Annotated in this window: 92 protein-coding genes and 2 tRNA genes (2 of these 94 only partly in view); 45 read left to right on the top strand and 49 right to left on the bottom strand. The window is 60.7% G+C overall.

Features of this window, described 5'->3' with window-relative positions:
* The 4 genes from ACN19L_RS10225 to ACN19L_RS10240 all read left to right on the top strand — a co-directional run.
* A protein-coding gene (locus tag ACN19L_RS10225) for a M16 family metallopeptidase (RefSeq protein WP_426493380.1) crosses the window boundary here: on the top strand, nucleotides 1-1,089 show its end. The gene continues 1,665 nt to the left of window position 1, outside the view; the window shows 1,089 of its 2,754 coding nt (coding positions 1,666-2,754); its start codon lies off the left edge, out of view; its stop codon occupies nucleotides 1,087-1,089.
* A 250-nt stretch (nucleotides 1,090-1,339) separates the two neighbouring features.
* Nucleotides 1,340-2,671, top strand: a complete 1,332-nt coding sequence (gene hflX, locus ACN19L_RS10230) for a GTPase HflX (RefSeq protein ID WP_426493381.1) — start codon at nucleotides 1,340-1,342, stop codon at nucleotides 2,669-2,671.
* A 198-nt stretch (nucleotides 2,672-2,869) separates the two neighbouring features.
* On the top strand, nucleotides 2,870-4,138 hold the full coding sequence (locus tag ACN19L_RS10235) for a M43 family zinc metalloprotease (RefSeq protein WP_426493382.1): 1,269 nt from the start codon (nucleotides 2,870-2,872) through the stop codon (nucleotides 4,136-4,138).
* Nucleotides 4,139-4,386: 248 nt separating this feature from the next.
* Nucleotides 4,387-6,096 carry a GEVED domain-containing protein gene (locus tag ACN19L_RS10240; RefSeq protein WP_426493383.1) on the top strand — a complete coding sequence of 570 codons (1,710 nt, stop codon included), beginning with the start codon at nucleotides 4,387-4,389 and terminating at the stop codon, nucleotides 6,094-6,096.
* Nucleotides 6,097-6,175: 79 nt separating this feature from the next.
* On the opposite strand, the gene ACN19L_RS10245 is transcribed toward ACN19L_RS10240, so the two are convergent.
* Together ACN19L_RS10245 and ACN19L_RS10250 are read right to left on the bottom strand one after the other, a co-directional pair.
* Nucleotides 6,176-8,032: a T9SS type A sorting domain-containing protein gene (locus ACN19L_RS10245; protein WP_426493384.1), complete on the bottom strand. Its 1,857-nt coding sequence runs from the start codon at nucleotides 8,030-8,032 to the stop codon at nucleotides 6,176-6,178.
* Between the two features lie 90 nt (nucleotides 8,033-8,122).
* Nucleotides 8,123-8,251 (bottom strand): hypothetical protein, encoded by a 129-nt coding sequence (locus tag ACN19L_RS10250; protein WP_426493385.1) that lies wholly within the window; start codon nucleotides 8,249-8,251, stop codon nucleotides 8,123-8,125.
* 329 nt (nucleotides 8,252-8,580) lie between these two features.
* Between ACN19L_RS10250 and ACN19L_RS10255 the strand changes: the two genes are divergently transcribed.
* The 4 genes from ACN19L_RS10255 to ACN19L_RS10270 all read left to right on the top strand — a co-directional run bounded on the left by ACN19L_RS10255 (nucleotide 8,581) and on the right by ACN19L_RS10270 (nucleotide 13,104).
* The gene (locus tag ACN19L_RS10255) at nucleotides 8,581-9,072 is read left to right on the top strand and encodes a SixA phosphatase family protein (RefSeq protein ID WP_426493386.1); all 492 of its coding nucleotides are present in this window, start codon (nucleotides 8,581-8,583) and stop codon (nucleotides 9,070-9,072) included.
* A 142-nt stretch (nucleotides 9,073-9,214) separates the two neighbouring features.
* Nucleotides 9,215-11,329, top strand: a complete 2,115-nt coding sequence (gene ppk1 / locus ACN19L_RS10260; protein ID WP_426493387.1) for a polyphosphate kinase 1 — start codon at nucleotides 9,215-9,217, stop codon at nucleotides 11,327-11,329.
* A gap of 189 nt (nucleotides 11,330-11,518) precedes the next feature.
* Nucleotides 11,519-11,851 (top strand): ASCH/PUA domain-containing protein, encoded by a 333-nt coding sequence (locus ACN19L_RS10265; RefSeq protein WP_426493388.1) that lies wholly within the window; start codon nucleotides 11,519-11,521, stop codon nucleotides 11,849-11,851.
* Between the two features lie 176 nt (nucleotides 11,852-12,027).
* Nucleotides 12,028-13,104 carry an NAD(P)-dependent alcohol dehydrogenase gene (locus tag ACN19L_RS10270; protein ID WP_426493389.1) on the top strand — a complete coding sequence of 359 codons (1,077 nt, stop codon included), beginning with the start codon at nucleotides 12,028-12,030 and terminating at the stop codon, nucleotides 13,102-13,104.
* Between the two features lie 132 nt (nucleotides 13,105-13,236).
* Here the strand turns inward: ACN19L_RS10270 and ACN19L_RS10275 are convergent, their stop codons facing one another.
* The gene (locus ACN19L_RS10275; protein ID WP_426493390.1) at nucleotides 13,237-14,364 is read right to left on the bottom strand and encodes a DUF6268 family outer membrane beta-barrel protein; all 1,128 of its coding nucleotides are present in this window, start codon (nucleotides 14,362-14,364) and stop codon (nucleotides 13,237-13,239) included.
* A 183-nt stretch (nucleotides 14,365-14,547) separates the two neighbouring features.
* Entirely contained in the window at nucleotides 14,548-18,462 is a 3,915-nt protein-coding gene (locus ACN19L_RS10280; RefSeq protein WP_426493391.1) for a metallophosphoesterase, read from the bottom strand.
* A 333-nt stretch (nucleotides 18,463-18,795) separates the two neighbouring features.
* Between ACN19L_RS10280 and ACN19L_RS10285 the strand changes: the two genes are divergently transcribed.
* On the top strand, nucleotides 18,796-20,037 hold the full coding sequence (locus tag ACN19L_RS10285; protein ID WP_426493392.1) for a Pycsar system effector family protein: 1,242 nt from the start codon (nucleotides 18,796-18,798) through the stop codon (nucleotides 20,035-20,037).
* An 89-nt stretch (nucleotides 20,038-20,126) separates the two neighbouring features.
* On the opposite strand, the gene ACN19L_RS10290 is transcribed toward ACN19L_RS10285, so the two are convergent.
* Complete coding sequence (locus ACN19L_RS10290; protein WP_426493393.1) at nucleotides 20,127-21,278, bottom strand: DUF2652 domain-containing protein; 1,152 nt, start codon at nucleotides 21,276-21,278, stop codon at nucleotides 20,127-20,129.
* 136 nt (nucleotides 21,279-21,414) lie between these two features.
* On the opposite strand from ACN19L_RS10290, the gene ACN19L_RS10295 reads away from it, so the two are divergent.
* A tRNA-Arg gene (locus tag ACN19L_RS10295) sits at nucleotides 21,415-21,486 on the top strand.
* A gap of 83 nt (nucleotides 21,487-21,569) precedes the next feature.
* Nucleotides 21,570-23,615, top strand: a complete 2,046-nt coding sequence (locus tag ACN19L_RS10300) for a HelD family protein (protein ID WP_426493394.1) — start codon at nucleotides 21,570-21,572, stop codon at nucleotides 23,613-23,615.
* Between the two features lie 48 nt (nucleotides 23,616-23,663).
* On the opposite strand, the gene ACN19L_RS10305 is transcribed toward ACN19L_RS10300, so the two are convergent.
* A complete protein-coding gene (locus tag ACN19L_RS10305; RefSeq protein WP_426493395.1) occupies nucleotides 23,664-24,335 on the bottom strand; it encodes a response regulator in 672 nt (223 codons plus the stop codon).
* Nucleotides 24,336-24,629: 294 nt separating this feature from the next.
* Here ACN19L_RS10305 and ACN19L_RS10310 point away from each other — a divergent pair, with 294 nt between their 5' ends.
* Complete coding sequence (locus ACN19L_RS10310; protein WP_426493396.1) at nucleotides 24,630-25,004, top strand: STAS domain-containing protein; 375 nt, start codon at nucleotides 24,630-24,632, stop codon at nucleotides 25,002-25,004.
* On the opposite strand, the gene ACN19L_RS10315 is transcribed toward ACN19L_RS10310, so the two are convergent.
* Nucleotides 24,999-25,682: a DUF1345 domain-containing protein gene (locus tag ACN19L_RS10315; protein WP_426493397.1), complete on the bottom strand. Its 684-nt coding sequence runs from the start codon at nucleotides 25,680-25,682 to the stop codon at nucleotides 24,999-25,001. The two genes, ACN19L_RS10310 and ACN19L_RS10315, sit on opposite strands and share 6 nt — an antisense overlap.
* 58 nt (nucleotides 25,683-25,740) lie before the next feature.
* Between ACN19L_RS10315 and ACN19L_RS10320 the strand changes: the two genes are divergently transcribed.
* On the top strand, nucleotides 25,741-27,228 hold the full coding sequence (locus ACN19L_RS10320) for a nicotinate phosphoribosyltransferase (protein ID WP_426493398.1): 1,488 nt from the start codon (nucleotides 25,741-25,743) through the stop codon (nucleotides 27,226-27,228).
* Between the two features lie 51 nt (nucleotides 27,229-27,279).
* On the opposite strand, the gene ACN19L_RS10325 is transcribed toward ACN19L_RS10320, so the two are convergent.
* A complete protein-coding gene (locus ACN19L_RS10325) occupies nucleotides 27,280-27,813 on the bottom strand; it encodes a DUF4240 domain-containing protein (RefSeq protein WP_426493399.1) in 534 nt (177 codons plus the stop codon).
* A gap of 169 nt (nucleotides 27,814-27,982) precedes the next feature.
* On the opposite strand from ACN19L_RS10325, the gene ACN19L_RS10330 reads away from it, so the two are divergent.
* On the top strand, nucleotides 27,983-28,198 hold the full coding sequence (locus ACN19L_RS10330) for a heavy-metal-associated domain-containing protein (RefSeq protein WP_426493400.1): 216 nt from the start codon (nucleotides 27,983-27,985) through the stop codon (nucleotides 28,196-28,198).
* Nucleotides 28,199-28,319: 121 nt separating this feature from the next.
* Here ACN19L_RS10330 and ACN19L_RS10335 read toward each other — a convergent pair whose 3' ends face one another.
* From ACN19L_RS10335 to ACN19L_RS10395, 13 genes are all read right to left on the bottom strand, one after another.
* Nucleotides 28,320-29,456 (bottom strand): AIR synthase-related protein, encoded by a 1,137-nt coding sequence (locus ACN19L_RS10335; RefSeq protein WP_426493401.1) that lies wholly within the window; start codon nucleotides 29,454-29,456, stop codon nucleotides 28,320-28,322.
* Between the two features lie 194 nt (nucleotides 29,457-29,650).
* Nucleotides 29,651-31,156 (bottom strand): amidophosphoribosyltransferase, encoded by a 1,506-nt coding sequence (gene purF, locus ACN19L_RS10340; RefSeq protein ID WP_426493402.1) that lies wholly within the window; start codon nucleotides 31,154-31,156, stop codon nucleotides 29,651-29,653.
* Nucleotides 31,157-31,223: 67 nt separating this feature from the next.
* Nucleotides 31,224-31,937 carry a phosphoribosylglycinamide formyltransferase gene (purN, locus tag ACN19L_RS10345; protein WP_426493403.1) on the bottom strand — a complete coding sequence of 238 codons (714 nt, stop codon included), beginning with the start codon at nucleotides 31,935-31,937 and terminating at the stop codon, nucleotides 31,224-31,226.
* Nucleotides 31,921-33,207, bottom strand: coding sequence for a phosphoribosylamine--glycine ligase (gene purD / locus ACN19L_RS10350; RefSeq protein WP_426493404.1), 1,287 nt, complete (start codon nucleotides 33,205-33,207; stop codon nucleotides 31,921-31,923). The genes purN and purD overlap by 17 nt, the downstream gene beginning before the upstream one ends.
* Complete coding sequence (locus ACN19L_RS10355; protein ID WP_426493405.1) at nucleotides 33,191-33,745, bottom strand: GNAT family N-acetyltransferase; 555 nt, start codon at nucleotides 33,743-33,745, stop codon at nucleotides 33,191-33,193. Before ACN19L_RS10355 ends, purD begins: the two co-directional genes overlap by 17 nt.
* Before the next feature lie 49 nt (nucleotides 33,746-33,794).
* Nucleotides 33,795-34,178, bottom strand: coding sequence for a nuclear transport factor 2 family protein (locus tag ACN19L_RS10360; RefSeq protein ID WP_426493406.1), 384 nt, complete (start codon nucleotides 34,176-34,178; stop codon nucleotides 33,795-33,797).
* Nucleotide 34,179: 1 nt separating this feature from the next.
* Complete coding sequence (locus ACN19L_RS10365) at nucleotides 34,180-35,109, bottom strand: phosphoribosylaminoimidazolesuccinocarboxamide synthase (protein WP_426493407.1); 930 nt, start codon at nucleotides 35,107-35,109, stop codon at nucleotides 34,180-34,182.
* A gap of 45 nt (nucleotides 35,110-35,154) precedes the next feature.
* Complete coding sequence (locus tag ACN19L_RS10370; protein WP_426493408.1) at nucleotides 35,155-36,210, bottom strand: phosphoribosylformylglycinamidine synthase subunit PurQ; 1,056 nt, start codon at nucleotides 36,208-36,210, stop codon at nucleotides 35,155-35,157.
* 2 nt (nucleotides 36,211-36,212) lie between these two features.
* On the bottom strand, nucleotides 36,213-39,239 hold the full coding sequence (locus ACN19L_RS10375; RefSeq protein ID WP_426493409.1) for a phosphoribosylformylglycinamidine synthase subunit PurL: 3,027 nt from the start codon (nucleotides 39,237-39,239) through the stop codon (nucleotides 36,213-36,215).
* Nucleotides 39,240-39,365: 126 nt separating this feature from the next.
* A complete protein-coding gene (pyrE, locus tag ACN19L_RS10380; RefSeq protein ID WP_426493410.1) occupies nucleotides 39,366-39,983 on the bottom strand; it encodes an orotate phosphoribosyltransferase in 618 nt (205 codons plus the stop codon).
* A 186-nt stretch (nucleotides 39,984-40,169) separates the two neighbouring features.
* Nucleotides 40,170-40,931 (bottom strand): orotidine-5'-phosphate decarboxylase, encoded by a 762-nt coding sequence (pyrF, locus tag ACN19L_RS10385; RefSeq protein ID WP_426493411.1) that lies wholly within the window; start codon nucleotides 40,929-40,931, stop codon nucleotides 40,170-40,172.
* An 84-nt stretch (nucleotides 40,932-41,015) separates the two neighbouring features.
* Complete coding sequence (locus ACN19L_RS10390; protein WP_426493412.1) at nucleotides 41,016-41,909, bottom strand: dihydroorotate dehydrogenase; 894 nt, start codon at nucleotides 41,907-41,909, stop codon at nucleotides 41,016-41,018.
* Nucleotides 41,910-42,167: 258 nt separating this feature from the next.
* On the bottom strand, nucleotides 42,168-42,398 hold the full coding sequence (locus ACN19L_RS10395; protein ID WP_426493413.1) for a hypothetical protein: 231 nt from the start codon (nucleotides 42,396-42,398) through the stop codon (nucleotides 42,168-42,170).
* Between the two features lie 482 nt (nucleotides 42,399-42,880).
* On the opposite strand from ACN19L_RS10395, the gene ACN19L_RS10400 reads away from it, so the two are divergent.
* Nucleotides 42,881-43,441, top strand: coding sequence for a DUF4468 domain-containing protein (locus ACN19L_RS10400; protein WP_426493414.1), 561 nt, complete (start codon nucleotides 42,881-42,883; stop codon nucleotides 43,439-43,441).
* An 80-nt stretch (nucleotides 43,442-43,521) separates the two neighbouring features.
* Here the strand turns inward: ACN19L_RS10400 and ACN19L_RS10405 are convergent, their stop codons facing one another.
* The 3 genes from ACN19L_RS10405 to ACN19L_RS10415 form a co-directional block, all read right to left on the bottom strand.
* Nucleotides 43,522-45,246: a lysophospholipid acyltransferase family protein gene (locus ACN19L_RS10405; protein ID WP_426493415.1), complete on the bottom strand. Its 1,725-nt coding sequence runs from the start codon at nucleotides 45,244-45,246 to the stop codon at nucleotides 43,522-43,524.
* A gap of 363 nt (nucleotides 45,247-45,609) precedes the next feature.
* Nucleotides 45,610-46,497 (bottom strand): DNA/RNA non-specific endonuclease, encoded by an 888-nt coding sequence (locus tag ACN19L_RS10410; RefSeq protein ID WP_426493416.1) that lies wholly within the window; start codon nucleotides 46,495-46,497, stop codon nucleotides 45,610-45,612.
* A 407-nt stretch (nucleotides 46,498-46,904) separates the two neighbouring features.
* Nucleotides 46,905-49,127, bottom strand: a complete 2,223-nt coding sequence (locus ACN19L_RS10415) for a hypothetical protein (protein ID WP_426493417.1) — start codon at nucleotides 49,125-49,127, stop codon at nucleotides 46,905-46,907.
* Between the two features lie 319 nt (nucleotides 49,128-49,446).
* Between ACN19L_RS10415 and ACN19L_RS10420 the strand changes: the two genes are divergently transcribed.
* Nucleotides 49,447-50,814, top strand: coding sequence for a sigma-54-dependent transcriptional regulator (locus tag ACN19L_RS10420; RefSeq protein WP_426493418.1), 1,368 nt, complete (start codon nucleotides 49,447-49,449; stop codon nucleotides 50,812-50,814).
* Nucleotides 50,815-50,848: 34 nt separating this feature from the next.
* Nucleotides 50,849-54,373 carry a PAS domain S-box protein gene (locus tag ACN19L_RS10425; protein ID WP_426493419.1) on the top strand — a complete coding sequence of 1,175 codons (3,525 nt, stop codon included), beginning with the start codon at nucleotides 50,849-50,851 and terminating at the stop codon, nucleotides 54,371-54,373.
* A 412-nt stretch (nucleotides 54,374-54,785) separates the two neighbouring features.
* Here the strand turns inward: ACN19L_RS10425 and ACN19L_RS10430 are convergent, their stop codons facing one another.
* Complete coding sequence (locus ACN19L_RS10430; RefSeq protein WP_426493420.1) at nucleotides 54,786-55,166, bottom strand: T9SS type A sorting domain-containing protein; 381 nt, start codon at nucleotides 55,164-55,166, stop codon at nucleotides 54,786-54,788.
* 177 nt (nucleotides 55,167-55,343) lie between these two features.
* Here ACN19L_RS10430 and ACN19L_RS10435 point away from each other — a divergent pair, with 177 nt between their 5' ends.
* The 3 genes from ACN19L_RS10435 (at nucleotide 55,344) to ACN19L_RS10445 (ending at nucleotide 58,471) form a co-directional block, all read left to right on the top strand.
* Nucleotides 55,344-56,462 carry an NAD(P)/FAD-dependent oxidoreductase gene (locus ACN19L_RS10435; protein WP_426493421.1) on the top strand — a complete coding sequence of 373 codons (1,119 nt, stop codon included), beginning with the start codon at nucleotides 55,344-55,346 and terminating at the stop codon, nucleotides 56,460-56,462.
* A gap of 65 nt (nucleotides 56,463-56,527) precedes the next feature.
* Complete coding sequence (locus ACN19L_RS10440) at nucleotides 56,528-57,700, top strand: type III polyketide synthase (protein WP_426493422.1); 1,173 nt, start codon at nucleotides 56,528-56,530, stop codon at nucleotides 57,698-57,700.
* Between the two features lie 54 nt (nucleotides 57,701-57,754).
* Nucleotides 57,755-58,471, top strand: coding sequence for a methyltransferase domain-containing protein (locus ACN19L_RS10445; protein WP_426493423.1), 717 nt, complete (start codon nucleotides 57,755-57,757; stop codon nucleotides 58,469-58,471).
* A 37-nt stretch (nucleotides 58,472-58,508) separates the two neighbouring features.
* Here ACN19L_RS10445 and ACN19L_RS10450 read toward each other — a convergent pair whose 3' ends face one another.
* Nucleotides 58,509-59,417 carry a histone deacetylase family protein gene (locus tag ACN19L_RS10450; protein ID WP_426493424.1) on the bottom strand — a complete coding sequence of 303 codons (909 nt, stop codon included), beginning with the start codon at nucleotides 59,415-59,417 and terminating at the stop codon, nucleotides 58,509-58,511.
* 97 nt (nucleotides 59,418-59,514) lie between these two features.
* Nucleotides 59,515-59,592 (bottom strand) — tRNA-Val (locus ACN19L_RS10455).
* A gap of 204 nt (nucleotides 59,593-59,796) precedes the next feature.
* On the opposite strand from ACN19L_RS10455, the gene ACN19L_RS10460 reads away from it, so the two are divergent.
* A complete protein-coding gene (locus ACN19L_RS10460) occupies nucleotides 59,797-60,495 on the top strand; it encodes a porin family protein (RefSeq protein WP_426493425.1) in 699 nt (232 codons plus the stop codon).
* 78 nt (nucleotides 60,496-60,573) lie between these two features.
* The gene (locus tag ACN19L_RS10465; RefSeq protein ID WP_426493426.1) at nucleotides 60,574-61,077 is read left to right on the top strand and encodes a DUF6992 family protein; all 504 of its coding nucleotides are present in this window, start codon (nucleotides 60,574-60,576) and stop codon (nucleotides 61,075-61,077) included.
* An 88-nt stretch (nucleotides 61,078-61,165) separates the two neighbouring features.
* On the opposite strand, the gene ACN19L_RS10470 is transcribed toward ACN19L_RS10465, so the two are convergent.
* The 7 genes from ACN19L_RS10470 to ACN19L_RS10500 all read right to left on the bottom strand — a co-directional run bounded on the left by ACN19L_RS10470 (nucleotide 61,166) and on the right by ACN19L_RS10500 (nucleotide 68,398).
* Nucleotides 61,166-61,723: a type 1 glutamine amidotransferase domain-containing protein gene (locus ACN19L_RS10470; protein ID WP_426493427.1), complete on the bottom strand. Its 558-nt coding sequence runs from the start codon at nucleotides 61,721-61,723 to the stop codon at nucleotides 61,166-61,168.
* A gap of 112 nt (nucleotides 61,724-61,835) precedes the next feature.
* Entirely contained in the window at nucleotides 61,836-62,354 is a 519-nt protein-coding gene (locus ACN19L_RS10475; RefSeq protein ID WP_426493428.1) for an acyl-CoA thioesterase, read from the bottom strand.
* Between the two features lie 59 nt (nucleotides 62,355-62,413).
* The gene (locus tag ACN19L_RS10480; RefSeq protein ID WP_426493429.1) at nucleotides 62,414-63,538 is read right to left on the bottom strand and encodes a DUF3616 domain-containing protein; all 1,125 of its coding nucleotides are present in this window, start codon (nucleotides 63,536-63,538) and stop codon (nucleotides 62,414-62,416) included.
* 89 nt (nucleotides 63,539-63,627) lie between these two features.
* Nucleotides 63,628-64,140: a hypothetical protein gene (locus tag ACN19L_RS10485; protein WP_426493430.1), complete on the bottom strand. Its 513-nt coding sequence runs from the start codon at nucleotides 64,138-64,140 to the stop codon at nucleotides 63,628-63,630.
* An 85-nt stretch (nucleotides 64,141-64,225) separates the two neighbouring features.
* Entirely contained in the window at nucleotides 64,226-64,633 is a 408-nt protein-coding gene (locus ACN19L_RS10490) for a hypothetical protein (protein WP_426493431.1), read from the bottom strand.
* Nucleotides 64,634-64,706: 73 nt separating this feature from the next.
* Nucleotides 64,707-66,761 carry a GMC family oxidoreductase N-terminal domain-containing protein gene (locus ACN19L_RS10495; protein ID WP_426493432.1) on the bottom strand — a complete coding sequence of 685 codons (2,055 nt, stop codon included), beginning with the start codon at nucleotides 66,759-66,761 and terminating at the stop codon, nucleotides 64,707-64,709.
* Nucleotides 66,762-66,961: 200 nt separating this feature from the next.
* Nucleotides 66,962-68,398 (bottom strand): aldehyde dehydrogenase family protein, encoded by a 1,437-nt coding sequence (locus ACN19L_RS10500; protein ID WP_426493433.1) that lies wholly within the window; start codon nucleotides 68,396-68,398, stop codon nucleotides 66,962-66,964.
* A gap of 150 nt (nucleotides 68,399-68,548) precedes the next feature.
* Here ACN19L_RS10500 and ACN19L_RS10505 point away from each other — a divergent pair, with 150 nt between their 5' ends.
* Both ACN19L_RS10505 and ACN19L_RS10510 read left to right on the top strand, forming a co-directional pair.
* On the top strand, nucleotides 68,549-69,004 hold the full coding sequence (locus ACN19L_RS10505; protein WP_426493434.1) for a DinB family protein: 456 nt from the start codon (nucleotides 68,549-68,551) through the stop codon (nucleotides 69,002-69,004).
* A 56-nt stretch (nucleotides 69,005-69,060) separates the two neighbouring features.
* Complete coding sequence (locus ACN19L_RS10510; RefSeq protein WP_426493435.1) at nucleotides 69,061-69,789, top strand: hypothetical protein; 729 nt, start codon at nucleotides 69,061-69,063, stop codon at nucleotides 69,787-69,789.
* An 87-nt stretch (nucleotides 69,790-69,876) separates the two neighbouring features.
* Here the strand turns inward: ACN19L_RS10510 and ACN19L_RS10515 are convergent, their stop codons facing one another.
* From ACN19L_RS10515 to ACN19L_RS10525, 3 genes are all read right to left on the bottom strand, one after another.
* Nucleotides 69,877-70,371, bottom strand: a complete 495-nt coding sequence (locus ACN19L_RS10515) for a hypothetical protein (protein ID WP_426493436.1) — start codon at nucleotides 70,369-70,371, stop codon at nucleotides 69,877-69,879.
* A gap of 180 nt (nucleotides 70,372-70,551) precedes the next feature.
* The gene (locus ACN19L_RS10520) at nucleotides 70,552-71,790 is read right to left on the bottom strand and encodes a tetratricopeptide repeat protein (RefSeq protein WP_426493437.1); all 1,239 of its coding nucleotides are present in this window, start codon (nucleotides 71,788-71,790) and stop codon (nucleotides 70,552-70,554) included.
* Between the two features lie 200 nt (nucleotides 71,791-71,990).
* Entirely contained in the window at nucleotides 71,991-72,392 is a 402-nt protein-coding gene (locus tag ACN19L_RS10525) for a hypothetical protein (protein WP_426493438.1), read from the bottom strand.
* Between the two features lie 140 nt (nucleotides 72,393-72,532).
* On the opposite strand from ACN19L_RS10525, the gene ACN19L_RS10530 reads away from it, so the two are divergent.
* The 5 genes from ACN19L_RS10530 (at nucleotide 72,533) to ACN19L_RS10550 (ending at nucleotide 78,342) form a co-directional block, all read left to right on the top strand.
* Nucleotides 72,533-73,402 carry a helix-turn-helix domain-containing protein gene (locus tag ACN19L_RS10530; RefSeq protein WP_426493439.1) on the top strand — a complete coding sequence of 290 codons (870 nt, stop codon included), beginning with the start codon at nucleotides 72,533-72,535 and terminating at the stop codon, nucleotides 73,400-73,402.
* Between the two features lie 237 nt (nucleotides 73,403-73,639).
* Nucleotides 73,640-74,716: a hypothetical protein gene (locus ACN19L_RS10535; protein ID WP_426493440.1), complete on the top strand. Its 1,077-nt coding sequence runs from the start codon at nucleotides 73,640-73,642 to the stop codon at nucleotides 74,714-74,716.
* Nucleotides 74,717-75,097: 381 nt separating this feature from the next.
* Entirely contained in the window at nucleotides 75,098-76,207 is a 1,110-nt protein-coding gene (locus tag ACN19L_RS10540; RefSeq protein WP_426493441.1) for a sensor histidine kinase, read from the top strand.
* 41 nt (nucleotides 76,208-76,248) lie between these two features.
* A complete protein-coding gene (locus tag ACN19L_RS10545; RefSeq protein ID WP_426493442.1) occupies nucleotides 76,249-76,953 on the top strand; it encodes a LytR/AlgR family response regulator transcription factor in 705 nt (234 codons plus the stop codon).
* 48 nt (nucleotides 76,954-77,001) lie between these two features.
* Nucleotides 77,002-78,342 (top strand): serine hydrolase domain-containing protein, encoded by a 1,341-nt coding sequence (locus ACN19L_RS10550; protein ID WP_426493443.1) that lies wholly within the window; start codon nucleotides 77,002-77,004, stop codon nucleotides 78,340-78,342.
* An 87-nt stretch (nucleotides 78,343-78,429) separates the two neighbouring features.
* On the opposite strand, the gene ACN19L_RS10555 is transcribed toward ACN19L_RS10550, so the two are convergent.
* Nucleotides 78,430-79,080, bottom strand: coding sequence for a T-complex 10 C-terminal domain-containing protein (locus ACN19L_RS10555; protein WP_426493444.1), 651 nt, complete (start codon nucleotides 79,078-79,080; stop codon nucleotides 78,430-78,432).
* A 196-nt stretch (nucleotides 79,081-79,276) separates the two neighbouring features.
* Between ACN19L_RS10555 and ACN19L_RS10560 the strand changes: the two genes are divergently transcribed.
* The 5 genes from ACN19L_RS10560 (at nucleotide 79,277) to ACN19L_RS10580 (ending at nucleotide 84,942) form a co-directional block, all read left to right on the top strand.
* Nucleotides 79,277-79,936 carry a head GIN domain-containing protein gene (locus ACN19L_RS10560; RefSeq protein WP_426493445.1) on the top strand — a complete coding sequence of 220 codons (660 nt, stop codon included), beginning with the start codon at nucleotides 79,277-79,279 and terminating at the stop codon, nucleotides 79,934-79,936.
* A 98-nt stretch (nucleotides 79,937-80,034) separates the two neighbouring features.
* Nucleotides 80,035-80,655 (top strand): pseudouridine synthase, encoded by a 621-nt coding sequence (locus ACN19L_RS10565; protein WP_426493446.1) that lies wholly within the window; start codon nucleotides 80,035-80,037, stop codon nucleotides 80,653-80,655.
* Between the two features lie 74 nt (nucleotides 80,656-80,729).
* Entirely contained in the window at nucleotides 80,730-82,229 is a 1,500-nt protein-coding gene (locus ACN19L_RS10570; RefSeq protein ID WP_426493447.1) for a TPM domain-containing protein, read from the top strand.
* Between the two features lie 426 nt (nucleotides 82,230-82,655).
* The gene (locus tag ACN19L_RS10575; RefSeq protein WP_426493448.1) at nucleotides 82,656-83,123 is read left to right on the top strand and encodes a cold-shock protein; all 468 of its coding nucleotides are present in this window, start codon (nucleotides 82,656-82,658) and stop codon (nucleotides 83,121-83,123) included.
* Nucleotides 83,124-83,265: 142 nt separating this feature from the next.
* Complete coding sequence (locus tag ACN19L_RS10580) at nucleotides 83,266-84,942, top strand: hypothetical protein (protein WP_426493449.1); 1,677 nt, start codon at nucleotides 83,266-83,268, stop codon at nucleotides 84,940-84,942.
* Between the two features lies 1 nt (nucleotide 84,943).
* Here the strand turns inward: ACN19L_RS10580 and ACN19L_RS10585 are convergent, their stop codons facing one another.
* The 8 genes from ACN19L_RS10585 to ACN19L_RS10620 all read right to left on the bottom strand — a co-directional run bounded on the left by ACN19L_RS10585 (nucleotide 84,944) and on the right by ACN19L_RS10620 (nucleotide 93,311).
* Nucleotides 84,944-85,426, bottom strand: coding sequence for a WG repeat-containing protein (locus tag ACN19L_RS10585; protein ID WP_426493450.1), 483 nt, complete (start codon nucleotides 85,424-85,426; stop codon nucleotides 84,944-84,946).
* 396 nt (nucleotides 85,427-85,822) lie between these two features.
* A complete protein-coding gene (gene lpdA / locus ACN19L_RS10590; RefSeq protein ID WP_426493451.1) occupies nucleotides 85,823-87,229 on the bottom strand; it encodes a dihydrolipoyl dehydrogenase in 1,407 nt (468 codons plus the stop codon).
* Between the two features lie 614 nt (nucleotides 87,230-87,843).
* The gene (locus ACN19L_RS10595) at nucleotides 87,844-88,302 is read right to left on the bottom strand and encodes a hypothetical protein (RefSeq protein WP_426493452.1); all 459 of its coding nucleotides are present in this window, start codon (nucleotides 88,300-88,302) and stop codon (nucleotides 87,844-87,846) included.
* A gap of 183 nt (nucleotides 88,303-88,485) precedes the next feature.
* Nucleotides 88,486-88,749 carry a carboxypeptidase-like regulatory domain-containing protein gene (locus tag ACN19L_RS10600; protein ID WP_426493453.1) on the bottom strand — a complete coding sequence of 88 codons (264 nt, stop codon included), beginning with the start codon at nucleotides 88,747-88,749 and terminating at the stop codon, nucleotides 88,486-88,488.
* Nucleotides 88,750-89,250: 501 nt separating this feature from the next.
* Nucleotides 89,251-89,697, bottom strand: a complete 447-nt coding sequence (locus ACN19L_RS10605; RefSeq protein WP_426493454.1) for a hypothetical protein — start codon at nucleotides 89,695-89,697, stop codon at nucleotides 89,251-89,253.
* A 159-nt stretch (nucleotides 89,698-89,856) separates the two neighbouring features.
* Complete coding sequence (locus tag ACN19L_RS10610) at nucleotides 89,857-90,234, bottom strand: hypothetical protein (RefSeq protein WP_426493455.1); 378 nt, start codon at nucleotides 90,232-90,234, stop codon at nucleotides 89,857-89,859.
* A gap of 421 nt (nucleotides 90,235-90,655) precedes the next feature.
* A complete protein-coding gene (locus ACN19L_RS10615) occupies nucleotides 90,656-91,363 on the bottom strand; it encodes a Crp/Fnr family transcriptional regulator (RefSeq protein ID WP_426493456.1) in 708 nt (235 codons plus the stop codon).
* Nucleotides 91,364-91,655: 292 nt separating this feature from the next.
* Nucleotides 91,656-93,311, bottom strand: a complete 1,656-nt coding sequence (locus ACN19L_RS10620) for a M1 family metallopeptidase (RefSeq protein WP_426493457.1) — start codon at nucleotides 93,309-93,311, stop codon at nucleotides 91,656-91,658.
* 214 nt (nucleotides 93,312-93,525) lie between these two features.
* Here ACN19L_RS10620 and ACN19L_RS10625 point away from each other — a divergent pair, with 214 nt between their 5' ends.
* The 11 genes from ACN19L_RS10625 (at nucleotide 93,526) to ACN19L_RS10675 (ending at nucleotide 112,590) form a co-directional block, all read left to right on the top strand.
* Entirely contained in the window at nucleotides 93,526-96,294 is a 2,769-nt protein-coding gene (locus ACN19L_RS10625) for a substrate-binding domain-containing protein (protein WP_426493458.1), read from the top strand.
* Between the two features lie 499 nt (nucleotides 96,295-96,793).
* On the top strand, nucleotides 96,794-98,116 hold the full coding sequence (locus ACN19L_RS10630; RefSeq protein WP_426493459.1) for a sugar porter family MFS transporter: 1,323 nt from the start codon (nucleotides 96,794-96,796) through the stop codon (nucleotides 98,114-98,116).
* A gap of 196 nt (nucleotides 98,117-98,312) precedes the next feature.
* A complete protein-coding gene (locus ACN19L_RS10635; RefSeq protein WP_426493460.1) occupies nucleotides 98,313-99,197 on the top strand; it encodes a carbohydrate kinase family protein in 885 nt (294 codons plus the stop codon).
* A gap of 33 nt (nucleotides 99,198-99,230) precedes the next feature.
* Nucleotides 99,231-100,775, top strand: coding sequence for a glycoside hydrolase family 32 protein (locus tag ACN19L_RS10640; protein ID WP_426493461.1), 1,545 nt, complete (start codon nucleotides 99,231-99,233; stop codon nucleotides 100,773-100,775).
* Between the two features lie 239 nt (nucleotides 100,776-101,014).
* On the top strand, nucleotides 101,015-104,068 hold the full coding sequence (locus ACN19L_RS10645; RefSeq protein ID WP_426493462.1) for a SusC/RagA family TonB-linked outer membrane protein: 3,054 nt from the start codon (nucleotides 101,015-101,017) through the stop codon (nucleotides 104,066-104,068).
* 20 nt (nucleotides 104,069-104,088) lie between these two features.
* Entirely contained in the window at nucleotides 104,089-105,654 is a 1,566-nt protein-coding gene (locus tag ACN19L_RS10650) for a RagB/SusD family nutrient uptake outer membrane protein (protein ID WP_426493463.1), read from the top strand.
* A gap of 101 nt (nucleotides 105,655-105,755) precedes the next feature.
* On the top strand, nucleotides 105,756-107,534 hold the full coding sequence (locus tag ACN19L_RS10655; RefSeq protein ID WP_426493464.1) for a glycoside hydrolase family 13 protein: 1,779 nt from the start codon (nucleotides 105,756-105,758) through the stop codon (nucleotides 107,532-107,534).
* A 116-nt stretch (nucleotides 107,535-107,650) separates the two neighbouring features.
* The gene (locus ACN19L_RS10660) at nucleotides 107,651-109,717 is read left to right on the top strand and encodes a glycoside hydrolase family 65 protein (protein ID WP_426493465.1); all 2,067 of its coding nucleotides are present in this window, start codon (nucleotides 107,651-107,653) and stop codon (nucleotides 109,715-109,717) included.
* A gap of 171 nt (nucleotides 109,718-109,888) precedes the next feature.
* Nucleotides 109,889-111,466 (top strand): alpha,alpha-trehalase TreF, encoded by a 1,578-nt coding sequence (treF, locus tag ACN19L_RS10665; protein ID WP_426493466.1) that lies wholly within the window; start codon nucleotides 109,889-109,891, stop codon nucleotides 111,464-111,466.
* A 195-nt stretch (nucleotides 111,467-111,661) separates the two neighbouring features.
* Nucleotides 111,662-112,063, top strand: a complete 402-nt coding sequence (locus ACN19L_RS10670; RefSeq protein WP_426493467.1) for a group III truncated hemoglobin — start codon at nucleotides 111,662-111,664, stop codon at nucleotides 112,061-112,063.
* A gap of 164 nt (nucleotides 112,064-112,227) precedes the next feature.
* Nucleotides 112,228-112,590, top strand: coding sequence for a group III truncated hemoglobin (locus tag ACN19L_RS10675; RefSeq protein ID WP_226271531.1), 363 nt, complete (start codon nucleotides 112,228-112,230; stop codon nucleotides 112,588-112,590).
* 124 nt (nucleotides 112,591-112,714) lie between these two features.
* On the opposite strand, the gene ACN19L_RS10680 is transcribed toward ACN19L_RS10675, so the two are convergent.
* The 3 genes from ACN19L_RS10680 to ACN19L_RS10690 all read right to left on the bottom strand — a co-directional run.
* On the bottom strand, nucleotides 112,715-113,185 hold the full coding sequence (locus ACN19L_RS10680; RefSeq protein ID WP_426493468.1) for a hypothetical protein: 471 nt from the start codon (nucleotides 113,183-113,185) through the stop codon (nucleotides 112,715-112,717).
* Between the two features lie 66 nt (nucleotides 113,186-113,251).
* A complete protein-coding gene (gene odhB, locus ACN19L_RS10685) occupies nucleotides 113,252-114,904 on the bottom strand; it encodes a 2-oxoglutarate dehydrogenase complex dihydrolipoyllysine-residue succinyltransferase (RefSeq protein WP_426493469.1) in 1,653 nt (550 codons plus the stop codon).
* Between the two features lie 128 nt (nucleotides 114,905-115,032).
* Nucleotides 115,033-115,343: the 3' end of a 2-oxoglutarate dehydrogenase E1 component gene (locus tag ACN19L_RS10690; protein WP_426493470.1), read on the bottom strand. Its footprint extends 2,539 nt past the window's final position; only the last 311 of its 2,850 coding nucleotides appear in the window; its start codon lies beyond the right edge, outside the window; it ends in the stop codon at nucleotides 115,033-115,035.

Genomic DNA, 115,343 nt, shown 5'->3' on the forward strand with positions numbered 1-115,343 from the left:
AAGGATGCCTTCGACAAAGCCAAGGCCCAGGTATACTTCTACGGCGGCGGCCAGACCACTACCATGGGCGTCCAGACCGATAAGGAGCACCTGCCGGCCGTGCTGGATGTGGCCTTCGACTGCCTGCGCAACCCCACCTTCCCGGCCCAGGAGTTTGAGAAGCTGAAACAGGAGCGCCTGGCCCAGCTGGAAGCCCAGAAGCAGGAGCCCCAGGCCCTGGCCTTCAACCTGGCCGAGCGCCTGGCCAACCCCTACCCCGCCGGCCACATCTTCGAAACGCTGAGCTACGACGACGAAATTGCCCAGCTCAAAAAGCTGACGGTGGAAGACGTGCGCCAGTTCTATAAAACCTTCTACGGGGCCCAGAACGCCACTTTGGCCGTGGTGGGTACCTTCGATGAAAAGGCCGTGCAGCAGCGCGTGGGCAAGCAACTGGCTTCGTGGAAAGCCGCCTCGCCCTACACCCGCGTGCCCCTGATGGCCTTCGAAACCAAGGCCCGCCAGGAAAGCATCCAGACCAACGACAAGGCCAACGCCCTGTACGTGACCATGCTTAAAATGCCCCTGCGCGACGACAGCCCCGATTACGCGGCCCTGTTCCTGGGCAACTACATCCTCGGCGACGGGTTCCTGAACTCCCGCCTGGCCACCCGCATCCGCCAGAAGGAAGGCGTGAGCTACGGCGTGGGCTCCCAGGTATACGCCGACGACAACGACCCCATGGGCGGCTACTACTCCTACGCCATCTATAACCCCGACAACTCCGCCCGCCTGGAGCAGGCCTACCGCGAGGAGCTGGAGCGGTTTATTAAGGATGGCGTAACGGCCGAGGAGCTGAAAGCGGCCAAATCGGCGGCGCTGCAGAACTACCAGGTGCAGCGCGCCCAGGACCGGTACCTGGCCAGCACCTGGTCGCAGTACCTGGGCCGGCCCGAAGCCCGTACTTTCCAGTACAACGCCGAGCTGGAAAAGCAGCTGGCCGCCCTCACGCCCGCGCAGGTAAACGCCGCCATCCAAAAATACTTCTCCTACGACCGCCTTGTGCAGGTAAAAGCCGGCGACTTCGCCCGCTCGGTAAAGGCGAAGTAGGTGGTTGGGTGGTTAGGGGGGCTTGTCATCCTGAGCTTGCAAAGGACCTTACCACGCGAGAGCGACAATCATTACACCGACTCGTTCATACGTAATAAGGTCCTTCGCTGCGCTCAGGATGACAGCCCCCCCAACCATCCAACCACCTAAACACCCAACAACCACCCAACTACCTACCTTTGCCGTACTATTCCTCGGAAGCCTGCCGCTTGGCGGGCTTTCGTTTTACCTCCCGACCTTCCCACCGATTATGGCCAAAGAATCTAAACGCCGCCAGAATAGTGCCCGCCACCCCGGCCAAACCGATGGTCTGAAGTCCCGTGTGGCCCGCATTCTGGCCAAAGGCAACAAAGAAGCCACCTACGAAACCCAGCAGGAGGCCGAAACCGCCGTCCTGGTAGCCGTACCCGATAAGCGTCAGGCTAACGTCCGCACCCAGGAATACCTGGATGAGCTGGCGTTTCTGGCCGAAACCGCCGGTGCCACTGTTACCCAACGCTTTGTGCAGCGCCTCGACAAGCCCGATATCCGCACCTTTGTGGGTGAAGGCAAACTGGAGGAAATCAAAGCTTACGTGCAGCACAGCGGGGCCAGCATGGTCATCTTCGACGACGACCTCTCGCCCTCGCAGCTGCGCAACCTGGAGGCTGAGCTGAAGGTGAAGATTGTGGACCGTTCCCTGCTCATCATCGACATCTTCGCGCAGCGGGCCAAGTCGGCCACGGCCCAGACGCAGGTGGAGCTGGCCCAGTACCAGTACCTGCTGCCCCGCCTCACCGGCCTCTGGACTCACCTGGACAAGCAGCGCGGCGGGGGCGTGGCCCAGCGCGGCCCCGGTGAAACCGAAATTGAAACCGACCGCCGCGTCGTGCGCGACCGGATCAGCTTCCTGAAGGAGCGCCTGAAAGAGCTGGACAAGCAAAGCCACACCCAGCGCAAGTCGCGCACGGGCATGGTGCGCGTGGCGCTGGTGGGCTACACCAACGTGGGCAAAAGCACCATCATGAACCTACTGAGCCGGGCCGACGTGTTTGCCGAAAACAAGCTCTTCGCCACCGTGGATTCCACCGTGCGCAAGGTGGTGCTGGATACCGTACCCTTCCTGCTGGCCGATACCGTCGGGTTTATCCGCAAGCTGCCCACCCGCCTCATCGAGAGCTTCAAGAGCACCCTGGATGAAGTGCGCGAGGCCGACCTGCTGGTGCACGTGGTGGATATTTCGCACCCTTCGTTTGAGGAGCACATTGCCGTGGTGAACGACACGCTGAAGGACATTCAGGCCGCCGATAAGCCCATGCTGCTGGTATTCAACAAAATCGATCAGTACAATCCCGAAGCTGAAACCGAACGCCGCGACGATTTTGAGGAGATGAATGAGGATGAAGACGAGGACGCCCCGGCTCTGCGCCCCTCCCTGGAGCAGCTAAAAGCCACCTACATGGCCAAGCTCCACGACCCGGTAATTTTCATCTCGGCCAAAGACCGGGAAAATATCGACGAGCTACGGGCCCTGCTGGTGCGCCACGTGGCGGCCTTATCCCCAAACAACTGGTATACCCCTGCCCCGGAAGTAGAAGAGTAAGCCAGGCTGCAAAATGTTATCTACCTGAGCAGCAGAAAGCTCGGCCTACCAGCCGGGCTTTCTGCGTTTATAAATTTAATAATCCCAACCCTGCATTAAGTAATTCGTACTGATTCACACGATTTGTTGATAATTTATCAATAAACGGTATATTTAGCTTCCTTTTTCTCATACCCCTCTTCACAACCGCTCGCACGCATGAAAAAAACCTTTTACTCATTGTCTTTAGGAGTAGCTTGCCTGGCTTCCGCATCAGTATCGGCTCAGAATGGTCTGCGCGCTGTGCAGCCCGCAACCCAGCAACTGGCTGGCCGGGGCTGTGCCTCCATGGAAGTTCTCAACGACCAGTTGGCCTCCGACCCTACGCTGGCTCAGCGTATGGCCGCCATTGAATCCCAGACGGCCCGCTTCGTTGCCGATCCAGTGGCCAAGCGTACCACTGCCGCCGTGACCATTCCGGTAGTTGTGCACGTCCTCTACAACACCACGGCCCAAAACGTCTCGGACGCACAGGTACAGGCCCAGCTCGACGTCCTGAACCAGGACTTTGCCAAAACTAACTCTGACGCCTCGCTGGTTCCGGCCGCATTTGCCGGGCTGGCTGCCAATACCAACGTACAGTTTGCCCTGGCCAAGCGCACGCCCACCGGCGGCGCCACCAACGGCATCATTCACAAATACACCAGAACCAGTTCCTGGAGCAGCAACGACGCCGTGAAAAACTCCAAGCGGGGTGGCGACGACGCCTGGGATGCTACCAAATACCTGAATATCTGGGTGTGCAACCTGGGGCAGGGCTTGCTGGGCTACGCCCAGTTCCCCGGTGGCTCGGCCGCAACCGATGGGGTGGTAATTCTGTACTCGTCGCTGCCCGGTGGCTCGGCGGCTCCCTACAACAAAGGCCGCACGGCTACTCACGAGGTAGGCCACTACCTGAACCTGCGCCACATCTGGGGGGATGCCAGCTGCGGCAATGACCTGGTAAGCGACACGCCCACCCAGCAGACCAGCAACTATGGCTGCCCCACATTCCCCAAAGTAACCTGCTCCAACGGTCCGAACGGCGACATGTTCATGAACTACATGGACTACACTGACGACGCCTGCATGTATATGTTCTCCGCGGGCCAGTCCAGCCGTATGAATGCCCTGTTCGCCACGGGTGGTGCGCGCGCGGGTCTGGCTACCTCCAATGGTGCCACGGCTCCGCTGGTAGCCGGCACTACGGCTGAGTCGATGAAGTTGTACCCCAACCCCGCCTCCGACCAGGTCAGCATCCGCACGGCAATGGATACTCCCGCCAGCAACTGGACGGCTAGAGTGTACGACCTGCGCGGCTACGAGATGAAGCAAACCCGCACCTCCGACAATGGTACCCTAGACGTATCGTCGCTGCCCGCCGGTTTCTATCAAGTAGTGCTCACTGATGGTGTAAACGTACAGCACCAGCGTTTCCAGAAGCAGTAAGCGGCCAATGCTGCTGAAAACAACGCCCGACCTGCTAAAGCAGGTCGGGCGTTGTTTTTGGGGCACTATTTTAAAATGCAAAATTTAGCTTGATGAGCCGTTAATTTTTATCAACTATTCAATAAACATGAAAATCATTTAAATATTTTCAATAATTTGGCCGCCACGTTCCCTTTTCTCACAACCAACACACCTGTTTTACACGCATTCCACCTTTCTCAGCCACCACAACCACTAACACAGCCCGCATGAAGAAAACTATCTACTCATTTGCCCTGGCTTGCCTGGGGCTCGGTGCTTCTCTCTCGGCGCAGGCCCAGCTGACGCGGCAGTGCTCCACCATGGAAAACCTGGCCCAGCAGCTGGCTGCTGACCCGGCTATGGCCCAGCGTTTGGCCAGCATCGAAAACCAAACCCAGAATTTTATTGCCAACCCCGTTGCGCAGCGTACCTCGGCCGTTGTTACCATTCCGGTAGTCGTGCACGTGCTCTACAACACCGCCGCCCAGAATATTTCGGACGCTCAGATTCAGTCGCAGATTACTGTGCTGAATGAGGACTTCAACAAGCAGAACGCCGACGTTTCCAAAGTTCCTTCCGGCTTTGCCGGACTGGCCGCCAACGCCAGCATTCAGTTTGTCCTGGCCAAGCAAACTCCCACCGGGGCCGCCACCACCGGTATTGAGCGCAAATCAACCACTAAAACCAGCTGGGGCACTGATGATGCCATGAAGAAGGCCAGCACCGGTGGCCTCGATGCCTGGAACTCGGCCAAGTACCTGAACCTGTGGGTGTGCAACCTCTCGGGTGGCGTGCTGGGCTACGCCCAGTTTCCCGGTGGTGCCGCCGCCACCGATGGCGTAGTTATCCTGACTTCGGCCTTTGGCCGCGGGGGCTCGGCCTCGGCTCCGTTTAACCTGGGCCGCACGGGCACCCACGAGGTGGGCCACTGGCTGAACCTGCGCCACATCTGGGGAGATGCCAACTGCGGCAATGACCTGGTGAGCGACACGCCTACCCAGACTGGCCAGAACTACGGCTGCCCCTCCTACCCCAAAACCAGCGCCTGCTCCGGCAACGGCAGCTACGGTGATATGTTCATGAACTACATGGACTACACTGACGATGCCTGCATGTACATGTTCTCTACCGGCCAGTCCAGCCGCATGAACGCCCTGTTTGCATCTGGTGGAGCCCGCGTAGGCCTGACCACCTCGGTGGGCGGAACGGCTCCCGGCGGTACCACGCCCACTACCCCCACCTATTGCGCCAGCAAGGGTACCAGTGCTTCGTACGAGTGGGTTGATTTTGTACAGCTCGGCTCTATCAGCCGCAGCTCGGGTGCCAACGCTGGCTACTACGATGGCACGGCCCTGGGAACTACGGTGGCGGCCGGTTCGTCGCAGACCATCAGCTATTCAGCTGGCTATGCTTCCACGGCTTACACGGAGTACTGGAAAATCTACATCGACTACAACCAGGACGGTGACTTTATCGACTCGGGCGAGCTGGTAGCCAGCCGTAGCAGCTCCTCGGCCAGCACGCTCACCAGCACTTTCACGGTGCCCACCACGGCCAAGAGCGGCAAAACCCGCCTGCGGGTAGTGATGAGCGACGCTTCGGCCACCACCAGCTGCAACAGCTACAGCTACGGTGAGACCGAAGATTACAGCATCACCATTTCAGGTGGCGTGGCTCGTCAGAGTGGGGCTACGGCGGAGTCAGCTGGCTACCGCATCTACCCCAACCCTGCTACCGACGTGCTGAACATCGACGTTCCGTCGTCCATCGACCACAAAGCCGTGCAGGTTACGGTGTATGATGTGCGCGGCGCACAGATGAAGCAGGTAACCTTCGATGGCAACCTGCTGAACGTGGGCAGCCTGGCCAAGGGCGTGTACACCCTGCGCATTGCGGATGGCCAACAGGTAACGCATCAGCGCTTCATTAAAGAATAACGGGTCTGTTTCGTTAGACGCAAGAAGCCCCTTCTCCAGCGCGGAGAAGGGGCTTTTTTGTGGCCGCCAGGAAGGCCAATTACTTCATGAAACGCTGCACTACCGAACTGGTGACGGTTTGCACTTGCAGCAGGTAGCTGCGACCCGTGGGCAGGCTAGCCACCGGCACTTCCACTACCCGCTGCAAGGCTGGCAACGTACGTTGCTGCTGCCACACCACGCGACCAGTGGCATCCAGAATACGAAGCGTAATCGGACCCTTTAAGGCGTCGCGGAACTGAACTTGTAACGTGGCAGTGGCAGGATTGGGATACAAGGTAAGCCCTCCGAATGAGGAGTCCGTTACTACCTCCACGCTACTATAATGACCAGTGCCATCTATATCGAGCTGGTGCAGACGATAGTAGAGCAGGCCGGCCGGCGGCGTGGCGTCGGTGAAGGCGTACTGCTGCAGCGTGGTGCTGTTGCCTCGGGCCGCAACCCGGCCCACCGGGGCAAACCGCCGCCCATCTAAGCTGCGCTCCACTTCAAAATAGTCACTGTTGATTTCGGAAGCCGTGCGCCACTGCAAGGCCACGCCACCACGCTGCGCCCGGGCCGTGAAAGCCACCAACTGCACTGGCAGCAGCACAACCGGCGGCGTGGTAGCGCAGGCTGTGGCCGGGTCGTACGCAATCTGGATGGCGTTGCCCCGGGCCAGCAGCCCCACGGCGTAGGAGTTTACCAGCTTCTCGTTACCGGCGTTGGAGGCCCAACGGTGACTAGTAGCGGTAGTATTCCCTCCGATGGGGTTGATGTAGGGGTTCGAGAAGCTAGGCCCCAGCAAAGAGTCATTCCAGAAAATATAGTCGGCCGCGCCGTCGCTGCCCGGGCGGACATCCTGCACCGAAATACCCGTGGTAGGTGCCTGCTCACAGTCCCAGATGGGAAAGTTCACCGGGCCCACTCCACTCGAAAAGGTTACGCTCAGATTGGTTTGATTCATGGCCGTACCAGCGTCGGTTTTGCCATCCCACACAAAAGCATTGTCGCCGACGACGGTGGATTTTTCCAGCACGCGGTCCTGGGTCCGGTCATAGAGGTTGTTCCGGTCGCCATCAATAAACACTACGCCAAATCCGGCCTGGTCTACGTTCAGGGTGAAGGTAGTGACGCCACCGTTGCAGTTGGTTGTCACGGTCGGGTTGCTGGGGCGGGGCGTGGTGGGGTAAATAGCTACGTCGGGATTGTTTACGAATAGCTTGTATTCGGGGTAGCCGACGTTGCTGTTCTGGCTTTTGCGCTTGTCTTTGAAGTTGCCGGCTACGGTGGTACCCTGGCTGTTGGCCACCAGAATCACACCGAAAGGTTGGATGCCAGCGTAGCTTACGCGCTTCACGAAGAAGCTTTGGTTGTTAAAGTTGGGATTTGGAATCAGTGGGTAGAGCACAAACGACGTGGACAGCGCGTTGGTCCCGCCGGCGGCCGTGAACGACCAGTGTTGGGAGTACAGCCGGCCCAACTTCTCGCTGGTGGCATCGCGCACCGTAAAGTCCCACAGGTCGTACCAGGATTTGTTTTGCGTTACGCCCGTGGCGCTGCCTGCCGCATCGACCTCCATGAACTCTACCCAGTAGTCGCGCGCCGGGTCGGCAGCGGCCGAAGTAAAAACAAACGGGCTGTAGCCAGCAGCCGGGCTGGTATTGCCGGCCAGGTAGCGCGGACCGGCCGCGGCTTCTTCGGGCGTGGCAATGTAGCCGGGCTGGTTGGGAGCCAGGTTCACGGCTCCTTCCGTGCTGGTGGTCTGAGGCTCCAGATAGTGCGTAGAGGCCACCTGCTCGGCATTATTGCCATCCAGATATTTCACCTGCAGCCGCAGGCGGCCGTTATTGATGCTGGCCGCGTCGTTGGTGCGCACCCGCCGCACCCCGAAGTAGAGGGTTTCGCCCCCGTTCATGCGTACGTACAGGCGCTGGTCGGCGGGAGCGCCCGCCTTCAGAAAATATTTGGAGTTGGAGGTGGCACTGGTAACGGCCCCGTCGTTGTGCTACAGGTAGCCCACAAAGTTGTTGGTACCCGTGGCCGTGCCCCGAGTGCCAGTACCGGGCGTAAGATTTTTCGAGCCCTCGGCGTAGCCTTCCGGCACGGCCATTGCCAGGGCCGTAAGGGTTAGCATACAACGCACGCCACGCCGCAACCAGTCAGAATAGAGTAGGTTCATATGTACAGCAAGAAAGAGGAGAAATGCAGCAGAAGTAGCATCATTTTGAGAATAAGTTTCCCAAAGTGAGCCACAAGTTTACATGTATTTACATTAATACCCTGACTATCACCCAGAATCTTCACCAAACCGTAACAATTGGCTGCCCGTTCGAGGAATAACTGGCCGAAACCCCACTCATCAGAGAGTTGGCCGACTCGTGCCAAAGCAAAGTCGCCCTCACCCAAAACCTTTTAGTACTGCCTCAGTAAAGAAGCCTGCCTACCGTTCCGCTCCCAACTCCTATGAAGACCCTTTATTTAATGCGCCACGCCAAATCCAGCTGGAGCTTCGATGATCTGAGCGACAAACAGCGCCCCCTCAATGACCGGGGCCGCGACGATGCCCCCCTGATGGGCCAAGCCCTGAAGAAGCGGGACATCCGGCTGGATTTGCTGGTAAGCTCCCCGGCTGTACGGGCCATGAGCACGGCCGCGCTGGTTGCCCATGAGCTGGAATATCCGGCGGAGAAGATTGAGGTAGTGGAAACCATTTACGAAGCGACTGTGCCCGATTTGCTGACTGTTGTCCAGCAGCTGCCTGACTCGGCCGATTCGGTGCTGCTGGTGGGCCACAACAACACCCTCACCGAGTTTGCCAACCTGCTCTCCCCCAGCGAAATACCTGAAATGCCCACCGCCAGTATCGTGTGCCTGAAATTCAACACTGCCAGCTGGGCCCAGACTGACCGCGCCAACGCGGAATACTACTTCTTCGATAAGCCGAAAAATCAATAGTCAGTTGCCGGCTGTGAGTTGTCAGGCACTTGTTATATGTTGGCAGAATTCAGGCCTGACAGTTGATGACAAACAATGACCAACGGCGGATAGACCCCAAACAACTGACAACTGACAACCAACGACTGACGACCGACTACCCATGTCCGAAACCAAACAGGCGCAGCCCCGGCTGCTAAACCGCGAGCTGAGCTGGCTGACGTTTAACCGCCGCGTGCTGCAGGAAGCGCAAAACCCTGAAGTGCCCCTGCTAGAGCGCATTAAGTTTCTGGCTATTTTCAGTAGTAACCTAGACGAGTATTTCAAGGTACGCGTGGCTACGCTGCGCCGCCTGGTGAAGCTCAAAAAGAAAACCCGGGCCAAACTAAGCGAAGACCCCGCCGAGCAGCTCCACGACCTACTCCAGGAGGTGGGCCGCCAGCAGCAGGAATTCGGCGACACGTTCCGTAACCAGATTCTGCCCGGCCTGCGGGAAGAACACATCCACCTGATTTCGGAACACGACCTGAGTGAAGAGCAGCACCAGTGGGTGCAGCAGTATTTCCGGCAGAACGTGCAGGATTTACTCTCGCCCATCATCCTGGATGAAAACCTGCACCATCTGTTCCTGCGCGACCAGAGCGTGTACCTCACTTTTCTGCTCAGCCAGCCTGAGAACCGCAAAAAGCACGATGCGGAGCGGGTGGTAGCCATGGAGCTGCCAACCAAGCGCCACGGCAGCCGCTTTGTACGCCTGCCCGACGTGGGCCAGGAGCATTACGTGATGTTCCTCGACGATGTAATCCGGTGCTGCGCCCAGGAGCTGTTTCCGAAGTATCAGAAAGTGCAGGTGCACGCCATCAAGCTCTCCCGCGACGCCGAGTTGGATATTCAGGAGGAAGTATCGGGCAACCTGCTGGCTAAAATCAAAAGCAGCTTGCAGAAGCGCGAAACCGGCTTCCCGGCCCGTTTGCTGTACGACCCCGCCATGCCCAAGGAGGTCCTGCGGGCCGTGATGCAGAAAACCGGCATCGGTAAGGAGGAGCTGGTAGAGGGCAGCCGCTACCACAACTTCCGAGACTTCTTCGGTTTCCCCGATTTTGGGCTGGCCCGGCTACAGTACGCGCCTATGCCCCCGCTACCTCAGCCTACGCTGCCCCGCACTGGCCCCATGCTGCCTGCCATTGCCCAGCGCGACCACCTGCTGCATCCGCCCTACCAGTCCTTCGACTACGTAACCCGCCTGCTTACCGAAGCCGCCAAGGACCCGCAGGTCAGTGGCATCAGCATGACCCTGTACCGGGTAGCGGGAAAGAGCGAAGTAGCCAAAGCGCTGCTGAAAGCCGTGAAGAACGGTAAGCAGGTGACGGTGGTGGTAGAGTTAAAAGCCCGCTTCGATGAGGAAAGCAACATGTTCTGGGCCGAGAAGCTGCAGAAAGCCGGAGCCAACGTCATCTTCGGTATTCCTGACCTGAAAGTACACAGCAAGCTGCTGCTCATCACCCGTGCCGAAGAGGGCCACAACCAGCTGTACGCCTACCTGAGCACCGGCAACTTCAACGAGAAAACCAGCGAGATTTACGCTGACCACGGCCTGTTTACCGCCAACCCCGAAATCACGCGGGAGGTGGCCGAAGTGTTCCGCTATTTTCACGATCGGCAGGACAAAGCAGGGTTGTTCCAGCACCTGCTGGTAGCCCCTTTCGAGCTGCGCGAGAAGCTGGTAGCCCTGGTGGACGCCGAAATTGAGCGAGCCCGGCGCGGCGAGGATGCCTACATCATTCTGAAGCTCAATGCCCTGCAGGATGACCGCATGATTCTGAAGCTCTACGAGGCCAGTGAAGCCGGCGTACGGGTGGAGCTGCTCATCCGGGGCATTTCCTGCCTGATTCCGGAGCTGGCCGGCCAGAGTACCAATATCCAGCAGCGTGGCATGGTGGATCGGTTTCTGGAGCACGCCCGGGTGTACGTATTCGGCAATGGCGGCGACGAAAAGGTGTACGTGGCCTCTTCTGACTGGATGGCCCGCAACCTGGACCGCCGCGTGGAGGTGGCTTTCCCTATTCTGCAACCCGAACTGAAAGCCGAAGTGCGCCACCTGCTGGATTTGCAGCGCCAGGACAACGTGAAAGCCCGCGACTGGCAGAACAACTTTCTGGGCCACACTGCTGAAGCTACCGAAAAAGGGCGCATCCGGTCCCAGTTTGACACCTACGCTTATCTGAAAAGCCTCGCAAAGAGGTCCGCCACCCGTAAGCCGGGGGCACCCAAAAGCTAACTACTGGAACAAGAGTATATTACATCGGCCCGACAGGTAGCTACCTGTCGGGCCTTTTTTAGATGAAGGTTGTCAGTCCCCCTGAACTATCCGCCTCTATTATCCGTTAGTATTCCTTGCTTTGGATATTCAAGGCAATACGGCATGATTCTTTCTGAACATAGCCGGTTCACCTTTGCACTTCATGCCATGCCACATACCCTAACCTCCGCTGTTGCCCCGTCGTCCGTAGCCTCCCGGGCCCACGAGCTGAAAATATGGCCGACCTGCTTCGGAGCAGTGGCCGCCGGTTCCAAGCCTTTCGATGTGCGTCTTAACGACCGGAACTTTCAAGTAGGTGATGCCTTGCTGTTGCGGGAGTACGAGCCCGAAAGCGAGCAATACACCGGCCGTACCCTTGAACGATGGGTAAGTTACCTGATGCCGGGTGGCACTTTTGGGGTGGAGCAGGGCTGGTGCGTGCTGGGCTTCTCCGAGCATCCGCCCCTACCCGCCGGGGTGCATGATACCCGCCTGTGGTAACACTATTGCGCTCCGTGGTTTTTCTGCCCCTGCCTGATCTGGCCGGGGCTTTTTTTATAATGCCGTAAGGTAAAATTCCGGGCAAGGAGGCCAATACTTTATATGTAGGTACAACAACGCCCTTCAGCGTCGACGCGTACTGTGAATCATTCTTCTTCACAACCAATCCTACCTACATGGAAACAATTAAAGCCAAAGGCTACGGCGCGAAGGGCTCCTTTTTCAACGGCCTCTCGGAAATGGATATTGAGCGCAAAGCGCCCGCCGAGGATGAAGTTCAGATTGACGTGTTGTATTGTGGCGTCTGCCATTCCGATTTGCACCAAGTGAAAAACGACTGGGGCAACACCCTCTACCCCTGCGTACCGGGCCACGAGGTGGTTGGCCGCGTAGTGCGAACCGGTTCGGCCGTTAGCCGATATAAAGTAGGCGACCTGGTGGGTGTGGGCTGTATGATTGACTCCTGCGGAAGCTGCGAACCTTGCCGACACCACGAGGAGAATTACTGCGAAGGCCCGGTAAGCTTCACGGCCACCTACAACGGCTACATGAAACCCGACGGCAGCGGCTTTAATACGTACGGCGGCTACTCAACTACTATTGTAGTGAAGGAGAGCTTTGTACTGCGCATCCCCGAAAGCCTTAATGTAAAGGCCGTAGCCCCCATTCTGTGCGCGGGTATCACCACGTATTCGCCGCTCAAACACTGGGGCGTACGGGAGGGCTCCAAAGTGGGTATTGCCGGGCTGGGCGGCCTGGGGCACATGGCCGTAAAACTGGCCAAAGCTCTGGGCGCTGAGGTAACCGTACTGACCACTAACAAAGATAAGCAGGCCGAAGCCGTGCAGCTGGGCGCCAGCCACGTGGTCCTCACCACCGATGCCAAGCAGCTGGAAGCCCACGCCCTCAGCCTCGATTTCATTCTGGTAACCATCCCGGACGCCTTCGAGCTGAACGACTACGTACCCTTGCTCCGCCGCGACGGAGCACTGGTGACGGTGGGTCTGCTAGGCGAGTACAAAAAGGCACTCAACAACATGGAAGTAGCCCTGCACCGCCGCTCCATTGCCGGCTCACTTATCGGGGGCATCCAGGAAACTCAGGAAGTACTGGATTTCTGCGCCGAACACCATATTCTGCCCGAGGTAGAGCTAATCCGGATGCAGGATATCAACAAAGCGTTTGACAAACTGAAAGATGAGCAGGTACGCTTCCGCTACGTCATCGATATGGCCTCGCTGAAGGAAGAATAGCCGTCCACCATCAGCAATAGAATTGCCCGTCAGCGGCGTATTCATAACGATTTGCTTTCACCAAGAAGCCCCCGTTGCGTACGGCAACGGGGGCTTCTTAATGAATGGCTGTGGCTAGTGCCGCGTTATTTGCTACTTGCTTACTGTTTTCTTGAGGAATTTGCGCGGAGGCACAATGAACAGCTCTACTGAGGCATAGGGAGCACCGGCCAATTTGGAGTCAATTATTTTGGTCCGGTCGTTATTCGTGCGGTCGAAGGCATCGAAGGCGTAGTTGTAGCGGTAGCCGCCTTCCAGCCCAAACCAGAGGAAATCATAGATTTCCCGCTCCCAGCGTCCTCGGAATTTAACTTCGGTTTCGCGGAGTTCCAGGGTACGTAAAGCAATCTTATCGGCCCGGCGCAGGGGCTCCCGCAGCTTGATGATGTAGTTGAAGCCATCTACGGAATACCCGGCAAAGAACAGCGACTTGGGCGAGGCATTGTACCGCACTGTAATGCGGGCCGGGAACAGGGCCTCTACGCCCCACCGGTCGTTGAAGGTACGGTTGTAGAGCACCGCCGGGTAGATACTCTGCCGCCCGAAGGTATAGCCCAACTGCAGGCCCACGCCCCAGGAGAAGGTAGGGCTGCGCTTCCAGCCGTACAAAAACTCGGAGGATACGCGTAGGTAGTCGCTCACGTTCACTCCCTGCGACGTATAGTCGCCGCTCAACTCACCCTTCACCCGAAAGATGTACCAGTTTACGGCATTTACCGGCCGAATGATGGCCAACTGAGCCCCCAGAGTTTTCAGGCCCTTATCCTCAATGTTATCGTAGAGTTCGTAGCCGGTGGGGTATTGCCGGAATTTAAATTCCTCCCGCTCGTAATTCACACCGAGCAGCATTTTCAGGTGGGGGCGGTTCCAGAATGGAATATAGCCCTTAATCACCAGGCGGGCATTCTTCTCCGCCTGCGACTTATAATCCTGCAGACCAACGGCCTGCCCGTTGGAGGCAACATTGAAGCGGGGCATTCGCTCATAGTGAAAAATCAGGCCTTTGCTGGGCCCCATGCCGATAACGGAGGGCGTGGCAAACTCCTGGTCGCGGCCCACTTGGTCGGCGGCGGTGGTATCGGAAACGGGCGGGGCGGGCGGCGGGTACACGGGCGGTGAGGTAGGCGTTACCTGCGCCTGGGCTACAGAGGCCACCACCGCACAGAAGCCAACAGTCAGGGGCCGGGCGAAGCGCCCAATCAGCGTCAAAGAAAGGGGCATAGGAAGGATTGAGGGGATGCGTAAAAACGACAAAAAGACGTCAGGCTAGCCTTAACGTCTTTTCGCGAAAAAGGATAAGCGAAGGAAAGGTGAAATTGTGACGTGGTGAAGTAGTGGGCCTGCAGGCGCGGGGTACGCAGGCAGCACGTCAATTCATCGTTTCACAACCTCACAACTTCCCCCTTAGAACAGGAAGTCAAAGCCGACAAACACCAGCTTCTCCTCGCCTACCGAGTAGGTAGCGTTGATGACGGCCTGCTTCAGCACATCTACCCACACGCCCCCACCCACGGCCGTGTGGAAGGCTTTCAGGCCGGTTTGCGTGTCGCGGGAGGTATATACCCGGGCGGCATCGGCCAGGCCCAGAACACCGAACTTACCGGGTACCAGGTAGGCGTTGAAGGTGAAGAGCTGCACGCGTACCTCGGCGTTACCGTACACCGACGAGCGGCCGGCGTAGCGGGTACGGCGGTAACCGCGCAGGTTGGTAGTGCCCCCCAGCGTATTAGCCTGAAAGAAACGGTAGTCGCCCAGGTTGCGGGTAGCCCCAATACGCCCGGCCCAGGTGAGCTGGAAAGGGAAGTTGGGCGAGAGGTAGGCGCGGAATTCGGTAGCCAGCCGGCCGTAGCTCAACTTCTCATCGTTAAGCTGGCGGTTGTACTCCACTGAGTTATACCAGCGCAGCCCGATACGGGGGTTTTTAGGTGAGCTAGCCGCATCCAGATTCAGGTAGGCCTTACCGCCCAGGTAGCGGCTGGTACCAAAATCGGAGGCGCGGATACCGGCGGCGGCGGTGCCGTCCTGGCCGTTGCCGTTGGCATCGAGCCCCAAGGCTATTTCGTTCCCGATGCGGCCCCGGTCAATGTGCCACTGGTCGTACTGCGGGCCAAACCCAAATTTCAGGAAGCTGAACAGGTCTTTTTCCAGCATTGGGGCCACGTACAGCCGCGAGAAGCGGATGCGGTACAGCTCATTGATGTCCCGGTTGCGGGCCGGACCGTCGTCATCGTCACCGGCCAGAGAGTTCCTGGTGTCGTTACCCAGCCCGAAGAAGTTGTACAGCAGCTGGGGCCCGTAGAGCTGGGCCGTAAGACGCAGGTCCGTCTTGCCGAACACATCTACAAAATGGCCCAGGTAGCGCACATTGTAGGCACTCTGGGAGGGCGAGTAGTTGGCGGCCAGGCTCTGCTCAGTGGCGTAGGGCGCTTTACGGAAACCGTAGGTGCGGTACACCGCGCCGCCACCCACAAACACCCGGTCATCAATATTATACCCGAAGTAAGCAGTGGGCCCGAAATAGTTCAGGGTGTAATCCTTACGGTCGGAGCGGGTGTGCACATCATAGCGGCTCACATCAATGCCGGGCTCCAGGCGCAGGCGGGTATCCTTGCCGGGTACCAGCACGTTGCCCGAGTCGGCGTCGTACACGTGCAGGCGGTGGCGGAACCCGGCCACGTTGGAGCGGTCCACAATGGAGTCCCGGTCGAGGCCCCCAATGATGCGCACCAGCGGGCCCCGCTTCACGTCACCTTTCACCTCGTACTGGTCCTCGCCGGCAAAACCGTACAGACGCAGCTCCTTGGTTACCTTGTTATCGAAGGTACGGTCGAACAGCATCTTGGTGAGCTGGCCTTCCTTGTTGATTTTCTGAACAGTTACGCGGGTTTTATCGTCGGGCAGGCGCTCCACCACAAACCGTTCACGCTTCTTGGAGCCTTTCACCTCCGTTACCTTACTGAGCACCTCATAGTAGTCGGCGGCCACTTCAGGCAGCAGGTCGCGGCGGCTTTTCAGCTTGGCCATGATTTCGGGGCCGTGCAGGTCGTAAATCTGCTTGGGCCACCGCTCCTTGAAGGCTTTGTCAATCACCTCATCGGTGAGGCTGGCTTTCAGCTCCTCAGCCTGCTTTACCCACTGCTCTCTGGTCACGGAGGCCAGGTACACCCGGTCATTGCTCAGGGCCGTCAGGTTCAGGCCCTTCCAGTCGGCGTAGTCCTTGCCGAAGTTCTGGAAGTTGCGGATGGCCCACTTGCGCGAAGCCAGGTAGGGAAATAGCCCGTCGCCCTTAAAGAAGGCCACGTCCCGGTCCTCGGGCACGGCCGTGAACTTTCGGTCGCCGTCCTTGTCCTTCTTCTCGGCCCAGCGCCACTGGTCCTCGTGCCGGTCCCAGTCGCCAATCCACATATCAAAGAGGCGGGAGCGGGCAAAGGCTTTTTCGTTGACGCGGTTGTCGTTGTCGTCGGTGATGCGCTCAAATACCTTGTCGGTGCCCACCAGGTTTTTGGCGTTGCCCAGGCTTTCCACGTTGCTCTGGTCGTCCTTGGCATCTTCCTCAATGGCCCCCGGCGTATTGCCGAACCGCTCCAGGTACTGGCCCAGCAGCGGGTCCTGCGGAATGTAGCGCAGTTCGGGGTTGGTGTGCAGAATACCGGCCGCATCGGCCAGAGGTGGTATTACAATGGAGTTGAACGGGTGCTGGGCCGAAATCTGGTCCTGCAGAATATCGGCCGCCGCGCCGGTGCGCAGGGCTTCCGGTAACACGGCCGAGGGGTCCTTGTTGAGGCTGCGGATGGTAAAGTTGCGACCTTCCTCGTTGCGCACTTTCAAGGAAGCCGTTTGCTTACCACCGCCAATCTTATACGGCGTGAGGCCACCTTTCTCGGTAGCCAGGTCCAGCACCGGAAACTTTACCGGCGTAGCCCACTCCTTGCGGTAATGCTCCCCGAACAGAAACTTATGAAAGTTACCCCGGTCGTCGTAGCCGGGGTTTACGGCCACCGTCACGGTGGAGTCGCGGAAGTTGGGGCGGGGCCCCGTTACCTTAGCCGGGCCTTCGGCCACCACATCCTGGCGGGCGTACATGGGCGTGCGGTACACCAGACGGCCGGTTTCGCCCACCCCATTCGGGATGTAGAATTCCGTCCATACCTCCCCATTGTCATAGTAGTTCACGCGGGCAAACCCTTTCTCTTTGTCCGAGAACAGGGCATCACCGCCCGAGCCGGGCTTCACGTGCTGGGTTTTGCAGCCCGAGCCGCTGACGATGTGGTTGAGGTTGCCTTCCTTGAAATACTGCAGGTTGTGCTCGTGGCCCGCGGCGTACACCACGTTCGGATACTTCTGGAAAATCTCCAGCAGCCCTTTCTTGTACGCCTGGTACAGAGGGTGAGCAATGTCCTGGCTTACCCCGCCGTACTTGCGGGCAAACGGATAAATGGAGCCAATAACCGGCAGCGGCACAAAGGCATACTTATACACGATGCTGAGCGGGAAGAAATGGTCGCCCAGCGTAAAGTAGCCCCCGTGAATACCATCGGAGAACAGCGGGTGGTGGGCTACCACCATGATATTCTTGCCCGCGTTGCGCTGAATGATGTCCTCAACCTGGGTGAAGAAGTCGGTTTCGTTGGCGACGCCACAGCCGCTGTTGGCCCCATAGGGCCGCTCGCCGGAGGTTTGCAGAAACCACTGCGAGTTGATGGCAATCAGCACCAGATCATCCTGCAAGCGAATTTCAACCGGCCCGGGACAGGCGTCGCGGGGCAGGAAGAAGTCGCCGGTGTAGGGGAAGGCAGCCGAGTCGCTCTGCAGATAGTTTTCCACGAAAAACTGCTCCCGGTTTACCTGGTCCACGGCCCCGCGCTGGCCCTGTTTCCAGTCGTGGTTGCCCGGAATCATGTACTTCTCGCCCTGGTAGTCGCGCAGTACTTTCAACTGATCAACGATGCGCTGCTCGGACACTTTCCGGTCATAGGCCTTCTCCTCAGGCATGCCGTACTCGTAAATGTTGTCGCCGAGGTACACGGTAGTGCTTTTGGCCCCGGCGGCCAGAATCTGCTTGCGCAGATAGTTCAGGGAAGGCTCCCCGCCTTCGGACTCAAGCACGGGCTTGCCCACATCCCCAATCAGGAATACGCTGTACCGAATGCGGGTGCTGTCGGGTGGGGTTTTTGCCTCCCAGTTTTCGGCTCCTTTACGGTAATTGGGCCGGGTGGGGTGAGGCACTTGGACTTTCGCTTTTTGCTGCGCCAGCGCCGCAGGAGGAGCAGCTCCAAGCACCGTCAGCAGCAGACAACAGGACAGAAAATGTCTGTTCATATTAAGAGGAGGGAAATAGCACAGAAATACGCCTGACGACCGAAGCCGACACAAAGGAAGCGCAATACGTGAGCAATACGGCAATCCGTTGGCAACGGCTATGCGCACCGGCCACGACCAGCCGTGCGGTGCCGTACGCAAATTGCCCGCGTACGGTTGGGCTCAGGCCGGGCGGAACTTCAGCCAGAAGTTTTTCCGCGAAATGCTGGTACTTCGCAGGAAGTAACGCCGGCCTGCCCCGGCAAAACCAAACCGGCCTACAACCCGGGGCCACAAAACGCGTTGTAAGCGGCACAGCTCGTTGCTGCCATCTTTCCGTTCTTTTTTACCCTGATGGAGCCTACCCTTACCCAAAAGCCCGCCAAGGCCGAAATTATTAAGCAAGCTAAAGCCCACGTGCAACAGCTGCTGGAGGAAAAACTGCCGGCGCAGCTCGTGTACCACTCGCCTGCCCACACGGCTACGGTAGCCAAGGAGGCCCGCGCCCTAGGCGAAGCCGCGGGCCTGTCGGCACCCGACCAGGAGGCCCTGTTGCTGGCTGCCTGGTTTCATGATACAGGCTACATTGATACCTACGACGGGCACGAGTTCCGGAGTGCCGAGCTGGCCGGCGAGTGGCTGACCCAGCAGGGCTACCCTGCCGAGCGGGTAGCCCTGGTGCAACAACTCATTAAAGCCACCCACCGCGACGCCGCCCGCGAGACGGAGCTGGAGCAGCTGTTGGTGGATGCCGATATGAGTAATATGGGCCGCGACGACTTCTTCGCCAACGGGGAACTGCTACGGGCCGAATGGGAAGCCACCCTGGGTAAAACCTACTCCAACTCCGACTGGGCCGAAAATCAGCTGGCTTTTCTCTGCGCAGGTAAATACTATACCAAGGCGGCCCGGGAGCGGTACGAAGAACAGCTTAAAGACAACATCAAGGATCAGCGCAAGCAGCTGAAGAAAACCGAAAAGAAAAAGAAAAAGAAGCAGGAAGAAGCTACCGGCACCTTCGCCGAGCCCAAGCGCGGCATCGAGACCATGTTCCGAACCATGTACAGCAACCACATGAAACTCTCGGACATGGCCGATAAAAAAGCCAGCATGATGATTTCGCTGAACGCGGTGCTCATGTCGCTTATCATCACCTACTTCGGGGCCAAGCTGGGCAGTAAATCGGCGGCGCTCAATAACGTGGGGCTTATTCGCAATCCGGTGGTTGCCGTGCCCATGGGCATTCTGCTGGCCACGGCCCTCGGGTCGGTTATTACGGCCATTCTCTGCGCCCAACCCGATGTAACCAGCTTTAAGTGGCTGAAGCGCAGCCCTCAGATTGCCACTAACCGCCGCGTTAACCTGTTGTTCTTTGGTAACTTCAGCAAGCTCAGCCTCGACAACTTTCAGCAGGGCATGACGGAAATCATGGGGCAAAAGGATGCCCTGTACACCAACATGGTGACGGACATCTACTACCTCGGCGACGTACTCACCAAGAAATACCGCTTACTACGCCTGAGCTATACCATTTTCATGGTGGGCCTGATTCTCACTGCCCTGTCCTTCGGCATTGCGTTGCTGTACAAGGCATAGTAATCAGGTAGTCAGGTGGTTGACTGATTAAGATGACATTTCTTCTTAATCAATCAACCACCTGACTACCTAACTACCCGACTGGCCCTTTACCGCTCCCCCAGCAGCCGGGCCAGTTGCTGAACAGAGCGGCCCAGAAAGCGGTGCAGCCGGTGTAGCTGCCCGAACCGGACGAGGCGGTGGTTGCTGGCCACATGGCCATAGCGCAGCTCCAGCGTAAGCAGGCAGCGGTCTAGGTCCACGGCTTCGAGGCAATAGAACAGCAGGGCGTTGGGAAACAGCCGGAAGTGAGAAATCTTTTCCACGTAAGTAATGCGGCCTTCCTCATCCTCCAGGCACTGTACCGTTTGGAAGTCAATCTGTCCGCTGAATACATCCACCTTGTAGCTGGTGCCCAGACGGCCGGCTTTGCTCACATCGTAATGGACAGCGGTGGCCCCTTCCATCCAGCGGGGGCGCATCCGGAAGTTGCTGATGACGCGCAGCGCGTACGGTGCGGGCACCGGCAGCACCCGGCGTATTTTCAGGGCGCAGCCGGGGCGCCCTTCTTCCTCCGAGGCAGTCGGGCTGGCCAGCAGCAGCCGTAGCGGCGAAAGATGGGCGTAGTAGTACGGGGCCTCCCCAATGTGTTCGTAATACGTAGAGCCCGGCAGCAGCCGCGTCCAGGCAAAGGCCCGGGCCAGTGCCCCCGCCGCCTGCGTGCCGGTGTAGCCCTCCGACAGCAGGATGTACTCGGCTCCGGCAACGTTGTTTTTAAGCAGCCGATGCACTACAATCACGTCGCGGCCCATAAGCTTGGTGTGCTCCCGGATGCGGGCCACGCTCACGCGGCCGTAGTGCACTACAATTTTCAGCGTGAGGGCCAGCTCATGCAAAGAGGCGGCCAAGGCCGAGCCCGTATCCCGCTCCACTAGGCGCAGGTAGTTCTGAAAATCGAGGTAGATGCGGCGGCACTGGCGTACCAGCTCCTCGGCCGAGGGAGGCGGGCCCAGCCGGTAAAACAGCACCGCGTCGCCCTGGATTTCGTTTACTTCCAGGTCCAGAATATTGGCTTCGATGAGAATTTCCAGTAAGTCGGCCACCAGAAAGGGAGCCTGGGGGTTGCCGGATTCCTCAATGAACCGGGTAAAGCCGCTGATATCGGGAATGAGCAGCAGGGCAGGCTGCTGTCCATCGGCGGCGGAAGTTGAGGCTGACCCGGCTGCCCGGCGCTGGTTCCGCAATTCATCCAAAACACCCATATACCCGAAAAAAGCGAAGATTCTGAAATAGCCGCACGAAGATACCGGGACCCGGCCCGGCTTCCTATACGCGGAGCCCGGGCCGGCCGGTTTGGGCAGCCCGGGCTTTCGGCGTAGCTTTGCATCCGAACACTTTGGCTGCGTAGTTCAACGGATAGAATAGGCGTTTCCTAAACGCTTGATATGGGTTCGATTCCCGTCGCGGCTACTTGAAACCCCGTTTCTGAACCGGAAACGGGGTTTTCAATTTCTCAGGTCATAGCAGTAGCAACGCTACGTAACAGGCGGCACGTGATAAACGCAACGGAACAGGAAGAGCGGGCATATCTGGAGGAAATGAAGGAGCGGCTGGCCGTGGCTATCCGGCGCGTGGATGAGGCCGTGCGCCAATATTCCACCGAGCTGCGCCAGAAAAAGCAGTACCTCTACGAGCACCAGTCGGGCCTGGATGAGGCCGATATGGTGGCCGCCGGGCAGTCCATCGACCGGATGGCGTTTACCGGTGAGGCCTCGGTGGCCCGCAAGCGCCGCCTGTTCAAGCTCAGCCAGTCACCTTATTTCGGCCGGGTTGATTTCACGCCCAAGGGCGGCACTACCGTGCCGGTGTACATTGGCGTGTACGCCTTTGCCGATGAGCGTCAGAACGTGATTTTCGACTGGCGGGCCCCCATCTCCTCGCTGTTCTATGATTTTGAGCTGGGCCCGGCCGCGTATACCACGCCCGCCGGCGGCTCGGTAGCGGGCCGCATCGACCTGAAGCGGCAATACCGCATCCGCGACGGGCGACTGGAATACCTGCTGGACAGCGGGGTGAACATCCACGACGACGTGCTGCAGCAGGAGCTGGCCAAGTCCTCGGATGATAAGATGCGCAACATCGTAGCCACCATTCAGCGCGACCAGAACGCGGTGATTCGCAACGACGAGGCCTCTGTGATGGTGATTCAGGGCGTGGCCGGCTCGGGCAAAACCTCCATTGCCCTGCACCGCATTGCGTTTCTGCTCTACCGCCACCGCGACACCATTGCGGCCCGCAACGTGCTCATTCTCTCCCCCAACAAGGTATTTGCCGACTACATCTCCAACGTGCTGCCCGAACTGGGCGAGGAGCACATTCCGGAAATGGGCATGGAAGAGCTGGCCGCCGAGCTGTTGGAGCCCGGCTACACCTTCCAGACGTTTTTTGAGCAGGTGGCCCGGCTGCTGGAGCAGCCCGGAGCGGGGTTTGTGGAGCGGCTGCGTTTTAAGTCGTCGGTGGAGTTTCTGGGCCAGCTGAACCAGTACCTGCTGCACATCGAAAACCACTACCTCACCTTCCAGGATATCCGGGTGGGCCGTACGGTGGTGCCGGCGGCGGTGCTGCGCCAGAAATTCAGCACCTACCACCGCGTGCCTCTGCTGAAGCGCTTTGCCCTGGTAGCCGTGGATGTGCGGGCCTACGTGCGCGACGCCGTGGGCCGCAAGCTCACCAACGGCGAGAAAAACAGCATTGAAGACAGCCTACGCCGGCTGTTCCGCTTCCGGCACGTGCCCGAGCTGTACCGGGACTTTTACCAGTGGCTGGGCCGCCCCGAGCTGCTGAAGCTGGACCCGCACCGCCTGCACCTGGAGTACGCCGACGTGTTTGCCCTGCTGTACCTGCGCATCCGGCTGGAAGGCCTGGGCGGCTACGAGCAGGTGAAGCACCTCATCATCGACGAAATGCAGGACTACACGCCGGTGCAGTACGCGGTGCTGGCCCGGCTGTTCTCGTGTCGCAAAACCATTCTGGGCGACATCAGCCAATCGGTGAATCCTTACGGCGCGTCCTCGGCGGATACCATTGAGCGGGTGTTTCCGCAGGCCGAGGTGGTCAGCCTGCTGCGCAGCTACCGCTCCACCGTCGAAATTACGGCTTTGGCTCAGCGCATTCTGCCCACGCCCGGCATTGAGCCCCTAGAGCGCCACGGCCCCGAACCCGCCGTGCTGGCCTGCCCCGACGCGGAAGCCGAACAGGCCGCCATCCGGCAGGTAGTGGCCGATTTCCGGGCGTCTGGCCGGCAGTCGATGGGCGTTATCTGCAAAACCAGTCGCCAGGCCCGGCAGCTGTACCAGTTGCTGGAAGGCCCCGGCGTACACCTGCTCACTGCCGACTCCACCTTGTTCAAAGAGGGCGTTATCATTGCCACGGCCCACCTTTCGAAAGGGCTGGAGTTTGATGAGGTGCTCGTACCCTTCGCCTCGGCCCGAAATTACCACACCGAGGTAGATCAGCGCATGCTGTACGTGGCCTGCACCCGGGCCATGCACCACCTCACCCTCACGCACACCGGCGAGCTGACCACCTTCCTGCAGTAAGGGTGAAGTGATGAATGGCCATCGTCTCACCTCTCACAATTTCACCACTTATTCAATCAGGCCGTGGCTCATGGCATAGCGGATGAGGGCAGCAGTATTCTTGGCCTGGGTTTTTTCGATGATATTCTGGCGGTGTGTTTCAATGGTGCGCTTACTGGTGAACAGCTGATCGGCAATTTCCTGGTTGGTGAAACCCTCGGCAATCAGGCGCAGCACCTCCAGTTCCCGCCCCGATAGCTCGGCCGCCGCTTCGGGCCGCCGGCTCGGGGGCAGGCGCTCCACAGCAGCTCCGGCGGTAGTCTGCGTTACCAGCCGCCGCAGCAGGTTCAGCCCAATTTCCGTGCACAGAAACTCCCGCCCGGCCGCCACGGTCCGGATGGCGTGCATGATTTCGGTGATGTCGGCATTCTTGAGCACGTAGCCCAGCGCCCCCGCCTCCATCATGCGGTGGACGTAATTTTCGTGCTCCAGCATGGATAGCACCAGCACCCGCACCTCCGGGTACCGCTCGCGCAGGTGCGCCATAGTGGCAAAGCCGTCCAGCACGGGCATGTTCACATCCATCAGCACCACGTCGGCGGGGGTATGGGCCAGCAGTTCCAGCAAGGCCTCACCGTGGGCCGCCTCCCCGAGTATTTCCATATCGGGCTCCTTGCTCAACAAAGCCCGGATACCGTCGCGCAGAATGGCGTGGTCATCGGCCAGCAGAATGCGAATCATAACCAGAAATAAGGAATAACCGGTAGCTGCACCGTAGTCAGTTTGACCCGGCCAGCCTCCGCCTACCTACGCAGATTGTAGGTGGCTGGCTGCATAAAAGCGGTTGATTTTCCAAGTCCGGGCTTCCCACTCGCCCCAGTTGAGAGGCCTTTACCACCGTTCCAACTCGACAATATAATGCTATAAATCAGTATATTAACTTCGCAAACCCCTCTGCATCAGACCTCGTATACGCTTCATCCCACCCGCCCGCCACTCCGCTTTCCCGTTTGCCGGGCTTTTCCCACCTGCTCCATGGAAGTGTACCGTGAAATTCTGCCTAACAGCTACCTGCTGATTCTGGCCAATGAGCATGCCTCAGCCACCGAAACCCAGCTGACCGCCGCGCTGCGCCTGGCCAGCCGGAGCGGCAAGCCCAGTATCTGGGTTGATTGCAGCCACTTGCAGCACCTGCCTCTGTCGTCGCTGCGGGTACTGCTGCGCTATTACCGGCGGCTGCGGGCGCGTAAGGTGGCCTTGGTGCTCTGTCATCTCGGGGCCGCCGCCCACCAGTTGCTGGCCAAATTGCCCACGGCATCCTGCCCGCCCGTAGTGCCGTCGTTGCTGGATGCGGAGCGGTATTGCCAGCACGCGCACCCGCTGGTAGCCTCGCGCCGGCTGGTTTCATAGCACGCTGGCCAGTCCATTGATGGTGAGGGCCACCACGGCCGTGTTGAACCCGAACGCCAATAGTCCGTGCACCAGTGCCAGCCGGCGAATCGTCCGGTCCGATATTCCCACGTCGGCTGTTTGGGCCGTCATACCAATGACGAAGGAGAAGTAGGCAAAATCCAGGTAATCGGGCTCCGGCTCAGTACCAGGAAATTCCAGCCCGCCTTCCTTTCCATGGTTATCGGTAGCGTAGTACAGGTGAGCGTAGCGCAGCGTGAACAGCGTGTGCACCAGTAGCCAGCCCGCCAGTACGCCCACGCTGCCCGTGCCTACCCGTGCTACCTGCAGAGCGGGCCCGTCTGTTTTCGACAGCAGTAGCACTACCGCCAGCAGACTGGCTACTGCCGCCCCCAGCACGGCCGCAAACGACAGGGCCCGACCCGGATCTTCCTGGGTGGCCACCTGCCGGATATGCCCTACGTTGGCCCACAGAATAATAGCCCAAGTGATACTCAGCGTGACGAGCGTGAACCCATCCCAAGCCAGCAGCAGCCGCAACAGGAACGGCCAGTGCGGAGGGGCCAGCACGTACAGCGCCCCCGCCGGTACCAGGCCGGCTCCCAGCCGCCGCCAGGCCGGCCATAGAGAAACGCGGTGCAGAATGGCGGAGTGGGAAGCAGGAGAAGATGCAGCCATGAACCGGGCGGAAATAAAATATTCTGCGTAAGCTACGGCATCTCAACCGTTGCTCTGCATGAATTCAGCTCCGCTTTCCGGCCTGTATGCCCCCTCGCTCAGCCTCCTCACCGATTTGTATCAGGTTACCATGGCCTACGGCTACTGGCAGCAGGGCCTGCAGGACCGGGAGGCCGTATTTCATCTGTATTTCCGCAAGGCCCCGTTTCAGGGCGGCTACGCTGTAGCGGCGGGCCTGGCCTACGCCGTGGATTACCTGCAGAATCTGCGTTTCTCGGAGGATGACTTGGCGTACCTCGGTAGCCTGAAAAGCAGCAAAGGCGCGGCCATGTTCCCAACGGAGTTTCTGCAGTATCTGCGGGAGCTGCGCTTTACCTGCGACGTGGACGCCGTGGCCGAGGGCACGGTGGTGTTCGGCAACGAGCCCCTGATTCGGGTGCAGGGGCCGCTGCTGCAGGCCCAGCTGGTAGAAACGGCCCTGCTCACGCTGGTGAATTTCCAGACGCTGATTGCCACCAAAGCCGCCCGCATCCGGGAAGCCGCCGGCTCCGATACGGTGCTGGAATTTGGCCTGCGCCGGGCCCAGGGTGTGGATGGTGGTCTGAGTGCCAGCCGCGCCGCCTACCTCGGCGGGGCCGATGCCACCAGCAATGTACTGGCCGGGCAGCGCTTCGGCATTCCGGTGAAGGGCACCCACGCCCACAGCTGGGTTATGGCTTTCGAGGACGAGGAAACTGCCTTTACGGCCTACGCCCAGGCTTTCCCCGACGATTCGGTGTTTCTGGTAGATACCTACGATACGCTGGAAGGTGTGCGCCACGCCATCAAAGTGGCCCGCCAGATGCGGGCCAACGGCCACGAGCTGGGCGGCATCCGCCTGGATTCCGGGGACCTGGCCTACCTCAGCCGCGAGGCCCGGGCGTTGCTCAACGAGGCCGGGTTTGAGAACGTGCGCATTGTGGCCAGCAACGACCTGGAGGAGAACCTCATTACCAGCCTGAAGCTGCAGGGCGCTAAAATCGACACCTGGGGCATCGGTACCCAACTCGTGACGGCCTACGACCAGCCGGCGCTGGGGGGCGTGTACAAGCTGGCCGCTTTGCGCAAACCCGACGACTCGGGCTGGGACTTTACCATCAAGCTCTCGGAGCAACTGGCCAAAACCAGCATCCCCGGCATTCTGCAGGTGCGCCGCTACGAAACCGACAAAGGCCAGCCCCGCGCCGATATGCTCTACAACGTGGCCGAACTCCTGCCCGAAACCCTGACCCTGGTGGACCCGCTGGATGCCACCCGCCGCCGCGCTGTGCGGGCCGACGCTCCGTACCGGGAGCTGCTGGAGCCCATCTTCCGCCGGGGTGAGCTGGTGCACACGCTCCCCACGCTCCAGGAAAGCCGGGCCCGGGCCCACCGCGAAGTGCTCAGCCTCGACCCCAGTATCCGCCGCTTCCTCAACCCCCACACCTACCCCGTGGGCCTGGAAGAGTCGCTCAACCGCTTCCGCACCCAGCTGATTCTGGAGAAGCGGCCGGTGCGTCCGGCTTAGTATACCTAAACGCAAGAGGCCCGGCTGCATCAGCAGCCGGGCCTCTTGCGTTTAGGCAGCTCCAAACTTCTTCCAGAGCTTCGGTAGCATCTTCGGCAGTTGATTCTCCGTCCAGTCCTCGCCTTTGGTTTCAGAGCCGAAATCATAACTCAGACCCCGAGCCAAGGCCACGTTCCGGGGGAAGGTTTCATCCTCGTCGGTTTTACCAGTGCGCTTTTCGAAGGCGAAAGTGGCCACGTATAGCAGCTCCTCAAAATCCTGGTAAGGAGCATCCAACACCGCCGCCAGCGTATCGGGGTTCTGCAGCGCATTCATGAAGACAGTTTTACCCTGCCCCACCAGCCAGCACCGGAAGTACAGATAGGGGTCATCGGACACGTAACCGTCGATAATCTTCTGCGCCGCTATAATGTCGAAATGATCAGCCTCCAGCAGGTATTCGCGCAGGATGCACTCAAACTCAATAATCTGTTCTGGCTCCAGCTGCGCCAAGTGGTCAATCAGGGCTTGCTCCTGCCGTTGCTGGTCGCCATGGGCCTCGGTTTTTGCCGATTCAATTATCTGCCAGAATTGCTCTTTATCCATTGTATTAGAGGTACGGTAAGGGGCCCGAAATACGGCAAAACTCTGCACTCCTGCAGCCAAAGCCTGTACCCCCGGCCTCCGTATAACAGACTACTTTTGTTCCGCTATGTTGTTATAGCATCATCATTAGCTGCTGGTCGCTTGGCGGCAGCTTCAACTGTTACTGCTCATGCCCACTCTGAAATTCAAAACCAGCATCAACTGCGCTAACTGCGTACGGGCTGTCACTCCTTTCCTCGATGCCGAAGCCAGCGTAGAGAAATGGAGCGTGGATACCAACAACCCCAACAAAATCCTGACGGTGGAAGGGCCTAACCCAATTCCGGAGCTGATTATGAAATCCGTGTCCCAGGCCGGGTTTGATATTGAGCCGGTAGCGGCGTAACTGCTAATCTACAAAGAACGTCATGCTGAGCTTGTCGAAGCATCTCTACCGCCCCATATTGTTTGGTAGAGATGCTTCGGCAAGCTCAGCATGACGTTCTTTTTTACTCCTGCCTAAGGCTCTATCCCTCGTAACGCAGCTCGCCGGCTCCTACGCGGAGCGTCATGCCGGGCTCCGGGGTGATGCGGCCGGCTACCTGGGCCTGGTAGCCGTGGTTGCGCAGGGTTTCGGCTACGGCTTCGGCTTGTGCCTCGTCGGTTACGAGCAGCATGCCGTTGCCCATGTTCCAGTAGAGGTAGGCTTCCTGGGGGCTGATGCCGGCCAGCTCGGCCAGTTGCTGCATGGCGGGCAGGGGCTCAAAAAGGTTGTCCAACTCCGCGCCCACACCGTTTTTGAGTACGCGCTTAAAATTATCGGCAATGCCACCGCCGGTGATGTGCGCCGCTGCGTGCAGGGGCAGGCCGGCTTCCAGCACCGCCGCCACGCCCGGCGAGAAAATGAGGGAAGGCGCCAGCATCACTTCGCCCCAGGTGGTGGCGTTTTCAGTTGTCAGCTGCTCGTTGTTGGTTGCTTGGGGCGCGGCCTCACCTTGCCCATAAGGCTGCTCGTGCCATTTCTCCCCGAAAGCTTTGGTGAGGGCGCGGCGGGCCAGGGAATAGCCGTTGGAGCGGAAGGACGGTGAGCGAAGCGCCACCACGGCTTGTCCGGCGCGCACGTTGGCCCCGCTCAGGGGGCGCTCCAGGCTGGGGTGCAGCACGCCTACGGCCGTGGAGCACCAGTTGAAGTTCATTTTGGCCCCGGGGTAGCCGCCGATGCGGTTGCCCAGTTCGGCAATTTCGCCGCCCGTTACCGCAATCTGGCTGAATTGGGCCGCGTCGTGCAGGCCGCGCATGAGCTCATCCACTACCTCGTAGTTGAGCGTGTTCACATCGATGATGTTGGAGAGGTTGGTGGGCACGAAGCCGGCCACGATGAGGTCGTCGGCTACCATGGCAATCAGGTCGTAGCCCAGCGTATCGTAGCGGTCCAGGCGCTCAGCCACCTCAATCTTCGTCCCGATGCCATCGGAGCCAATGCCCAGCCGCTCATTGCCAAAGCGGATTTCGTTGGAGAAGCCGCCGGCCAAATCCTGGGCCGGCTCGCCGGGCTTACCCTTACGAGTCGAGAAGGTTTTCTGGGCCCAATGGTAGGCGTTCTTGGAGGCGGCGTTGCCTTCTTCGATGGAGTAACCGGCAGTGGCTTTGAAGTCAGATGACATGCGGGAGGCTAGGTTAAAGCTAGAAGCTAGTTCCCCTCCTTGGAAAGGAGGGGTCAGGGGTGGTTGATGAACGTCAGAACGAGTTTTAGAAACTAGAGCTAGATGATGTTCAACGATTATCAACCACCCCTAACCCCTCCTTTCCAAGGAGGGGAACTAGCTTCTAGCTTCTAATTCTCGTACCATTCAGCATACTAATGCTCAGTTGGCTCGGGGGCTTTGGCACTCACGGAAGGAATCGAGTCGGAGCCTTTTTTGTCGGATCGGTGGCTCTGGCGTTCCTCCTGGATGTGACCCAGGTACTTGGTTACGTCGCCGGTGGGGTACTGGCCGGTGAAGCAGGCGAAACACGAGCCGCCGTGGCCTTTGGCCTCCGAAAACAGCTCCTGCAAGTCGGCAATCGACTGGTATATCACCCGGTCGGCCTCAATGTAGCGGCAGATTTCCTCCTCCGTGTAATTAGCGGCAATCAGCTCGGTGCTCATGGCCATATCAATGCCGTAGATGCAGGGCGAAATGATGGGCGGGGCGCTGCTGATGAAGTACACCTCGGCGGCCCCGGCCTCACGCAGAATCCGCACGATGCGCCGGGAGGTGGTGCCGCGCACGATGCTGTCATCGACCACGGCTACCTTTTTGCCTTCTACAAACTCGCGGATGGGGTTAAGCTTCTTCTTCACGATGTCCTCGCGGCCGGCCTGGCTGCTCACGATGAAGGAGCGGCCCATGTGGTTGTTCTTCACCAGGGCCCGGCGGTAGGGCACGCCAATGGCCTCGGCCAGCCCCGATGCCGAGAAGTACCCCGACGACGGCACGTCAATCACCATATCCGGCTGAATACCCGATTCGATAACCTTTTTAGCCAGCATCTTGCCCAGCCGCACCCGTTCCCGGGCCACCAGGCGGCCGTGAATGGTGGAATCCTCGCGGGCGAAGTAGATGTGCTCGAACACGCAGAAGCTTTTGGGCTTCTCCTGCTGATTTTTGTGGTGCACCTTGAAGTCCTTATCGATAAACACCGCCTGGCCCGGGCCCACGTTTTCCACGAACTCAAAGCCCAGGTAATCAAAGCAGGTGCTTTCGGAGGCGAAGGCGAAGACGGGGCCACGCTCGGTTTCGCGGCGGCCCAGCACCAATGGCCGGATGCCCAGCGGGTCGTTGAAGGCCAGCAGCCCGTGTCCGGCAATGATGGTAACGGTGGCATATGCCCCCTTCACCAACTCCTGGGTGGTTTCCACGGCGTCGAAAATATCGATAACCGAGAGGTTGTCGAGGTTTTTCAGGCGCAGCTCCGAGGCGAAGGTGTACATGATCAGCTCCAGGTCGTTGCTGGTTTTGGGCAGTACATGGTACTTCTCATGCAGGCGCTTGGCCGCCGAGCGGAAGTTGATGACGTTGCCGTTGTGCACCATGGCCAGTCCGAAAGGGTAGCTGGTGGTAAACGGCTGCGCCAGTTCGGCATCGTTGGAGCCCTGGGTGGTGTAGCGCGCGTGTCCGATGCCGATGTTGCCCTTCAGCTTCTTGAGCTGCTTGGGACGGAACACGTCGGAGATGAGCCCGTTGCCCTTGCAGAGGTGGAAGTTGTCGTCGAAGGTGGCAATGCCGGCGGCATCCTGGCCGCGGTGCTGGAGCGCGGTGAGGCCGAACACGATATCGTGCGCAACATCATCAGGACCGTAAAAACCTACTATTCCGCACATGGTGAGTTGTCAGTTGTCAGTTGCCCGTTGGCAGGCCGCTGGGGGTGGTGGGTGGGGTGGTGATGTTCTAACGATTCGCCTCACCCCCCGGCCCCCTCTCCGGCAGAGAGGGGGAGCCAGACGACAATGGCGTTGAATACGCGGTTGAAGCAGCCGCTTGGGGAACTGGCATTACTGACAGTTGATTCTTGATGAGTTCCGCCAGGGTTTCGGCGTACACGCGGTGCTCCACGGCCAGGCCGCGGCGCTCCACTTCGGCCAGGGTGTCGGCCCCGCGCAGGTCAACCGGGTGCTGGGCCAGGATGGGGCCGGTATCGAGGCCTTCGTCTACCAGATGCACCGTTATTTTGGTTTCGGGCAGGTGGTTGTCGAAGGCCCACTCGTAGGCGTGCAGGCCCTGGTGCTGGTGGGTGTCGGCGGGGTGAATATTGAGGATGCGGCCCGTAAACGCCCGGATAAACGTGGGCGACAGAATGCGCATGTAGCCGGCCAGCACCACGTAATCGGGCTGGTACTGGCGCAGCACTTCCACCACCTCCGCGTCGAACTCGGCCCGCTTGCGGCCCTGGCTGCTGCGGCTGGCGGTGGAGCAGCCCAGCGCGGCGGCCGTGGCCAGCCCGGGCGCGTCGGGCACGTTGCTGAACACCACGGCTACTTCGGCCAGCTCCTGCAGCACGCCGTGCTGCACGGCGTTTACCAGGGCCACCATGTTGGAGCCCCGGCCCGACAGCAGAATGGCCAGGCGCGCTTTGTGGGTGCTATAGTTACCAGTTTCCTGCAAGGGTCGGTTCCGGCCGCTGGCCGATGTCGGTGCGGATGTACACATCCTGGAAGTTCACTTTTTCTGCTTCGCGGTACACGTGCTGCACGGCGTCCTCCAGCTCCTCGCCGTGGCCGACTAGTACTAGCACCCGGCCGCCGTTGGTGACAAGCTCGCCGGTTGCGGTGCGCTTGGTGGCGCCGTGGAAAGCCAGAATGCTGGGGTGCAGCTGGTCGAGGCCGGTGATGGGGAAGCCGGTGGGGAAGCTGGCGGCGGGGTAGCCGCCCGAGGCCAGCACCACGCCCACGTAGTGGCCGCGCCGCTGGCGCACCACCGTTTGCTGCAGCGTGCCATCGAGGGTAGCCTCAATCAGCTCCAGCAGACTGCTTTCCAGGGCGGGCAGCAGCACTTCGGCTTCGGGGTCGCCAAGGCGGGTGTTGTACTCGAGCAGCTTGGGGCCCTGGGGCGTGAGCATGATGCCGAAGTACAGGAAGCCGTTGAAATCGAACTGCTCGTTTTGCAGGCCGCGCAGGGTGGGGTCTACAATATCAGTGCGGATGGCGGCCAGCACGTTGTCGTCGCAGAAGGGCACGGGGCAGTAGGCGCCCATGCCGCCGGTGTTGGGGCCCTGGTCGCCGGCCAGCAGCTGCTTGTGGTCCTGGGAGGGACTGAGCAGGCGGATGCGGTTGCCGTCGGTGATGCCGATGATGCTGATTTCGGGGCCGGTGAGCTTTTCTTCGAGCAGGAAGCTAAACCAGCCGCTGTGCAGACGGGCCAGGTCGTCGAGGGCGGCGTGGGCTTCTTCTATTGAGGAGCACACGTACACGCCCTTACCGGCCGCCAGCCCGTCGAACTTCACTACCACCTGCCCGCTGAGCTCGGTGGCTTTGGCGCGGGCGGCGTCCAGCTGGTCGCTGCGGAAGGGCCAAGCCTGGGCCGTGGCCACGCCGTGGCGGCGCATGAAGTCTTTGCTCCACACCTTGGAGCTTTCCAGCGTAGCGCCCGCCCGGCCGGGTCCAAATACCCGAATGTCGGAGCTCTGGAAGAAGTCGGTGACGCCCGCCGCCAGCGGGGCTTCGGGGCCTACCACCACCAGCTTCACGCCGTGCTCCTGGCAGAAAGCCTGAATGGCCGGGAAGTCGGTGGCGCTGATGTGGGGGTGACTGTTCGGAATGCCGGCGTTGCCGGGCAGCACGTGCACGGTAGCGCCGTCGCGGGTCAGTTTCCACGCCATGGCGTGTTCCCGGGCCCCGCTGCCGAGGAGTACGATAGGGTTATTGCTGGTGCTCATGAACGGTAGAAGCAATAAAATCGGAGCGAAACAGAACCATCAACCGATGGTCGTAATAGTCGGAGCCGAGTTTCAGAAACTGGCGCTGGTAGCCGTATTCCACGAATCCCAGGCTTTGATAAAGGCGTGTGGCGGCCGTGTTGTCGGCTACCACGCCTAAGGAAATCTGCTCGAGGCCAGGCAGGGCAAAGGCGGCTTCCAGCGTGGCCTGCAGCAGCCGGCGCCCTAGGCCGTGGCCTGCGTAGCCCGGGGCCACGCACACCTGCCGGATGTCGCCCTGGTGCTGCACTTTCCGGCGTGTAGCCCGCACAAAGCCACACATGCCCACCAGCTCGTCGGCGGCAAACGCGCCCAGCACAAACGTCCCCGGGTTACCGGCCCGAATGTGCTGCTCAAACGGCAACTCCCCCACCCGCTCCTCTTCCTCGGCCGACGACCCGAAGCTCGCCGGGTATTCGGCCAGACAGGCCAGCCGAAGCCGCCGGTAAACCGGGGCATCCTGGAGCTGGAGGCGACGAATGGTGAAGGGTTCGGACATGGGGCAAAGTACGGGCAAAGAAGCTGTTGCGGCGGCGGGCAGAGTGGTTTTAGCAGATGTCGTCAATGGAAACAATCCGGTCCTCCGCAAACTGAAAAACTGACCGGCCCTGCAGCTGCAGCGCGTCACCCGCTTTCAGGCCGTTGGGGAAATCCACGGCGGCCACGGCCGAGTAGTCGATGCGTACCTCAGCGCGGTTGTCGGCGAACTGCCAATCGATGATACGCTGCTCGCGCTGCGAAAAATACGATTTGGCCCGCTCGGCCTGCTGGCGGAAGCTTTCCTTGCCGGTGGTGGTCAGGTTTACTTGCCCGCCGGAAATATTGCGAAACACCACCTCCGCGTGCAAATGGCGCAGCATACCCGCTACGTCGAAGGCGTTGTACGCTTCGACGTAGTCGGTTACCAGCTTTTTTGCCCGCGAGGCTTCCATGCTACTTGGCTTCTTGGATGATACCGGCGCGCACCAGGTTGCGCACCATGCGGGCCGGCATATCGTCGTCGTTAGAAGATGCAGCGGGCAGTGGGGCGCCGGTGATACGCTCGTAGATATCGAGGTAGCGGCGGGTAGCCTCGGCCGAAACTTCGGGCGTGAGGGCGCGGGGGTACTGGCCGTTCTGCTTGTGGGCAATCAGCCACTGGCGCACGTACTCCTTGTCCATCTGCTCGGCGGCCCCGGGGTTGCGGGCGTAGTCGTCGGCGCTCCAGAAGCGCGACGAATCGGGCGTGTGGATTTCGTCAATCAGCAGCAGCTCCCCGTTGCGCAGCCCGAATTCATACTTGGTATCGACTAGAATGATGCCGCGCTCGGCCATCCACTGGGAGGCAAAGTTGAATAACTCCAGCGCCTTCACTCGCATCTGCTCGTACAGCTCAGCCGTCACCCAGCCTTCGGCCACCAGGTTCTCGGGCGTAATCTCCCGGTCCCATTCCTCCTTGGTGGTGGGCGTCACAATGGGCTCGGGAAACTGCTGGTGCTTGGTCAGTCCGTCGGGCACCGCTACGCCCGAGAAGCTGCGCTGGCCCTGCTGGTAGCCACGCCACATGGAGCCGGTGAGGTAGTGGCGCACCACCATTTCCACCCGGATAGGCTCGGCCTCCTGCGCTAGCGTCACGTTAGGGTCGGGCAGGCTGATGACGTGGTTGGGGATGATGTGCCGGGTTTTGTCGAACCAGAAAGCCGCCAGCCCGTTGAGCACGGCCCCTTTGTGCGCCACGGGCGTTTCCAGCACCGAGTCGAAGGCCGACAGGCGGTCGGTAACCACAATCAGCCGCTCACCCGACGGGGCGCGGAACGAGTCACGGACTTTCCCCCGGTGCAGGAGTTCGAGCTGAGGCGTTTCGAAATGGTTGAGGGTATTCATTCTGAAGTCAATATCCACCGGCCAGGCCGGCAGCTGATGAGTGCGTTAGGATGAAAACTCGTGCGACACCGACGGGGCCGCGGCGGCCGTAGCCTGGGCCTGCACATGCTCCACAATATTGCGGAACAGCCACACCCCGTCGCCCTCCTCACTCAGGCCTGGGGTAGCACGCTTGCGCCGGGCCCAGTCGGGGTGGTTATAGAGCGAGAGGAAAGCCTCGGGGTGGGGCATCAGGCCGAATACGCGGCCGGTGGTATCGGTCAGGCCGGCGCAGTTGAGGTCGGCGCCGTTGGGGTTAAAGGGGTACACGTCGGTGGGGGCCCCATCGAAGTCGGCGTAGGTGAGGCAGTTCAGGCCGCGGGCTTCAATGGCGGCACGGGTGGCCTCGTCCTGGATAATGAGGCGGCCTTCGCCGTGGCGCACGGGCACCTCCAGCGTCGTCAGGCCCTTCAGGAAGGGCGTGGTGGCGTGGGGGTTGACGGTGAGCTTCACCCAACGGTCCTCATAGCGGCCCGAAGCGTTGTGCGTGAGGGTTACTTCGGGCGTGACGGTGCCGCTCAGGTCGGGCAGCAGGCCCAGCTTCACCAGCACCTGGAAGCCGTTGCAGATGCCCAGCACGTGCTTGCCGCCGGCCACAAATTCCCTGATATCGTCGAGCAGCGTGCGGCCCTCGGCGTTGCGGCGGTAGCGCAGCTTGTTGGCCAGCACCACGCCCGAGCCCAGGTCGTCGCCGAAGCTGAAGCCGCCGGGGAAGTTCAGGATGTCGAAGTCATGGATGCTCACGTGGCCGTGCAGCACCTGGTTCAGGTGCACGATGGTGGCCTCGGCCCCTACCAGCCGGTAGGCGGCGGCAAATTCCTCCTCGCAGTTGATACCAAAACCGGTTAGGATGAGCGCCTTTACTGGTTGTTGGTTGTTCGTTGTTGGTTGTTGGGCCGCTTCCGCTTTTTTCAACGGTTCACTGGATTCGTGGCCGGGGTCTACGCTTTTGAAGCCGGGCAGCACGATTTCACCTTCCCGGGTTACCACTTCGTGGCCGGGGTCGTCGTGCTGGGGGCGCGGGGGCGTGTGCTGGTCCGGCAGTTGGGGAGTCTGTTCCATGATTAATGCGCGGTTTCGGGGTGGCCGAAGCCGATAATGCGGTTTACCGGACCGTTGGTCCACTCGTGGCGCAGGGCCGCCGTGCTGGCCGAAATAACGGTGTTACCCGCCTGCCGCACGGTCAACTGCCCATTCTGGGTTACTCGGCCCAGACGCGTGGCGCGCGCGCCGAAATGCTGCTCAAAGGCCACCACATCCTCGGGGGCCACCGTGGCCACAAACCGGGAGTGCGACTCCGAAAACAGCTGCACGTGCACTGGCAAGCCTTCGGGCAGTTCCACCTCGGCCCCAAAGCCGTGGCCAAACGTGGCCTCCGCCAGCGCCACCGCCAGCCCGCCGTCGCTCAGGTCGTGGCAGCTCTGAATCAGGTTCCGGTCGTTGGCCTCCCCTACCAGCTGGTACAGGGCTTTGGCCTGCTCGAAGCGTACCTGCGGCACGTTCGCGCCCAGCTCACCGAAAAGCTGGTAGAACTCCGAGCCGCCCAGCTCGTCGTAGGTTTCGCCCAGCAGGTACACCACGTCGTCGGCCTGCTTGAAGTCGGAGGTGATGGTGCGGCGCACGTCGTCCAGCTTGGCGGTCATGGAGTACAGCACCGTGGGCGGCACCGAAATCTTCACGCCGTCGGCCTTGAAGTCGTTCTTCATCGAGTCCTTGCCCGAGGTGAGCGGGATGCAGTAGGCCGCCGTGGCGTCGCGCAGGGCCTGGCACATGCGCACCAGCTTGGCCAGCTTGTGCTTGCCATCGGGGTTGCCCATGGGGTCGTACACCGAGTCGGGCACGCAGAAGTTGTCGTTCACGGACCAGAAGTTGCCGTCGCCGTAGCTCAGGTTGGGCAGCTTGCCGCCCACGGCCACAATCTGGCGCACGGCCTCGTCGAACGCGCCGGCCGACATATGGTAGGCGTCCAAATCACCGAAGCGGGGCAGAATGCCGTTGCTCACGGCCACGCCTTCCCAGCTCTCGAAGTTGAAGCGCACCACGGCCGCATCCTGCGGGGCCTGACCGGTAGCGCCCATCAGGGGCTTGATAATGGTGCGGCCCTTCACCTCGTGGTCGTACTGCCGAATCACCGACTCGCGGGAGCAGATGTTGAGGCTGCCCAGCAGGCGGGTCAGGGCGTCGGTGTAGTCGGTGGCAGCGGCCAGCGCGGGTTCCTGCGCCGTGGGCTTGCGCCACTCCGCTTCCAGCACTTTGCGCGGCACGCCGTCGTGCAGGAAGTGCATATCTAGGTGGGCCACCGGCTCACCGGCGAAGCGCACGTCGAGGTAGCCGTCGGCGGTGAAGTAGCCGATGTCGGTCAGCTCCACTTCCATTTCCCGGCCCAGGGCCAGCAGCTCGTCCAGCTTGGCGGGTTCCACGGCCAGCGAAAACCGCTCCTGCGACTCCGAAACAAAGATTTCCCAGGGACGCAGACCAGGGTACTTCAGCGGCACGCGCTCCAGCTCCACCACGGCCCCGCCGCTGATGGTTGCCAGCTCGCCGATGCTCGACGACAAGCCGCCCGCGCCGTTGTCGGTGCTGCACTTGATGAGGCCGCGGCGCGTGGCCAGCAGCAGGAAGTCCATGGCCAGCTTCTGGGTGATGGGCGAGCCAATCTGCACGGCCGTGGCGGGCGAGGTTTCGTCCAGCTCAATGCTGCTGAACGTTGCGCCGTGGATGCCGTCTTTGCCCACCCGGCCGCCGGCCATGATGATGCGGTCCTGCGGGTCAATTTTCTTTTCCCACGAATCGAGGCCGGCCAGCTGCATGGGCATCACGGCCCCGGTGCCGCAGTATACCAGCGGCTTGCCGGCGTACCGGTCGTCGAACACGATGCTGCCGTTCACGGTGGGCACGCCCGACTTATTGCCGCCGTCCTCGATGCCCTTGCGCACGCCCTCAAAAATGCGGCGCGGGTGCAGCTGATTGCTCAGCAGGGTGCCGTTGAACTCGGGGTTGCCGAAGCACAGCACGTTGGTGTTGAACAGGAGCCGCGCACCCCCGATGCCGGTAGCCAGCGGGTCGCGGTTGTTGCCCAGAATGCCCGTAATGGCCCCGCCGTAGGGGTCGATGGCCGAGGGCGAGTTGTGCGTTTCCACCTTCCACACGAACAACGACTCGGGGTTGATGCGCACGGCCCCGGCGTTGTCCGAGAACACCTTAATCAGCCAGTCGTTGCCGTTGGCGCGCAGCTGGCGGTCCACCTCGGCGGTAGCATCCTTGATGTAGGTTTTGAACAAAGAATCCACCTCAAACTCCTCGCCCGTATCGGCGTCCCGGTACTTAATCAGGGCCGAAAACTCCTTGTGCTTGCAGTGCTCCGACCACGTCTGGGCAATGATTTCCAGCTCGCAGTCGGTAGGGTCCTGGGGCAGGCCGGCAGCCTGACGCTCTTCCCGGATGCTGGTGTAATGGTCGCGCACGGCGCGCATTTCCTCCAGGTTCAGGGCGTAGAGGTTGTCTTTCGACAGCTTTTGCAACTCCTCATCCGAGAGGCCCACCAGCCCCACCGTCTCCGTAACCGATTCGGCCCCACCGCCCGGCCGCGGCGTGTAGTCGCGGATCTGGGCAATGGGGCCGACTTCGAAGCGGTTGATGAGCTTGTTGCCCAGCAGCTCCTGCGCAAGCTGGCGCAGACTACTTTCGGGCAGGGCTTCTTCGAGGAAGTAAAGCCGTTTCGAGAAGATGTGCTGGGTATGGGTATCGAGCGGCTCGTTGAGGAAGTCACCGAGGGCGTTCTGGGCCGAAATGCCTTCGTCGTCGGTCACGCCGGGCAGCTTGGCCACGAGGATGTAGCTCTGGTAGTGGGCGCCGTGGCGGAACTCATCGAGGGCTACCTCGTGCAGCACCGGGTCCTGGAGGCAGTGGGTGGCGAAGTCGCGCAGCTGCTGGTCGGTGAGGGGGTAGCGCACCGTGTAGAGGGCGGTGCTTTGCACGCGGCCGGTGTACAGGCCAAGGTGGCGCTGGGCCGCTTCGGCTACGCGCTGGCCCTCACCGTCGTGTTGGCCGGGCTTAAGCAGCAGCTGGATGGTTCTTTGGGTAGAGTCCAAAAGAGGGAGGTTTGTCTATTTTTCGGGTTTCCCACGCTTAGGCCAGTTGCCTGCGTGAGGAAGCATACCCGCGCAGGGTACGCCGAAAATGCCTTGCCGCGGAGCCGTTTGCCGCCGTCGGTAGGTTTAAGAAAACGCTTTTTCCGGCCGACTGCCGGGTTTCACCACCGGAATACCTGCCCGGCAAAGCGGACAATCATCGGGTGCGTAGGTGGCCGCCGTTACCGGCAGCAGGGCAAAGTTCGGAAAAGAAAGGTCAGCTTTCCCACTGGTGCGGTCAATTAAACTGGCCACGGCCAAAACTTTTGCTCCCAGGCTCGTCAGTACCCGCGCTACCTCGTTGGTGCTCTTGCCGGTAGTCACCACGTCCTCGGCAATGATAATTTTCTGGCCGGGCTCGATGGTAAAGCCGCGCCGCAGCGTCATCTGGCCCGCGTCGTCGCGCTCCGTGAAAATGCCGGGCACGCCCAGCTGCCGGGCCAGCTCATAGCCAATCACCACGCCGCCCATGGCCGGGCCCACTACCACATCGGGCTGCAAGCCGGCCTCCTGAATGCGGCGGGCCAGCTCCGCCGCGGCCGGGGCAGCCAAGTCGGGGCGGCGCAGGAACCGGGCGCACTGCACGTAAGTATCGGAATGCAGGCCAGACGACAGCCGGAAGTGCCCGCGCAGCAGCGCATCTTCCTGCAACAGCTGCTGCTCCAGGGTTTCGGGGGTGAAGTCGGTGGTGTGGAGGGAAGTCAAGGGAGGTACTCTATTGTGATATGGGGAAAAGGACAAACTAGAACGTCATGCTGAGCTTGCCGAAGCATCTCTACCGCTTCGTTGCAATACAGAAGCGGTAGAGATGCTTCGGCAAGCTCAGCATGACAATTGCCGTGGCAACGTCAGCACGCGAGATTCCTCGCAAGCTCGGAATGACGTTCAGGGTTACGCCGCTACCGGCCGCAGCTGATTCATTTGCTCCACCAGTTCCCGGGCAGCCGCGGCGGCGTTTTCGGCCTGCCAGAGGGCGCGGGAGGTGTTGATGAGCAGGCCGGTGCCATCGGGGCGGAGGCCGGCGCGTAGCGTGGCAGCCAGGTCGCCGCCCTGGGCACCTACGCCGGGCACCAGAAACCACTGGTCGGGGCAGAGGGCGCGCAGGCGGGCCACGGCATCGGGGTTGGTAGCCCCTACCACCAGCCCAATGCCGCCGTGCTGCTCATCGAGCTGCCGGGCCACGCGGGCGGCGCAGTCAGCCAGCGTGCCGCCGCGGGTGAGGGCCACGTCCTGCAGCGAGTGAGTCGGCTTATTGGAGGTTTTGGCCAGCGCAAACACCAGCTTGCCGGGCCGGGCGAAGGGCACAATGGCGTCGTCGCCCATGTAGGGGTTCACCGTCACGCCGTCGGCCCCAATCACGTCGTAGGCGAAGCGGGCGTAGTGGTCGGCGGTGTTGGCAATGTCGCCGAACTTTCCGTCCAGAATCACCGGAATACCCTCCGGCACGCGCTGTACGGTGTCGCGCAGGAGCTGCACCCCGTTTTCCCGGCTCAGGAAGAAGGCCAGGTTGGGCTTGAAGGCGGCGGCATATTCGCTGGTCTGGTCAATGACTTCGGCCAAGCGGCGGGCTACCTGGGCATCGTCGCCCACGGGGTCGAGCCCCACGCAGAGCAGCGTATGGGCGGCTTGTACTCGGTTCAAGAGGGTTTGCATGGGCGGGGTGGAAGAGGGAGAAGTTGGAGAATGTGCGAGACGTTCAGAATGCAGGGAATATGGGAGGCAGAGCGAATTCAACGTTCAGAACCGGTCCACACGTAGCTCACTGGTCCCCGGCACATCTTCCATAGTATTCACAGTCTGCACAGTAAACTGGCATTCAGCGGCCAGGCGGGCCGAGAGGCCGGGCTCCAGCCACTCGCCGCTGGCAATCTGCACGGCAGAGGCTCCGCAGCGCAGATAGTCCGTCACGTGGCTGGCAGTGAAGATACCACCCGTACCGAAGATGGGCAACGTCAGCCGTTCGTCATGGACCAATTCCCACACGCAGCGCAAGGCCACCGGCCGAAGGGCTTCGCCGGAAAGTCCCCCAGCCACTGGGGCGGCGGTGGCATCGTCGGGCAGGTGCAGGGCTTTCAGCAGGTTGGTAGCAGCCAGGGCAGTAGCACCTCCCTCCTGCGCCCCCAGCGCCAGGCTGCGGATATGCTCGGGCCAGGGGGGCAGCTTCACGATAACGGCGGCCTTGGGGCCCAGTTCGTTACGTACAGCCTGGGTGGCGTCGCGCACGAAGCGGGCCGTCAGTTCCTCCCCTTTCCCGGTATCGGGCTGGGCGATGTACACCTCCACTCCGGCAATCAAGTGCCCTACCTCGCGGGCCAGAAAGCGGGCAATTTTGCGAAAGCCCGGAATACCGGGCGCCGTGATGCTTACAAACACCGGCACCCCAAACCGGCACAGGGCGGGCAGGTGCTCCTGCACCAGAATTTCGGCACTTTCGGTGCGCATGTGGGTGGCGTTGAGTAAGGTCTGGTCGGCTACCTGCCAGATGCCTTCCTCGTAGAGCCCGGGCCGGGGCTCCATGGTTACGGTACGGGTGAAAATGGCTCCCAGCCGTTCGTAGGCCGCGCCCTCCAGCTGCCAGGCGGCGGCGGCCAAGCACACCGGGTTTTGAAGCGTGAGGTTACCGAGTTGCATAGGTTCTGGAAATGATTGGTGGTGGCCGGTAACGCCGCCCGTAAGCAGTTCTCCGATAACCGCCGATGCGTTGGTGATTTAACTGATAAAGCCGCTACCGATGACGGCTATAGATTCCCGAATACGCGGGGTGGCCAATTCGCGGACCGACATATGAGTCAGAATCCCCCCTGATTTTCTATCACCCCGCTTTCTTGCGCCACCCCGCCCCGTTGCCGCCGTTGGGTGGGTAACGGGTTATTCAGCGTCCATGGTATACTACCAGTCGTCCGGGAGCAGTTGTGAAAAGCTCCCGGAGCTACGGCTGGTTCCGGCGGCGTTGAAGCGGGCCGGGCACAAAAAAACCGCCTCGGAAACCGAAGCGGCAACAGCAGCAAAGCCGGAAAAAACAGAAGGGGCAACGGGAAAAACGACCTTTCGGTCATTTCGCAGGATGCCTCCTGAAAAGCTCCCGCGCTTCATCAGGTAGAATTGATTGAAGTGAAGCACGTCGCAAAAGTACTACTTCCACCCAGGCAACCAACAGTACCAGGATTAATTTTATGTTACCAAACTGTTACCTACGTAACGGGTGCACCGGATTACCAACCGGCTCAATTACCACTGTATCTATCTGAATAATAGCAGTATTGAAAATAACCTCTCATTTATTCCAGCCGTCCCTTTCTCTGCACGAAACGTTTACTGCGGTGCAGGACTCCTTCATGAAGCTGGCGCTTAACATACATATACATTGAAAATGTACAAAAAAACTCTCTTCCCTCATTCTATATAGAGTGAAACTACTGGCATTACCGCGGAAATATGCAGACCTGCTTCATCTTCGATGCTCTGGGCTTCCGGATACCGGATATTCCTGCTTACCTTAACATATTCATAACACCCCGGTTTTTATTCAATCTGCCGCGCTGGTACTACTTTTGCCTAGGAGCTTTTTTCTTCTTTCCTTCTTCACCATCACGTTGCCCGTTATGAAAAAAGTACTACTCAGTTTGTTGCTTCTCGGCACAACGGCTATAGCTCCGGTGGCGGTACATGCCCAAACCGCCACGCCGACACCAGTTGAGTACACGGAGCGGGTGCCCGTGGAAGGCGCTGGCCGTAACATGCTTTATGCCAGAGCCATTAGCTGGACCCAAAACAAATTTTCGTATAAGCCTACTTCGGGATTCAAAGCCAATGAAGCGGCGGGCACCATCCGGATTACGGGTACGGGAACGGTAAAAAGGGTGGACAACAAGGGCAAGGACCAACCTGTCTCTATCCTATTTGACTTTACCTTCCAGGCCAACGACAATGGCTATACCTATACGGTAGGCTCGTTCCGGGCAATTCCCGATGCCAGCGAGTCAGCTCAGGTAGTGGCGTTCGATGAATACCGGATGCAGTTGCAGGCGGAGCGGGGCAATGACAAAACGCACAACGACCGACGGGTTACTGCTCAGGCAAATTCTATAGCCAGTGAGGCGGCTATGTCCTTTCGCTCATACATGAATAGCCAGCCCGCTGAGGGCCAGGTGGGCGGGGATTAAGCAGTTGGCTGCCCCCAGCCAATGCAGCGCGGCGGTCCGAAACAGTTCGGGCCGCCGCGCTGCATTCGTGAGAATAGCATTTAGGGCCTGGTTTTCAGCAGATGATGCGTTCGGGCCGGCAGTTCGCGCGCATCTACTACCAGAAAGCCATCAAGGGTGTTGTTGAAGCCGGGGTCCACGTTAAAGCCGATAATGCGGGCATTCTGTTGCAGGTAATGCCGCAGCAATACCGGTACCCCAATTCCGCCGGGCTCCAGTTCGGCCACCAGCTTGTGTAAATCCTGCACGGAGTGTAGGCCAGTCTGTAGCTTTTCCGAATCAGGATGAGCCAGGGGGCGGTAGCGCTTGCGGGGTTTCACCAGCGCCGCCAGGGCAGGGTCGGAGAAGTGCTGCTCCAGGTACGCCTTCATCACCTGCTTGGAGACGCTGGAGAACTGGTTGCTGATGCTGACAGGGCCAATGAGGTACCGGTATTCCGGGTGCCGGGCAATGTACTCGGCAATGCCTTTCCACAACAGGAGCAGCGGTAATGGCTGTTTCTGATACTCGGGTCGCACGAAGGATCGACCTAGTTCCAACGACTCCCGCAACATCGGCAGCAGTTCCTTCCGCATCCGAAACAGGGAGTGCAGGTAAAACCCACGTTTACCTATTTCCCGCACAATGCTGCGCCCCCGGCCAATGCGGTAGCCCCCCACAATCTGCCCGGTTGCCCGGTTGTACAGAAACAGTTGCTGATAATACTCATCGTACTGGTCCAGGTCAATTTCCTGGCCAGTCCCTTCTCCCACCTCGCGAAAAGAAAGCTCCCGCAGGCGCCCTATCTCCGGCAGGATGTGCGGCAGCTCCGCTTTCTTGGCTACGTATACCTCCCAGCTCTGGTAGCGGAGCAGGCAGCGGCTGGGCCGCAGTGCGCTGATATCGGCCGCCAGCGTCTCCGCCAGGCCCGGAGCACGAAGCGGAACGGGCGGCAGAGTGCTGTGACCAGCGGCCTCCTGCCAGGCAGCACCCAGTGCCTGCACGCGGGCCCGGACATAAGCCAGCTGCTCAGAAACCGGGAGTTGCGCCAGTTCCGCCGGGGGCACCGCCTGCCCAATCCGTACTCGTACCGTCTGGCCGCGCTTGTTCAGCAGTTCAGCCGGTAGCCGGGCCGTTCGCAGCAGCGGGTGCACCATGCCCAGCAAACTGAACGATACGCTGTTTTTGCCGCTGATCCAGATAGGTAGCACCGGCACCCGGGCCACCGCCAGCAGCCGCCCGGCCGTAGGGTGCCACGCGGGGTCCAGGGCGGGGCGTAGGGCAGTAGGGCGGTGCGCCACCGCGCCGGCCGGAAATAACGCCAGGGGCACGTCGTGGTGCAGGTAGCGCAACAGCTGGCGCACGCCGGGCGTGTTCCGGCCCGCATCCTTCCGCTCGGGGCTCACCAAGGCCAACTGAGTAGCCAGATTAGGCAATAATGGGGTCAGCAGCTCATTGGCTACCATCACCAACTCAGGGCGCACTTCGCTGAGCACGTATAGCAGCGCCAGCCCATCCAGCATCCCGCATGGGTGGTTGGCTAGTGCCATAAATGCTCCCCGGACAGGAACACGCCGCAGGTCGGCGGCACTGTACTCAACGGTAATTTCCAAATCCCGCAGCAGCTGCCCGATAAATTCCCGACCCGTCAGGTGAGCGTGCCGCTCGTATAGGCGTTGCAGTTCCTGCAGCTGGGTTAGCCAGTGCCATAGAGGACGCAGCGGGGACCAGGGCTGCTTACGAGCGGAATGCAGTAGCCCGGGAAATGAAGTGGAGAAGGTGTGCATAGAGGCCCGATACGGCTGGCAGTAGCCACGCAATTGTTCCTCTCCAAACTTCCTAAACGGATGTTAGCCCCGGGTTACGCCCTAGTTATGAAACTATTATGCCTGGGTAGTCTATAAAACAAAAAAAGCCGCGTTGCAGCGCGGCTTTTTTCCTATTTCGCCCTCATCCGGTCTTCACTCACTCACGGGGCAAAATTACGGCCTTTCGCCTGATCGTGCAGGGCTTACTCTGTTAAGTAACAGAAAAGTAACGGTGAGTACGTGACTATCTTCGATGAACGGAAACCCGGACTTTCCCTGGAGCAGCTGCTCACAAAAAAGCCCGGCACTTGGCCGGGCTTTTTGCTATATCAGGGTTATACCTCAGCTGGTGGGGCCGTTGTCTACCCGCGCTTCAATCGTCGACTGCACCGTAGTTGATACGCTGGACAGCAGGTTGTAGCCCGTGGCCGACTCAATGGCATCTACCGTGGTGCGGTAGGAGCCCCAGGTAGTGCTGAGCGAGTTGTCATTGGGCGTGTCAATGGCAATTACACGCGTGCTGGTCGTTACGCGGGCGGCGTCGCCCGTGCCTACGGGCAATACCACAATTACCTTCCAGCAGCGCGCCGGTACCGTAATCCGACCGGCGTCGAGGGTGGTAGCGTAGCCGGCGGAGCCAGTGCCGCCTTTGCCGTAGCTACCGCAGATGATGTACAGTTCGTTGCCGGCATTAACCAGCGTACGGCAGTAATTCTCCAGGTTAGCCCAGGTGCGCTGGTTGTTGTTGGGAGCCTGCGGCATCATGTTGGTCATCAGGAAGGTGGCCGAGTTGTCGGCTACCGAACCGGTACGGTCGGCAGAGGGGCAGTTATGGCCCCGGTCAAACCCCGAGCCGCTGTAGCTGGTGCTGCCCGCGCGGTACCAGCCCGAGGGCAGCGTGGCATCGGCCGAGAAGTTGTCCTGACGCGGGGTGCTACCCAGCCACGCGCTGCTCAGGTGCCAGCTTACCCAGTTGGGAATACCCCGGTCACGGTGGTAGGACATGGAGAACTGGCTTTTGTTCATCAGGTAGTTGGTGTAGTAGGCCGGGTCGGCTACGGCACCGCTGGGATTACCCATGGCCAGGTTGCCGTCGCGCGTAGCGGTGGCATCGGCGCTTTGCACGGCAGCCGTGGGGTTGCTAGCAGGGGCTACGGCGTCTTTGGAGCAAGAGACAACACAGCTGGTCAGAACGGCCAGGCCGAGGAGGCGGGTAAGGGTACGCTGCATGATGGGAGAAGTAGGTGTGATGGTTGAGGAAAGAAGCAAGCTGCTTAACGGCCGCAAAAATGCCAGCTCAGATTCAGTTGGATGTTACCTGAACATTATCATTTTCCGAATACCGAAAAGCTGTCCCAAAATGATAAATTTCCAGCATTCCCCAACGCATACCGTACTCCCTATATGCAGCTTAGCCTAGCATATTACTTGTAAAATATCTTTCCTGGCCCGGCACAGCATTTTCAGATGCTGGTTGCATATATCCAATAGCAAAATTTTGTAACTGCTTCTTTTACTTCCTCACTCTCCAGCGCATAAAAAGGCCCCCATCGACCTGCAACGATGGGGGCCTTACGGCACTAACAATACAAGGGATAGGGTGGATAGAAACTATAGTGTACTAGTTGGTTTTCTTTTTAAGGCTGCACCACCAGACGGCTCACCCCTACCCGCTTCCCCGATTTATCAAACAGGGCTACCTGATAGAGGCCGGGGCGCAGCGCGGAAACCGAAACCGATGACCGGACTCCGCTGCTGACCGTATGCCGGCTCACTTCGGAGCCCATCTGATCGATGAAGGCAACCTCGTATTTGGTGTTGCCGGGCCGCAGACTGGCGGGCAGTTGCATGCGCAGCGGCTGCGACGATGATGCCGGGTTGGGATACACGTCGAACACCACCACCGGGGGGCGCAACGTAACGGATACCACGTTAGACAGGGCCTCCTGCCCGTTCAGATCCACTATCCGCAGCCGATAGTATAGCGTTGAGGCATTCTGGGAGATACCCGTGTAGTCACGGTACAGATACTGACGGGTAGTGGCTGAGTTGCCGGCAGCATTTACGCGGCCCAGAGCCTGAAAAGTCCCCGAAGCCGATAAAGACCGCTCCACAATGAAGTGGCTGCTATTGGCCTCGGAAGTAGTTTGCCAACTCACATCCACTGACCCGTCGCCGTTGAGAGCCCGCAGGTTCTGGAGTACTACGGCCGAGGATACGGGCGGGGTAATAGTGGAAGGGAAGCCACTGGGCGCGTCATCGGCAAAGGCAAAATAGATGCGCGTATCGGCCAGGGCAGCTACGCCATTAGGCATTTCCAGTTCTACCCATTCAAAGCTGCGCGTAGTGCGGAAAGACAGTTCCTGCTTCCCGCTTGAGAGCAACTCCAGCGACAACAGAGCGGCGTCCGTGCTTGATTCGGCCAGTTCTGAGCCATCAGCACCGGTGTAGGTTTTTACCCGCACATTTTTGAGCAGTTGCGCGTCGAGCAGCCCTGTGCCCAGGCCCAGTACTACCCCGGCGCGGTTGCCGCCAATACCGGCACCATTCAGCTTCATCTTCAGGCGGGTACTTCCTCCCACGGCCACCAGGGAGTTGAAGGTGGCATAGTTGCTGGTCAAATCCTGATCGACGGCCAGTTCAGGCGAGGTAACGCCGCAGTTCACACATACCAGGCTGCTGCCATTCAGTTGGTAGTTACCAGCCGTGGTGGCAAAGGATGAGAACCGGGCATTCAGGTCCCGGTACACGCGGGGCTCTACCCCAAAGCCATAATACACCCGCAGGTTATCCAGCAGCCCCAGCAAACTGACTCGCCGGAGCTCCACCCTATCAAAGGGCTTGGTGGTGTTCATGCGCACGTTGTACTTACCATCGGGCAGCACGCTCAGGCTCAGCAGCCCGGCGCCGATACCCGCTTCCTGCACGGTGGAGCCCAGGTAAGTAGTCAGCCGCAGCCCCGACAGCACCGATGCGTCCAGCAGACTGCCACTACCCAGCACGAAACCCGCGTAATAGCCAGCCGGAGCGGTACCCTCCAGCTGCGTTTGTAGCGAGGTAGGGCAGCTCAGATCCACCAAGGCCCCCATGGTAGCGTAGTTGGTCAGGTCCGAGTCAACGGCGTTCAGGGGCTGGCTTACGTTGGAGTTCACGCACACCGTTATACCATTATCAACGGCAGCCGTGCTGTAATTGCCCGCGCCCGGCGAGCTGAACCGGGAAACGTAGCCTTTTGCCGTGGTGATGGTGTTGGTACCCAGGCCATAGGCGTAGAATACATTGAGCTCATATCCCAGCGAAACCAGCGAGGCAGCCTCAATTTCAATTTGGTCAAACTGCTTGCCCGCCGTGAATTCCAGGGGGATTGGGCCCGTATCGGAGCCCAGCAGCAAACCAGCCAGGCTGGCATCAATTACTTTGGTTTCCTGTAGCTGGGAAGAGCCCGCACCGTTGCTCAGGTACGTGCGGATGGTAATCAGTGAAGCCAGATCCAAGCCCACCAGATTCAGTACCCCTCCGCCACGCGAAACCACCACGCCGGCCCGGTGCCCTACCGGCACCAGCCCATCCATGTCCATGCGCAACTTCAGCCGCTTCGTCAGCAGCGCGCTTGGCACGTTCATGGTAGCGGCGGTGCTAAAGCTGGCATCCGTGGCAAAGCCGGGGTTGTCAACGGATCCGAAGCAGGTGGTGATGCCCAGCAGGGTATTACAGTCCCGGATGGCCGTGGCACCGGATATCCCAGAGTTGGAATAAATAGCCGGTGAACTACCCTGTCCGAGAGCCTGCGCGCCGGTTAGCAACGCCAACGCAACAGCGGAAAACAGACGCCGTGAGGCAGAAAAGTAGAACTGACTCATATGCACTTAAGGATTAGAAGACTCTGTACCAACACTGCGCCGGCATCCGAAAATGCAAAGGGCAAGAAGATAACCACTTCTAATAAAAAAATGCAATTGACTTTAAATCAGATACTTACAATAGAAGCAAAAACGCTATATAGTTTCATTTAGAAACTATCATTCCTAAATAGAGAATTGTTAGTATCCCAAGAAAAACCCCGCTATACTCGCAGGTTGGGCTGTTTTCCCAAAAACAAAAAGATATAACCCCGTCTATCCCGTCGCGGTATAGTCTTCCTATTCGGTCCACTGCCCTGCTTTCCCTTTTTCCTGAGCTATGAGTGCTTCTTTACCTATCTCCATTTTCATTGTTGAAGACAATGCCTGGTACGGTGAGTTACTGGAATACAAACTCGCCCAAAACCCCGATTACAGCATCCGGCGCTTTACCACGGCCCAGGCCTGCCTGAGCAGCCTATCAGAGCGCCCCGATATCATTACCCTGGATTACTCCCTGCCCGATGGAAAGGGCGACCAGGTGCTTCAGCAGTTGAAGGAGCGGCTGCCGGAGGTAACCGTCATTGTCATTTCGGGACAGGAAGATGTTCGGACGGCTATTGGACTACTGCGCCAGGGCGCATATGACTATCTGGTAAAAGACGAGGAAACGGCCGACCGGCTGTGGAACACTGTTGGCAACATCCGCAAACAGTTGGCGCTGCGCCAGGAAAATGCCCGCTTAAAAGAGCAAATTGGCCACCGTTTCGACCCGCAACGGGCCATTTTGGGCAGCAGTCCGCAAATACAGCAACTGCATACGCTCATTGAAAAGGCAGCCCGCACCAACATTACTGTGTCCATCAGCGGCGAAACCGGCACTGGCAAGGAACTGGTAGCCAAGGCCATCCATTACCGCTCCGATCGGCGAGAAGCGGCCTTTGTGGCCGTGAACGTGGCCGCCATTCCCAGAGAACTGCTGGAAAGTGAACTGTTCGGCCACGAGAAAGGAGCGTTTACGGGGGCCGTTAACCGGCGGATTGGCCGCTTTGAGGAAGCCCACCACGGCACACTGTTTCTGGATGAGATTTCGGAACTGGATCTGAGCTTGCAGGCCAAACTGCTGCGGGTGCTGCAGGAGCGGGAGGTAGTGCGCGTGGGCGGTAACAACCGAATTCCGTTTGATGCCCGCCTGATGGTGGCTACCCACCGCGACCTGGCTAAGGAAGTGAAAGAAGGCCGCTTCCGGGAAGATTTGTACTACCGCCTGCTGGGACTGCCCATTCTGCTGCCGCCACTACGGGAGCGGGGCCAGGACGTGCTGCTACTGGCTGATTCCTTTCTACAGGAGTTTTGCAGGCAGAACAATATGGTTACCTGCGCTATGTCGGAAGGCGCGCGCCAGAAGCTCCTGCACTACGCCTTCCCGGGCAATGTACGGGAATTGAAGGCCGTAATGGAGCTGGCCGCCGTGATGGCCGAAAGTGACCAAATTCAGCCCGCTGACCTGCCGTTGCGTCATCCTCAGGCACCAACGGCCGAGCCCGTCCTGACGGGCAACGAATCGTTGCGGACCCAGACGGCGGCTATTGTACAACGCTACCTGGACTCGCATAACGGTAACATCCTGCAGGTAGCCGCTAAGCTGCAAATCGGAAAATCAACCATTTACCGGATGGTTCAAAACAACGAAGTGCGGCTTCGCTAACGAATTCCGCGCCCTGCGTCAGGTACTTGAGCGTATGAGCACCCTCCCCGAACGACACTGGCAGCGCCGGTTTCGGCACGCCCGGCAGCAATGGCAGCAGGCCCGGGATTCCTGCCAGGATGCCCGGCAGCAGCTGGCAGATTTGCAGATGCGGGCCCACGCCTCGACAGCCCAGGCCAACGCCCTACTCCAAACCATGTCCACGGCTATTCTGGCCGAGAATCAGGACCGCATTATCACGCTCATCAACCAGCGGCTGTGCGACCTGTTCTGCCTGCCCAGGCCTACCACCGACTACATGGGCCAGCGTACCCAACAGCTGGTGCAGGATGGCTATGAGCTACTGGACGACTCGGCCAGCACCTACGCCCGGAACCTGGAGCTGGTGGCCGCCCAACAGCGTAGCAGTGGGGTACTCATCCCGCTCCGCGACGGCCGGATTGTGCAGCAGGACTACCTGCCGGTGGTGCAGAACGGCGTGACGGTGCTGCATATCTGGAGTTACGAGGACGTCACGGAGCAGCAACTAGCCCTGCGGCGGGTGCGCGAGTTCAGCCAGCTGGCGGAGCAGTGCCCCCAGCCTATTATCCGGTGTGATGAGGCAGCCCAGCCGCTGTATGCCAACCCCGCTGCCGCGCCAGTACTGGAGGCCATGGCTTCACCGTTGGAAACGGCCTGTCGTAACTGCATCCGGGAGGAAATCAGCCAGGCTCTGCGCACGGGCGAAACCCGCACCGTGGAGCAGCGGCTGGGAGCCGAGTTTTACCTCTGGACCATTGCCCCGCTGCCCCAGGAGCAGGAAGCTACCCTATACCTGACCACCATTACGGAGCGCCGCCGGGCCGAAGCCGAGCTACTGCGCAGCCAGTTATTCACGGCTCGTATCAATGATACCGTACCCGACATTGTGTTCATCTACGACCTGCAGACGGAAACCATGCAGTACTGCAACAAGCAGACGGAGAACATTTTGGGGTACACTGCCGAGGAGATTCTGAGCCTGGGCAGCCGCATGATGCCCGAACTGGTGCACCCCGATGACATTGCCGCGGCGCAGGCCGTTAGTCACCGCCGCCACGTAATGCAGGATGGCGAAGTGCTGGCTTCTGATTACCGGTTCCGGCACCGTAATGGCGGCTGGCGCTGGCTCAGTGTAAAGAGCACCTGCTTTACCCGCCGCCCCGATGGGCGCGTCTGGCAGCTGGTGGGCTCGGCTGCCGATGTAACGGCGCGGCGCGAAACGGAAGAGCAGCTGAGCCAGAGCCGGCTGTTTGTGGAGCGCATCACCAATACCACACCCAACCTGATTTACATCTACGACGTGGCCTCGCAATCGAATGTGTATTGCAACCGCTTTGTGGAAACGATGCTGGGCTACACCGCCGATTCGCTGCAGCAGATGGGCGGCAATATGGTATCGACGCTTACTTCTGAAACGGAAGGACAGCGGCTGCTGCAACATTTCGAGGAAGTAACCCACTGCCAGGACGACGAGGTGCGGCATTTGGAGTATTCCCTCTACCACCGTAACGGGTCCATCCGCTGGTTGCGCATCAGTAACACCCCTTTTTCCCGGGATGAGCAGGGCCGCGTAACCCAAATTGTGGGGTCGGCGGAGGATATCACCCGCTGGAAAATTGCCGACGAGCAGCGCCGCTCAGCCAACCGCCGCCTGGCCGAGCAGAACCGCCTGTTCCGCCAGGTGATTGATACAGTGCCCAACCCTATCTATCTGAAGGATGTTGGCGGCAATTACGTGCTGGCCAACCAGGCCACGGCGCAGCTGTATAACCTCTCCAACGAAGCCTTATTGCAAACCCCCGCGGAAGAGTTGGTTCGGCAGTTTCCGGACTTACGGCGGCACCGCGCCCAGGATGAGGCCGTGCTGATTACCCGCCAGGATGTAGCGCAGGAAGATACTTTTACGGATGCCTACAACCAATTGCGCTGGTTCCGGACGGTGAAGCGGCCCTTTGTGCAGGCCGATGGCACCGTGCAGGTGCTGGGCGTGGACAACGATATTACCGAACTCAAAAACACGGAAAAAGCCCTCCAGCAGGCCAAGGAAACCGCCGAGCAGAATGCCCAGGCCCGGCAGACCTTCCTCACCAATATGAGCCACGAAATCCGCACGCCCATGAACGGCATTATGGGTCTGGCGGAGCTGCTGGCTAAAACACCCCTGAGCGAGGAGCAGCAGCAGTACCTGCACCACATCCGCTACTCGGCCGATAACCTGCTGGTCGTCATCAACGATATTCTGGACATGGCGCAGCTGGGTGCCGGCCGCGTGCGGCTGGAATCAGTCCCCTTTGAGTTGCTGGAGGTGCTGAAAGCCAGCTGCCAGGCCCTCATGCCCAAGGCCACCGGCAAGGGCATTACGCTGCGCCTGCAGCTGCCGGCGGAGCCCGGCCCCATCTGGGTGCTGGGCGACCCGTACCGCCTGCGCCAGGTGCTGCTGGTGTGCCGGCCGCTGACCAGCACTCCTACCAGCCGGCAATACCAGTTTTCAGTGATGGATACAGGCATCGGTATTTCCAGTGGGCAGCTGCAGCAGCTGTTCGAGCCGTTCATGCAGGCCTCCGCCAGTATCGCGCGGGAATACGGGGGCTCCGGTCTGGGGCTCAGCATTTCGCGGGAGCTGGTGGAGTTGCTGGGCGGCACCCTCACTGCCGAGAGCCGCCTGCACCACGGCAGCACGTTCCGGTTTGTGCTCACGTTCACGGCCGCCCAGCCGCCCACGCTTCAGCTTCCTCAGGCCCCCGACTACCGGCAGCTGGCTGGCCGTCGGGTTCTGCTCACGGAGGATAACCCTGTTAACCAGTTGCTGGTGCAGGTGATGCTGAAAGGCTGGGGCATGCACGTAGATACGGCCTCCTCGGGCCTGGAAGCCTTGGCCCTGTTCCGCCAGCATACCTACGATGTGGTGCTCATGGATATTCAGATGCCGGGCATGGATGGAATGGCTACCACCCGGCTGCTGCGGGAACACCCGGACGGCCGCCGGGCCGCTACCCCGGTGGTAGCCCTCACGGCACATGCCATGCAGGGCGAGGCGGAGCGCTACCGACAGGCCGGAATGGACACCTACCTTTCCAAACCGTTTCGGGAGGAGGAACTGTTCCGGGTGATGGCAGAGCTGGTACCCCTTACCCCTGAAACGGAGCCAGCGGCTGCTCCGGTTAACCCTCCGATGCCTGGTGCCGGAAACGACCGGCTTTACGACCTGGCCTCGCTGCGCCACATGACCAGCAACGACGAAGTTTTTGTGCGCCGACTCGTTACCTTGTTCATCACGACTACGCCGCCGGTGGTGGCGCAGCTGGAGCAACACGCGGCCCGGCAGCAGCTGGCGGAACTGGGGGCTGCGGCCCATCACCTGAAAAGCTCCATCGACGGCCTGCAGATTCAGGCGTTGCGCCCGGTACTCCGCGAGCTGGAAGCCGCCGCGCAAAGCCCCGCCCCGCCCGATTGGCCTCAGCTTACCCGGCAGGTGCAGCAGGTCCGCCAGCTCACAGATACTGTCATCGGCCAGCTCCGGACGGAATTTCCGGAATAGCTGCCACGCAGCGGCAGTTTTCCGGCAGTGGTATAAAAGCCCATAATTATGCTGCAACTTCCTCGCCCTGGCCGTGGTTTATACCAGTAGCTTGCTTTGTTCCGAGAATCGTTTTTGGAGGCGGCTACTCTTCATTTTTGTTATTTCCTTTCGTATGACACTCTTCCTGTTTTTCGGAATTGCCCTAACCACCACGCTGCTGACTTTGGATGCCGTACGCAACCTAAAAGCGGAATTGCAGCCAGTGCGCGTACGGGCGCGGAACAGCCGCTAATACCGGCTTTTTAATTTGATTTTTCAGCCTTGCTCCGGCATTTCGGAGCAAGGTTTTTTTTGCGTCGCAGGTATTGCTACGTAAACAAAAAGAGCAGCCACTGGCTGCTCTGAAACAGGAAATATCCTGGGCTGGTTGTTACCGGATTACGAGCTTACGCATCTCGCTGGTATTATCGGATTCCATTTTCACGTAGTACAGCCCATTCGCAAACTTGCTCAAATCCAGCGTGCGAGTATACCGGTCGTTCAGCTCAGAAAGCGTTTCCCGATACATCACTGTTCCGATTACGTTCAACACGCTAAGTTCAATTTTACGCCCCTCAAACCCATTGATGGCAACGTGTACTATTCCGGTGCTTGGGTTGGGGTACACGAGCAGGGCCCGTTCTTCGCCAGCAGGGCGGGCAACGGAGCGCACTGGGGGAGCGGCAGCCTGCGCGGCTACCGGCCGGGGGCTACCGTGTAGCGCCGTAGCCAGCACTGCAAAAAAAGAGAAAAAGCGTAAGCGTTGCATCATAGAATATGTGAGAGGTGGGAATGAAATACGCCCGGATGCATTACGTAGTAACGGCCGACAATGATTTAGGTTTGCAAAAATACGGATGGTAAATGAGTTAGCCATCGGAATATAACTCATCTTCGATAAAAGAAACTATTTTATCTTCTTTCTCACCCTTTTACCCGGTAAAATAAGTTGGACGTTGTCATTATTGGGGGAGGACTGGCCGGTTTGTGCGCGGCGCTGGATCTGCGGCAGCGGGGCCACGCAGTGCTGCTGCTGGAGCGGCAGTGCTATCCGTTTCACCGGGTGTGCGGCGAGTACATTTCCAATGAGGTGCTGCCCTACCTGCGCCGCCTGCACACCGACCCCGCCAGCCTGGGCCCGGCGCGCATCCGGCACCTGCAGGTAAGCTCCCCGGCAGGCCGGGTGCTGCGGGCTCCACTGGAGCTGGGTGGCTTCGGTGTAAGCCGCTATTCTCTGGATAATTTTCTGTACCAACGGGCCCTGGAAGCCGGGGTGGAAGTCCGGCAGAATACAACTGTTACTGCCGTTGCGTTCGAGGCGGCTGCCAATCAGCATCACCTTACGCTGGCCGACGGCCAGCACCTCACGGCCCGGGTGGTGCTGGGGGCCTACGGCAAGCGTAGCACCCTGGACCGGCAGCTGAGCCGCCCGTTTTTCACGCAACGCTCCCCCTACCTGGGCGTGAAGTATCACCTGCGCTACCCCAGCCTGCCCACCGACGTTATTGCCCTGCACAACTTTGCCGATGGCTACGCGGGTATTTCGGCTATTGAGGACGGGAAGGTTTGCTTCTGCTACCTCACTACCCGCCGCAACCTCAAAGCCCACGGTACCATTCCGCAGCTGGAGCAGCGGGTGCTGGCCCGCAACCCACACCTGCGCCACATTCTGGAGCACGCGCAGGTGCTGTATCCGCAGCCCGAGGTTATCAACGAAATATCCTTCGCGCCCAAAACCTGCGTTGAAGACCACGTGCTGATGTGCGGGGACGCCGCCGGCCTCATTACACCGCTCTGCGGCAACGGTATGGCCATGGCCATGCACGGGGCCAGCCTGGCGGCCGCCCACGCCCACGCCTTTCTGTGGAACGAGCTGACGCGCCCGGCTCTGGAAGCCGCCTACACGGCCAGCTGGCAGCGGCAGTTCAGCCGGCGGCTGCAAACCGGCCGGGCCGTGCAGCGGCTGTTTGGCCAGCCGCTGCTCAGCGAGGTAGCGGTAAACGGGTTGCGCCTGTGGCCGGGGGCCGTGCGGCAGCTCATCGGGCGCACCCACGGCCAGGCATTCTGAGGCCACCAGCTCTTACCCCGAAAACCTGTAACCCTACCCCCTGCTTTTTTACGTAAACTGCCCCAATGACCAGCTACCTGTGTGCCATTGGCACGGCCAATCCGCCCCACCGCATCCCTCAACTGCAGATTGCCGATTTCATGGCCCAGGCCCTGGAGCTGGACGAAGCCGGCACCCGCAAGCTGCGGGCGTTGTATCGGGTATCGGGCATTGGGCAGCGCTACACGGTGCTGCCGGATTACGGACGCGCGAACGGGGAGTTTGCGTTTTTTCCGAATACGCCGGGGCTGGAGCCTTTCCCCGGTATTGGTCCGCGTATGGCCGAGTACCGACGCCAGGCCCTGCCTCTCTCGGTACAGGCGGCCCGGGCCTGTCTGGATCAGCTGCCCGACGTGGCTCCCGGCTCCATTACTCACCTTATTACCGTCAGCTGCACCGGCATGTACGCGCCGGGACTGGATATTGAACTGGTAGCCGCGTTGGGGTTGTCGGGCCACGTGCAGCGCACCTGCGTGAACTTCATGGGGTGCTACGCCGCCGTAAATGCCCTGAAGCTGGCCGATGCCTTTTGTCGGGCCACCCCGGAAGCCCGGGTGCTAATTGTATGTACGGAATTGTGCACCCTGCACTTTCAGAAAAGCCAGGAAGACGACCACCTGGTTTCCAATGCCCTGTTCGGCGACGGCTCGGCGGCCGTGCTGGTGCAGGGCCAGCCCGCCGCGCACGGCCCCAGCCTGGCCCTCACGGCTTTCCACTGCGGGCTGGAACCCGATGGGCAAGCCGATATGGCCTGGCACATCAACACGTTTGGGTTTGAAATGACGCTCTCCTCCTACGTGCCGCGCATGATTCAGCAGGGCATCGGGCAGCTCACCCAGCGGCTGTTGCAGGATTTGCCGGTGCAGCTGGCCGATGTGCGAGCCTTTGCCATTCATCCGGGCGGGCGCAAAATTCTGGAAGCCATTGAGCAGGCCCTGGGCCTCACGGCCCACGATAACCGGTTTGCCTACCAGGTGCTGCGCGACTACGGCAACATGTCGTCGGCCACGGTATTGTACGTGCTGCAGGCACTGCTCCAAACCCTCACCCCCGCCGACGCTGGCCAGCCGGTACTCAGCTTCGCTTTCGGGCCCGGCCTTACCCTGGAAGCCATGCTGCTGACGGTGGTATGCGAGGAAAACGCCACCCTGGCGCAGCAGGAGCCGGCAGCGGCCGAAGTGCCCGCTCTGCTGGTTTGATGCTCCAGCCGCTGCCTACCACCCGTTACAGTTCTCCTTCCAGCACCGCTCCGCATGCCCGATTTCCGCCACCGTTCCACCCAGCCAGAGTTGATGGACGACCTGACGCTGGCTTCCGAGGAGTTGCGGCAGAACCTGGAGGAGCTGGAAACCATTAATACCTGGCTGGGCGGCTACGCCCCGGTGCTGCACGCCCTGGCCCGGCTGCAGCCGCAGTTTCCCGAGGGCCGCCCCCTGCGCCTGGCCGACCTGGGCAGTGGCGGCGGCGACACCCTGCGCCGGATTGCCCGCTGGGCCCGGCGGCGAGGCATGGCAGTGGAGCTGGTGGGCGTCGATGCTAACGCCTTCATGCTGGAGTATGCCGCCGCCCATAGCCGGCAGTATCCCGAGATTCAGTTTGTGCAGGCCGATATTTTTTCCGCCGGGTTTCAGCAGCAGCCCTACGATATTCTGACGGCCAGCCTGTTCTGCCACCATTTTACGGAGGATGAACTGACAACTATGCTGGGCCGATGGCAGCAGCAGGCCGGAGTGGCCGTTGTTATCAACGACCTGCACCGCCACCCGCTCGCCTACCACAGCATCCGGTGGCTGACCCGACTGCTGGGTGGCTCCCGCCTCGTGCGCCACGATGCGCCCCTGTCGGTAGCACGCGCCTTCACCCGGCCCGACTGGCAACGGCTGCTGCGCCGGGCCGGTATCAGCCGTTACCGGCTGCGCTGGCGCTGGGCTTTTCGGTGGCAGGTGGTTATTCCGGGAGGCGACAGGTGACGTTCTATTCCTGATTCCTCCATCAGCTATTAGCCTTTCAACTCCACAAATCGGCCGCCACGCGGAAGGTGGCGGCGTGGGCATTTACGATATCGGCAATGCGGGGTGAGTAGCCCCCACCCATGCACACTACCACAGGCAGCCGGTGCTGGTGGCACAGGCCCATCACGTAGGCGTCGCGCTGGCGGCAGCCCTCGGGCGTGAGGCCCAGGTGGCCCAGCTTATCGGTAGCCAGTACATCTACCCCGCTCAGGTAGAACACAAAATCTGGCTGATGCTCGTCCAGCAGGCGGGGCAGCGTAGCCCGTAACAGCCCCAGATAGGCCGCATCGTCGGTACCGTCGGGCAGGGGCAGGTCAAGGCTGGACTGCTCCTTGCGGTGGGGGTAGTTGCGGGCCCCATGCATGCTGAAAGTAAACACCCGGGGCTCCTCCTGAAAAATGCGGGCCGTGCCGTTGCCCTGGTGTACGTCCAGGTCCACAATCAGCACCCGATTTACGCCGGAAGCAGACTCGTCCAACAGCCAGGCCGCGGCGGCCGCCTGATCATTGAGCAGGCAGAATCCCTCGCCCCGGTCTCGGAAGGCGTGGTGGGTGCCACCCGCAATGTTCAGGGCTACGCCACCCGGCAATGCCCGGCGGGCACATGCCAGCGTGCCGCCCAGAATGGTGGTTTCGCGCCGGATCAGCTCGGGGCTCCACGGAAAGCCAGTAGCCCGTTCCTCCGCCCGCGTCAGCTGTCCGGTTTGCAGCCGGTGGTGATAGTCGGCGGTATGCACGCGCAGAATATCAGCGTCCGGTGGCGGCTCCGGCAGGAAAAAGGCACTTTCAGGCACAATACCTTCGCGAAGCAGCTGTTCAGGCAGCAGCTCGTACTTGAGCATGGGGAAGCGGTGGTTTTCGGGCAGCGGGTGCGCATACAGCGGGGCCCAGGCAATGGAAAGCATACGCTGCAAACCTACGCAGGCCGCTGGCATGGGGTGGATGACCCCACAAAAATAACCGCCGGATGGGGCGGTTATTTTCGGATTCGGGTGGTTTCGTTGGTGGGGCGTATCGGGCTCGAACCGATGACCCCTACCTTGTCGAGGTAGTGCTCTGAACCAACTGAGCTAACACCCCGCACAAAACCGGCTGGCGGCGGCCGTAAAGGGCCAAAGGTAACTTTCCGGCTGTGATATTGCACTTTCCGGCCTTATAAAATTTCGGCTTTCCCCCGGATCAGCCTGTAACCTTCTGAGCGCGGGCAAGTATAGCGGCTTACAGATGCTGTTCTTCTTCCCGACAGCAATCCATTCTCCCATCTGCATCACCGTTACCACCCCCATGAAACACGTTGCACTCCTGCTGGCCGGCTGCGCCCTCAGCGCCTCGGCCATGGCCCAGACGGATGGCCCCAGCGGCGTCCGCTCTTCCACCGATTACTCGCCCGGAACTTCCGATTCGCGCAACAACGGCTTCGGCATTAAAGGCGGCTTCACGGCCTCCAACTTCCGGGGCGACGACAAGAAGAACTTCGGAAACGAAGGCATCTACAATACGTTCCATGCCGGCGTCTATGCCCAATTTGGCTTTAACGATAAATTCTCGTTGCAGCCGGAGCTTCTTTACAGCCGGCAGGGCTTTAAGGGCGACAGCCCGGCCAGCACGGCTCCATCGGGCACTTACACCACCCGCCTCGATTACGTGCAGGTGCCCGTACTGCTGGTGTATAACTTCCTCGATAACGTGAGCCTGCACGTAGGCCCCCAGGTTTCGCTGCTCACGAAAGTGAAAGAAGGCGACCGGGAGCGGAAAATTGCCGACGAGAACAACCTGTACGGCTACAGCTACAACAGCCTCGACTACGGGCTGGCGGCCGGGCTGGAAGCCCGCATCGGGCCGGCCCGCGTGGGTGGGCGCTACACCGCCGGCTTCGCCGATATCATTCAGGACCAGAACCTGTCGAAAACCGGCCAGACGGCCATTAGCAACATCAAAAACGGCATGTTTCAGGTGTACCTGGGGTTGGGTATCTCCAACTAAACCACCTGCTGTCAGTTGCAGAAAAGGAAGTCCTTCCGGGACTTCCTTTTTTTATGTCGCCTTCTCCTCTCCTGCCCCATGCTGCCCGATACCGCCCCGACGCTTCCCCTTATCAACCACGCCCGCGAGCTGCTGATTGAGCGCGGCATGGGCGTGCTGGGTGCCTGGGCTCTGCTGAACCTGGTGGTAAGCGGCTACTACGTGGCCCGCACCGACCGGCGCAGCGCAGTCCACCACTTTCATCTGATGAACGTGGCGTGGAATATGGTAAACGCCCTGATTGCCGTGTGGGGCATTTTGCAGGCGCACCCGCAGCAGGTAGCCGGCCTTACCCTAACCGAGAGCCTGGCCGCGCAGGCCCGCACCGAGCAGATTCTGCTGGTGAATGCCGCGCTGGATGTGGGGTACGTGCTGCTGGGGCTGTGGCTGCGCCAGCGGGCCGGCAGTGCCACCCGCCCCGAGCGCCTGATGGGCTTTGGCCGCTCAGTTATCCTACAGGGCACGTTCCTGGCAGTATTTGATGCGGGACTGTATCTGGTGTACCATCCGTACGCCGCCCGGCTGCTGGCGGCCGGCACGTAATGGCCGGCTACCGACAGAAAAAACCGCCCCACCGGCAACCAAGGCCAGTGGGGCGGTTAAGCCAGAGACGGACAGGGCCGCCGTGGACTTAGTGTTTGCCTACCAGGGCTTCCTTGATCTTCTCGTTGAAGTTGGGAATGTCCTGGGGGTTACGGCTGGTGATGATGTTGCCATCCACTACCACCGTTTCATCAACCCAGTGGCCGCCGGCATTCTTGATGTCGGTTTTCAGGCTGGGCCAGCTGGTGAGCTTTTTGCCGCGCACCGCGTCGGCCTCAATCAGCGTCCAGGGGCCGTGGCAGATGGCGGCCACCGGCTTGCCGGAACGCACGAACTCGCCGATAAAGCTGATTACCTCGGGCTCCGTGCGCAGTACATCGGGGTTCATCTGGCCGCCGGGTAGTACCAGGGCATCGTAGTCGGCCACTTTTACATCCCCAATTACTTTATCCACGTCTACTTTATCGCCCCAGTCTTTTTCGTCCCAGCCCTTAATGGAGCCGCTTTTCAGGGAAATTACGTGGGTTTCGGCACCTTCATCTTCCAGGTACTTCTTGGGTTTCTCCAGCTCCGACTGCTCGAAACCGTCGGTGGCTACCAGGGCTATTTTCTTGCCTTTCAGGGCGTCGCTGCCAAAAATGCTCATGAATCAGAGGAATATCAGGTTCTAAAAAAAACCGGTGGGCAGTGTGGCCCACCGGTTAGGTTTTAACGGCTGTTACCCCGAGCGGTTGACGTAGAATTTTGGCTTTTCGGGCTTAGTCCTGCTCGTTCCGCTCCCGTTTCAGAGCTTTGCGCAGGCGTTTCACCCGTTCGTCGAAGCCATCAGGGTCGTAGTCCACCGCTTCCACGTCTAGCTGTTCCAGCATGTCCATCAATTCATCGGAGTGCTCAGTACGGGTACCGCCGGGTAGCTTCACAAAAGCCATTTCCGACCATAGCACCGCCTTCAGACGCAGGCCATCTTCGCTGAGCATCAGCATCTCCACCACCAGGTTGGAGTTGTCGAAGTGAATAAGCTGGGTCTGAATGCGCACCTGCTCGGCGTGGTTGGCCGGGCGCAGGTACGCAATTTGGTGCTTGGTAATAACCCAGCTGGCGCTGGCCTGCCGGGCCAGCGCACCCAGGTTAAGGGAATAGTGCTGCAAGGCGTGTTCCTCGCGGGCATTCAAAAAATAATCAAGGAATCGGGCATTGTTCAGGTGCCCAAGCATATCACAGTCCTGAAATCGGATGCGGTGCAGGGTTTCGGGTGTTCGAAGGAGGGGAGCAGCCATGAGGCGAAAAGGGAAAGGCCAGGGAAAGAGTGGCGGAAAGAAAACCGCGGCAAGGTAGCTTATCGGCCGGCAGCCGCCGGTGCGGGCAACCGGCGCACATCGGCCTGTACCTGGTGCGGAGCAGGCTTGCGGGCATCGGCTGGGCTGTCGAACACGAGCAGCACGTGGGTTTCATCCAGCAGGGCCATGCCCTCGGCTTTGTCCTGGCCGGCGGTGGGGCCGCTGCCGTGGGGCACATCAAACAGGCGCTCCAGCTTATCGGACCCGATGAGGCTGTCCTGGGGGCAGCTGAGGGCCTCCGGCCAGCGGTACACGGCAATGGTACCGTCCAGGTCCATGGTAGGTCCAGCCAGCACCAGCAGGTCGGTCCCCTGCTGGCGCAACTCCCGAATACCCATACCGCCCAGGTCCAGAAAGTGCTTTTTGTAGTATTTTTCGGTGGCGCCGGGCACCTCATCCAGGCGCAGGCGGCCGTGCTTGTCCTCGCGGGGCAGCACCTCCAGCACAATGGCCCAGCCCCGCAGCACCGGCCCGCGCAAGCCAATAAATAGCCGCCCGTCGGGAGTCACCGCCAAGCCCTCAATATCAAAGCCGTTATCCTTGCCCGGGATTGGCAGAAACGGCTTCAGGTGCGGGTCGTGCACCAGCAAATCGAGCAAGTCGTTGGAGGTATCGGTGCCCCGGAGCTGGGCAGCACGCAGCACCTGGCCTGGATTTGTGGGGTGGGGTGCTTCGCGGTGCAGCTCAAAGTCGCCGGTGCGGGGGTTGCGCAGCAACGGCACCCGGGCTAGCAGGTAGCGGCTGGGCTCCTCGGCTACTTTGGCCAGTCGGGCAATTTGCTTGGCCACGTCCTCCTCGTCGGGTTTGGGCTGCTTGCGCTTGAGGCTGTGCGAGCCGATTACCCAGAGGTAGTGGTCGGCCTCACCCAGGCCCTCAATGTCAATTTCCACAGCTTCCGCCTCATTGCGCAGGTCAAGCAGATCGGCCAGCTCGTAGCGGCAATGCTCCCCGAACTCGCGGGGCCCGATGAGGCGCAGCCGCTCAATGGAGGTCCGCTCGTCGCAGCTTAGCCACAGGTTGTCGCCGGTACGCAGAACCGTGGAGAGGCCGTCGCGCACGTGTTTGCCAGCCGCGTTGAGGCTGAGTTTAGGATTGAAGCGCAGTAGATAGGGAGTAGCCGCCATACGTATCCGGGTAAATTTGGGAACAGGCTACAAACGCGCCGGCCGGCCGGAAGTTTTGGCCGAACACCGGGCTGGTTGCCCGGACTGGCCTACCGGCCGGCGCAGGTGCGGCGCAATTGGTTGAGCTGAGCGGTCAGGCGCTGCACCTCGGCTTCGTTGGCAGTGTACAGGGGCAGCTCGAAGGTGGTATTGCTGGATGATTGCGCCGTTTTCTTCTGCCGCCGGATGGTAATTTCATAGTACCGCTCGTTGGTTTTTTCGCGGCGGGCGGGGGCGTAGGTTATTTCCTGCACCTGGGCCCAGTCGGTACCCAGCTTCAACTCAAACTCCACCCGGTCGTCGGTTTTCACCGCCCATTCGGAGCCATTTTTCTGGTGGCTCACCTGAATAGCAGTAGCCCCGCTGGCCGGCTGCGGGCGGTACTTACGAATCACCTGCGTGAAGTGGCAGTCTGAGAAGCCTACCCGCAACTCCGTTTCCGGCTCCTGCGGGTCGCGCATGAGTTGGTTGAGGCGCTGGGCCAGCGTTGTGGTAGAGGAAGCGGCCTGGGCCCAGCCGGCGGCGGGCATTCCCATAAACAGGGCAAACAGATAAGATTTCATACGGCATCTGCGCTAACGGGCGCACCGTTCGTCGGCGGCCCGTTAGCGCAGATGCGGCTTAGGCTGAAAGGGTTGCCTGCGCGGGCTACTGCGCCCGGCGGGCCTGCATCTGGGCCTGTACCTGGCGCTGCTTGGTTTTCAGCTGCTGATACTGAGTTGGAGTCAGAATTCCTTTCAGTTCCTGATCTGAGGAGGTATTGATGCGCTTCAACTCGGCCAGTAGTGCCGGGCGGTTGCTGCCCAGCCGCTGCTTGGCGCTGTTGGCCTGCTCGGCGGTGCTGGTAAATACGGTGCGCACCTTGCCGCGCTGCTCGGCAGTCAGATTCAGTTCCTCCGTCAGCACGTCGGTCAGGTCGCGGGCGGCGGTGGGGGCTACTACCGGCGCGGCTACGGGGGTAGAGGCGGCAGGGATAGTGGCTTTGTTACGACGGGCGCAGCCAGCCAGCAGACTGGTGGCCAGCAGTACCGTTAGGGAAAGACGCAGGGAGTACATGGCAAGGGAAAAGCTAGGCGTGTTCTGACGCCTACGCGAAAACCTGGTCAACGGGTACATTGGCCGGCCCCAGTCAGCGCGCGGCGGCTTCTATAACCCCGGCAGCTACGGCCCGGCCGGGCAGGCTGGCCTTCAGGTGCTGGGCCGTATGGTGGGCCAAAGCCATGATGGTGAGCATGGGATTCACGCCGCTGCAGGCCGGGAAAGCCGAGCCATCGGCCACGTACAGGTGGCGCAGCTCGTACAGCTCGCCGGTAGGGCTGGTAGGGTGCGTGGCCGCCGCGCCGCCCATGCGGCAAGTGCTCATCTGGTGGGCACTGTAGAGCCCGAACTGATTGGGCTTCCAGCTTAACTGCGGTAGGCCGCTGAGCACCTCCGGGTTGAGGGCCCGGCCATTTTCGGCCCGCAGCAGCGGCAGGGAGCCGTGGGGCAGCAGCACGCTGCGCGCCCCGGCCGCCACGTGAATATCGGCCGCTGCCGCCACGCCCCGCAGCAGGTGGCCCCGGTCGTACTCGCTCAGGGTGTAGTGAACCAGGGGCACTCCCTGCCGGTCCACGTTCACGTGGCCCCCGTCCCGGTCCCGGGTTAGCACAATGAAGGAGCCCAGGTGCGCCGCCTGGGCCATCAGCTCCTTGTGCTGCCGCCCTGAGCGCCAGGGCAGCACCATGCTCATCAGGCCCGGGTGGGCGGGGGGCGTTTCCAGCTTCACCCCGAAGTTGCTGCCGTCCAGCCGGGTGTACGCATCATTTACCACCGACATCATGGGCCCGTGCCAGGGGTTTATGCGCTGCGGGTACAGCCCCGATACTACTACCGTGGGGTGCAGGTGCAGGTGGCGGCCCAGGTGGGGGTGCCGCAACCCGCTGCGCAGCAGCAGCGCGGGCGTCTGCACGGCCCCACCCGCCACCACTACCCGCTTGGCCCGCACCGTAATGCGCACCGCCTTGCCTTCCGGCGTGGTGTACACGGCTTCGGCCCCGGTGGCCTGCCCCGCAGTACTGGTAATGCGCTCCGCCCGGGCATTGCACAGAAGGCGGGCCCCGTGCCGGAAGGCGGCTTCCAGATACGTGCTAAGAGTGCCCTGCTTCACGCCGTACCGGTCGCCGAAGCAGCTGTAGCCCAGCCCCTGAAACTGCTGCTCCGAGGTATCTTGGTGCCGCTCGTTGCGCGGAATCAGCTGCACGCGCTGCCCTAGCCGCCGCGAGCCTTCCAGCAGCATCTGGTTCTGGGCATTGTGGCGCACGTAGTCGGTGTTTACGCTCAGCGCCTGGCTTACGGCATCCATGCTTTCCCGGAAGGAAGAGGCCAGAAAATGGGGCACTTGGTGGTCATCGGCCCATTCCTGCAGCACGTACTCCGGGGTGCGGAACGAGCCGGCCCAGTTAACGGTAGTGCCCCCACCCAGGCAGGAGCCCGCCAATAGTCCAATGCTGCCATCCTGGGTGGTGAGCGTACCGCGGGCATCGTACAACGCCCCCAGCATATCTACTTCCTGCTGGGTGAAATCGGTGCCGTGGTAGTACGGGCCTTTTTCCAGCACCAGCACCTCGTGGCCGGCGGCGGCCAGTTCCCCGGCTACCACTCCCCCTCCGGCTCCGCTGCCAATTACCAGCACCTCGCACTCGTAGGTGATATCGTGGGTCGGGGTCAGCAGCTGAAGGGGTTTCGGCGTTTCCACCGGCTCATCCACGGCCTGCGGACCGGGGTAGCCGATGTGCTCCCACACGAACTGGCCCTGTTCGGGCGTGGAGCCGCCATAATACAGAAACATGCACAGCTTGCGCAATGCCTGAAAACCTTTGCGCAACTGGGGCAGGCTGGAAGCGGCCCAGCGCTGCAACAGCTTTTCGCGCTGCTCCGGGCTGAGCTGCGCAAACGGCCGCAGTGCCCCAAACCAGGTAAGGCCCAGCACCGGCGCATCCAGCAGCTGCAGCAGCTGCCGGAACTCCCGCTGCGCCCCGGCCGGTTGGGCCGCAATGGCAGCGGCTATCTTCTCCAGGTCGATGCCCTCGGAGCCGCGCCGCGCCCAGTACGCCGCGTCGGCCGTGGGCTCCGGGGCCGGCAAGCCGGGAATAAACGTGTCGGCCAAAGCGCGCAGGGTGGCGCATTGCGCGGCGGTGAACTCCATATTCAAGCGAGAAAACAAACTAACGAACCAACTAACATGCCGGCACGCAACCGGCTCTAAAAGTTCGTCATTTTCTCCGACTTATTCGGCTTGCATACGAAGTGAGTAACTGAGTAAAGGAGTAGCTGAGTATTTGTTCTGCCAACACTATTCTGCTTGGTAGAACAAATACTCAGCTACTCCTTTACTCAGTTGCTCTTTCACAGCCACTTCACCAGCCAGTTCACCAGCTTTTTTACCTGGGGAGTGTAGGGCGGGTAGATGGGTTTGAGGCCGGTGCGGCCCACCCGCTGCCGCAGCACTGATTTTTCGTTGCTGAAGGCCAGGAAGCCGGCGTGGCCGTGGGCCCGGCCCAGGCCGCTGTTGCCCAGCCCGCCGAAGGGTAGGTCGGGGTGGCCCAGGTGCAGGATGGTTTCGTTGAGGCAGGCTCCGCCGGCCGGAATGTGCTGCAGCAGGTACCGCTGATTTTCCTGGCTCTGGCTGAACACATACAGCGCCAGCGGGCGGGGCCGGGCATTTACTTCATCCACAGCCTGCATGAGCGTACGGAAAGTGCGTACCGGCAGCAGCGGCCCAAAGATTTCCTCCTGCATCACCCGGCTTTCCGGGGGGGCATTCAGCAGCACCGTGGGCTCAATGAAGCGGTTTTCGGCGGCGGCGGTGCCGCCCACGGCCACGGTGGCTCCGTGCGCCCGGGCATCGGCGAGCAGCCCGGTCAGCCGCTGAAAGTGGCCGTCATTCACAATGCGCGCGAACGAGGCTGATTCGGCTACCGGCTGCCCGTCGGGCGCATAGAACCGCTGCACCACCTGCCGGATTTCCTCCACCAGTTGGTCGCGTACCTGCTCGTGCACCAGCACGTAATCGGGGGCCACGCAGGTCTGGCCGGCGTTGATGCCCTTGCCCCACACAATTTTCTCGGCCGCGTCGCGCAGGTCGGCGGTTTCGTCCACCACGGCGGGGCTCTTGCCGCCCAGCTCCAGCGTTACGCTGGTCAGGTGCTCGGCGGCGGCGCGCATCACCACTTTGCCCACCTGCGGACTGCCCGTGAAGAAAATATGGTCGAAGGGCAACGCCAGCAGTTCGGTGGCCACGTCCTTGTCGCCTTCCACCACCGTCACCTCGGCCGGGTCGAACAGTTCCTGGCACATACGGCTGAGCAGTGCGGCCACAGTAGGCGTCATCTCGGAGGGTTTGATGATGACGCAGTTACCGGCCGCCAGGGCCGAAATTAGTGGATCGACGGCGAGGTAGAAGGGATAGTTCCAGGGCGCGATAATCAGGCATACGCCTTTGGGCTCGGCCTGCACCCAGCCGCGCGTGCCCACCAGAGCCAGCGGTGTGCCCACTTTGCGCGGGGCCGCCCACTCCCGCAGGTGGCGCAGGGTGTGTTTCAGCTCCGTCTGCGACGACCAGATTTCCGTCACGTCGGTTTCGGTGGCCGGCTTGCGGAAGTCGGCGTAGAGAGCCTGCTGGATGGCGGCGCGGTTTTCCGTTAGCCAAATACCCAGCTTACGCAGGCGGGCAGCACGGTTGTCCAGGGGCTCCTGCCGAAGAGCTTCGGCTCGGCCTTGCTGCCGGGTAAACAAAGCTTGGGTAACGGACGAGGCCGGAGCAACAGCAGTAGTGGCAGACATGAGGCAGAGAGGGAGGAAAAGCAGTGGGTAATACGAAAACCCCTCAAAAAGTACCAAACCCTGGCCAGGTTCCAATCGGATAGTCCCATCTTTGCCCTTTCTTTTAGCGGTTTCCACCTTTCACTGCCCCCGTTCGCCTCGTTATCTGCCATGCAACAGATCTGTCGCCGACTGCAGGAACTGCTGCACTTACTCAACGAACACCTCCCCGCTTTTTCGGCCAGTGAGTTGTGCGAGCCACCAGCCCCCGGCAAATGGTCGCGCCAGGAAATTCTGGGCCACCTCATCGACTCCGCAGCCAATAACCACCGGCGGTTTGTGCTGGCCCTTACCCAACCCGAGCCGCTGCAGATTGAAGCTTACGACCAGGATGCCTGGACTCGCTGCGCCGACTATCAGCATACTCCTCCGGCCGATCTGCTCACTCTCTGGACGCTGTATAACCGACAGCTTATTCGCCTCATCGGGCAAATTCCGCCGGGGGCGTACACGACCCGCTGTGCCTATGAAAGCGGCTACTCCGTTACGCTAAGCTGGCTGATCGAGGATTACGCCGTGCACCTGGAGCACCATGTGCAGCAGTTGCTGGACCGCACCCCGCACTAGCCGGGCACTATTCACGGGGCGCAGCACGTTAGGGAGCTTCGTCGTTTGAAAAGTGCATGTTGTTTGTTTCTTCTTTGCTGGCGGGGCCGTGGGCCGCGCTGGTGTTTTCCTTGGCAGGCTTTCCTGCCGCAACTCCTCTTCCCGCCTCTCCTTCCCCCGCCCGGCTCCGGATGCAGCCGGTAGCAGCGCGGGTATATATGCCCGTGGGCCTGGCGGCTGCGGCGGGTAGCGCGCCCAATGGCCTACTCATCCAAACCCGCAAGGGGTTGCTGCTGGTAGATGCCGCCTGGAGTGCTCCTGAAACCGAGCAGCTCCTGCGCTGGGCCGCCGACAGTCTCCACCAGCGGGTGCGGGTACTGTTCCTTACCCACGCCCGGGCCGCCACGCCCGAGGCCCTGGCCGTACTGCACCGGCACCACGTGCGGCTGTATAGCACCCCGCTCACGGCCCGCCGCTGGCACAGTGCTCACCCGCAGGCTCCGCCCTTGGTACCGGCCCTCAAGCCTTACACACTCATCCGGGCGGGCCACACGCGACTGGAGCTGTTTTTTCCGGGAGCCCGCGCTACTGCTGATAAAGGAGTTGCCTGGCTCCCCCGGCAAAAAGTGCTGTTTGGCGGGGAGTTGGCCCAGGTTCCGCCCCCAGGCAGCGCGGCTGCCAGCCGCGCTGCCTGGGCGGCCTCGGTGCGAATGGTGACTGCGCGTTACCCCCGGGCCCGCGTGGTAATACCCGCCCGGGGGCCGGTTGGGACGCTGGCCCTGCTGGCCCCGGGCCGCCGCAGATAAGTGAAGAACCCGCTTAAGTTGAAGCGGCCGGCAACTCCCCTTGCTTGGTCAGGCTGCCCCGGTAATAATGCAACTGCCGCAACTCCCTTAACGCAGGCAGTTGCGGCGACGCTTCTGTTCCCGCAAACGGAGCAGCGTGGGCTGATGCCACCAGCGCGGCCAGTCATTGGCCGTGGTGGGTAGTTCAGCATCGGATACCCAATCCAGCGCCGCTTCCAGCTCAGTAAAGTATTGCACTTCGTAGGGCAGGGATTTGCGCGTGGAGTTCCAGAGTAAGCCCTCGATAACCATGCGGTTGTACACATCCTGCGGCAGCAGCAACGCCAGCCGGTGAATACCCGAACGGCGCAGTCGGGGTAGCCAGTTGGTTTGTAGCCATTCCTGCAGCGGTTGGTCGAAGGGAGGCAAGTGCTGCATATTCAGCAGCAGCTGCCGGGCCTGATGGCGCTGCACGGCCGCAAGCATCATATTCAGTACCCCTATCAGTTGGACAGCATTGTGAATTTCGCCACGCCACAGGCGCAACAGACTTAGCCGGGAATTATACCGGAATATCAGGCGGAGTACGGGTGCGGCATTCATGATGAAATTGGTGCAACATGCGTGTGGTAATCAGGGCGGCTGTCATGTAAGATACGAGCCATTGGGGGCCTGATGGTTCTGTTGCAACGGCACGTAAGCCGCACTACACGGCGAAGGACTGGTTATAGCATTACCAACCCGCTGATTTTGTCTGCCAATTTCGGCATTTCCCCTCCGCAACTACCGCTTTTTCTTGTTTTTCTTCAAATACAGCTGCGCCTCGTTATACGCTTCCGATTTTCGCTCTGCCTTCACTTGTACTTCTTTATAATAACGGGTAGCCTCGGCCGGATTCTGCTGCTTATCGGCAATACGAGCCAGGTTAAGCAAGGCGTACAGGTAAAATCCCTGCTTGGTGTCACCGGTGCTTTCGGCAAATACCACGCAGCGCTGGTAATACTCACGAGCTTTGGGCAAGTCTTTATACTGGTTCTGCATCAGGCTACCCAAGAAGAAGGTGGCGTAGCGCCCACTTATGCCCTCGTAGCCGGGCAGGCCGCGGTTGAGCTTGTCCAGAATATCCCGGCTCACCCGCTCACACTCCCGCAGATCACCTACTTGGTAGCTCATGAGGGCATAAAACCGCTGCAGGTAGCCGTTGTCGGGGTAAGTAGTGGCCATTGCCTGGGCCAGGGGCAGGGCCTCCAGCGGCTTGTTCTCCTGGTTTTGCAGAATCTTCATCAGGAATACCTTGGCCTCCGGAGCGGTATAGAAGCCGTTGGTTGCCACTCCGCGCAGCTGGCTGAGCCCCAGCTTTTTGTTGCCTTTCGGAAAGAACAGCAGCACCGGCTTCAGCAAGGGGTAGTTCTCCGAAATCCAGGGCGCATAGTAGTTGATGAGGGCCTGCCCGAACAGAAACTCCGGGCTGAGCCCGTTGGCTTCCTGGCTTTTCTCCAGAAAATCGAGGGCGTGCTTGCTGGCCACGGTGGCTTTGCGCCAGTTGTGCCGCTCGGCGTTCAGCCGGGCCGAAAACCCGTAGGCCGCCGACAGGAAAAAGCAGGCTTCGTAGTTTTTGTTATCGGCTTTGTAGAGCGCCTCACCCCGGGTTATGGCCGTATCCATGTACGCCAGAAACACCTTGTCGTACTGCTCGTTGGTGATGTTGCTGGGCATAATTTTCCACCACGTCGTCAGGCCCAGCAAAAAGTAGGGCATGGGGTGGCTGGGGTAGCGGCGGCGCAGGCTGCGGAACTGCCGCTCAGCTTTGTCGTGCTTGAAGTTATAGATATTGTACACGGCACCTTCCAGCTCCGTCTGAATGTCCTTGTCCAGCAGCAGCCAGCCGGAGATGTCCACGGCAGCGGGGGCTACATCCACATTGGAAAGGTCTATCCGGCGGCTGGCGCGGGTGGTATCGGGCTGCTGGGCCTGCACCCGTAGGGCAAGTAACAGGCAGCAGCCAAGCAAAAAAAGACGCATAAGTACAGCTTGTGGCCTCTAGTATACAGGAATCGGGCGGGAGACGCGCCTTCTCATACGTACCGGAACAAAAAAAAGAGGCTGAAGCTCCCACAGCCTCAACCTCTTTTGCGTTTACCAGGCACCAAAAGCGCCCGGGAAACGGCCAGCGGCTAAAATTCCCACCCAAAGCCGCTGGATGTATGTGCCGGAAAAACGACCTAGCGGCCGGTACCGGGCTGGCGGGTCAGCCAGCTATATGCATTGTATTGGCCGGGGGTAAAGATGCCTGCCAAAGTTTGTTCGTATATTTTCTCGGCTTGCAGCGCCGCCGGGCTAGCCAGCATCCGGCCTTCCGTAGCCGAGGCCACCATACCAGGTTGCGCGGGCGTTTCGCCCAGGGCTTCCAGCTGCTGAAAATACTGACGCGTGCTGCGCTGCACTTCCCGCTGCTGCTGCCGCGATAAGCTGAGAGTCTGGCCCAAATAACGGGCCATCCGGCTGCTGCGTACCGCTACCGGTTCCCGGGTCGCGCCATCGGGCCGGGCCTGGGCCACACGGGAGCCCACGGCCAGCAACGCCAACAGCGTCAGGGTCAATAAGTAGGTAGTAAGCGTTTTCATGCGGATAGTCCGATTCAGTATGTCAAAGGTCAGGGTGAAATACGCGAAAAACCACTGCCTTGTTCACCTTTTTTGGTGCCTTATTGACCAAATGTGTTAATTTCACGCTTCCCACCAAGCCATTGAGGCATTACTGCGCTGTGAAGCTACAATTTGAACCCATCCACCCCACGGTTGACAGCTCGTTTACGCTCCTCCACTACACTGAAGTCAGCAAGGCCGAACTGCTCTGGCACTATCACCCTGAGTATGAGCTGGTGTATATCCCGCAGGGTCACGGACGCCGGCACATCGGCCAGCACATTTCCCGTTTCGAGGACGGGGAACTGGTCCTGATCGGTCCCGACTTACCGCACCTCACGTTCAGCTACGGGCAGCCGGTAGGCACGCCATTCGAAGAAATTGTAGTGCAGCTGCGCGGTGATTTTCTGGGTCCGGACTTCTGGGAGAAGCCTGAGCTGGCCTCCATCCGGCAGCTGCTGGCCCGCTCCCACGAGGGCCTTTCCTTTGGGGGCACTACCCGCACGGCCGTGGGCCCCACGCTGCGGCAGCTGCTGAACGCGCCGCCGTTTATGCGGCTGCTGCTGCTGCTGCAGGTGCTGCAGCAATTGGCGCAGGCTCCGGCCCAGGATATTCAGCCCCTGCACGCGGGCTCCGGTGGCCAGGGCCTGAGCGGGAAGGAGCAGCAGCGCCTAAGCCGGGTATACCAGTTTGTGGAGCAGAACTACCAGCGGGCCAGCCTGTCGGTGCAGGAAGTAGCCGACGTGGCCTACCTCTCGGTGCCTGCATTCTGCCGCTACTTCAAGAAAATGACGCGCCACACCCTCACTGATTTTCTGCAGGAGTACCGCGTGGGCCAGGCCTGCCGCCTGCTGCTGGACGATGACCTGGCGGTGACGGAAGTGTGCTACTCCTGCGGGTTCAACAACCTGTCGCACTTCAACAAAACCTTCCGCAAGTTTACCGGCCAGAGTCCCACCGAGTACCGCCGCCAGCGGATTGGGAAATAGGTAGCAGGCTGGTACCGTTATGCTGAGCGAAGCCAAGGAATCCGGCGGGCTGACGTTGCCCAGCTACCCATCCTGCTGAGCTTACCGGAGCCTGTTTACCGCTTCATCGAGGCTATTGCTGCAGCATCAGCACCCAAGATGCTTCGGCTGCGCCTCTGCAGGACGTTCTTTTTTACCTGTTACGGCCATATTCTCTTTCAGGAACAAGCAACGGCAAGCAAGTGTCTGCTACGGTAGATGCTTGCTTTCTTCTTTACCCTGCTATTCTCCTGGCACCAGCTGCTGACCCCAATGCCGGAAAAGCCGCTGGTGCTGCAGCCCGCGCCGTTTCCGGTGGCGCAGCCGTTGTTTTCCGTAGCGGCCGTGCACGATGCGCGCCCTGGCCGGCCGGCCGTAGCCTGGCTGCTCACACCCACGGCCGCTACGGGACAGCCGGTGGAGTTACAGGGTGGCACGGAAGCAGCGCTGCGGCAGTTTGCGGCGTGGAGCTTGCCGGCTACTACGGCCCGCTACCGCGTGACCGTACGGGTGCTGGAGTGCCGGATACAGGAAGTGCCGGCGGCCAACCGGCAAGCTGCCGGGCAGCTCACCGTGCGCCTGGCATTCGACTGGCAGAACGCTGAGGGTCGTACCGTAACGCTCACCGAGTACCGGGGCGGGGCCCGCTACCAACGGCCGCTGGCAAACCGGGCGGTAGTGGAAACGGCACTGCAGCAGAACTTGCTGGGGGCCTTCCGGTATCTGCAGCAGTGGCTGGAGAAAGGTATGCGACAGGATGCGCGGCTGGCAACTGCGGTGCGCTCCACTTTTCGCTACGAAACCCGCCAGACTGAAGCTGACACGGTATTTCATGCTGTGAACCGGCCGCTTACCTGGGATGATTTCACCGGCCCGGCCCGGACGAAGGGTAAGTACGCGGCAGCGGTGTATTCCAGCTTTGCCTACCAGGGGTGGCCACGCCTGCACAACGGGGTTATCGACCTGGATATTCAGCTGAAGGTGTTTATGGTGCGCAGCTCCTCCTGGGTGGCCCCCGACCAGCGCACGGCCTACAACCTCAACCACGAGCAGCGCCACTTCGACATTACGCGGCTGATTGTGGAACGCTTCCGCCGCAACGCCGCCTCCGACAGCCTCACCGTGGCTGATTTCAACAGCATTCTGCAACTGCAGTACCTCAAATCCTTCACTGAGATGAACCACCTGCAGGACCAGTACGATGCCGAAACCCGCGGGGGCACCGATGCCGCTGCCCAAGACCGTTGGAACCGCCGGATTGATGCGGAGCTGCGCGCTTACGGGGTAATGCGGTAAGCGTGATTACGTAGTGGCCGAAACAGCAAAAAGCCTCCGGTGCATTCTGCACCGGAGGCTTTTTACATAGAGATAAACTAGTAGGGTATTCTCACTCGAAACAAACACCTTGTATAAAAAGGGTAAATAAAGTGGTAGCGGCCGGCGTGCCTGACTGGTGTGAGTTCAGGCGGTAGCGGCAGTGATGCCGGCCGTTTACCTTCTGGCAACGACACAAAGGAATAGGTAGTAATTGGGGAAAAGAAGCTTTTTTAGACCACGGCAGCCCACGAAGCGACGAAGCGGGTGGGTTGGCTTTTTGGTCGAAAAAAATACCCCGGTTAGTCGAAATCTGATTCGGCTTATGGGCTAGGTCGCCGGAAAATCTGCCAACTTGGTCTTATGCTAGCGCCCCCCTCTGCCCTCTCCCCCACCGACCGGCCCAGTTCTTTCCCGCTCGTGTTTGAAGGGCTGGTGTGGGTGCTGTACGTGGGCATGTACAAGTACAATGGGTTTATGGAAACCACGGTGCTGCCCGGCCCGGCCCGGCACGCCGGCTTTCCCCACCCGCAGCTCATCCTGTTTGCGCTGACCGCCACTCTCTACATCATCCCGTATTACCGGCTGCTGGTGCCCGCCCTGCTACGCCGCCGGCGCTACCTGCTGCTGGGGCTGGGCTCGACGCTGTACTTGTGGTGGGGCATCAAGCTAAACATGCTGCTGGCTTGTGGGGCCTTCCAGCAGATAGCCAGCCCACCCGGTCTGATTGGTTTTTACCACGCGGGCTACGTGGAGGCGGCCGGCAAGCTGTTCACGCAGGCCCAGCCCTACCTCAGCTTGCTGTTTACTGACTTACTGGCCTTTAGCTGCGTGGCGTTTATGCGGGTAGCGTTTGAAAACGAGTACCGCCGCCGCCACCTCGAAAAAGACCACTTGGCCTTACAGATGGAGCAATTAAAGGCCCAGCTGCAGCCGCATTTTCTGTTCAACACACTCAACAGTATTTACGGGCTCAGCATGGCCGGCTCGCCGGATACGCCGCGCTTTATTCTGCTGCTCTCGGAGCTGATGCGCTACGTGCTGTATGATAGTGGTAAGGCCCGGGTTCCGCTGCCGGAGGAAGTGGAATTTCTGAAAAACTACTTTGAGCTGGAGCAGCGCCGCTACGCCGGGGCGCGGGTGAGCTTCACGGCCGTTGGGGATATTGCCGACGTGCAGGTACCGCCCCTGCTGCTGCTGCCCCTGGTGGAAAACAGCTTCAAGCACGGCCGCCACCACTTTTCCGACGATGCCGGCGTACACGCCACGCTCACCTCGGCCCTGGGCCGCCTGCATTTCCTCATCGAAAACGACATGCTGCCGGAAGCCCCTACTGCCTCCCCGAAGCGGAGCGGGGGCATTGGGCTGCGGAACATTCGCCAGCGCCTGGAGCTGTACTACCCTGACGCCTACCAGCTGGACCTCACCGAGCACAACGGCCGCTACCGGGCCGAGCTAACGCTGCACCTGTAGCAGAGCATTGCTTTCTACTTATTCCTGCTATTCTTGCCGCTATGACTACCTCCTCCGCGCCCGTGCGGTGCCTGATTGTGGACGATGAACCCCTTGCCCACCAGGTGCTCACGCAGTTCATCGGCCAGACACCGGGGCTCACGCTCACGGGCAAGTGCCGCAACGCCATGGAAGCCTACGAGCATCTGGCCCAGCACCCCGTGGATTTGCTGTTTCTGGATATTGAAATGCCCCTGGTCACGGGCCTGAACTTCCTGAAAAGCCTGACGCACCCGCCCAAAACCGTACTCACCACGGCCTACCGCGAGTATGCCTACGAGGGCTACGAGCTGGACGTGCTGGATTACCTGCTCAAGCCCTTTAGCTACGAGCGGTTTATGAAGGCCATTGCCCGCCTGCCCGCCGCCCAGCCCCTGCCCCCCGCCGATGCTACTACCGAGAAATACCTGCTGGTGAAGGAGCGCCAGGGCCTGCTGAAAGTCCCGCACCGCGACATTGTGTACGTGGAGGGCTGCAAGGACTACGTGAAGATTGCCTCAACCACCAAAAGCTACCTGCTGCACCATACCATGAAGGAAATGGTGGAGGTGCTGGGCCCAGCGTTTCTGCGGGTGCACCGCTCCTTTATCGTGGCCGCCGCCCACATCCGCATGCTGCAGCCCGATAACGTGCTGCTGCTGGATAACACGCTTATCCCCATTGGCAACTCCTACCGCAGTGAGCTGCTGGCTTATTTCAGGAAATAACCTGTCTTTTACCAGCCTATTCCCCACGCCACCTTATCCCTACCGGGTATGCTACGTGCTTCCATCTCCTTCCTGGTGCTGCCTTTGCTATGGGCTGGCACGGCCACGGCCCAAACGGCACCAGCGGCCACCTTCAATAAAGCCAAGCTTGATAGCCTGCTCACAGTGCTGGATGCCAACCACAAGCTGGCGGGCAGCCTGCAGCTCACCCAAAACGGGCAGGTAGTGTACCGCCGCGCCATTGGCCCGGAGCAGCCCAATGTGCCTGCCACCACGGCCACGCGCTACCGCATCGGCAGCATCAGCAAAACCTTCACGGCTACTCTGATTATGCAGCTAGTGGAGGAAGGCAAGCTGAAGCTGAATGCGCCCATTGCTACCTGGTTTCCGGACCTGCCCAACGCCGCCAACATCACCGTGGATCAGCTGCTGCACCACCGCAGCGGGCTCGGCGACTTCACCCGGGACCCGGCGTATGGGCAGTACATGACGCATCCCAAAACCCAGGCCGAACTGCTGGCCATCATCAGGGCCCGGCCGGTTGAGTTTGAGCCCGGCGCCAAGTATGATTACAACAACTCCAACTATGTGCTGCTGGGCTACATCGTGGAGAAAGTAACCAAACAGTCCTACGCCCAAGCATTGCAGAAGCGCATTACGGCCAAGCTGGGGCTGAAAGACACCTACTACGGTGGCCGCCTTAATAGCCAGAAGCACGAAGCCGCTTCCTTTATGTGGAATGGTGCAACCTGGCAGCTGCAGCGGGAAACCGATATGAGCATTCCCGGCGGAGCGGGCGCCCTTACCTCCACCCCCGCCGACCTAACGCGCTTCATGGAAGGCCTGTTTGCGGGCAAGCTGGTGAAGCCGGCCACCCTGCAGCAAATGCAGCAAATGCAGGACGGCTACGGCGCAGGCATGCGCATTGTACCCTTTGGCAGCAAGCAAAGCTACGGGCACTTCGGCAGTATCGATGGGTACCGCTCGGCCCTCACCTACTTCCCCGCGGATAAGCTGACGCTGGCTTACTGCGGCAACGGCACCACTCCCGACTATACCCTCAGCGACCTGCTGGTTGGCACCCTGACCATCTATTTCAACCAGCCCTACCGCCTGCCCGATTTCCGCGCCCTGAAGCTTGAGGCAGCTGAGTTGAACGCCTTGGTGGGGAACTACGCCAGCACCCAGATGCCCCTCAAAATCAACGTAACGGCCAGCGGCACCACGCTCATGGCGCAGGCTACCGGCCAAGAAGCCTTTCCGCTCACGGCCAAGTCCAAAACCACGTTTGTGTACGATGCCGCGGGCCTCACCATGGAGTTTGACGCGGCGGCCCATACGTTTATGCTGCACCAAGGGACCAACCATTTTCTGTTCACCCGTCAGTAGCCTACCCATCAGCTCCGAACGCCAAACGGCCCTCACCCGAAAAATTCAGGTGAGGGCCGTTTGCTAGTTGCGGCAGCTGGCAGCAAGCTAGTTTTTCACTTTTACTTGTCCGTCGTCGGCGTCGCGCTTCACTTTGGTGCCGTTGGGGTACTCCACCTTCGTGTCGCCGTCTTTGTCAATCTTCACGGTTTTGCCGTTGGCGTACTCAATCTTGGTTTCGCCGTTTTTCTTCTTGTCGTACTTTACAATGGCCGGGCCGCGGCGGGCGGGCGTGGTTTCGCGGGTGGTAACTACCGTGGTGGCCGTATAGGGCGTGCCATCGTAGTAAGTGCCGCGGTTGGAAGCGTAGGTGTTGTATTGGGGCTCCGTCACGTAGGTTTTCACCTGGCGGTCGGTTTCATCGTTTACCTGGCGCAGGGCAGCATAGCGGCCGGTGGTATCGGTGGCGTAGCGGGTATTCACCTCGTTGAGGCGGCGGCCCCGGGTGTAGTAGGTGTTGGTTACCTGGGTTACGACCACGGTGTCGGTCAGCTTCAGGTCGTCGGCAATGCGGGCGGCCAGGCGGTCAGCTTCGGTGCGGTAGGCAGCCGTGTCGGTAGCCATAGTACCGTCGTTTACTACCACGGCCGTGTCGGCGGCGGGCGTAGTGGCGGCATCCACGGCGGCGGGCTTGTCCTGCGTGCAGGAGGCGACGGCCAGCGAGGCCGCAGCAGAGAGGAACAACAGAGACTTATTCATGGGAGGTTCGGGTGTGATGAAAGCCGCCGGCTGCATATAGGCGTACGGCTATAATTGGGGCTGATACGGTGGGGCTTGCGTGGGGGTTACGGCCCATCTTCCAGAAAAAGCCGCCGCGGCAGGCAACGGTTGCGGCCCGTGGCTCATCTACCCCGCTACAACGCTGTTACCTCCTTCACTCTTTTTCCCTGGTCTTATGAAAACGACTGTTTCTTTCGCTTTTGCCGTGGCTACCATGCTCAGTGGCAGCCTGATGAGCCCGGCTGCGGCCCAGCAGCTTCGCAATGTGAGCGGCTTTGAGCAGCTTAAGGCCAGTGGGGCCATTGATGTGGTGCTCACGCAGGGCCCGGCTACCCAGGTGAAGGTAGATGCCGAGCCCGGCGTACTGGAGCACGTGCGCACCGAGGTGCAGGGCAACACGCTGGTGCTGTACCGGGAAAATGGCTTGTCGTCACTGCTGTCCAACAAAAAGGTAACCGTGTACATCACCTGCCCCACCCTTACGCGGGTAGAAGTCAGCGGAGCCTCCGACGTAAAAAGCACCACCCCTTTCACGGCCGATACCTTCACCATCCGGGCCAGTGGGGCCTCCGACGTAACGCTGCACCTGAACGTGAAAAACCTGTCGGCCACGGCCAGCGGAGCCAGCGACCTGCGCCTGACCGGCCGCGCCGAGCAGCAGCAGGTACAGCTCAGCGGCAGCAGCGACTATAAAGGCTACGAGCTGCACAGCCGCCGGGCCAGCGTGCAGGCCAGCGGCGCTTCCGATGCCTACGTATCCGTGACGGAAACCCTGCAGAGCCGCGCCTCCGGCTCCAGCGACGTGCACTACAAAGGCAAGCCCCGCGTGAACTGATGCGCCGCGGGCACCCGCGTTAAAGAAAAGCCGCCCTCCGGACTCCGGTACTGCGGCCCCGCTACCGGGTGGCCGTAAGCGGGTACCTTTGCCGATCTATGACCGAGCACCGCCACTTTCTCCTCTACAAGCCCTTCGGCTACCTCAGCCAGTTCATGAGCAACAACGCCCGGGAGGCCCGCAAAAAGAAATTCCTGGGCGAGCTGCACGACTTTCCGGCCGATACGATGGCCGTGGGCCGGTTGGATGAGCATAGTGAGGGCCTGCTGCTGCTGACCACCGATGGCCGGGTAAGTGAGCGAATCCGCCGCAAGGACGTGGAGAAGGAATACTACGCCCAGGTTGATGGCCTACCCACCGACGAAGCCATTCGGCAGCTGCAGGAAGGCCTCGAAATTGCCCACCGCAGCGTGCTCTACCAGACGCTGCCGGCCCGGGTGCGCCGCCTGGAGCAAGCCCCCGACCTGCCGGCCCGGGGCCGCAAAATCCGCGACGATCGGCACGGGCCCACCAGCTGGGTCAGCATCATCGTGACGGAAGGCAAATTCCGGCAGGTGCGCAAGATGACGGCCGCCGCCGGCTACCCCACCCTGCGGCTGGTGCGGGTGCGGGTGGCCGATATCTGGCTGACGAATATGCAGCCCGGCGAAGTGCGCGAGGTGCCGGAACTGCTAGCCGTAGATGAAGCGGAGGAACCCGCTGAGGACGCAAACGGATAGCTGCCACGCAGGGGAACGGGCGTAAAACTCAACCAGGCTGCTACATTCGCCCGAGTCAACCCTTTCCTGCCTGTATGCCTTTCCGCCTCCTGCTGCTCTGGCTGACTGCCGGCTTGCTGTTTCTGTCGGCCTGCTCCTCGCCCGACGGCCCGCCCGCCGAGCCCGACTACCTCACCCGGATTCCGGACCCCAAAACGCTGGGCGAAACCTACGTCAGCAACCCCGACAGCCTGCTGGCCCCGGCCACGGTGCAGGACCTCAACGCCACCCTGCAGGCCCTCGACCAAAGCGGCCGGGCCCACATTGATGTGGTAGCCGTGCACAGTATTGGGGAGGAAGTTCCCAAAACCGCTGCCACGGCCCTGTTCAACCGCTGGAAAATTGGTGGCAAGGACCAGAACAACGGCCTGTTGCTACTGCTGGTGCTGGACCAGCGGCGGGTGGAAATGGAAACCGGCTACGGCCTTGAAGCCGACCTGCCCGACGTGACCTGCTTCCGCATTCAGCAGCAGTATATGGTACCCCTGCTGCGCCAGCAACGCTACGATGAAGCCGTGCGCCAGGGTGTGGCCGCCCTCATCCGCCAGCTCGGCTCCGGCTCCGCGGCCCCGGTTCCCTCCGACTCCGCCACTGCGCCCGCAGCCGCCCTGTCAACTGCTCCCGAGGCCACCCCGGAACCGGTAGCAGGGCATGAATACTACGAGAATAACGGATGGAGCGGCCCGGCAATAGTGGCCGCCTGGATTATGAGCGTACTCTGGGTAGGGACTACCCTTGCCCTGGCCCTGCAAAAGCCTGCTGTGCCGGCTCCGCGCTGGGTGCTGTGGCTCAGTCTGGGCATCGTGCCGACATACGTTGTCCTTGTTATACTCACCAACTGGCCTCTACCGGTGCTGGGTCTGCTGGCTCTTTGCTACGGCTTCCCGCTGCTGTACACTACCCTGTACCTGGGCCGGGTTAACCGGGAGCTGCGCACCGCGCATGCCGCCGCCACCCGGCATAAGCAGTACAGTTTTCTCCAGCAGGCCCACCACAACCTGGGCTTCACGGCCTGGCTGCTGCCACTGGGGCTATGGGCGTACTGGGCCCGCCACCGCCGCCGGCTGCAGCAGCTGCGCGAAGCACCCTACGCCTGCCCTCAGTGCACCACGCCCATGCACCGCCTCCAGGAGCAGGCCGATGACGAAAAGCTGGACCGGCACCAGGTAGCTGAGGAACACGTTGAATCCGTGGATTACGACGTGTGGCAGTGCCCCCGGTGCCAGCACCACTTCACGCTCGACTACCAGAACCTGAGCACCGAGGTGCTGCCCTGCCCCGAGTGCCACCACCGCACCCTCCAACCCCAAGCCGACCAGGTGATGCTGGCCGCCACTACCGCCTCGGAAGGCTGGGGCTGGCACGTGCACCGCTGCTACTTCTGCCACCACGAGCAGAAAGAGAAATACACCATCAGCCGCCTTGCAACCTCTTCCGGCAGTTCCTCCGGTGGGTCTTCTTCCTCCTCGGGCGGCTCCTGGTCCAGCAGCAGCGGGGGCTCCTCCGGGGGCGGCGGGGCCGGCAGCAGCTGGTAATGTCCGGCCAAGCCGCTAGTGGAAAACTCACGGTACAGCCACGGCAGCGCGGGCTGGTACCGGCCTTTCCGGTACCGGCCCGCGTGGTCTGCTGTTACGGGCGGGGCGGCCGGTATTCGTTTGCCGAAATTAAAAGGTACCTTTACGGGAGTGTTACCCCGGCCGGAGGGGCCTGCCCCGCGCTGGCTAACGTGCACCCTGTTTTCCGGCGAATACGCTGGGAGAGGTGGCCGCCCCCAGGGATTCTACGGCCCCGGCAAAGACGGTTGTTTTGCACTAGTACCCCGGTGGTTCTGCCGGTTGCGGCAGGCATTTCTTTCAGGAACTTTCTCTTTCCGGAGATTGTACTGAATTGCTACTCTTTTTTACCATTTCAAGGCCCTCTTCGCGCAGAATGGCCGATACCTTAAGACTTCATTACCACCTATGGGTAGATCACAAGCCACCTTCGGCAAGAGGGAAAACGAGAAGAAACGCCTGAAGAAACGTCAGGAAAAAGAGGAGAAGAAAGAAGAGCGTCAGGCCAATGCCAAGAAGGGCCAGGGCCTCGATGATATGCTGGCGTACGTGGACGAGTTCGGCAACATCAGCTCCACTCCTCCGGACCCGAACCGCAAGAAGCAGGAAATCAAGCTGGAAGATATTCAGCTGGGTGCCGCCCGCGTGGTAGAGTCGGATGAGGATCCGGTACGCACCGGCACCGTTACGTTCTTCAACGAATCGAAGGGCTACGGCTTCATCAAGGATAAAGTAACCGGCGAGAGCATTTTCGTGCACGTAAACCAGGTGCAGGCATCGTCTCCGCTCAAGGAAAACGACAAGGTAACCTTCGAGGTGGAAATGGGGCAGAAAGGCCCCAGCGCGGTAGGGGTAAAACTAGCCGCCGCCGTATAGCCCAACCCATACGCTTCGTATACGCAAAGCGCCAGCTACTCCCGCAGTAGATGGCGCTTTTTTGTTGGCCGGCATAGCAGCCACGGTTAGCATAGCGCCCAAATCCGTAAGTTGCGGGCTAGTACGTTACGCTACGTTATCCATGCCGGCTGTATCCGTCCGGGCCCTGTGGTGGGCCTTGCTGCTTGTTCTTGTATCCGCTACCGCCCGGGCCCAGACCAGCCCCGCCGCCGCGGCCGACCTCGACGCTTTCTACGACCAGCTAAACGCCTACCGCACCGCCCGCTACCAGCCCCTGCCCGAACTGGAGGCGCTGCAGCTGCCCTCCACCTTCTCGGGGGCCGATGTGGCGGCCCTGCGTCTGCGGGAGCGGCATATTGTGCGGGTGGATTTGGTGTACACCGCCTTCCGGCTCAACCCCACTTTCAACCAGCGCCAGCTCAACCTCGGCCGCATCCGCAACCTGGCCGCTGCCGTGCCGGGGCTGTTGCAGGATGAGTCGGTGACGTGGACGCTGGTGGAGCAGACCGGCTGCAACAGCCCCGCCGAGTGCCAGCCGTTTTTCCACGGGTTTGTGGTATACGTGGCCCGGCACGCCACCGCCGCCACCAGCCGCGCCGACCTCGACAGCCTCACCCGCAAGCTACGCGTGCTGGAAAAGAAGCACCCCAAAGCCGGCAAAAAGGCCCCGGGCAAGAAGGTGGCCTGCAACCTGCCCGGCTCCCGCTTCACCAACCGCCAGATGGCCCGCAGCCTGCGCCGCCTATACAAGTGCCCCGAGCGCGAGGCCCAGTTGGTGAAGTTTCAGCTGACGGTGGACGCCCGCGGCACCGTGCAGAAGGTGAAGGTGCTGCCCACCGCCCGGCCCGTGTGCGTGGCCGAGCTGGAAGACGCCATCCGGCAAAGCGTGGCCTTCACCACCGGCTTCCCCATTGATAGGAAGATATTTCCGTTTCTGGCTACCGGGGCCATCCGGCTGCCCATTGGGCCGCTACAGCTGCTGGGCCCGGCCGATATGGGCTTCACCCACTTTGCCCTGCCCGACTCGGCGGCCCGGCTGTACCGGGTGTTTCTGAAGCACAAGAACAGGCAGCACAAGGAGGACTACTGCGAGGCGCGCATCACCAAGAAAGGCGAACTGCTGGCCGCCGCCGATACCGCCGCCCCCGAGCTGGCCCTGCCGCCCGATGCAGGCGTGGTGAGCCGGGTGCTGCAGCGCCACCCCGAGTGGAGCAAGGAAGTGGTGGTGACGGACGTAACCGGCAGCATGTTTCCCTACACCTACGATTTGCTGGCCTGGCTGCAGCTCAGCGCCCTCGAAGACGAGAAAACCTTTGTGTTCTTCAACGACGGCAACGACCAGCCCGACAAAGACAAGCGCCTGGGCAAAACCGGCGGCCTCTACCACGTGCGCACCGACAGCTACGAGGCCATCAAAAACAAGCTCATTGAAACCATGAAGGCCGGCGGCGGCGGCGACGCGCCCGAAAACGACGCCGAAGCCCTGCTCTACGCCCAGCAGCTGGCCGCCGCCCCCGACTCGGCCGAGCTTATCCTCATTGCCGACAACTACACCTTCCCCCGCGACGCCCGGCTGCTCAAAAACACCACCGCCCACGTGCGCATCATCCTCTGCGGCGTGCACGACTACATCAACCCCAAGTACCTCGCCCTGGCCCGCCAGCACGGCTTCTCCCTCCACACCATCGAGGCTGACCTCCTGGACCTGAGCAAGCTACTGGAAGGCGAAACCATCACCATCCAGGGCCAGCAGTATCAGGTGACGAAGGAGGGGTTTAAATTGGTGCGGAAGACGTGAGCTAATTCTCTATGCTATTTCCCCACCCTTTCTGGTTATCAACTTGCCATGGCCGCCTAGCTCCTGTTGTATCTGGAAGATGGTTGTAAGTAGAGTAGGCGCGGGAGGATAATCGACGACCGGTGTGGGTGATAAGAAACTTCTCTGAGCCGCGTACTGCTTCCAGCCACTTATCATTTTCCCGCACAGGATTCAGGGCATCATATTGAATCGGTACAAGTATATTTCCCCGCCGGTCAATGATTCCCCATTTGCCGCCGCGCCACACCATATGCTCGGTTTCACCCGGGAACAGCGGTTCGAGGTGACTACCTTGCCCAACAATGCTGTATCCATGGTTAAAAGGATAAGCAATGGTAAATAGGGCCGGTATTTTTATCTGGCCCTTTGAATTGGCAAAACCGACCAGACTATTATCGTTGGTGTAGCGCATCAGACCATTTTGCACATAATCCGGTCCATTATCGAAGTAAAATGCGCGCACAGTTCGTTGACCCCAGGCATTTACCAGCCATGGTAGCCCACGCCGAGTAGAATCTAGCGCTTCAATCAGTTGTTTTCGGGGTAAGGTCTTCGGGCTACCAGGTTCTGGGGTTTCGTATGTGCTCCTATAAGGTCCACCTACTATACGACCAGTCTGGCGGTCTTGGAAGTAGTATCTGCCCTCCTTATTTTCTACCATCAGTGGACGAGCGGGGCGGCAAGCTATAAATCCAACAATTGCCAAATAGCTAATCAGGGTTCGATACATCCAGTGTATAAGTTAGTTGGCGAACTAACGCCTATATAATGCCTTTCTTGTTCTACAGCCTCTTAACAAAAATGGTCAGAGCCGCTTAATAGCAACTCTGACCATTTTTTGCGCCATTAAAAGCAGGAATTACATGTGAATCGCCCGGTTCTCCGTAGCCGCTAGGCACGCTTCCTTCATGGCTTCGGCGTAGGTGGGGTGGGCGTGGCTCATGCGGGCTACGTCCTCGGCGGAGGCGCGGAACTCCATGGCCGTTACGGCTTCGGCAATGAGGTCGGCAATGCGGGGGCCAATCATGTGCACGCCCAGGATTTCGTCGGTTTCCTTGTCGGCCAGCACTTTCACGAAGCCGTCGAGGTCCATGGAGGCGCGGGCGCGGCCCGAGGCGCGGAACGGGAACGAGCCGGTTTTGTAGGCCTTGCCCTGCTCCTTCAGCTGCTCCTCGGTGTAGCCTACGCCGGCCACTTCGGGCCAGGTGTACACCACGCCAGGGATGAGCAGGTAGTTGATGTGCGGCTTCTGGCCGGCAATGGTTTCGGCCACAAACACGCCTTCTTCCTCGGCCTTGTGGGCCAGCATCGCGCCGCGCACCACGTCGCCGATGGCGTAGATGCCGGGCACGGAGGTTTGCAGGTGCTCATCCACCTTAATGCGGCCGCGCTCCTCCATCTGTACGCCGGCGGCTTCCAGATTCAGGCCCGCGGTGTAGGGCGCGCGGCCCACGGCCACCAGGCAGTAGTCGCCCTCGAACTTCACTTCCTCGCCCTTGGGGTTGGTGGCGGTTACGGTCACGGCGTCGCCCTCGCGGGTAGCGCCGGTTACCTTGTGGCTCAGGAAGAACTCGATGCCGATTTTGCCCAGGATGCGCTTGAGCTCTTTGCCCAGGCCGCGGTCCATGGTCGGAATCAGCGAGTCCATGAACTCCACCACCGACACTTTCGCGCCGAGGCGGGCGTACACCGACGCCATTTCCAGCCCGATAACACCGCCGCCAATCACAATCATGTGCTTGGGCACCTCGCGGATGTTCAGGGCCTCGGTGCTGGTGATGATGCGCTGCTTGTCTTGCTGGATAAAGGGCAGCACGGTGGGCTTGGAGCCAGTAGCAATGATGACGTTCTTCGTCTCAATCTGTTGGGCCTCACCGCCTTCGCGGGGGGCAATGCTGATGTGGTTTTTATCCACGAACGAACCGATGCCTTTGAGGACGTCGATTTTGTTCTTCTTCATCAGGAACTGGATACCGTCGGTATTGGCCTTCACCACCCCGTTTTTCCGGTCGATGAGCTGGTTCATGTTGATATGCAGGTCGCTCAGCTCAATGCCGTGCTCCTTGAAGGTGTGCGCGGCGTTGTGGTAGTGCTCCGTCGAGTCGAGCAGGGCCTTGCTGGGAATGCAGCCCACATTCAGGCAGGTGCCGCCCAGGGTGTCGTATTTCTCGATGAGGGCCGTTTTGAGGCCGAGCTGGGCGCAGCGGATGGCCGCCACATAGCCGCCGGGGCCGGAGCCGATAACGGTAACGTCGTATTGGTTCATGCGAAGGTGAATTCGGTGGAAATCAACTGAGCGCGAAGGTACGGACAGGGAAGTTGGGAAGCCGGGAAATTGTGCAGTTGTGTTGGCTGGACATCCATATGGGTTGAAGGCGCACATTTTCAACCACGTTGCGAACAAGAGCTATGAGCTAGTTCCCCTCCTTGGAAAATGTCGCGAATCAAGCGAGTGTGGGCTAGGGGTGGTTGATCTTGCATGAGAACGTCAACTAAAAACTAGTTTTAAAAACCGTGCAACGAGTATCAACCACCCCTAGCCCACACTCGCTTGATTCGCGACATTTTCCAAGGAGGGGAACTAGCTCTAGTTCGCAACCCAGATTACCTATTCTCCTATCCACATTCCCTCACATACCAAAACGGCTCCCCTGCCGGCCGGGGCCAGCGGGGAGCCGTTACAACGACAGAGTAACGCCGCGGGAGCTACAGTTACGGGCCGGCAGCTCCGGGAATCAGAACCGGGTTAGCGCCGGCTCTTTCTGTCTGGGTTTCCGAGGAGCCGAAGCCCTGAGGAAAGAGCGAAGCGCCGCCTCACTTCCGGGCCGCCCGAACGGCTCCCCTACAGCTACCCAGGCGGCGTTGCAGCAGCACTTCGCGTTAGGCCGCGCGCAGAGCCGGCGCCGTTTCCAGCTGCTCGGCCAGCGTGCGAAGAATATCCCGCGCCAGCGCCAGGTTGGTGGTACGCGCATCTACTACCAGGGCAATCAGCTGTTCGCCGGTGCGCGTGAGGCGCAGCAGGTGCAGCTGGCTGGAAAGCGTAATCAATACGTCCTCCATCTGCTCATTGGGCAGGCCCAGGGCCGCCAGCGCCTGGTGCTTGCGCTGCACCAGCCCCACCTGAAACCGGGCCGCGGCCGGCAGATCCAGCCCGGCGCTGGCGGAGTGCGCCGCCAGGCTGTTGCCCGAGGCCATATCAATTACCGCTACTGCCAGGGCCAGCGGCAGCTCCGCCCGGAATTGGTTGATCAGCTCCGCGGCCTGCCGGGCCAGCACCTGCCGGCGCTTGTGCAGGGCGGGCTGCCGGGTAGCTTTCTTACGATACGACTTTGGTTTCACGCGGGGAGCTAAGCAGATATACTATGCCGCTGGCAGCGGCGTCGGATTTTCAGGCTACGTGCGAAAACGAGTAGCCGGGCTTTCCTGCTGAACATGAGTTGCGCCAACGGCACAACCAACGAAGCCCGGCTATGCGTTTCGACAGCCGTAATATGAGGCGGGCTTATGGCAGCCGGACGCCCTTTAGAACTGCCACCAGTGGCGCTTGGCCGCTTTGGCGCGGGGCTGCAGCGTAACGTCGGCGTGGCCGGTGCTTTTCACGCCCAGCTCGGCTTCCTGGTAGCCGGCGTAGCCGTATTGCAGCGCCGTGGTACCGGCCGGCACCTGCAGGGCGTATTCGCCCTGGGCATTGGTAGAGGTGCCGCGGTAGGTGCCGGGCTGCAGCACGGTGGCACCCACCAGGGGCTTGCCGTTCTCATCCAGAATGCGGCCCCGAACCGTGAGCATGGCGCGGGAGCTGCTGGCCTCGGTGCTGACCAGGGCGTTGGCTTCGCTGATGGTGCCGGCGTCAGCTCGGTGGGCGTACCATCGGTTACGGGAGTGCGCTCGGAGGGCAGGCGGGTACCGGCAAACACCATCGTGCCCACCAGCACGGCCGAGGCCACCAGGCTGGTAGCCCGGCGGCGGAAGCGCACGGGCTCCGTCCGGATGTAAAGCAGCTGCTTCTGCACCCAGGTGGGGGCCGTGTGCGGCTCTTCGGCGGCGCGCAGGTGCTCCCAGCGCGTGAGGGTTTCGTGGGCCTTGTCGGCGTCGCGGTGCAGGTAGGCCTCCACGGCTTTGGCGGAAGCTTTGCTCAGGTCGCCCCGCAGGTAAGCGTCGCGGTACACCGGCAGCAGCTCGCCGGTAGTGGGGTTGAAGGGAGAAGCAGTAAGTTTCATTGCAAGCAGTTGGGTATAAGGGTTAAAAGAAGAAATAACTGCCTGAGAACGGGTGCCACCGCTACTCCATTCATGTTTCGCAGGTGCGCATCACCTCCCGGGCAATGCCTAAGTTGGTATCACGGCAATCCACGGCCACGTACAGAAAGCGCTGGCCATCGGGGAGCAGGCGCAGCAGGTGCAGCTGGGTCCGCAGGGTAATCAGCAGCTCGGTGAGCTGCTCCTCGGGGGGCAGGTGCAGGGCCTGCATGGCCTGCCGCTGCTGCCGGATTACCTCGGCATTGAACCCAATGATTTTGGCCGGGTTGAACTCCCGCGCCGTGGTATAGGACGCCAGCAGCTGACCGGAGGCAATGTCGCCCACGGCTGCCGCCAGCAGCTCCGGTAACCCGTGCAGCACATGCTGCAGCTGCTGCTCGGCGGCCGCACGGGCCGAGCCGGCCGGCCCCGCGCCCACAATCTTGTTGACGGTGGGCCCGGTGAGCGTCTGGAGTTGCGTCAGAAAAGGAATCTGCATGGGGAAGGCCACCAAAAGCGTTGCGTACCAGCCGCTCGCTCCCGGCCTGGCCGGTGTGGTAAGCCAGCGTGCTGGCTACTTGCGCACAAGGGCCCGGCTTTGCCGGGGCAGCCACCAGGGGGGTAGGCTGCCCCGGCCACGAGAGCCGCAGCCGCTTCCTTAGTTCAGAGCGGGCGCGTGGCTGCGCAATACCTCCCGGGCAATGGCCAGGTTGGTATCGCGCGAGTTCACCACCAGGTAAATGAACTTGTTGTTCTCCGTGAGCTTCAGCAGGTGAATCTGGTTGGAGAGAGTAATGAGGATGTCCTCAATTACTTCGCCCTGCAGTTTAAGCGCCTGCATGGCCTTCTGCTTCTGCTTTACCACCTCGGTGTTGTAAGCCGCCGCCGTATCGGGGTTGATGCTGGGCGAGTTGGTGTGCGAGGCCAGGCTCATGCCGGAGGTAGTATCCACCACGGCCACGGCCACCAGGCCGGGCAGGTCGTTGATGATTTCTTGTACTACTTTACCGGCGGCGTTGTTTGTAGAGTAAGCCATGATAACGGGAGGGGGAGTTGAAATGTGTGGAAGTGAAGAGTCAGCCTGTGCGGGCGGCCAGGTAGCCTCCTGAATCCGGCGGGTCCACGCGTTGACCCGACGCACTCATTTTGGCAATTTACCCGACAGCCTATAAGACAGCTACCTGATGAAACATCAGCCTAACCGCCTGAACACGTCTAACTTGCTCAACAAAATTCCCACGTTCACGCCGGCTATGAAATGATTATCATCAACCAGAAAAATGATTGTAATTAAATTTTTCTCGCCAATACCAAGCTGGGAAACCATTATGGGATACCTATAGTACTATTTCAACAAGCTTACGCACAATCCTGTAGAAAGTCAAATCCCCGGGCAGCTAAGGCCACCCGGGGATACACGCTCTACCAGCCCCAGCTAGTTACAGGATTGTACTATTTCAATCGTACATCTTGGCTAATCCGCTGATTTTTTCCCGGTCCAGCACGATGATGCGGCTGCCCTGGGTCAGCACCAGCCCTTCGTCGCGGAACTCGGAGAGCAGGCGGCTGGCGGTTTCCTTGGTGGTGCCGGTGAGGGCCGCCAGGTCGTCGCGGGATACGGGCATGCTGAACGGCTCATCGGTGGCGGGACGAAAGGCCTGCTCCAGTAGCAGCAAAGCCTCCGCCAGCCGCTCGCGCACGGGCTTATAGGCCGCATGCAGCAGGCGCTCCTCCGCCTCGCCAAGGTTGCGGGCCATCAGGCGCAACAGGGAATGAGAAAACTGGGGGTTTTGCTCCAGGAGACTAAAAAAGTCGGGGCGCGGAATCAGACACACAACGCAGTCGGTGAGGGCCGTGGCGGCGGTAGTGCAGAACTGGCCCATCATCAGGGAGCGGTAGCACAGCACGTCCCCTTCCCGGGCCAGCCGGATAATCTGCTCCTTGCCGTCGGCGCTGAGCTTGGAAATCTTCACCTTGCCCTGGTACACGCAATACAGCCCCAGGGCGCGGCTACCCTGCTGAAAAATCACCTGCCCTTTACGATACGACTGATGCATCTTGCCACCGGCTATCAACGACAGCTCGGCGTGCTGGCAGGTACCCAGCAAGGAGCGCTCTACGTGCGGACAGGCCTGACAAGAGAGTGGAACAGTAGGAGCTACCATACGCGCTTTATTCTCGGCGGGGAAGGCACCGGCTGCGGACGCCAACACCCGCTCTCTTCATAAAAAATACTATTCATACAACCTTCCCTAACCCGAATCTGCTACCCGGCATTTGCCGCATGAGAAACAAGAACCTACCACCGAGTCGGTTACAATACGCTACACACGGCCAAATTTACACTTTTACCAGGCAATTAATTCCATTATCACACTTCTGCTATATAAAAATGCGTCCTTCCATTTTCCCAAAAACGGAAGGACGCATAACAAAATAAGTCAATTTGCCTTACAACTATTCCAGTAGCGTTCCTACGTAGTAATTTTCGGTATCTACCTCCAGATTCTCGCGCTTCAAATTGGGAACAGCCAGCGGCTGAAAAGAAGTGGAAACCGGAACTAACTGGTAAGTACCGCCCCGAACCCGGACCCGAACAGGCAGGGCGAAGTCGGCCTCATTGGCAATCCAGCGGGCTTGGGCCGGACCTTCCTTGGGAAAGCGCACCTCCAGGATGGGCAGCCCGGAGTGGCGCAGGTACTGGTTGAACACGGGCGTGAGGTGCTGGCCCAGCTGCTGGTTGAAGTAGCCCACTACCTGCTCGGTGGTAATGGTTTGGTGGAAGAATTCCTTGTTGAGCCCCCGCAGCAGCGCCCGCCACCGGGCATCGTCGGGCACGTAGGCCGTGCGGATCATATTGAGCAGGCTGCTGCCCTTGTCGTACATATCCGAGGAGCCCTCCCGGTTGACGCCGTAAGTGCCGATGATGGGCGCATCGTTGCGGATGTTGCGGCGCTGCCCGTGGATGTACTGCTGGCCGGCTTCCTTACCAAACTGGCTTTCCACGAACAGCGCTTCCGAGTACGTGGTAAACGACTCATGAATCCACATATCGGCAATATCCTGGCTGGTGAGGCTGTTGCCAAACCACTCGTGCCCGCTCTCGTGGATGATGATGAAGTCCCACTTATCCCCCCAGCCCGTGCCCGACCGGTCGCGGCCCAGGTAGCCATTCTGGTATTTGTTGCCGTAGGCCACGGCGCTCTGGTGCTCCATGCCCAGGTGGGGGGCATCTACCAGCTTGTAGCCATCCTTATAGAAAGGGTACGGCCCGAACCAGCTTTCCAGGCTTTTGAGCATGGGCGGCACGTTGGCGGCAAACTGGGCTTTGGCCTTGGCTACGTTTTCGGGCAGCACCCAGTAATCGAGGCTCAGCGGGCCACTCTCGCCAGCGTAGGTACCGCCACTCAGGTGCTGGTAGTTGCCCACGTTCAGGGCCACATCGTAGTTGTTGATGGGGTTGCTCACAAACCAATCGAAGCGGGTGCCGCCCTTCACGGCCGTGGTGCGGCGCAGGCGGCCGTTAGATACATCCTTGAGGCCCTTGGGCACGGTTACGCTGATGAGCATGGAGTCCACCTCATCGGCCTGCTGGTCTTTGCAGGGCCACCAGATGCTGGCGCCCACACCCTGGCAGGCCGAGGCCACCCAGGGCTTGCCCTGGGCATCCTGAGTGTACACCAGCCCGCCGTCCCAGGGAGCCTGCTTGGCCTCGGTGGGCTGCCCGCTGTAGAATACGGTGAAGGCCGCCCGGCTACCTGTAGTAATAGGAGCAGGAAAGGTGACAAATACGGCGTTGGCCTCCCGGGTGAAGGGCAGCGGCTTACCCTGGTACTCTACCTTATCCACCTGCAGGTTGGCAAACAGATCGAACTGCAGGCGGCTGAAATCCTGGGTGGCCGTGAAGCGGAACTCGTTGGAACCGCTCAGGGCTTTGCGGGCCGGATCCACGCGCACATCGAGGTGGTAGTAGGTGAGGTCGTAGCAGGTACGCAGCGCCGACTGGTAGCCCCGCAGCGAATCGGCGCGGGTATAAGCGGCTTTGGGTTGCAGCAGCTGAGCCTGGGCACTGGTGAGCAGGCTGGCAAAAATCAGACTTAGAAAAACACGCACGATAACACGCTGGTTGGGTACAGAGGCAAAGAACGGTAGCCCGCACAAAACGCTGCATTGGTGGTGGATTTTGGGCGGAGTGCCTGTTGCACGAAGAGTTGATTCCGGGAAGTGGGGGTTTCTGCTTACTTTTCCCAGGCTGGGCCATGCTAGCGTACCAATCCGGCACCATTATCCGCTCTGCCGCTACTCACTTACCAACCAACCTGCACCCGTGTTCCGCTTCGTTCGAATTACACCCGTGTGGCTTTTCCTGTGGGCTCTTAGCCTGGCTGGTCTGGGGCTGACCGGCTGCGCCCCCGAAACCCGGGAGCCCGTGTACCGCATTGGGTTCTCGCAGTGCACCACCAACGACGCCTGGCGGCGGGCCATGCTGGCCGGTATGGAAAAGGAGCTGAGCTTCCACCCGAACGTGCAGTTCCGGATGCTGGATGCCAACAACGACAGTGACCTGCAGCGCCGGCAAATTCAGGAGCTGATCCGGCAGAAGGTGGATCTGCTGCTGATTTCGCCCAACCAGTCGGGCCCGCTCACGGCGCTGGCGGAAGCGGCCTACAACCAGGGCATTCCGGTGGTGATTCTGGACCGGCGCACCACTTCCCGCCTGTACACAGCCTACGTGGGGGGCAACAACCAGGAGGTGGGCCGCACCGCCGGGCGCTACGCAGCCCAGCTGCTGAACGGGCGCGGGCAGGTGCTGGAAATTACCGGCACGCCCGGCTCCTCCCCCGCCACCGACCGGGACCTGGGCTTCCGCCAAGCCCTGCGGGCGTTTCCGCGGCTGAAGCTGGCGGCGCAGGTAGAGGGCAACTGGCAACCGGCTTCGGTGCTGAGCCGCCTGCCCGCCGTGCTGCGGGCCAACCCCGACATCGACCTGATTTTTGCCCACAACGACCCCATGGCGCTGGCCGCTCATCAGGTGCTGCGGGAGCTGGGCCGCGCCGGACAGGTGCGCATCATTGGGGTGGATGGTCTGCCGGGGCCCGGCAACGGGCTGCAGCTGGTGGAGGATGGCGTATTGCAGGCCACCCTGCTCTACCCGACCGGGGGCGAAGAGGCCATCCGAACGGCCCTGCGTATTCTGCGCCACGAGCCTTTCCTCAAGGATAATGTGCTGGGAACAATGGTCATTGACTCTTCCAATGTGGGCACCATGCGCCTGCAAACCGAAGCCCTGACGGCTCAGCGCCAGGATTTGCAGCAGCAGCAGCTGCGCCTGAAGGAGCAGATGCGGCGCTACGCCAGCCAGAAAGTAACCGTGTACCTATTGCTGGGCAGCCTGGCGGTGGCCATGCTGCTGGGGGCCTGGGCCTGGCGCTCCTCCCGCATCAACCGCCGCATTCGGGAAGTGCTGGAAGGCCAGAACGCCAAAATCAGTGCCCAGCGCAACCAGATTGCCCAGCTGGCCGAGGATGCCCGCCGCTCCTCGGAGGCCAAGCTGCGTTTCTTCACCAACTTCTCCCACGAGCTGCGCACCCCGCTTACCCTCATACTGGGGCCGGTGGAGGACCTGCTAACCAACTCCAGCGAGCTGTCGGCGGCCCAGCGCCAGGATTTGCAGCTGGTGCGCCGCAACACCCAGCGCCTGCTGCAACTGGTGAACCAGCTGCTCGATTTCCGCAAGATTGACGTGGGCAAAATGGCCGTGCGTGCTACCCAGGGCAACCTGGTGGCCTTTGTGCGGGAGTTGATGGATGTGTTCGAGAAAACTGCCCTGCGGCGGGGCATCACCTTCCGGTTTCTGCCGGCCGAGCCGGTGATTACCCTCTGGTTTGATGGCGACATTCTGGACAAGGTATTTTCCAACCTGCTGTCCAACGCCTTCAAGTACACCCCCGATGGGGGCCAGGTGGTGGTGAGTATGCAGCGCAACCCCGATACCAACACCGTGCGCGTGAGTGTGGAGGACAACGGCCGGGGCATTGCCGAAGTCGACCAGCCCCACATTCTGGGCTGGTTTTACCAGGGCAGTCAGCCTTCAGCCAATGGCTCGGGACTGGGCCTGGCCCTGGCCGATGGCCTCACCCGCCTGCACGAAGGTACCCTCTCGTTCCGGAGCCAGCCCGGCCACGGCAGCACCTTTGAGGTGACGCTGCCCCTGGAAAAGCCCGCTACGTTTCTGGATGCCGAACAGGCCCTACCGCACGCCCCCCCGGTACCCGACGACCTGCTGGAGGACGAGTCCCCGCTGCCGGCCGAGGAGGCCTCGGTGGCCCGCACTGCTACCACGGCCCTGGTTATTGAGGATAACGAGGAGGTACGGGCATTTCTGGTGCAGAAGCTGCAGCCCCATTTTCAGGTGAGTACGGCCGCCGACGGAGCCACCGGCCTGCGCCTGGCCCACGACACCATTCCGGACGTAATTGTGTGCGACGTGAACCTGCCGGAGCTGAGCGGGCTGGCGGTGGTTACGGCCCTCAAAGGCGACTGGCGTACCTCCCACATACCGCTGGTGCTGCTCACGGCCCGCAATGCTCCCGAACAACAGATTGAGGGCGTGCAGGCCGGCGCCGACCTCTACCTGACCAAGCCCTTCAACCCCACCTTCCTGGTAGAAAGCCTGCGCACCCTGCTGCGCAACCGGGACCAGCAGCGGGAGCACTTCCGCCGGGAGCTGTCGGTGGATACGGCCACGGTGGCTCCCCAGCGGGTGGATCAGAAGTTTCTGGCCGATCTGACGGCCATTATTGAGGCCAACCTGGACCGGCCCGGCCTGAGCGTGGACGACATTGCCCGCAGCCTGGGCGTGTCGCAGATGCAGCTGTACCGCAAGGTGAAGGCCCTGCTGGGTACCGGCGTTACCGACTGCATCCAGAACCTGCGCCTCACCAAGGCCCGGCAGCTGCTGCTGCAGGAGGGCAGCACCGTAGCCCAGGTAGCCTACCAAACGGGGTTTTCCTCGCCCTCCTACTTCGCTACTTTATTCAAAGGCAAGTACCAGGTGTCGCCTTCCGAGTTCAAGGCCCTGCACACCGCTATGTAGTCCACATTACGACCCGGAGGCTAGAGCTAGTTCCCCTCCTTGAAAAGGAGGGGCTAGGGGTGGTTGACCTTGCGTTAGAACGGTTTCTAGAGCTAGTTCTAAAAATTGTTCTTACATCCATCAACCACCCCTAGCCCCTCCTTTCCAAGGAGGGGAACTAGCTCTAGCCTCCGGGCAGTAACGCGGATTATATAGCCACGTGCGTGAGGTGACCTGTCAGCACAATGGTGCTACCGCCACAGCTGGTGCAAGGTGCTCCATTTTATCCTATCCGGTGACTTGATTGAACTTCTACACCTGTAGAAATCCTGCACATCGTGTCTGATTTTTAAAGACGCAGGTTGCACGGCCCTACCGCGTAAAAATTCAACTCATTAACCATCAAAAACTTACAACATCAGTAAGCCCCTGCAAGAATTCTGTACGCATTTGAAAGAATGCAGCAGACTCTAGCCGGCCGGGAAGCCAACATTTGGGAAACGCTCAGCCCAGGCATCCCATGATTCAGCGCAAAGTTTTTTTCTGGTCCATCGTTACGGCACTCGGCGGCTTTTTGTTCGGGTTCGATACGGCGGTGATTTCGGGGGCCGAAAAAGCCATTCAGCAGCTCTGGGGCCTGAGTGCTTTTGAGCACGGCTTCACTATTTCCATTGCCCTTATTGGTACGGTGCTGGGCGCCATGTTCGGGGGCATTCCCTCGGACCGGCTGGGGCGGCGGCAAACCCTGCGCTGGATTGCGGTGCTCTACCTGGTATCGGCGGTGGGGGCGGCCCTGGCCCCGAGCTGGGTACCCTTTCTGCTGTTCCGCTTTCTGGGCGGGCTGGGCGTGGGCGCCTCCTCCGTTACGGCCCCACTGTACATTTCCGAAATTTCGCCGGCCAGCTCCCGGGGCAAGCTGGTGGGGCTGTTCCAGTTCAACATCGTATTCGGCATTCTGGCCGCTTACCTCTCCAACTACCTGCTGGCCAACGTCGGGGATATTTCCTGGCGGCTGATGCTGGGGGTGCAGGCCGTACCCTCCGTGGCTTTTCTGGTGTTTCTGTACCAAGTGCCCGAAAGCCCCCGTTGGCTGCTGCTGCACGGCCGTCTGGCCGAGGGGCGGGAGGTGCTTAGCATCATCAGCCCCGAAACGGTGGATAACGACGTGGCTGCCATTCTCACTTCCCAGGCCCAGAGCGCAGACCAAAGCGAGTCACTATGGGCGCGGCAGTACCGCACGCCGGTGCTGCTGGCCATTGCCTTCGCCTTTTTCAACCAGGTATCGGGCATCAACGCCATTATTTACTATGCCCCGCGCATTTTCGAAATGACGGGGCTGGGCCAGGGCGCGGCCCTGCTCTCGTCGGCGGGCATTGGGCTGGTGAACTTCATCTTCACCCTGCTCGGCGTGAACGTGATTGACCGGTTTGGGCGGCGCAAGCTGATGCTGGTGGGCTCGTTGGGCCTTATTGCCACGCTGGGGCTGGTGGCCCGGGCCTTCTACACCCAGCAGTTCAACGGGTACCTGGTACCGGTGCTGCTGTTCGTGTACATCGGCTTTTTTGCCTTCTCGCAGGGGGCCGTCATCTGGGTGTTCATCTCCGAAATCTTTCCCAACGCGGTGCGGGCCAAGGGCCAGGCCCTGGGTTCTTCCACGCACTGGGTAATGGCCACCGTCATTGCCTTCACTTTCCCCTACTTCGCCGAGCGGCTGGGCGGGGGGCACACCTTCGCCTTCTTCTGCGCCATGATGGTGCTGCAGCTGCTGTTTGTGCTGCGCCTGATGCCCGAGACCAAGGGCAGTAGTTTGGAACAGGTGGAAAATACCCTGGTCATGCACTGACCAACTCAGCTTACGCAACAACAAATCAGCGTGGTATTCCTGCCGAAGTGGATATAGCCGGGGCCGTTTGCTCGCTGCAACGAGCACTCCCCGGGCCCGGGGCTGCCGGTGAGTACAGCCCCGGACCACCCCGCACCGCCGCTTCGGCAGGTTTCACCGCCCAGTGTTTTCAGGTACTTAACTTCCTGCTTATCCCATGCCAATTGCTTGCTTTGGAGAAATGCTCTGGGACGTGCTGCCTACGGGTAAGCAGCCCGGCGGCGCGCCCCTGAATGTGGCCGTGCACCTGCACAACTTCGGGCTGGAAGCGCACATCATCAGCCGCGTCGGCCACGACGACCTGGGGGCCGAGCTGCTGGCGTTTGTGGAGTCCAAGCACATCAGCACCCGCTACGTGCAGCAGGGCGAAACCCACCTGACAGGCGTGGTGAAGGCCAACGTGAGCAACAGCATGGAGGTAACCTACCAGATTGTGAAGCCCGTGGCCTGGGACTACATCCAGTACAATGCCGCCCTCAGCGAGCTGGTGCAGCAGGCCGATGCCTTCGTGTACGGTAGCCTGGCCGCCCGCCACGCGCCCTCCCGCGAAACCCTGTACCGCCTGCTCCAGCAGGCTTCCCTCAAGGTATTCGACGTGAACCTGCGCCCCCCGCATTACTCCCGCGACGTGGTAAGCTACCTGCTCAACCAAGCCGACATCGTGAAGCTCAACCACCACGAGCTGGAGGAAATTATGGGCTGGTTCAGCGTCAGCTCCGACGAGGCTACGGCCCTGCGCTGGCTGGCCGAGCGGTTTCAGCTGCAGGCCGTGTGCGTGACCAAAGGGGCCGACGGGGCCGCCCTGTGGGTGGACCGGCAGCTGTACAGCAGCCCCGGGCTGGTGGTGCAGGTGCAGGACACCATCGGGAGTGGGGACGCCTTTCTGGCGGCTTTGCTGCGGGGCTGGCTGGCCGGCCAGGCCCCGGCCGATTACCTGGCGTTTGCCTGCGCCGCCGGCTCCTTGGTAGCCAGCTGCCAGGGCGCCACGCCCCCCATTTCGGAGGCCGACGTGCTGGCTCTGGCGGCCACCTCCGCCACCTGAGTACCCGCTCTGTTTTTTCACCTTTCCCACCGCATGAAAACAATAGTCCTATCAATTATAGCCCTGCTCAGCGCCGCCACCAGTCCGGCGCAGACGCCCGTGGCCTCTCCCGACCCCTACCGGCCGGTGTACCACTTCACGGCGCCCAAAAACTGGATCAACGACGCCAACGGGCTGGTGTACAGCAACGGCCAGTACCATCTGTTTTACCAGTACAACCCGCAGTCGGCGCAGCCGGGCCACCTGAGCTGGGGCCACGCCACCAGCCCCGACCTGCTGCGCTGGACCCACCTGCCCGTGGCCCTCACCGAATACCCCGGCCCTGAGGGCAGCAACATCATGATTTTTTCGGGCAGCGCCGTGGTAGACAAGGACAACACCTCGGGCCTGTTTCCGGCCGGCAAAACCGACGGGCTGGTGGCCTTTTATACCGGCCACCAGGAGAAGCCCGGCCTGGTGATGGCCCAGCATCAGAACCTGGCTTCCAGCCAGGATTGGGGCCGCACCTGGCAGCGCTACGCCGGTAACCCCGTGCTCGACATTGGCAGCAAGGAGTTCCGCGACCCGAAGGTGTTCTGGTACGCGCCCCAGCAGAAGTGGGTAATGGCCACGGTGAAGGCAGACCGCCAGCAGGTGTACTTCTACGAGTCGAAGGACCTGAAGAAGTGGGACTTTATGAGCCGCTGGGGCCGGGCCGGCAATACGGTGCGGGAGTGGGAGTGCCCCGACTTGTTTGAGTTGCCGGTGCCGGGCGGCGGCACCCGCTGGGTGCTGCTGATTTCGGCCGGCAACCCCACCGAGCAGTTCCGGGGGCAGCAGTACTTTCTGGGCCGGTTTGATGGCAAAGCCTTCACGCCCGACCAGCCCTACGAGGAGCCGGCCTACCTGGACTTTGGCAAGGACTTCTTTGCTGCCGTTACCTTCAACAACACCCCCGACAACCGCCGCCTGCTGGTGGGCTGGACCAACGACTGGGCCTACGCCCGCGACGTGCCCACCGGCGACGAATGGCGCGGCAACTTCGCCGTGCCCCGGGAGCTGAGCCTGCGCCAGACCAGCACCGGCCTGGCCCTGGTACAGCAGCCCCTGGCGGAGCTGCGCACCCTGGGCAAAGAAGCCCTCAGCCTGAAAAACCAGACCATCAAGCCCGGGGCGGCCGGTCTGCCGGTAGCCTTCCGGGGCGAATCCTACGACCTGGAGCTGATTGTGAAGCCGGGTACCGCCACCGCCTTCAGCCTGAATGTGCTGGAGAGCGAAGCCGAGCGCACCACCCTGCGCTACAACGTGGCCCGGCAGGAGCTGACCCTGGACCGCACCCAATCCGGCAACGTGAGCTTCCACCCGATGTTCGCCAGCTCCCTGGAAACGGCGCGGGTTCCCTTGCAGAACGGCCAGCTGAAGCTGCGGGTGCTGGTGGATAAGTCGGTGGTGGAGGTGTTTGCCCAGGATGGAGAAACGACCCTGACCGACCTGGTTTTTCCGCGCCAGCACGCGGGCCGCATCAGCCTCCGGGTCGAGGGCAGCCCGGTGCAGCTTACCCAGCTACGCCTGACCAACCTGAGCCAGCCCGCGCCCTAGCCTTTTCCTCGGGAGCAGCTTACCAGATACGCTATTTACTCTCCTGTTTTCCATGATTTTCCACGGTTTACCCCATGTTCGTTGGCCAACCTGCCTGCTTAACGCCGGTGGGCATGGGGTGCCGAGAACCGGCCAGTGACAAAGCCAGGCCTGCCGCCCTGCTTATCTGCCGGGTGGAGGCGGCGGGCCCCGGCTTTGCTGAATGATGATAGAATTCCCACACTTTTTTTCCCTCACTCATGAATAACAACTGGTACAAACGGTACAAATCTCATGAGCAGCTGGCCTTGGGGCTGGCTGGTCAAGCATCGTCGGTGTGGCTGAAAGCCCTGACGATTGGCGGGTTGTGCATGCTCACACCGCTACTTAGCCAGGCCCAGGCCACGCGGGCCATCAGCGGCCGGGTAGTGGACGCCAACTCGGCGGGTCTGCCGGGGGTAACGGTAGTAGTGCCCGGCACCAGCGTAGGCACCAGCACCGGCTCCGATGGCTCGTTCCGGCTGGATGTTCCCGCGGCGGCCACTACGCTGTCGTTTTCCTTTGTGGGCTACACTACCCAGCAGGTCAGCATCTCCGACAAAACCACCGTGCAGGTAACGCTGCGCGAGGACACGCAGGTGCTGGGCGACGTGGTAGTGGTAGGCTACGGCACGGCCCGCAAGCAGGACGTAACCGGGGCTGTGGCCGTAGTGGGCGAAAAGGATTTCAACCGGGGCACCTTCACTTCGCCCGACCAGCTGTTGCAGGGTCGGGTTTCGGGGGTGCAGGTGAGCAACAACAGCGGGCAACCCGGCGGACCTTCTACCATCCGCATCCGGGGCAACTCGGCCGTGACGGGTACGGGCCAGCCCTTGTATGTGGTGGACGGGGTACCCCTGGACGGGCGCTCAGCCCGGCCGGGCCTGGTGGCCTCCGCTGATATTGGGGCCGGGGCCGACAGCAACCCGCTCAACTTTCTCAACCCCGATGATATTGAGTCCTTTACGGTATTGAAGGACGCGTCGGCCACCGCTATTTATGGCTCTCGGGCAGCGTACGGGGTTGTACTGATTACTACTAAAAAAGGACAGTCGGGAGCCCCCACTCTAAACGTAGGTGTCTCCAACGGCTTCTCCACTCTGCTGCGCCGGCCCGAATTTCTGGATGCCAGCCAGTACCGGCAGGCCCTCACGTACTACGGCGTAGCGGCTACCAACGACAAGGGTGGCGACGTGAATGCCCTGGATGAGATTCTGCGCACCGGCTACCTGCAGAACTACACCGTGGCCATGAGCGGCGGCGGCGAAACCGGCCGCTACCGCCTCTCCCTCGGCTACCTTGACCAGGACGGCATCGTGCGCAAAACCGGGTTCAAGAAGTACAGCGCCAACCTCTCCACCAACCTGCAGTTTCTGCAGAGCAAGAAGCTGGGCCTCGACGTCAATATCTCCACCAGCCAGTTCCGCGAGCAGCTGGCCCCTATTACCACCGATGCCGGCTTCCGGGGCTCCCTTATTGGGCAGGCCCTGCAGTGGAACCCCACTCAGCCCCTGCGTAACCCCGATGGCAGCCTGTACGTGGTGGCCGGCGACGTAGTAAACCCGCTGGCTAACCAGGAGTACTATAACGACAACTCCCGGGTAACCACCATTCTGGCCAGCGCCTCGCCCTACTATAAGTTCACTTCCTGGCTGGATTACCGGGCCCTGATCAGCGTGAACTACAACACCGGGCAGCGGCGCACATCCATCGACCAGCGGCTGATTAACTTTCCCGACCTGATTGACAAGGGCTTTGCCTCCATCAGCGACAATGAACTGTTAACCCAGCAGATAACCCACACGCTCAATTTCAACAAGGCCGTAGCCACCAGCCTGAACCTGAACGCGGTGCTGGGCTACGAGTACACGAAGTTTGCCAACTCGGGCTCCAACGTGAATGCCTTTGGTAACCCTGCTGGTGGGGGCTTCGGAGTATTCGGCCTCGATTACACGAACTACATTCAATACTCGGCTGCTGGCAACCGGCGCATTTCCTCCTTCGTGGACCCCTCCTCGCAGCTGCAGTCGGTGTTTGGACGGGTTATTCTGAACTTTAAAGACCGGGTGGTACTCACCGGTACCCTGCGCCGGGATGAAAGCACCAAATTCGGGCCGAACAACCGGGTGGGCTACTTCCCCTCGTTTGCCGTGGCCTGGGACCTGAGCCAGGAATCCTTCTTTCCGGCCGAGCGGCTCAGCCAGCTGAAACTACGCGCAGGCTACGGACGCACCGGCAACCAGGAGTTTCCGGCCGGCTCTGCCCAAGCCCGGTACACGCTGGATGAAAACGGCGAGGCCCGCTCCCCGCTTAATGCCCGCAACGACGACTTGAAGTGGCAGTCGGACGCCCAGTTCAACGCCGGGATTGATGTTGGAGCGTTTGACAACCGCCTGACCTTTACGGCTGACTACTTCTACAAAACCACCACCGACCTGCTGTTCCCGACCGTGCCCGGCGAGCCCCGGCCCTCCAACGCCCCCATTCGCTGGGCCAACCTGGATGGCAAAATCGTGAACAAAGGCGTGGAGCTCAGCCTGGGTACCGTGCTGGTGCGCAAAGACAAAGTGGACGTGGGCTTTAACGCCAATGCCACTTTCATCCGCAATGAAGTGTCCGATTTGGTGGGTCCGGCCATTGTAACCGGGGCCATCAACGGGCAGGGCCTGTCGGGCGCTACGTCCCAGCTGATTCGTAATGGCTACCCCATCAATGCCTTTTTCCTGCCCCAGTACAGAGGTCTGAACGACCAGGGCCTATCCAACGAGCTGGGGCCCATTGCCTATTCGGGTAGCCCCAACCCCCGCACCCTGCTGGGCCTGAGCGCCAACGCCCGCTACGGCAAACTCTCCCTGATTGCCAACATGACCGGCGTATTTGGCCAGTACGTGTACAACAACACCATCAACGCCGTGGGCAACGTGGGCCAGATTGGGGCCGGCAAAAACATTGCCCTCTCCACCTTCGAGAATGGCACCAAGGAATCAACCGGCAACCCGGCGGCGGCTTCCACCCGCTACCTGGAGAAAGGCGACTTCCTGAAAATGTCTAACCTCACGCTTTCCTACGGCGTGGGCGACGTGGGCAGTGTATTCAAAGGAGCCCGCGTGTACATTACGGGACAGAACCTGTTCGTTATTACTAAGTACGACGGCTTCGACCCGGAGGTAAACACCGTGAAACGCGGGGCTAACCAGGTTCCCTCGGTGGGCATCGATTATCTGCCTTACCCCAGTGCCCGCACTTTCACGCTGGGCGTTAACTTCTCCCTCTAATCCCCAAACCTTTTTTCACCATGAAATATGCAAAATTGGCCGGGGCGGCGGCAATGCTGGCCCTGTTGCAGGTAACCGGCAGCTGCGAGCTGAATGAGGACCTGGAAGGCCAGCTAACCGAAAACCAGGTTTCCAATGACGGCCCGGCAGCCCTGCTCACGGGTGCCTATAACGCCCAGCGCGACCCCATTCAGGGGTGCGTGAGCGTATTTGCCCTGCAGGAGGTATCTACCGATGCCCGTATTATGCCTACCCGTGGCCCCGACTGGGACGACAACGGCAAATGGCGGCAGCTGTTCAACCATACTTGGGATGCCAACAACGAGCGGGTACGCGACACCTACACCCAGCTCAATGGTATTATTTACGCTACCACTGACCTGCTGCGCTTTTCGCCTACGGCCCAGCAGCAGGCCGAAGCCCGGTTTCTGCGAGCCTGGGCCAGCTACCTAGTGCTGGATATGTACGACCAGGTGCTGTACCGGGACCCGGGCGAAGACCTGAGCACGCTGGCACGGGTACGTAAGGGCAGTGAAGCCCTGGATTTTATTGTGAGCGAACTTACCGCCGTGCAGGCGGCCCTGCCCGATGCCCCGGTGAGCCGCGCCACCAAGGACGCTGCCCGGGTACTGCTGATGAAGTGCTACCTCAACAAGGGCGTGTACGCCAACCGGGCCTCCCCCACTTTCGCCGCTGCCGATATGAACCAGGTAATCCGGCTGGCCGACGAAATCATTAACAGCGGCAAGTACACCTTCACCGCCAATTTCTTCGACAACTTTGCGCCCAACAACGGGACCATTGGCACCGAAAACATTTTCACTCAGGCCAATACCTTCGGTAACAGCGGGCCCACCCGCGACTTCTGGAAGTTTGTGTCGCACTACAATATGCGGCCCGTGGACGGCTACAACGGCCCGGCTACCACTGCCGAGTTCTACGACCTGTTTGAAGCCACCGACAAGCGCCGGGGCCAGGCTTACGACGTAGCGGGCGGCCCGGCTAACCCCGGTCGGCGCATCAACGTGGGCTTTTTGGTGGGCCAGCAGTACAACCTTACCAACGATGCAGCCTTGAGTACGCGGGGTGGAGCTCCCTTGATTTTCACCAAAGACATCAACCTCTCGGAAACCGGCTCCGATTTGGAAGCCAAAGGTATTCGCCCCCTGAAATACCCCGTTGACTACGTAAGCGAGGCCAAGGGCGGTAACGGGTGCGAGAATGACCATGTGAGCTTCCGCCTGGCCGATGTGCTGCTGATGAAGGCCGAAGCCATGTTGCGGGGCGGTACGCCCACCAGCGCCGGCAGCTACGGCGGCACGGCCCTGGCCATCGTCAACTCTCTGCGCACCCACCCTTCTCGTGGGGCCAGTGCCTTGGGTTCTCTCACCCTGGATGGATTATTGGCTGAGCGGGGTCGGGAGTTGTACGGTGAGTCATGGCGGCGGCAGGATATGATCCGGTTCGGCAAGTTCCTGCAAGCCCGTAAGGATAAACCTCAGAGTAACCCCCGTTGCCTAGTGTACCCGATTCCACAAACGCAGGTGGATATCAACCGCAACATCACCCAGAACCCCGGCTACTAACCTTTTCCCTAATCCGATACCAGCAGGCCGTTGGTTACCGCCCGCGTTGGCGGCAGCCGGCGGCCTGTCTGCGTGTACGCTGTATTGCTTTTTTCTTTCCAATGAAAACCCACCGTCTTTCCTGCCTGCTCCCGCTGCTGGCCGTGCTGACTGCCTGCAACCAGAACCCCAAAACGGAAGCCACCACTGCTGTTTCTAACAACACGGCCACTACCGACAGCACCATCGCCAAAAAGCCCGGCTGGTGGAAGGAAACGGTGGTGTACCAGTTGTATCCGCGCAGCTTCCAGGACAGCAACGGCGACGGTGTGGGCGACCTGAAAGGCATCATTTCCCGCCTCGATTACCTGAAGAGCACCGGCGTGGGCACCGTGTGGCTCAACCCCATCTACGCCTCCCCCAACGACGACAACGGCTACGACATTTCCGACTACCGCCGGATTATGCCCGAGTTTGGCACCATGCAGGACTTCGACGCCCTGCTGGCGGGCATGCACCAGCGCGGCCTCAAGCTGGTAATGGACCTCGTAGTGAACCACAGCTCCGACGAGCACGCCTGGTTTAAATCGGCCAGTGCCTCCCGCAGCAGCCCGTACCGGGACTACTATTACTGGTGGCCCGCCGAGAAAGGCACGCCGCCAGCCCGTTACAGCACTTTCGATGTGAAGAAGAATGCCTGGCAGTACAGCGCGCCCACCAACTCCTACTACCTGCACATCTTCTCCCGGAAGCAGCCCGACCTGAACTGGAACAACCCCAAGCTGCGGCAGGAGGTGTACGCCATTATGAAGTTCTGGCTGGATAAGGGCATTGATGGGTTCCGGATGGATGCCTTCCAGTTCGTGGCCAAGGACCCTAGCTTTCCGCCCATGCCCGGCCTCACGGAGCAGAACTACGCCAACGCCTACAACCACGGCCCCCACCTGCACGACTACCTGCAGGAGATGAACCGGGAAGTGCTCAGCCACTACAACGTGATGAGCGTGGCCGAAGGCGCGGGCCGTAACCCCCAGGAAGCCCACCTCTTCGTGGACCCCGACCGCAAGGAGCTGGACATGACCTACCACTTCGAGGGAGTTGGCGTGGGCAGCAACTCCGAAACCTACCAGCTCACGGAGCTGAAGCGCGTGTTTACGAAGTGGGACAGCGCCTTCGCCCAAACCGGCTGGCAGGCTTTGGACCTGGGTAACCACGACCAGCCCCGCATGACCAGCAAGTTCGGCGACGACCGGTCGGCGTTCCGGGCGGCCTCGGCCAAGCTGCTTAATACCTTTCTGCTCACCATGCGCGGCACGCCCTACTGCTACAACGGCGACGAGCTGGGCATGACCAACATCAAGTTCGACAAGATTTCCAACTACCGCGACCTGGCGGCCCTGAACGGCTATGCCTTGGTGAAGAGTCAGGGCGGTAATCTGCCGGCCTACCTCAAAAACCTGCAGCGCTTCTCCCGCGACAATAGCCGCACCCCTTTCCAGTGGGACAGCACCGCCAACGCGGGCTTCACCACCGGCACCCCCTGGCTGAAAGTCAACCCCAACTACCGCACCGTGAACCAGGCCGCCCAGGAGCGGGACCCCAACTCGGTGCTGAACTACTTCCGGCGGGCCGTGGCGCTGCGCCAGCAACATAAGGTATTGGTGTACGGAGCCTACCAGTTGCTCGACGCGCCCAATCCCCATATCTACGCCTACACCCGCACCCAGGGCCCCGAGAAAGTGCTGGTGGTGCTCAACTTCTCCTCGGAAAACCGCACCTGGCCTTTGCCGGCCGGCCTTGCCTTGAACGGCGCGCCCTGGCTTAACAACTACCCCAGCTTCAGCCCCGCCGCTACGCTGGCGCTGCAGCCCTGGCAGGCCCTGGTGCTGCCGTTGCAGTAAGAGCCGGTGCTGGCTGCCCTGGTCCAATGCCATCGGCACCGGATCAGGAATCGGTATCTTGCTTGTCTGCCTGCTCTTTCCTGCTTTCCGTTTCACCGTCCTTTCCCACCCCCGTTATGCTCCGCTTTCCTCTACCAGCTGTAAGAACATTGCTGGGCACTATTCTGCTCATGAGCACGGCGCTTGGCCGCCCGGCCCTGGCCCAGGCTCCCGACCCCTGGCGCGTGGCGGCCGACCAGATAGACCCGCGCAGTTACTATGGAGTAACGGTGGCTAACGGGATGCTGGGCGTAGTGTCGGCACCGGAGCCGTTTCAGGTGAAAAGCGTGGTGCTGGCCGGGGCCTACGACCAGTACGGGCGCGGGCGGGTCAGCAACTTCCTCAACAGCTTCAACCTGCTGAATATGTACCTGGAGGTAGATGGCCGCCGACTCTCGGGCCGGGACGCCACCAATTTCCGCCAGGAGCTGGACATGCGCCGGGCCAGTCTCACCACCAGTTTCGATTACCAGGACAAGGCCACCATCCGCTACACCTACTATGCACTGCGCCACCTGCCCTTCACGGTGCTGATGGACGTGAGCATCACGGCCAAGAAAGACGTGCAGCTGGGCGCGGCCAGCGTGCTGGATACCCCCGACGCCCTGCGCGACGCCCAGAACTACTACAACGAAATTGACCGGCCCCACGTGGCCCTGAGCCTGCTCACCTCCTCGGCCAAAAGCCCCACTGGCAAAATGCAGCTCTGCGCGTCCAATACCTTTCTGTTTGAGGAGTCCCACGGCCAGGAGCCCCGGGTGATTCATGAAATGTGGGACAACAACATGCACCTGATTAAGTTCGGCAAGCCGCTGAAAGCCGGGCAGACCTACTCCTACGCCGTGGCGGGCTCGTCCATCACCTCGGCCCACCACGCCGACCCGCTCAACGAAGCCGAGCGCCTCACCATTTTCGCCCGCCTGGAGGGCAAGCAGCGGCTGCTGGATTTCCACGCCAAGGCCTGGGAGGAGCTGTGGAAAAGCGACATTCAGATTCAGGGCGACGCCCAGGCTCAGCAGGATGTGCGCAGTATGCTCTACCACCTCTACAGCTTCTCGCGGGCCGGTACCGACTATTCTCCTTCGCCCATGGGCCTCTCGGGGCTGGGCTACAACGGCCATGTGTTCTGGGACACCGATTTGTGGATGTTTCCGGCCCTGCTGGTACTGCACCCCGATATTGCCAAATCCCTGATTGAATACCGGTTCCGGCGCCTGGAGCCGGCCCGGCGCAATGCCTTTGCCCACGGCTACCAGGGCGCCATGTACCCCTGGGAAAGCGCCGATACGGGCGTGGAGGAAACCCCGGTGTGGGCCCTGAGCGGGCCGTTTGAGCACCATATTTCGGCCGATGTAGCCCTGGCGGCCTGGCAGTACTACTGCGTCACCCAGGACCGGGACTGGCTGCGCGAGAAGGGCTACCCCATTCTGTCGGCCACGGCCGATTTCTGGGCCAGCCGGGTGGAGCGCAACGGCCCCGGCCACTACGATATCAAGAACGTGGTGGCTTCCGATGAATGGGCCGAAAACGTGGACAACGACGCCTTCACCAACGCCGCCGCTCAGGTAAACCTGCGCAACGCCGCCGCCGCCGCCCGGCTGCTGGGCCTCAAAGCCAACCCCGACTGGCTGCAGGTGGCCCAGAACATTCCCATCCTCAAAATGCCCGACGGCACCACCCAGGAGCACGCTACCTACAAGGGCGAAGGCATCAAACAGGGCGACGTGAACCTGCTGGCCTACCCCCTGAACGTCATTACCGACCCCGCCCAGATCAAAAAGGACCTGGCCTACTACGAAACCCGCGTGCCCAACGAAGGTACCCCAGCCATGACCCAGGCCATCTTCGCCCTGCTCTACGCCCGCCTCGGCAACGCCGACAAGGCCAGGCTCTGGTTCAAAGATGCCTACGAGCCCAATCTGCTGCCTCCCTTCCGCGTCATTGCCGAAACCAAGGGCGGCACTAACCCCTACTTCGCCACCGGTGCGGGCGGAGTGCTCCAGGCCGTGCTCATGGGCTTCGGCGGCCTGAACATTACGCCCGGCGGCATCACGCAGAGCAAAACCACTTTACCCACGGGCTGGCAGTCGGTGAAGATAACAGGCGTGGGCCCGCAGCGTAAAACCTACTCCGTGAGCCGCTGACAGGATAATTCGTAACAAGGTAATACGTAGCCAAAACTTTCCGCGTACTGATGAGCCTGATTAGTAGACCTGAGTTGCGGACTAGAGCTAGACGTAGTATCGTGGTCTGCAACTTGAGTTAGCTGACTCAGCCTGACGCTCTACGTACTCCCACCTTTCACCCTTTGCTCCATGCGTAACCTCTTCTTCGCGGTGCTGCTGGTTTTGGCTGGCACTGCCGCCGCTCAGCAGCTACCTCCTTCGCCCCGCCAGCTCTACCCGGGCCTGTTTGAGGCCGTGCAGCTGGGCCGGGTGTATCCCGATAACAAAACCTTCGTGGATGCCACGGCCAAGGAGCCGCCAGCCGACATCCTGCGGGCCTATGCTCAGCAGAAAGACGCCCCGGGCTTCGACCTGAAAGCCTTCGTGGCGGCCCATTTCACGCCTCCGGCCCCGGCCGGCGGCCAGTACCGCAGCCGGGTAGAAGCGGGTCTGCGCCACCACCTGGATACGCTCTGGACGGTGCTCCAGCGCCACCCCGACACCGCCACCCCGGGCGCCTCGTCCTTGCTCCCGCTGCCGCGCCCCTACATTGTGCCGGGCGGACGGTTCCGGGAGGTGTACTACTGGGACTCCTACTTTACCATGCTCGGGCTGGCCGAAAGCCACCGCACCACGGTCATCCGGGACATGGTGGATAATTTTGCCTACCTGCTGGACACCTACGGCTTCATCCCGAACGGCAACCGCACCTACTACCTCACCCGCTCCCAACCCCCGTTTTTTGCCCTGATGGTGAACCTCCTCTCGCAACAGGAGGGCAACCAGCAGACGCTGCTGCGCTACCAGCCCCAGCTGCTGCGCGAGTACAACTACTGGATGGCCGGGGCCGAAACCCTGCGGCCCGGCACCGCCCAGGACTGCGCCGTGCGCCTGGCCGGCGGCGAGGTGCTTAACCGCTACTACGACAGCAGCGACCAGCCCCGGGAAGAGTCGTACGCCGAGGACGTGGCCGCCGCCAAGCTCAGCAAGCAGCCCCCGGCCCAGTTCTACCGCAACATCCGGGCCGCTGCCGCTTCCGGCTGGGACTTCAGCACCCGCTGGTTCGGGTCCGACGGGCAGCTGGGCAGCATCCAGACTACCGATTTGGTCCCCGTTGACCTGAACTGCCTGCTCTACTACCTCGAAAACAGCCTGGCTACCACTTACCAGCTGCAAGGCAACGCGGCCCAGGCTACAGCCTTCCAGACCAAGGCCCAGAACCGCAAGAAGGCCATTCTGGCCTACTGCTGGGATGCCAAGGCCAATTGGTTTGTCGATTACAACTTCCGCCTCCGGCAACGCTCCAGCCGGCTCACCCTGGCCGGAACGTTTCCGCTGGAGTTCGGCATTGCCACCCCGGCTCAGGGTAAGCTAGTGGCCGCGGGCCTGCAGCAGAACTTCCTCCAGCCCGGCGGCCTGGCCACCACCCGCAGCCGTAGCGGGCAGCAGTGGGATGCCCCCAATGCCTGGGCCCCGCTGCAGTACATGGCCATCAGCGGCCTGGAGCGCTACGGTCAACCTACCTTGGCGCGCACCATTGCCACCCGCTGGATTGAGCTGAACCGGGACGTGTTTCAGCAAACCGGCAAGCTGATGGAGAAGTACAATGTGGTGGATACCAAGCTGAAAGCTGGCGGCGGCGAGTACCCGCTGCAGGATGGCTTCGGCTGGACCAACGGCGTACTGCTCAACCTCATCAACAAATACCAGCCCGACAAGTCGTTCTAACCATGTTCTGTGGCCGTCACGTCGGTCCTGCCTTATCTCCGGGTTAGGCAGGACCGACTTTTCGTTTGCCACAACTCAACCCTACGGTGCGGCTACCGATATGCCCTGCCATTTCTCTTATTGGCAGGCAAGCAGTCAGGCGGGAGGTACAATAATTGCGGCAACTGGCGTTTTACCCTCTATTCAGGCTTTCCTATGACTGATTCATCCGCTTCCCTGCCCGATATTCAATCCGAAGAGGACGTGCGCCGCGTGGTTGACAGCTTCTACGGCCGGGTGCAGAACGATGAGCTGTTGGGGCCCATTTTTGAAGCCGTTGTGCAGGGCCGCTGGCCGCAGCACTTAGCTACCATGTATGATTTCTGGAGCGGCCTGCTGCTGGGTACCGGCCGCTACCGGGGCCGGCCCTTTCCCAAACACCTGGCCCTGCCCATTGATGACCGCCACTTCCACCGCTGGCTTACGCTGTTCGTCGAAAACGTAGAAGCTCAGTATCAGGGACCTGTGGCCGATGAAGCCATTTACCGGGCCGGTACCATTGCGGCCGTATTTGAGCACCGGATTTCTCAGACCCGAAATCCTTTCCACATTCTCTGAAAAAAGCCGCTTACGAGGTATCCTTTGGGGTTTTGGGCCCGTACAAGCCCCACCTTTCCCCTCACCCTGATGGGCTAGCGAGTAAAAAGATTTTTCGCTCATTGGCGAAAATTCCGAAACCTGCGTAAATTCGCTACGTATCCACTCGTCCTACCCCCTTCCGTATGGCTACTTTGACTTCCCTCCCCGATCTGCGCACCGAAGGCGACATCATGACGCTGGTGGATACGGCGTTCAGCAAGGCCAAAAACGACGAGCTGCTGGCTCCCGTGTGCCAGGCCGTAGCACAGGTACACTGGCCCCGGCACCTCACCTCGCTCTACGATTACTGGAGCAGCGCCCTGTTGGGCACCACCCGCTACCAGGAAGGCCAACAGATTCCGCTGCACTCGGCTCTGCCCTCCAAGTGCCTGCAGCGCTGGACGGAAGTGCTGACCAGCACCGTGCAAGAGAAGTTCTCCGGCTCTAACGCCGATAAAGCAATGCATCAGGTAGCCACGTTGGCTTCCAACTCTATCGGCGCCTAGCGCCAACCCGTTTCACCCACCCCCAATTCCCACCCGTTCTCCTCACTCATTCACCCATCCACCCATATCAAAAAGCCCCCCGGACCAGAATCCGGGGGGCTTTTTATTTGCGCGCCAAATGAGGCTATGAGAAATCATGGCGCTTTTTGCGTGCAAAATGAACATCCAAGTACTCCACTATGGCCGCAAATCGGCTATACTCATAGCTAAGTACATAGATTCGTCCACTGTCTTTGAAATCGAAGTGTAACGCCTTGCCTGCACTTCTTCTTCTCGGGTCTTCTGCAACCCACCAGCCAATTAAGGTCCGCATAGACAGATGATGCAGCACTTTGCCCGGCTCCTGTTCCATACGGAAATCCTGTCGGGTAATCGTCAGCGTACGGTGCTTTAAGGTGGATTGGTAGTACCACGGCGAAAGTACCCCTATGAGTACCACTAAAAGCAAACGCCCTCCCAGCGAATCATATATGTGCTGCCGGTTGGCGTCTATTATGATGGCAAGACAGATGACGCAGCTGACAGCTATGATAGCGTAGCAGCCTGCTTTGGTAATGAAGTGGTTTGACTCAACCTCGATAATGTCTTCCTGCATAGCCGATAAATGAAAAGCCGTGCCCCATAGTGGAGGCACGGCTTTCAAACTTACAAATCCTGACGATTACACGCCCAGCAGGAGACGGGTTGGATCCTCAAGCAGTTCCTTCACGCGCACCAGGAACGACACCGACTCGCGACCGTCGATGATGCGGTGGTCGTAGCTCAGGGCGAGGTACATCATCGGGCGAATCACCACCTGGCCGTTTTCGGCTACGGGGCGCTGCACGATGTTGTGCATGCCCAGGATGGCCGACTGCGGGGCGTTGATGATGGGGGTGCTCATCATGGAGCCGAACACGCCGCCGTTGGTAATGGTGAACGTACCGCCGGTCATCTGCTCGATGGTGAGCTTATTGTCGCGGGCCAGCGTGGCGAGGCGCACGATTTCCTTCTCAATGCCATCAAACGACAACTCCTCGGCATTGCGGATTACCGGTACCACCAGCCCTTTGGGGGCCGATACGGCAATGCTGATGTCGCAGAAGTCGTTGTACACGATGTCGGTGCCATCAATCTGGGCATTCACGGCGGGCCACTCTTTCAGGGCCACGCACACAGCCTTGGTGAAGAACGACATGAACCCGAGGCCCACGCTGTGCTTCTCCTTGAACTTGTCCTTGAACTTGTTGCGCAGGTCCATGATGGGCTGCATGTTCACCTCGTTGAAGGTAGTGAGCATGGCCGTTTCATTCTTCACCGACACCAGGCGGCGGGCTACCGTCTTGCGCAGGTTGCTCATCCGCTCCCGGCGCTGGGTTCTGTTACCAGTTGCCGGTTGCGAGTTGCCAGTAGCAGGAGTAGCAGCCGGTTTGGCGGCAGCGGGAGCAGCGGCCGGAGCCGGCGCGGCAGGCTTGGCCTGGGCGTTCTGGGCATCTTCTTTCGTGATGCGGCCGTCGCGGCCCGAGCCCTGCACGTCGGCGGGGCTGATGCCTTTTTCGCCGAGGATTTTGCCGGCTGCCGGCGAAGGCGTGCCGGTGGCGTAGCTGGTGGTTGCCGAAGCCGCCGGAGCAGCCTGGGCAGCAGCCGGAGCAGCGGCGGGAGCCGCAGCCGGAGCGGCGGCACCGCTGCCGCCTTCGATGCGGGCAATGGTAGCACCGATGCCGATGGTTTCGCCTTCCTTGGCGGCATGGCGCAGGGTGCCGGTGCCTTCGGCGGGCAGCTCAAACGTGGCCTTGTCCGATTCCAGCTCGGCAATGATTTCGTCGCGCTGTACCTGCGCGCCGTCTTCCTTCAGCCACTTGGCCACCGTCACTTCCGTGATGGATTCGCCCACGGCCGGAATCGTCATTTCCACGGTAGCACCGCCGCCATTGCTGGCGGGGGCAGCAGCCGGAGCGGCGGCACCGCCGGCGGGCTGACCACCATAGCCGGCCTGGTCGCTGGCGGTGGGGTTCTGCTCGCCCTGGCTTACTGGGTCGGCAGCGGGAGCGGCCGGGGCGCTGGCGGCCGGAGCCGCAGCAGCCGGCGCGGCAGCGGCACCCGCGCCGTCGATTTCGGCAATGGTAGTGCCGATACCAATGGTTTCACCCTCGGCAACGCGGATTTTTAGCACACCGTCGGCCTCAGCGGGCAGCTCGAACGTGGCTTTATCGGATTCCAGCTCGGCCAGAATCTCGTCGCGCTTCACAGTGTCGCCGTCGGCTTTCAGCCACTTGGCAATCGTTACCTCGGTGATGGATTCACCAACGGCGGGGATTTTAATTTCCAGACCCATACGTGGGAGTTTTGAAGAGTTTCGGTGGGGAATGTCGGGGAAGTTGCCATTCCGATGCAGAGGGAATCTGAGTGAAGCCGTTGTCCGTTTTCACTCAGATTCCTCGCGCTGCTCGGAATGACTCAGGACTAGTCCTGCTTCTTGGCTACTTCGGCGGTGGCGTTGATGTTGTCGTCGGCCACGGCTTCCTTGGGCTTGTCGAAGGCGCGGGCCACGAGGTCCTTCTGCTCCTTCACGTGCACCTTGTTGTAGCCGGTGGCCGGCGAGGCGGAGGGCTTGCGCGAAATCACGTCTTCCAGCTCGCGGCGCATGAAGCGCAGCAGGTAGTTCCAGTAGCCCATGTTCTCGGGCTCTTCCTGCACCCAGTACACCTTGGCTTTGGGGTACTTGGCCAGCTCGGCGTCGAGCTGCTTCTTGGGGAAGGGGTGCAGCTGCTCCA

It is taken from the genome of Hymenobacter sp. 102, assembly GCF_049949205.1.
Taxonomy (GTDB): Bacteria; Bacteroidota; Bacteroidia; order Cytophagales; family Hymenobacteraceae; genus Hymenobacter.

Excerpts from the sequence above, each read along its gene's own strand:
- hflX (WP_426493381.1), top strand. The coding sequence starts at position 1,340 with ATGGCCAAAGAATCTAAACGCCGCCAGAATAGTGCCCGCCACCCCGGC.
- ACN19L_RS10235 (WP_426493382.1), top strand. The coding sequence starts at position 2,870 with ATGAAAAAAACCTTTTACTCATTGTCTTTAGGAGTAGCTTGCCTGGCT.
- ACN19L_RS10240 (WP_426493383.1), top strand. The coding sequence starts at position 4,387 with ATGAAGAAAACTATCTACTCATTTGCCCTGGCTTGCCTGGGGCTCGGT.
- ACN19L_RS10245 (WP_426493384.1), bottom strand. The coding sequence starts at position 8,032 with ATGAACGGGGGCGAAACCCTCTACTTCGGGGTGCGGCGGGTGCGCACC.
- ACN19L_RS10250 (WP_426493385.1), bottom strand. The coding sequence starts at position 8,251 with ATGCTAACCCTTACGGCCCTGGCAATGGCCGTGCCGGAAGGCTACGCC.
- ACN19L_RS10255 (WP_426493386.1), top strand. The coding sequence starts at position 8,581 with ATGAAGACCCTTTATTTAATGCGCCACGCCAAATCCAGCTGGAGCTTC.
- ppk1 (WP_426493387.1), top strand. The coding sequence starts at position 9,215 with ATGTCCGAAACCAAACAGGCGCAGCCCCGGCTGCTAAACCGCGAGCTG.
- ACN19L_RS10265 (WP_426493388.1), top strand. The coding sequence starts at position 11,519 with ATGCCACATACCCTAACCTCCGCTGTTGCCCCGTCGTCCGTAGCCTCC.
- ACN19L_RS10270 (WP_426493389.1), top strand. The coding sequence starts at position 12,028 with ATGGAAACAATTAAAGCCAAAGGCTACGGCGCGAAGGGCTCCTTTTTC.
- ACN19L_RS10275 (WP_426493390.1), bottom strand. The coding sequence starts at position 14,364 with ATGCCCCTTTCTTTGACGCTGATTGGGCGCTTCGCCCGGCCCCTGACT.
- ACN19L_RS10280 (WP_426493391.1), bottom strand. The coding sequence starts at position 18,462 with ATGAACAGACATTTTCTGTCCTGTTGTCTGCTGCTGACGGTGCTTGGA.
- ACN19L_RS10285 (WP_426493392.1), top strand. The coding sequence starts at position 18,796 with ATGGAGCCTACCCTTACCCAAAAGCCCGCCAAGGCCGAAATTATTAAG.
- ACN19L_RS10290 (WP_426493393.1), bottom strand. The coding sequence starts at position 21,278 with ATGGGTGTTTTGGATGAATTGCGGAACCAGCGCCGGGCAGCCGGGTCA.
- ACN19L_RS10305 (WP_426493395.1), bottom strand. The coding sequence starts at position 24,335 with ATGATTCGCATTCTGCTGGCCGATGACCACGCCATTCTGCGCGACGGT.
- ACN19L_RS10310 (WP_426493396.1), top strand. The coding sequence starts at position 24,630 with ATGGAAGTGTACCGTGAAATTCTGCCTAACAGCTACCTGCTGATTCTG.
- ACN19L_RS10315 (WP_426493397.1), bottom strand. The coding sequence starts at position 25,682 with ATGGCTGCATCTTCTCCTGCTTCCCACTCCGCCATTCTGCACCGCGTT.
- ACN19L_RS10320 (WP_426493398.1), top strand. The coding sequence starts at position 25,741 with ATGAATTCAGCTCCGCTTTCCGGCCTGTATGCCCCCTCGCTCAGCCTC.
- ACN19L_RS10325 (WP_426493399.1), bottom strand. The coding sequence starts at position 27,813 with ATGGATAAAGAGCAATTCTGGCAGATAATTGAATCGGCAAAAACCGAG.
- ACN19L_RS10330 (WP_426493400.1), top strand. The coding sequence starts at position 27,983 with ATGCCCACTCTGAAATTCAAAACCAGCATCAACTGCGCTAACTGCGTA.
- ACN19L_RS10335 (WP_426493401.1), bottom strand. The coding sequence starts at position 29,456 with ATGTCATCTGACTTCAAAGCCACTGCCGGTTACTCCATCGAAGAAGGC.
- purF (WP_426493402.1), bottom strand. The coding sequence starts at position 31,156 with ATGTGCGGAATAGTAGGTTTTTACGGTCCTGATGATGTTGCGCACGAT.
- purD (WP_426493404.1), bottom strand. The coding sequence starts at position 33,207 with ATGAGCACCAGCAATAACCCTATCGTACTCCTCGGCAGCGGGGCCCGG.
- ACN19L_RS10355 (WP_426493405.1), bottom strand. The coding sequence starts at position 33,745 with ATGTCCGAACCCTTCACCATTCGTCGCCTCCAGCTCCAGGATGCCCCG.
- ACN19L_RS10360 (WP_426493406.1), bottom strand. The coding sequence starts at position 34,178 with ATGGAAGCCTCGCGGGCAAAAAAGCTGGTAACCGACTACGTCGAAGCG.
- ACN19L_RS10365 (WP_426493407.1), bottom strand. The coding sequence starts at position 35,109 with ATGAATACCCTCAACCATTTCGAAACGCCTCAGCTCGAACTCCTGCAC.
- ACN19L_RS10370 (WP_426493408.1), bottom strand. The coding sequence starts at position 36,210 with ATGGAACAGACTCCCCAACTGCCGGACCAGCACACGCCCCCGCGCCCC.
- pyrF (WP_426493411.1), bottom strand. The coding sequence starts at position 40,931 with ATGCAAACCCTCTTGAACCGAGTACAAGCCGCCCATACGCTGCTCTGC.
- ACN19L_RS10390 (WP_426493412.1), bottom strand. The coding sequence starts at position 41,909 with ATGCAACTCGGTAACCTCACGCTTCAAAACCCGGTGTGCTTGGCCGCC.
- ACN19L_RS10400 (WP_426493414.1), top strand. The coding sequence starts at position 42,881 with ATGAAAAAAGTACTACTCAGTTTGTTGCTTCTCGGCACAACGGCTATA.
- ACN19L_RS10405 (WP_426493415.1), bottom strand. The coding sequence starts at position 45,246 with ATGCACACCTTCTCCACTTCATTTCCCGGGCTACTGCATTCCGCTCGT.
- ACN19L_RS10410 (WP_426493416.1), bottom strand. The coding sequence starts at position 46,497 with ATGCAGCGTACCCTTACCCGCCTCCTCGGCCTGGCCGTTCTGACCAGC.
- ACN19L_RS10415 (WP_426493417.1), bottom strand. The coding sequence starts at position 49,127 with ATGAGTCAGTTCTACTTTTCTGCCTCACGGCGTCTGTTTTCCGCTGTT.
- ACN19L_RS10420 (WP_426493418.1), top strand. The coding sequence starts at position 49,447 with ATGAGTGCTTCTTTACCTATCTCCATTTTCATTGTTGAAGACAATGCC.
- ACN19L_RS10425 (WP_426493419.1), top strand. The coding sequence starts at position 50,849 with ATGAGCACCCTCCCCGAACGACACTGGCAGCGCCGGTTTCGGCACGCC.
- ACN19L_RS10430 (WP_426493420.1), bottom strand. The coding sequence starts at position 55,166 with ATGATGCAACGCTTACGCTTTTTCTCTTTTTTTGCAGTGCTGGCTACG.
- ACN19L_RS10440 (WP_426493422.1), top strand. The coding sequence starts at position 56,528 with ATGACCAGCTACCTGTGTGCCATTGGCACGGCCAATCCGCCCCACCGC.
- ACN19L_RS10445 (WP_426493423.1), top strand. The coding sequence starts at position 57,755 with ATGCCCGATTTCCGCCACCGTTCCACCCAGCCAGAGTTGATGGACGAC.
- ACN19L_RS10450 (WP_426493424.1), bottom strand. The coding sequence starts at position 59,417 with ATGCTTTCCATTGCCTGGGCCCCGCTGTATGCGCACCCGCTGCCCGAA.
- ACN19L_RS10460 (WP_426493425.1), top strand. The coding sequence starts at position 59,797 with ATGAAACACGTTGCACTCCTGCTGGCCGGCTGCGCCCTCAGCGCCTCG.
- ACN19L_RS10465 (WP_426493426.1), top strand. The coding sequence starts at position 60,574 with ATGCTGCCCGATACCGCCCCGACGCTTCCCCTTATCAACCACGCCCGC.
- ACN19L_RS10470 (WP_426493427.1), bottom strand. The coding sequence starts at position 61,723 with ATGAGCATTTTTGGCAGCGACGCCCTGAAAGGCAAGAAAATAGCCCTG.
- ACN19L_RS10475 (WP_426493428.1), bottom strand. The coding sequence starts at position 62,354 with ATGGCTGCTCCCCTCCTTCGAACACCCGAAACCCTGCACCGCATCCGA.
- ACN19L_RS10480 (WP_426493429.1), bottom strand. The coding sequence starts at position 63,538 with ATGGCGGCTACTCCCTATCTACTGCGCTTCAATCCTAAACTCAGCCTC.
- ACN19L_RS10485 (WP_426493430.1), bottom strand. The coding sequence starts at position 64,140 with ATGAAATCTTATCTGTTTGCCCTGTTTATGGGAATGCCCGCCGCCGGC.
- ACN19L_RS10490 (WP_426493431.1), bottom strand. The coding sequence starts at position 64,633 with ATGTACTCCCTGCGTCTTTCCCTAACGGTACTGCTGGCCACCAGTCTG.
- ACN19L_RS10495 (WP_426493432.1), bottom strand. The coding sequence starts at position 66,761 with ATGGAGTTCACCGCCGCGCAATGCGCCACCCTGCGCGCTTTGGCCGAC.
- ACN19L_RS10500 (WP_426493433.1), bottom strand. The coding sequence starts at position 68,398 with ATGTCTGCCACTACTGCTGTTGCTCCGGCCTCGTCCGTTACCCAAGCT.
- ACN19L_RS10505 (WP_426493434.1), top strand. The coding sequence starts at position 68,549 with ATGCAACAGATCTGTCGCCGACTGCAGGAACTGCTGCACTTACTCAAC.
- ACN19L_RS10510 (WP_426493435.1), top strand. The coding sequence starts at position 69,061 with ATGTTGTTTGTTTCTTCTTTGCTGGCGGGGCCGTGGGCCGCGCTGGTG.
- ACN19L_RS10515 (WP_426493436.1), bottom strand. The coding sequence starts at position 70,371 with ATGAATGCCGCACCCGTACTCCGCCTGATATTCCGGTATAATTCCCGG.
- ACN19L_RS10520 (WP_426493437.1), bottom strand. The coding sequence starts at position 71,790 with ATGCGTCTTTTTTTGCTTGGCTGCTGCCTGTTACTTGCCCTACGGGTG.
- ACN19L_RS10525 (WP_426493438.1), bottom strand. The coding sequence starts at position 72,392 with ATGAAAACGCTTACTACCTACTTATTGACCCTGACGCTGTTGGCGTTG.
- ACN19L_RS10535 (WP_426493440.1), top strand. The coding sequence starts at position 73,640 with ATGCTTGCTTTCTTCTTTACCCTGCTATTCTCCTGGCACCAGCTGCTG.
- ACN19L_RS10540 (WP_426493441.1), top strand. The coding sequence starts at position 75,098 with ATGCTAGCGCCCCCCTCTGCCCTCTCCCCCACCGACCGGCCCAGTTCT.
- ACN19L_RS10545 (WP_426493442.1), top strand. The coding sequence starts at position 76,249 with ATGACTACCTCCTCCGCGCCCGTGCGGTGCCTGATTGTGGACGATGAA.
- ACN19L_RS10550 (WP_426493443.1), top strand. The coding sequence starts at position 77,002 with ATGCTACGTGCTTCCATCTCCTTCCTGGTGCTGCCTTTGCTATGGGCT.
- ACN19L_RS10555 (WP_426493444.1), bottom strand. The coding sequence starts at position 79,080 with ATGAATAAGTCTCTGTTGTTCCTCTCTGCTGCGGCCTCGCTGGCCGTC.
- ACN19L_RS10560 (WP_426493445.1), top strand. The coding sequence starts at position 79,277 with ATGAAAACGACTGTTTCTTTCGCTTTTGCCGTGGCTACCATGCTCAGT.
- ACN19L_RS10565 (WP_426493446.1), top strand. The coding sequence starts at position 80,035 with ATGACCGAGCACCGCCACTTTCTCCTCTACAAGCCCTTCGGCTACCTC.
- ACN19L_RS10570 (WP_426493447.1), top strand. The coding sequence starts at position 80,730 with ATGCCTTTCCGCCTCCTGCTGCTCTGGCTGACTGCCGGCTTGCTGTTT.
- ACN19L_RS10575 (WP_426493448.1), top strand. The coding sequence starts at position 82,656 with ATGGGTAGATCACAAGCCACCTTCGGCAAGAGGGAAAACGAGAAGAAA.
- ACN19L_RS10580 (WP_426493449.1), top strand. The coding sequence starts at position 83,266 with ATGCCGGCTGTATCCGTCCGGGCCCTGTGGTGGGCCTTGCTGCTTGTT.
- lpdA (WP_426493451.1), bottom strand. The coding sequence starts at position 87,229 with ATGAACCAATACGACGTTACCGTTATCGGCTCCGGCCCCGGCGGCTAT.
- ACN19L_RS10600 (WP_426493453.1), bottom strand. The coding sequence starts at position 88,749 with ATGCTCACGGTTCGGGGCCGCATTCTGGATGAGAACGGCAAGCCCCTG.
- ACN19L_RS10605 (WP_426493454.1), bottom strand. The coding sequence starts at position 89,697 with ATGCAGATTCCTTTTCTGACGCAACTCCAGACGCTCACCGGGCCCACC.
- ACN19L_RS10610 (WP_426493455.1), bottom strand. The coding sequence starts at position 90,234 with ATGGCTTACTCTACAAACAACGCCGCCGGTAAAGTAGTACAAGAAATC.
- ACN19L_RS10615 (WP_426493456.1), bottom strand. The coding sequence starts at position 91,363 with ATGGTAGCTCCTACTGTTCCACTCTCTTGTCAGGCCTGTCCGCACGTA.
- ACN19L_RS10630 (WP_426493459.1), top strand. The coding sequence starts at position 96,794 with ATGATTCAGCGCAAAGTTTTTTTCTGGTCCATCGTTACGGCACTCGGC.
- ACN19L_RS10635 (WP_426493460.1), top strand. The coding sequence starts at position 98,313 with ATGCCAATTGCTTGCTTTGGAGAAATGCTCTGGGACGTGCTGCCTACG.
- ACN19L_RS10640 (WP_426493461.1), top strand. The coding sequence starts at position 99,231 with ATGAAAACAATAGTCCTATCAATTATAGCCCTGCTCAGCGCCGCCACC.
- ACN19L_RS10645 (WP_426493462.1), top strand. The coding sequence starts at position 101,015 with ATGAATAACAACTGGTACAAACGGTACAAATCTCATGAGCAGCTGGCC.
- ACN19L_RS10650 (WP_426493463.1), top strand. The coding sequence starts at position 104,089 with ATGAAATATGCAAAATTGGCCGGGGCGGCGGCAATGCTGGCCCTGTTG.
- ACN19L_RS10655 (WP_426493464.1), top strand. The coding sequence starts at position 105,756 with ATGAAAACCCACCGTCTTTCCTGCCTGCTCCCGCTGCTGGCCGTGCTG.
- ACN19L_RS10660 (WP_426493465.1), top strand. The coding sequence starts at position 107,651 with ATGCTCCGCTTTCCTCTACCAGCTGTAAGAACATTGCTGGGCACTATT.
- treF (WP_426493466.1), top strand. The coding sequence starts at position 109,889 with ATGCGTAACCTCTTCTTCGCGGTGCTGCTGGTTTTGGCTGGCACTGCC.
- ACN19L_RS10670 (WP_426493467.1), top strand. The coding sequence starts at position 111,662 with ATGACTGATTCATCCGCTTCCCTGCCCGATATTCAATCCGAAGAGGAC.
- ACN19L_RS10675 (WP_226271531.1), top strand. The coding sequence starts at position 112,228 with ATGGCTACTTTGACTTCCCTCCCCGATCTGCGCACCGAAGGCGACATC.
- ACN19L_RS10680 (WP_426493468.1), bottom strand. The coding sequence starts at position 113,185 with ATGCAGGAAGACATTATCGAGGTTGAGTCAAACCACTTCATTACCAAA.
- odhB (WP_426493469.1), bottom strand. The coding sequence starts at position 114,904 with ATGGGTCTGGAAATTAAAATCCCCGCCGTTGGTGAATCCATCACCGAG.